Consider the following 114,002-nt stretch of genomic DNA (forward strand, 5'->3'; position numbering starts at 1 on the left):
CATGGCACCTTGCTTCATGAAACCGAGCTATCAAGGGATCCGAAATGTCCGATCGACGAATCATCCATTCCCCGCTTGCTTGCCAAACAGACGAAGCGGCCGATCGGGGTGATTGATTATCAAACCCTTCGTCTCGGCTTCGACAAGGTGAAGGAGCAATTGGATCACTACCGGGCTGACGGCATCCCGTATATCGTCTTTGACTCTGTCAGCGAAGACGATTTACGTGATATCGCTCAATATGTGCGCCAGCTCAATGAACAAGTCGTCTGGGTCGGTTCGGCTGGATTGGCGTATTATCTTCCCGAAGTATATGACCTGCAAACATCGCCCAAAACGATGATCATAAAACCGAACAAACGACCGATCTTGCTCGTTGTTGGGAGTGTAAGTCAAGTATCGCGGACGCAGCTTGATCGTGTTCTTTCTTTACCAAACGTCAAAGGCATCCAAGTCGATTCTGTACAACTGGTGTGCGACCACCAGTCCCGCATCACCGAAATGGAAAAGGCGTTGCGCCAGGCCGAGAACGAGGTAAAACAAGGATTCCATATCGTCCTCTATTCTTCCGCTTCCTCTAGTGACATCCAACGAGTACGAGCCATCGGGGAAGCAGGCGGACGAACCCCGATCGAAACGAGCAACCTCATTGCTGAGAGCTTGGGGGAAGTCGCCGCCGAGTTGATCCGTAACGGATATTTTGGAGCCATGGTGTTAACAGGCGGAGATACTGCCAAATATGTATGTAGTCAAATAGGAGCGACCGGTTTTGAATTGATTGATGAAATCGAACCAGGGGTACCCATAGCAAAACTGATCCATGAGTCGGAAATGTACGTCGTTACCAAGGCTGGAGCCTTTGGTTCAGAAAACACTTTAATTCAAGCCGTTCATCAGTTACAAGGAGTCGATGCCAAATGAAACCTACCATTGGAATCACGATGGGAGATGCCGCAGGAGTTGGTCCGGAGATTATCGTTAAAGCCCTGCAAAACTCGTCTATCTACGAACAGTGCCATCCTTTAGTAATCGGGGATGCAAAAATATTGGAACGTGCTGTTCGGATCACAAACGCCGGCCTGACGGTTCGCCCGATTTCTGACATCGCCGAAGCAGATTACCGATACGGGATGATTGACTGCCTCCATTTAGATTTACTCCCGGTCGACTTGCCGTTTGGTCAAGTATCGGCCGCAGCGGGAGATGCCGCTTTCCAATTTTTAAAACGGGCCATTGAACTGGCCCAAAACGGGGAAATCGACGCCATTTGCACCGCCCCGCTGAACAAAGAAGCAATGCACAAAGGCGGCCATCTGTATCCAGGGCACACAGAAATCTTAGCTGATTTAACCGGCACAGAGGACTATGCGATGATGCTATCTTCACCGCAACTAAAGGTCATTCATCTCACGACCCACGTCGGGCTCATTCAAGCGATCGAAATGATTAATCCCGAGCGCACCTACAAAGTCATTAAACTGGCTCATGATACATTGACAAGAGCGGGGAAGGAACACCCAAGCATCGCCGTATGCGGCATTAACCCCCATGCTGGGGAAAACGGGCTGTTCGGCAATGGGGAGGAAGAGGAAAAACTAATCCCAGCCATTCACAAAGCCCAAGCAGAAGGAATCAATGTCACCGGGCCATACCCTGCTGACACGCTCTTTTACCGAGCCGTACGTGGGGATTTTGACATCGTTGTAGCATGTTACCACGACCAAGGGCATGCCCCGATCAAAGTGCTCGGGCTCGAAGCCGGCGTCAACATCACCGTCGGCCTAAAAGGCGGCATCATCCGCACCTCAGTCGACCACGGCACCGCTTTCGACATTGCTGGGAAAAACCTAGCCGACGAACGAAGCATGCTTGAAGCCATCCGTGTCGCCGTCGAACTAGCGCCGAAACGGTGACGGCCAACACCATAGGCGGCAGTCCCCCATTCTTGCCGCCTATGTTTTAAAAATCACTCCGGTCTGCCATCAACCAGCACACTCAGATTAGAAGGATCGCCGCTTTCGTGTGAGTTCGGTTCTTCTCCCTTTATCACAATTCGTTTCGCTGACCTTTCTCTGAATGCCAGTTGAGGCCACATCCTCATTCCCCATCCCCCTGATCTTGGGATAGCACCCGCTCCCGTTCCCCCTGCGTCTTCTTCATCTTCTTCAGTTCCTTTTTGATCTCGATGAGCAAATGGTGTACCTTCGACGAAAGAACCCCGTCTTTTCTTTCCAACAGCCCTTCATCGATCATTTTCAAATGATCCCACGCTTTTTCAATCGTCTCTTCGTCGTAATTTCCAGGGTTGATGATGATCGCCAATAATTTCTCTTTTGTATAACTGAGACTTTTCACAATCTCTTTCAAACATTCGATCTCGACCTGTCTACTTTCTAGCAGCCATTGCATCTGTTCCTCTTGTTCCATTCAGCCTTCCCCTCTTCTTTCCGCGCTGTGTGCTCCAAGGAAATTTCTCACAACCAACTTCCCTCATCGAGAGCCTTCCAGCTGGCAGCACTGCCTTCCACTCCCGCATCGTTTTGCGCCATCGCCTTGACACACCCTACTCGCCGCCCACACCTGATTCCACTGTTTTGTATGCCCATCAGTCAACTCCCACCCTCCAGCACTTCCGTCCTCGATTCCATCACCTTAGCGCCCCGTCCCTACGTTGAACAAAATCAACCTTATGATGTAGTACATCTTATTTCGCAACACCGCCGTTATGCATCATTTTACCGGCGTTTTGCGCTGTTTAGTCCGTTTCCGCACTTCCTTCCTTAAACGCTTTTATCCAGCAACGAGCCAAACGATCTGTTTTTTGTCTTTGGATTCAAATGTGAACATAGAGAGTTGGGCGAAAGAACTGCAATATGATATGATGCACCTAAAAAAATTCACTTCCCGCTGCACCACCCCAGACTTCCCCCGGACATTCATGGATGTCGTTCACAAACTGGATAATGGCTTGGACAGTATCTTCCCCTTTCCCATAAGCGTTCGATCGAATTCCGTTGCGGTGAATACGGAGGAAGGACACACTGTCCTTCCACAACAACTCTCTCACCATCACAAGCCGAACCGCCAACGCACACTGGCAAAGATAAGCGTTTTTCATCTCCCGTTCCTGCTTGTGAAGTGTCTGAGACGGCCATCCGTAGTCATGGATGATTTTCAGCCGGTTCATGTCTGATTCCGACCGCTTTCCTTAGGAACGGTATCACCGGAGCAGGCACTACGTAGGCGAAGGTTAACTTTTCCATATCCAATGAGCATGTATATAGAAACGAATGGGGTACAATCGACGTTATTACTATTAGAAATATCTCATATATTGAACTAACATCCTTCGCTGGCAACGGAGATGGGACGGATACTAGCATGTCATGAAGGAAAATGGACGTTTGGTGCTTGATGAAGCGAATATTCAAAAATTAGACTGGGTGAAAAGCAATGAAGCATTCTCGAAGTTCTAGAAGAAAGGCAAAAAAACGAATCTCATGGGCGTCAATTCTCGTAGTTTCTCTACTGTCTGTCGCCTTATGCTTGTCTACTTATGCTTTAGTTAGCCGAGAACAATCCGATTCAAAGACCGTTCCCCCGAGCAGCAGCTCTGAAAAACGAAACAGCGGGAACAGCCAACAGCCGCAAGCGAACGAACCGACAGAACAAAACGACCAACAATCACAAACCAATGAAAACAACGGAAACGATGAACCCCAACAAACAAGCATCACCTTTTTTGAGCCATCGTCTGATCGAAACAAAAAAATTGATCGTCTGATGAAAACGATGAGCCTTCGAGAAAAAATCGGCCAACTCGTCATTGTCGGATTTCCATCGACCGAGCCCGATGAAAACGTAAAACAAATGATTCGCCAATATCATGTGGGCGGGGCCATTTTATACGACCGCAATATGAAAACACCGGAACAAGTCGCCACCTTGACGAATGATTTGCAGCGGGTCGCCTTGGCAAGCCGATTCAAAATCCCACTCGTCTTTAGTATTGACCAGGAAGGGGGAAAGATTGTCCGAATGCGACAATACGTTTCCCCAATTCCTTCCCAACAGCAGCTAGGGCAAAGCAAAGACGATGCCAAAGTGTATCAAATCGCCCACCGAACGGGAACAGAACTGGCCGCGATGGGGATTCAAATCAACTTTGCACCAGTGTTGGATTTATCGGCGACTGACAGCCGTTCGTTTGGGGAAGACCCTGTGTTGACAGGACGGTTGGGGCAACAAGTGGTAACGGGGCTGACCGATGCGGGTGTGACGGCTGTCTTGAAACACTTTCCGGGAAACGGGCGCAGTCAAGTCGATCCGCACCATGACAGCTCTTCCGTTGAGGCCGGGATGGAAGATCTTGAAAACAAAGACATTCTTCCATTTCGACAAATCATCACAAACATCAACCATGACCGTTTCTTTGTGATGGTCACACACATTAAATACCCGGTATACGACAAAGAACATCCCGCCAGCCTTTCCTCTGCGATTATTCAACAATTGCTGCGGGAGAAATTGGGCTATGAAGGCATTGTCGTGACAGACGATTTGGAGATGGGAGCGGTAAGCAAGTATTTCACCTATCGGGAACTCGGTTATCGCGCCATAGCGGCTGGCGCTGACTTATTGTTGGTTTGCCACACGTTTGACCACCAAAAAGAAGTGATCGACGGCATATGGGACGCCGTCCAAACGGGAAAACTGTCAGAAGAACGAATCAACGAATCCGTGAGAAAGATTTTAGCCTATAAACTGTCCCAGTTCCCTTCCATCGAAAACGTTTATGTCGATCCCGCAAAAGCAAAGCAAGTGGTAGGAAACTAATCGATCCCCTTTCGAGCCATCGTGAAACACTGGAATCATCCCCCACCTGCGCAACCGCGAAGAGGTGGGGGAGATTGTTTGGAATGCCTTCCCTACGGCGCCGAGCCATCTCTGTGCATCCTACGGTTTGGCTCCCCTATGATGACCGTTAGTGATCCCTCTCATTGAAGAGATTCCGAGCGACGTCATGATTCTCGTATGGTGAGCACACCCACTCGCGTATCACGGATAGGCCACCATTTCACCTCATCCTGCTAGCATCCACAACAGGAGCACAACTGATTTGGTTTATGTTGAACCTATATTGGAATACTCTCTGATAAATCCATAAACCGCCCCCAAAAGATTCGCATCTTGACGAAAATGACAAGGAGCAATTTGAGGTTTCATCTTTGCCAAATGGATCACTGACAGGATTTGCTCCAACTTCTCGTTAATTCTTGGTATGAGTTCATTGTTTGCGCTAATTCCCCCGCCAATGAGGATAATTTCTGGATCATAAATATACTGTAAGTTGTAAATACCTACGGCTAAATAATGATAGAATCGATCCAGTGCCTGAAGACAAACTTCATCTCCCTTTTCCGCTAATCTAAAAATCTCTTCCCCATCAATGGCATTCTCATCGATGTTTTTTAACCGTGCTACCGTGCGTACTAGCGCCTTTGTTGAGGCAATCCTTGACCAAACATCATTGTCCCCTTTGATGTCTGTGGTTAGGAGCATGTATCCGAATTCTCCTCCATGCAAATGACCCCCTTTATGTAAATGACCATTTTTAAAAACAGCCCCGCCGATTCCAGTACCAATCACAACAACTAAAACATCTTTCTTCCCCACACCTGCTCCACGCCACATTTCCGCAAGTCCTGCACAATTGGCATCATTCTCTAAAAAAACGGGTTTTTTCACTCTTCTTTGAACCAGTTCTTTCATATTTGGCCCATGAATATAGGGAATGGCACTTGAACCGTATATAACCCCCTCAGGGGAAACTGCTCCTGGAGTGCTAATAGCAATCCCCTCAACATCCTCGTGTTCTAGAGCTCTTTGTTCAATGAGCGCTAAAAGTTCCTCCAAATGATTTGGGGTTTTTTCTTTTGTTTTATCAATCATTTTTCCGTCGCCATCGATCACTCCGCTCTTGACGAATGTTCCCCCAATATCAAATGCGATACATTTCCGATTCATCTTTCCACTCCTAAAAATGAACAAATCGAATCCACGTGAATGATGTTGCTCTGAAACGAAAAGTGGTACTTAATTTTTCATGGATAGTTAGTCACACGTTGTACAAGAAGTAAAACAACCATTCACACGTATTCTTCATGATCAGCTGCTAATTATTTATAAAAATGATCATTGTTTGCCTCAAACTGTCTTGTTTGGATCAGGTTTTTATACCAATAAGCAGACTTTTTCATTCTTCGATTTCTATCATCATCCAAATCGATTTCTACTAAACCATACCGATTCTTGAAAGCATTCATTGGAGAAACATTATCCGTAAAAGCCCAAAGCATGTATCCTTTGCAGTTAGAACCTTCTTCAATTCCTCTTAATAACCATTTTAGATGCTCACTAATGAACTCAATCCGATAATCATCTTGAATGACACCGTTTTTATCTTTAAAGCGGTGTTCGTTTTCAACCCCCATGCCATTCTCAGTAACAATCCATTCGATGTTACCATACTCTTCCTTGATACGAATGGCAAAGTCATACATAATTTTTGGGTATATTTCCCACCCTCGGTAAGGGTTCATCTTTCGACCCGGCAACTCAAAGTGTTCATAATAAAATTCTGGATGAAAAGGGGTATTTGGATTCCAGGCTGTCGTCCTAGCTTTTACTCGTTTAGGCATATAAAGATTAATCCCTACGAAATCAACCTTATTTTCTTTAATGATCTGCAGCTCTTCATCGTTATACTCAAAGGAACAGTCATGTTTTTGCATTAAATCAAAAAGCTCATTCGGATACTCCCCTTTAATCATCGGGTCTAAAAACATCCGATTAAAAAATAAATCATACATTTTCGCTGCTTCGATATCATGTGGGGCACTGGATCGTGGATAAACCACCTCAGGATTTAGAATGACCCCGATCTTACTCTCTCTATGTTGACTCGTATATGATTGGTGGAACAGCTGAACAACCTTCGCATTCGCTAGGGTTTTATTAAAATTCCATTGCATCCATTTCTTCGTGTTTTGTTCATAAGGCCATCGGACAGCATCTAGATAAACTCTTGTTTGGATGACAATGGGTTCATTGAAAGTAAACCACCATTTCACTTTATGGGCATATCTTTCGAATACTTTTTCTGCATATTTGACAAACAAATCAACAACGTGTTTTGATCCCCAACCTCCGTATTTCTCAAACAAGACTCCGGGGATTTCGTAGTGTTCTAGACATATCATTGGTTCTATTCCGTTTTTCAATAACTCATCAATCACATTCTCTATATAATTTGCATACTCTTCATCAACGACAGCATGTTCGTAGTCAACCAAAAACCTTGACCAATTAATTGATGTCCGATAATGCGTAAGACCAATTTCTTTCATGAATTGAATATCTTCTTTATATCGATTGTAAAAATCAGTAGCAATCGTTGGTCCGTACCCGTTATGCCAAACCTCCCGATGATTTTTATACCAAAGATCTAAATAAGAGTCTTGAAAGTCTTTTTTGCCAGACCACCCTTCCGTTTGCCAAGCAGATGATGCAGCACCAATGATAAAATGATTCGGCAATTGCATACCAATTTTCTCCATGCCTTATCCTCCTAGCTCTCTATTGTACAAATTTCGATATTCTGTTGGAGTCATGCCTGTAAATTTCTTAAATACCTCGACGAAATACTTATACTCATGGAAACCGACATTGTTAGCGATCACACCCACTCGAAGAGAAGTTTCAGAAAGCAGTTTCCTCGCTTCGTTAACTCTTAGAAGGTTGACATACTCGTTAAATGTTTTCCCGGTTTTTTGCCTAAATATCGTACTGAAATAATTGGCTGAAATATTGACTACATTAGCGACTTCACTCGCTTTGATCGGTTCTCGATAAAACTGACGAATGTATTCCAAGGCTCTTTCAATTAGCCAATCATTGGTTTCTTCATGATCCAAACCTAACTTCTCGATAATAGTGACTAGATCTTCTTCAAACATCTTTTGTAGAATCAGATCGAACGTTTTTAGGCTTCCTGAGATGCATAAAACGATCGCCACTAGGATGGTATCCCAAATCATCGGGATAGTGATTTTCCATGTGGTCACCCATTCCGAAGCCCCATCGATTTTCGCTGATTCTAACACCTCGTTCGGAATATTTTGCAATGCGGCGAGAAAAATAATTAAATATAACCCAACAAACTGCCATACAATGACCACAAGCACGGAATACAATGCTAAGTCCGGGTCGCCCAACCAGTTTTGTGTTAAGAAGTCTAACCCTATACTTCTGAGAAACTCATTGATTAATCCGTATTTAGAATTATAAACTAAATTCCAAGTGATCGAGATCACAACGGTCGATAATACGACTGGTAAAAAGCCAATCGTTCGAAATAGTCTAGACCCCTTTAGCTTTCTATTCAGTAGGATGGCGATCAATAACGCGATCGGCACTTGACCGAACACAGACGCAAGTACGACCAATATATTATTTTTGACCGAATTCCAAAAATCAGGATCCTTTAACAATTCCACAAAGTTATCCAGCCCCACAAAGGTCATCTCTGATATCCCGTTCCACTTCATGAGGGAATAATAAAACGATTGCAAAATAGGTAGAATGGCAAAAACGGTGTATATCAATAGAGCGGGAAGGATTCCAAGCCATATCCCCATGGTTGTTTTCTTGTTTATCTTCATCACAGCTCACCTTTGAATAGAGATTCGTGTCCCGAGTGACTCGGGACACTCCCCAAATGTAGATTCATAGCGGCTTAATCAACCTCATGTTCGGCCATCCAACACTCGAGAAAGACAAGGTCCAAATGAAAGCAATGGTATAGAAGTGAACATGTTTTATTTCATTTTTTCTAGTGCATCTTGCATTTCTTTAGCTAGCTCTTTCGGGCTTTTTTCCCCTAATGTAATCGCCTGCAGCCCATTGTTAATGATGTCGGTTAATTCCGCAGGTAATGTCGCATCATAAACCGGAGCCAATCCGCCTTGAACAAAGCTATTCGCTGTTTTGAATATCGCCGGTGTTTGGCTATCCATTTCAACGTTTACAGGCACAATAATATTTGCCTTAACAAGATTTTGATATAACGTCTCACTATAGTAGAATTTCAGGAATTCAAAGGCGGCCTCTTGTTCCTCTTTCGTTAATTGTGAGCTCAACGCGATGCCCCCGCCTGCTACACCGGATATGCTAGACGGTTCACCCTTCCCTCCTTCAAATGTTGGTAGCGGAGCAACGCCAATGTTATCAATGTTTTCTACGTTATCAAGAATTGGCCCAATTGCCCAAGAACCTGCAAAGTGCATAGCGGCAGATCCTTTGATGAACTCATTTCTCGCCGTCGCCTCGTCGATCGTATTCATATCTTCGTTAAAGGCATTTAATTTCGTCAACTCATCGATCACAGATAACGCTTGAATAAAATTCTTATCGACAAAGGAACCTTTGCCACTGAGCACATTAGGCAAGAAATCACTACCCGTAAAACGATCAGCAATCGTTGAAATGTATACGGATTGAAGCGGCCAAGTTGCCTTGTTTCCTAATGAAATAGGAGTGATTCCCTCTTTATTGAGAGCGACAATCAACTTTTTCAAGTCTTCATAAGTTGTCGGAAAATCACTGTAGCCAGCTTTTTTAAGGAGTTCTTTGTTGTAGAAAATCAAACTCGTTAAACTGACATTGGAAGGTATGGCGTAATAGCTCCCTTTGACCGCATAATCATCTAAAATGGATTCTGGAATGGACTCTTTCCACTGATCGATGATGGGATCAAGCGGAAGCAACGCGCCGCTTTCCACAAGCACAGAAGTTCTTTCGCCAGGCCATACACGCATCATGTCAGGTAATTGGTTACCCGCAGCTTGTGTTCTTAACTTTGTTTCATATTGATCATGAGGAATGGTTTCCAAAACGATCTTTATATCATCATGCTGCTCGTTAAACTTCGAGATCATATCTTTATAAACAGTATTTTCTGGACGATCTTCAGTCCAGTCGGTCCATAAAGTCAGTTCGATCACGCCATTCTTGGCGCCAGATGCCTTCTCCTCCCCACCATCATTACATGCGGCTAGAGCCAAGAGAAGAAGCAAACTCAATACGACCAAACCTACTCTTCTCATTTCTGTATTCTCCCCCTTCTGTTTTGTCGGCTTGTCACTATACTGGAATCGCAAAAATACGAAAGATGATATGAAACGCTTACATCAATTATAATGAAAGGCCTTTCATCAGAATATCCGATAAATCTACAATAATATCCATTTTTTTTGAAAATTAACTCAAAGTAAATCCCTAGTTTGTGGTCAGAGCTTGTCTTTGTTTCATGGGGTACCATGCAAACTCTTCAGCTATGTATTTTAAGTCGTTGGCATGATGGAATACACTCGTCTTTCAGCGCGGATGCTAATTTGACGGGAGGAATGGTCTCTTCCATCAACGAATATGCTGCTCTCGTAGATGTTTATCTTACATGCCTGTGCATAAACATATCAAGAACATCATAAGAGCATTTCCCGTATATGCGAAACGAACGACCTCTCCGATTTCTTGATCAAAATTAATGGAATCTTTGATTGCATATAAACACAAAATATCGTATATTTATAAAAAAGAATCTATTATTATACGATAGCGAGGGAGCCCGATGCAAATTGACCATGCCGTCACCAGTGATGTGAAAGAAATACATGCATTAATTCAACACTTTGCGGAAAAGGGATTGGTTTTGCCGCGCTCATTATTATCCATCTATCAGCACTTGCAATGCATGTACGTAGCAAGGGAAAACAACCAAATCGTTGGAGTAGGAGGATTACATATCTTAGGGCATGATCTGGGGGAAGTTCGTTCGTTAGTCGTATCCTCCGATCATATGGGGAAAGGAATCGGACGCATGCTCGTCAACCATATTACGAACGAAGCAGCCCGACTCGGGGTAAAACGATTAATCTCCTTCACTTACCAAATCGAATTCTTTAAAAAATGCGGGTTTGAAATCGCGGAAAAAGCAACGTTGCCCGAAAAAGTATGGATCGACTGTGTGAGTTGCCCTAAACTCGATTGTTGCGATGAAACGGCCATGATCAAATACATTTGATCCTCCTCCCACCTGCGCAACCGCGAAGAGGTGGGGGATTCTTTTTAGAAACGCTCTCCTAATGGCAGGCGATGAATCAATCACTGCCCCCGTGCGTCCCACGATTCCGCTGCCTGGCCAAAGCAACAAACAACGCCCTTCTTGCAAGAATTTGGTACAAAGGGAACATCCATAACGGGAGACACCAATTCATCCTTCCACTCATGCTAGAACGAGGGATTCTTCTCAGCTCGATGGGATAAAAAAACAACCGCCCCTCTACGGGGCGGTTTACATGATCATCCTTTTCGCAACTTACATATAGGCAAAATTATTTGATTAACTATTCAGACTAATTAATCTAAAAATAAATAATCTCGAACATATAAAATACCACACTACAAAAGACATGATCCCCCCTTACCGAACCGACTGCTCATACGACTGGCGCACCTTCCGCATCGACATCCATACGATCCATAACGCCAACGTTGCACCGATCGCATCAATGACGACATCTGACAAAAGCGGCGTCCGCTCAGGGTGAAACGACCGATGCCACTCATCCAAACAGGCATAGATGACAGTGAACACCCACGCCCCCACCATCGCCCACCGCCGCGGGTAGAGCGCCCGCCATACGATAATTGCAAGCAAGCCAAACACAGGCATGTGAGCGAACTTACGCACAAAGTAATTCCAAGACCACACGCTATCATCACTAGTAGTAACATGGAAAAACGACAGCTGCTTGATCATTTCACGAATCCAGTTGGCCGTATTGGCACCGGTAAATAGGGGAGATTCAGTAAAGTAATAAATGATCCCGCACCGAACAAGAACAACTGCCCAAGTCATCCATCGATTTTTCATTTCATCACCTAACTAATTCCAATGATCGCTCCTCTTTGTTCAATAATTCCCGTTTTCGCTTTTGGATATAATAGCGGATCATTTTTTCTAGCTGTTCGAGGGTTTCGAGTGAGTGAACATCTTGCAAAATATAGCGGATGGCCTTTTTGACGGATTTCGGTTGTTGCTGGAAGAAAGACATGGGAATCACCTACCGTTACGATTCATCAAACACTTGCGTCGTCCTTCACTATAATTAAAAACGAGCCATATGAATGGGGCTTGTTATACTATACGTTTATATGTTGCTTTGTTTGTACTACGATGTTCTCCATAAATTCAAGCAAATCGTCTCTTAATTCTTCATTTTGCACCGCAAACTCAATCGTCGTTTTGATGAATCAGAGTTTCTCGCCGACGTCGTAGCGTTTACCTTCGAATTCGTAGGCAAAGACGCGTTGGATTTCGTTCAGCTTTTGAATGGCGTCAGTGAGTTGGATTTCGCCACCAGCGCCGGTTTCTTGTTTTTCAAGGAAGAGGAAGATTTCCGGTGTAAGGATGTATCTTCCCATGATCGCTAAGTTGGACGGCGCGGTGCCAGGCGCTGGTTTTTCAACGAATTGGCACACTTGGTAGCGCCGGCCGTTTTGTTCGATCGGGTCGATGATGCCGTAGCGGTGTATTTCATGATCGGGTACTTGCTTGACACCTATGACGGAGCTCAACGTTTGTTCGTATTGATCGATGAGCTGTTTCAAGCACGGCGGGTCGGCTTGGACGATATCGTCACCAAGTAAGACCGCGAACGGTTCGTCGCCGATAAAGTTTCTTGCACACCAGACGGCGTGTCCCAACCCTTTTGGCTCTTTCTGGCGGATGTAGTGAATGTCGACTTTCGACGGTTCTTTCACCTTTTCAAGCAAGTCGTATTTGCCTTTTTCCATTAAGTTTTGTTCGAGCTCATAGGTGTTGTCGAAATGATCTTCGATGGCACGCTTTCCTTTTCCGGTGACGATGATGATGTCTTCGATTCCTGAGGCGATGGCTTCTTCAACGATGTATTGGATCGTCGGCTTATCGACAATCGGCAGCATCTCCTTCGGCATCGCCTTTGTCGCCGGAAGGAAGCGCGTTCCTAAACCCGCCGCTGGAATGATCGCTTTGCGTACCTTTTTCACGTATGTAACCTCCTATGTATTGGTTGGCCCATATGCCTCCGCGCATCGGTGCCGCACGAGTGATACCGATTCGCCGACGCACATGGCATAAAACATCGTCCCTTCTCGGGATTTCATTTGGCATCTTCCATTTTGTTTCATGATCAATGAGTGTAGAAAACAAGGTTAGATCGGGCATCTAACCCGCCCTCACGCCACACCCTCGACGACGGGCGTCTAAGGTGATAGGACCGTCATCGTCCCCACCCACGGCATGGCCGAGTGCCTCCGTTGATAACGATAAGGAGACATCGCCGGCACAAAAAACGAAGAAAAACGGCCTGTCTTTAAGACACGACAACCATCACAGCGAATCACTCGTTGCTTAGGTAAAACTGTCCTAAAGAAAGAGCCGTTGCGGTATATGGAAAACGCTACGCTCTGTGACGTTGCGCCGTCGGTTCGACATCGGTTTTGTTTCTCCTACAGGACAATTAGTCAATTTTCGACGGTGAACGAAAAAAAGAAAAGGTGTATTGCATTTACCGATCATCCTCTTAATATAAAAGAACTCAAAAGAGACTTAGAAATTTTTTCTTTTTTACCCGTTCTGGCTCGTCGCGGAAGATGGCTTGGCCGCGAATGAGCAGCTCGGCGTTTTCTTGGAAGTAGTAAACCATGTTTGCGCCGTATTCTTTACGAATGGCGCTGTACGCCTGGCGCAAGCGAAACGGGCGAGTTTTCAAGTTATGAGCGTCTGAGGCGATGAAATGGGCTAAGTTCGCCTCGATGAGTTGAAAGGAGAACGTTTTGATTTTCTTGCCGAAATGCCCTGTGATACTGGACGCAGTCAGTTGAGCGAAAGCGCCGTGTTTGATGAGCTGGTAGAGCTGATCAGGGTTTTCAATAATTTCAGCGTTTCGCTCTGGATGGGCGATGATGGGCATCAATCCTTTCAGCTGCACGTCGAACAGCAGCTGTTCGGCATATCTAGGTACATGATCAGGTGGAAATTCGATCAATACGTATGGCGTATCGGCGAGCGCCATCACCTCATGACGCACCACGCCGTCAAGCAAATCGCCGTGCAGCCGCACTTCCTGCCCTGGGAGCACCGTCAAAGCGATGCCGCGCTGTTTCAGCTCGTCATTCAGCTCAGCTGCTAGCGCGAGAATCGATGATTTCGGGTTGTCGTAATTTCCGTTTTGGTGATGAGGAGTGGCGATGATCGTTGTGATGCCCTCATCCGCTGCTGCTTTTGCCATGGCGATGGCATCATCCATCGTTTGCGCTCCATCGTCCATGCCGGGCAAAATATGGGTATGAATGTCGATCATCGTCACCCCTCCTCACTTTTTGTTGGTACTAAATACCCCTTTATGAACATCGGAAAAACGGACTATCGATTTCTGCTAAACAATCATTATGGTAACATAGGAAAATAGATCTATCAATAGACGGAATTTGTCGAACGCTGTCGAAACGGAAATAAAATTCCTCTATCTGTGGGTTAAAGTGGAAAATGGGCAAGACGGCTTCCGGTTGTTTTCTCATAAAAAACATTCTATAATTGAGGTGATATGAATGAAAATTTTTTGTGTAAAGGAAGAGTATAAATGAGAGCAAAACGTCGGAAAAAGAAGAAATGGCTCCGATGGCTGGCGGGGGTATTTGTTGTGCTGCTGCTTGGATTAGGAATGTTTTCCTATTCCATCTATCATAATCTCAAACAGACGGCGAACGAGATGCATGAAAAAGTGAACTGGAAGTCGGAAAAGCGCCAAGAAGAAGTATCGTTTGAGCGGAAAACACCGATTTCGATTTTGTTAATGGGTGTCGATGAGCGGAAAGGGGATAAAGGACGCGCCGATACGCTTATCGTCTTGACAGTCAATCCGAACAAGCAATCGATTGAAATGGTGAGCGTGCCACGCGATACGAGAACGGAGATTATCGGTAAAGGGATGCAAGATAAAATCAACCACTCGTACGCTTTTGGCGGGGTTGAGATGACAATGGCGACGGTCGAGCACTTCTTGGACATCCCCATCGATTATTACATTAAAGTCAATATGGAAAGCTTTCGCGATATCGTTGATGCCGTCGGCGGGGTGACTGTGAATAATCCGTTTGCCTTTACGTATGGTGGAACGTACTTCCCGAAAGGGGAAATTACGCTAAACGGGGAAGAGGCGTTGAAATATTCGCGCATGCGGAAAGAAGACCCGCGTGGCGATTTCGGGCGTCAAGATCGCCAAAAACAAATCATTCAAGCCATTATTGAGAAAGGCGCTAGCTTCTCATCACTCACGAACTATAGCGATGTACTCGCCGCGATCGGGAAGAACATTAAGACGAACTTGACGTTTGAGGACATGAAAGAGATTCAGGCAAATTACAAAGACGCCCGCAAGCAAATTAAGCAGCTGCATATTAACGGCCAAGGGACGAAAATTAACGGTATCTATTATTTACTCGTACCAGACAGCGAGCGGACGGCGATTTCGAATGAGTTAAAAGAGCATTTAGAGCTATCAGCAACAGCATCACGATAAACAAGACGCGCACCCGATTGAGGTGCGCGTCTTTTATTGGGCAATGAAATATTCAGCCAGCGCCTCCGCCCATCGTTTAGCGCCTACCGTAGTCGAGAGGTCGCTTTCTGGATCGACGTATTGATCGATTTCCTTGCTTTTGTAGTCGGGCCACGCAGTCCAATGGTCATAGTAGGCGTAATGTTTTTCCTTAGCGAACGCTTCAAGTTTTTCGACTTGTTTTGGATAGTATGTAGCGTTATAAATCGGGTTGGGCGGCTGTAAGATCACGACCGCATTGGGGGCGGCGGATTTGAGTTGACCGATGATCGACTCAATATGATCGAGCGTATCATCGATAACAATGACGCCGTTGTCATTTAACAAAAACGGTTCAAGCAAAACGAGATCGGGTTTGTCATTCGCCCAGTCAGCGGCGATGCGCTGCTTGTCGGCGTCGGCGGTCGTCAACCCTTCATATTCATGGACGGTAATTTGGAACGTCCCCTCGCCGTATGCTTCGTCGAGCGCCTGTTTCAATAAGTCGGGCCAACCGCCTTTCTCCGGTGTTGATTCGGAACCAGCAATGACGAGGCGGATCGGGCGATTTTCTTCGACAGCTCGTTTGATGGCGTTCTGTGCCGCGGCAGGCAGCTGTTTGGTGCGGGCAAGGATCGCTTTCGTTTGATCGGCTTTTTCTTCTTGTTGGCCGGATGTTTCCATTTTCGCCCGTGCCGCTTGTACTGTAGCGTCGATCGTTTGTTTCCAGTACAAGTGTCCAACAATGGTAAAGGATAGGCAAGCGGCAGTGATCAAAAGGATAAAGACGAAGTTTCTCAACGGTCTCTCCCCTCTTTCTCTCTCACATGAACGGCTTCCCGCCATTGGGGAAGCCGTTTGTTGTTACTTGTATTGGTAGTAGTAGTAATAGCCGCCGTCACGGTGTTTCCGTTTGTTCAATACAACGCCAAGCAGCTTGGCGTTCGCTGCTTCGAGCAGTTCTTTCGCCTTGATGGCCGCTTCGATTTCCGTGCCACCGCTTTCGATGACCAGCACCGGTCCATCACATTGGTTAGCTAAAATTTGCGTGTCTGTCACGGCCAAGACAGGCGGGGTATCGAAGATGACGAGGTCAAACGTCTCGTACAACTGTTCGAGGGTCTGAGCCATCGCTTTCGAGCTGAGCAGCTCGGCTGGGTTGGGCGGGATCAGACCAGATGATAAGACGAATAAGTTGTCGATATGCGTCTCTTGGCACGTCGGCAAGAGCGGCGCCGAACCCGTTAAGACGTTGGTGAGCCCCGTGTAGTTGTTGAGGCGGAACGTGTAATGAGCCGTTGGCTTACGCAAGTCGGCATCAATGAGCAACGTCTTTTTCCCTTGTTGGGCGAAAACGACCGCCAAGTTGGCCGCAGTCGTTGACTTTCCCTCACCAGGACCGGTAGATGTCACAATCAAGGAGCGGAGTGGTGTATTAATGACCGAAAACTGAATATTTGTTCGGATCGTCCGATATTGTTCAGAGATCGACGATTTTGGGTTATCAGCAGCGATCAGTCTCCGCTCTACTTTGCGGATCTGTTTTTTACGAGCCAATGGTTTCACCTCTTGTTTGCGGAAGAGCCGATTCATGTTTCTTCTTTTGATCACCCTCAGCAGTGATCAAACTGACGGTGCCGAGTACCGGCAGGCCGAGATGGCGTTCGACGTCCTCTTCCGTTTTGATCGTGTTGTCCAAATATTCAAGCAAGAAAGCAAGTCCCACGCCCGTCATAAGGCCGACGACAAAGGCGATGGCCATATTGAGAAGCGGCTTCGGTTTCACTGGGGCTTGATGCTCTTTCACTTCTGCTTTGGAGAGAATGGTGACGTTGTCGATGTTCATAATGTTGACGATTTCGTTTTTGAACACTTCGGCCGTTTTATTGGCGATCTTAGCCGCCATGGCAGGATCCGGATCTTGAACGGTAACAGCGAACACTTGCGAGTCTTTTTCGCTTGAGACTTGAATTTGTCCGTTCAGTGCGTCCAATGTCTGGTCAAGCTGCAGCTCATCTTTCACCTTTTCCAAAATCGTCGGGCTTTTAATGATGACACTGTATGTGTTAATGAGCTGCACGTTCGTTTGAATCTCGCCAACGTTATACATCTGCTGCTCAGATTTGGCTTGGTTGACGAGAATTTGCGTTGACGCTTGGTAAATTGGCGTCAATAGAAAATAACTGACCACACCGCTTACCATCGTCGCAAGCGCCGTGATCAAGACGATTAGCCAAAGCCGTTTGCGTAATGTCTCAAACAATTCGCGCAGGCTAATAGTTTCCTCCATTGTTTACCCCCTAATTCCCTTCTAAGTTGTGATCCATTTACACACATAAATTATTATTATATCGAAGATGAACAAACATATCTAGAAGCAATTAGGTAATTTACACTAGAAAAAAAGGCCGCCTTATCGGCAGCCTTTTTGTGTTATTGATCTTTGTTATTGCGGTCGTTGACGTCTTGCGGGTCTTCAATTGGGTCTTCGCGATCCGGAACGGCGTCGCGTTCGTCATCGCCCGGTCCGTTATTTGTGTCAACGCCTGGAGGCAATTGGTCATTTTGATTGTCGTTCAAATCGGCATCGCGGTTGTCCGGGATACCGTCATTGTCTTTGTCGTTGTCGACATTATCGTTTTGGTTAATGTCATCGGCCGGGTTCATGTCCATGTCATTGCGATCACCGTTATTGATATCATTCTGTTCGTTGTTTGGCGGCGGCGGATTGTCGTTGTCACGGTCCACATTGCATCCCGCCGCTACAAAGAGGGCGACGACAGCGCTGAACAGTTTGAACAGCACCGCTTTGTTTTTCATTGCACCTTCCCCTTTCTACGTGTTGTTGTGACCTTATGTAAGACCGGTCCTTGTTTATCTTTCCCAGAAACGCACATTTCATGCATGCTGGCAATTAGGAGGGATTTTTTCAGAGGGAGAAACGAAGAACACGCGCCCTTTACGGGGCGCGTGTTGGTTAGTTGGCTGGTTTATCGCCTAGGGCGAACATGAGCTCCGTTTCGCAGACAAGTTCGCCGTTGACGGTGGCGACGCCTTTGCCTTTACCGATGGAGCCACGAGCGCGGAGAATTTCGACTTCGAGGCGGAGTTGGTCGCCTGGTTGGACTTGCTTTTTAAAGCGGCAGCTGTCGATGCCGGCGAAAAAGGCGAGGCGGCCGCGGTTTTCTTCACTTTGCAGGAGGACGACGGCGCCAACTTGGGCGAGCGCCTCGACGATGAGAACACCGGGCATCACTGGGTATTCCGGGAAATGGCCGGCGAAAAACGATTCGTTGGCGCTCACGTTTTTGATGCCGACCGCACGTTTGCCTTCTTCGATTTCAAGAATGCGGTCGACAAGCAAAAACGGATAGCGGTGCGGGATGATCGCTTGAATTTGTTGGATGTCGAGCATAGCGACACTCCTTTCCATTAGAGTCAAGAATGTTGATGTTCTGCGGCAAGCCGCTCAGTTTCTATGTTCCTTTTTCCACAACGTCAAGGATGTGTTGCCACGTTGACAGGCGGAACACGTCGAGCCATTCTCCATCGCCAAGGGCGCTGTAGCCGACGACCGCTCCCGTCGCGAGGCAAATGGCCATGAGAACGATGACGATCACGAGCCGAAGCCAGATCGAAATGAGCCGTGCGCGCACGAAGCGGCGTTTTCCCTCTGTCGGTTCGGCTTCGGATGGCGGTTCGTTCACTTCCGTTGGCTGTTCTTCATGCAAGGAAGCGGCTGCGTCGTCGAGTGCGCTTTTGGCGGAACGTTGTTGTTCTCGCTCCTTTCGCCGCGCGACGCGGGAGAGCGGTTCGTTTTTCGTTTCATTGCTCATGTCGATCTCTCCTTATGAGGAGCGCAAGTTGTTAATGAGCCCGAGCATTTGTTCAGAAATGGAAATGGCGCGGGCGTTCAGCTGATAGGCGCGGGTTGTCGCCATCAAACCGATCAGTTCTTCACCAAGGTCCACATTGGACTGTTCGAGCGCCCCTTGTTTCATCGCGATTTGGCTGCGCAAGTTGCCGTTCAGCTCCTGAGTGGCACCTGGGGCAGTGGGAAGCGTGAAGACATTATCCTCCAATGCTTCAAGGAGCTGCGGGCGGCGGATGACAGTGACGCCTAGGTTGACGCGGGCGACAACCGCGCCGTTGGCATCGGTGGCCGTCAACGTCCCGGTCGGGGACAGTTGAAAGCCGGTCGCATGAGCCGGCAGCTCGATGGGCGCGTTCGTTTCATCAAGCACTGGGCGACCATCGCTTGTCACGAGAGCAAGACGATCGCCTATGAGCGTCAATGAAAAGTTGCCAGCGCGAGTGTAACCGATCGTTGCGACGCCGTTGCCATCGGTGACTCGAACGCGAAACCATTGGTTGGCAGCGGTAAAAGCAAAATCGAGTGCACGACCGGTCTCGGCGAGCGGCCCTTGAGCGGTGACAAGCATCGTCGAAGCAAGGCCCGCCCCGTTGCCATAGCGCACGCCAGCTGGGGTTTGGCGGGGCGCTTCGTCATCCGGCAGGCGGTCGACTTGCTGGGTCAACAGCTCAGCGAAACTCGCTTCGCGCCGTTTAAAACCGGTGGTGTTGCTGTTGGCGATGTTATGGCTTAGTGTATCGAGCCGCTGTTGCAGCGCGTTCATCGTGTTGGCGGCGGTGTGCATCGAGCGGAGCATGAGCTTGTCCCCCTTTTATCATTTCAAGCGGCCGACTTCATTGACGGCCTTGTCTAAACTGCGGTCGTACGCTTGGATGATTTTTTGGTTCGCTTCAAAGGCGCGATAGGCGGCGAGCAAGTCGGTCATCGTCCGTTCGATGTCGACGTTGGATCGCTCGATGAAGCCCTGTTTGACCATATACGTCACATTGCCTGGCGCCTGCGGCAACGGACCTTCAGTGCTGCGGAATAAGCCGTTCCCTTCCTTCACTACCGTTTTCGGATTGGCGGCGAATACGACGCCTAAGCGGGCGATCGTTCTGTTTTCCGCCGTAATCGTCCCGTCATCGCGAACGGTGAACGATTCGCTCGGGATAGCGATGCGTTCGCCGTTGCCATCCAACACATACCAGCCGTCTTGCGTCGTTAAGTAGCCGTCCGGGCTCAGTGTGAAATGACCGTTTCTCGTGTAGCGAGTCTCCCCTTGGCCGTTTTCGACAGCAAAAAAGAGCGTACCGCGCTCCCCAGTTGTCGGGTCGACCGGGACTTGTCCATCCACTAAGGCGACATCGGTGGAGAGCCCTGTTTCTTTGATATCCCCTTGTCGAAAGTTCGGGATGAGCTCTTGTGTATATACGCCTGTGTTGAGCAGCCCGATCGCGGTTTGCGTGGGGACGGCGCGCGGTGGGGCAGATGGAATCGACTCGTCCTCGAGCCGGTTCATCAACAGTTCCGGAAATGCTCTCATCGCTCCTGCGTCGGCTTTATACCCTGGCGTTTCGGCGTTTGCCAGATTGTTTGTGAGCCAATCGACCCGCCGTTGTTGCGCCAGCATGCCGCTCGCAGCTGTATACAGTCCCCTCAACATGACGATCACCTCGCTTGTCCCATCGTTGGCCATTGCCATAGAATCATGACCTGTCATGATGAACGATCCACCTTCATTCAGGCGATCGCATTTCCATTCCTCTCCGTGCTTAAAGGCACGATTTTTTCCAAAAACCGCTGCTGGCTCGAGGCAGCGGCGGTTTCTGTCTCTTCCTACATTATAGGCGGGCAGAAGCGGCCACCGCATCCCCCGCCTTTCCTTTTTTCACATAGACTTTTCGGTCGCCGCTGGCGGCAAACGGTCAAACGAACTGTGTTTTCGGCGCGCGGTCGATGTTCTCAAGCATCAGTCCGGTGCCAATGGCGACGCAGTCCATCGGATTTTCAGCGATAAACACCGGCAGCTTCAGCTCTTCGGCCAACAGCAGATCGATGCCATGAAGCAGCGCGCCGCCGCCCGTTAAAATGACACCACGGTCAATGATATCCGCCGACAGTTCTGGCGGTGTGCGCTCAAGCACGCTCTTAGCGGCTTGTACAATTAAAGACACCGGCTCGCGAAGCGCCCGTTCGATTTCTTCTGAACGAACGGTGATCGTGCGCGGCAACCCGGTGACGAGATCGCGGCCGCGGACGTCGATTTCTTCGGTCCGTGCGCCTGGGAATACCGTTGCGACTTTGATTTTAATTTCCTCGGCCGTTCGTTCCCCGATGAGCAGCTTATATTCGCGCTTAATGTAATTTAAAATCTCCATGTCGAACTTGTCCCCGGCCATCTTAATGGAAGAGGCGGTGACAATGTCCCCCATCGAGAGAACCGCGACATCGGTGGTGCCACCGCCAATATCGACGACCATGTTTCCGCACGGCTGGAAAATGTCCATTCCGGCGCCAATGGCTGCGACTTTTGGCTCTTCCTCTAAGTACACTTTTTTGCCGCCGCTTTTTTCCGCTGCCTCTTTGATCGCTTTTCGTTCCACAGATGTCGTGTTCGTCGGGCAACAAATTAAAATGCGCGGCTTGGCGAAAAAGCCTTTTAGGTCGAGCTTGCTTAAAAAGTGCTTCAGCATCGCTTCCGTAATGTCAAAATCGGCAATGACGCCGTCTTTGAGCGGCCGAATGGCAACAATATTCCCAGGGGTACGTCCGACCATTCGTCGTGCTTCTTCGCCGACTGCCAGCACTTTGTTCGTGTTTTTATCGATCGCCACGACGGACGGCTCATTGAGCACAATGCCTTTGCCTTTGACGAAAATAAGGACGTTCGCCGTGCCTAGGTCAATGCCTATATCTCGTGAAAACATTACATTGCTCCTCCTTGCCTCTGCCCTGAAATCATTCCTAATTGGTTATTTTACCATATTTCATCGCCGGAATGATACTGTCAATGGCAGATGGCAAGGAAAATGTTAATTGTTTTTTACCGCTTGCTTTTTGTACTTTTTCTTCGTCGCTTCGCCGCCGCGCAAATGGCGGATCGATTTATGGTAATCGAGAATTTGTTTTACTTCTTGGGCCAGCTCCGGATTGATTTCCGGCAGCCGCTCAGTCAAGTCTTTATGCACAGTGCTTTTCGACACGCCAAACTCTTTCGCGATCACGCGAACGGTTTTCCTCGTCTCCACGATATACTTGCCAATCTTGATCGTACGCTCTTTGATGTAATCGTGCACACCACTCGCCCTCCCTAAGTTGGATGTGAGAAGTGAGAAGTGTGAAATGAGACTCGTCTTGCCAAAGATGAGCGCCGCTTTCGTTGGATGTCTCGGAAGCGTCTTCGCCGCGTCGCTTGCCAGTTGTGAACGATCCCCACCTCAACCACTCTCATTGCTGTTCAATTTGTAACATTTTATTAGACAAATCGGGCATATATACCAGAAATATCAAGGCGGACAACAGTTTTTTCACAATTTTTTGCGGTTTGTAACGAGAGAGAAACGGGAAACGACTATAATATAAAGAGACAAAAGGAGGGGCAATATGGGCAAAGGAAAAGTGATCGGCATTGCCGCAGTGCTAGCCGGGGTGGCAGCGACAAGCGCGTTGTTTATGTATACAAACGGCGAAGAGCACTCGCAGGCTAAGGATGATCTGCTTGGCCCTGCGCCGGCGGGCAAACCGGCTCAAGCAGGCGGAAAAGGGATCAGCGCCGGAACGTTGGCGCCGTCATTGACGTATCAAAAAGAAAACGGCGCCTACGTGTTTACATTTACGGTCCAAAACCAAACCGAACGCACGCAGACGGTAACGTTCACCAGCTCGAAAAAGTATGACTACATTTTGTATCGTGATGGGGAAAAGGTGAAGCAGTTTAGCGAAGGGAAGATGTTTGCGCAAATTTACGAAGAGCGGACGGTCAAGCAAGGCGAAGAGCTGTCCTTTCAGGAGACGTTCCGTGACTTAGCGCCGGGGACGTACACGCTTGAATGGTGGCTCGCCGACAAAAACTGGCCGAACGCTCGGGCGAAAGTGACGTTTACCGTGGAATAGACAACGTGCCATGGATGAATCGGCACGTTTTTTCTTTGCGTCGACACACAGCAGCCGTCCGATGGCACACGCTCAGTCGTTTTTCGTCTTTTTGAAAACAAGTGATTGAATCTCCATCATATAAGCAACAGGACAACCTTCTTTGTATGCATGCTCAATGATGTCGTTAGACGCTATGTTGTATCCTTCTTGAGGTCATCCTTGTCATCATACGGCTTCTCAAACTGAAAAACCATGTGAACGCGATGTCTCTCTTGATTCAAGGGCGATCGATGGAAGGAAATATGGCTGTTTTTCAGAGACGTCCCTGCTAAACAACAAAGAGGCTTCGCACACATGAAGCCTCTTTTCGTTATGGCGGTTCATGCTCTAGGACAAGAAGACAGCTCCGTACACAAGCGCCAAGGCGATGACGTACGCCGGGTGGACGCGCCATTTACCAAACAGCAAAAAGGCGCTGGCAGCGGCGAGAAACACCGTTTGGCCGAGTCCGGCCTCTTCGTACGATTCCCGGAAAAAGTCGATCGCCATGATCCCAAGCATGACGGCAATCGCCGGACGGATATAGGCGGTAAGCCGCTTCACTTGCGGAGCGTCTTTCCATTTGTACAACAGCCGCAAGAGTGCCAGCAACAAAATGAGCGACGGGGCGACGCTCGCAAACACGGCGACGGCGGCGCCAAGGATACCGGCTTGTTCGTAGCCGATATAGCCGGCCATTTTTGTCGCGATCGGACCGGGCAGGGAGTTGCCAATCGCCAGCACTTCACTGAATTCATTGACCGTCATCCATTGGTAGCGGTCGACCACTTCGTGCTCAACGAGCGGAATCGAGGCTGGGCCGCCGCCATAGCCGAGAATGCCGGGCCAAAAAAAGGCGAGAAACAAATGCCAGTAAATCATGGCGACACCTTCCTTTCACCGCGGTCGTTTCCGTTCGCCGCTTCCGTTTTTCCCCGCCTGACAAACGCTGCTACAAGCAAAATGGCGACCACCAGCGCCGGATGAAGCCCGAGCCGCCACAAGGCGAGAAAGCAAGCGACAAGAAGCAAGGCCGCCGGCCAGATGCCGAGGGCGGCGCACGCTTGCTTGGCGAACTGCCATGTCATCTCGGCAAGCATGACAGCGACAACGGGGACAACCGCTTTGGTCATCCCGGCGACCCATGGCGTGTCTTTCAACGATGACAGCACTGCTAGCAGCACGATCATCAGCCCAATCGTCGGGGCGGTCGTCGCGACGACGGCGTTGATGAGTCCAAGCGCACCGCCAACTCGATAGCCGATATAGCCGGCAAGCTTCGTCGCGATCGGACCAGGCAAGGCGTTAGCGATGGCTAAAATCTCGGCGAATTCTTCATCTGTCATCCAGCGGTATTTTGTCACCACTTCGGCGCGCACGAGTGGGATCGAGGACGGACCGCCTCCGTACCCGAGCATGCCGACGCGAAAAAACGCGAGAAACAAATGCCATTGATTCATCGTTGTCATTCCTTTATCGCTAGTTTCACCAAGCGGCGACCGCTCCATCCGTGCGCGGCTCCGTCCCAGCGGCAAGCACGCCGGTATCAGGATCGCGCCAAATGATTTGTCCGCGGCCGAACGGGCCGCCGTCCAACGCCACGCGGATGTCGTGTCCTTTGCGGGCGAGCGCTTCAGCGATATGACGTGGGAAGTGCGGCTCAACGAGCACTGTTTTCCCTTCCATCCACTGCCAACGAGGCGCATCGAGCGCTGCTTGTGGATTCAAAGCAAAATCGACCGTGTTCATGATCACTTGCATATGTCCTTGTGGCTGCATAAACCCGCCCATGACACCAAACGGGCCGATCGGTTTGCCTCCCTTTGTTAAAAATCCGGGGATGATCGTATGGTACGGCTTTTTCCGCGGTGCGAGCCCATTTGGATGGTTCTCATCAAAGACAAAGTTATGACCGCGGTTGTGCAAGGCAATCCCCGTGCCCGGCACAACGAGGCCAGAACCGAAGCCCATATAGTTGCTTTGGATGAACGATACCATATTGCCCTCGCCGTCAGCGGCAGCCAAATAGACCGTCCCGCCTTTTGGCGGCGTCCCCGGCTCCGGCGTAAGCGCTTCGGTGCCGATTTGCGCCCGGCGCATCGCAGCAAACGATTCAGATAACAGCTCGTCTACGCGATAGTTCATATAGCGACGGTCGGCGATATACGCTTTCCCGTCGGCAAAAGCGAGCTTCATCGCCTCAATTTGTCGGTGGTATGTCTCTACATCCGGAACATTCGGTACGTCAAACCCGTTCATGGTGTTTAACGCCATTAAGGCGACAAGTCCCTGGCCGTTCGGCGGGATTTCCCATACGTCGTAGCCGCGGTAAGAAATGGAAATCGGTTCGACCCATTCCGGTTCATACTCGGCAAGATCTTCAAGCGTCAAAAAGCCGTTGTATTGCTTCGAGAAGGCGACGATTTTTTCCGCCAACTCGCCGCGATAGAAGCTTTCCGCTTCGGTCTCCGCAATCGAACGAAGCGTCGCCGCATGATCGGGTGAAGCCCACACTTCACCGATGTTCGGGGCGCGACCGTCCGGCGCAAACGTCTCAAACCACGAGCCGAACTCCGGCCCATGGAGCGCTTCTTTGTACACCCGGTAGGCGTTCGCCCAGTACTTTCCGAGCACAGGCGATACCGGATAGCCGTTTTCGGCATAGGCGATGGCCGGTGCAAGCGTTTCGGCAAGCGACAGACGTCCAAAGCGCTTCGACAGCGCCGCCCACGCCGCCGGCGCTCCCGGGACCGTCACCGGGGCGAACCCGTATTTCGGCATTTCCGTATAGCCGCGCTCTTTTAACACGTCGAGCGAAATGGCAGCTGGCGCATAGCCGCTGGCGTTTAACCCGTACAACTTCCCGTTCGTCCAGACGAGCGCGAACGCATCGCCGCCGATGCCGTTGGACGTCGGCTCAACGACCGTCAGGCAAACCGCGGTGGCAATCGCCGCATCGATGGCATTGCCGCCTTTTTTCAGCACTTCAAGCCCGGCCTGAGCAGCGAGCGGTTGCGATGTGGCAACAATACCGTTTTTGGCGAACACTGTCATCCGCTGTGATGGATATGGGTGGTATAAGTAGTCCATAGAAACTCCTCCTCACTTCACTTCATGACAAGCAACAAAATGACCTGGAGCTGCTTCTTTCCACTTCGGCCGTTCTTGTTTGCATCGTTCGGTCGCCACCGGGCAACGCGTATGAAACGGGCAGCCTTTCGGCGGATTGGCCGGATTCGGCAAGTCGCCTTCAAGGCGAATACGCTCCCGCTTGACGCCCGGCTTCAGCCTTGGAATGGCGGACAATAACGCTTTTGTATACGGATGCAGTGGATTGGTGTACAATTCCTGCGACAGCGCGAGTTCGACAGCATGACCTAAATACATGACGAGCACCCGGTTACAAAAATGGCGAACAACCCCTAAATCGTGGGAGATGAATAAATACGTCAACTCATGTTTTTCTTGAATGTCCTTTAATAGTTTAATGATTTGCGCTTGGACGGATACGTCTAGCGCGGAAACGGCCTCATCGCAAATGACAAGCGATGGATTGAGAGCAATCGCCCGGGCGATGCCAATCCGTTGCCGTTGCCCGCCGCTGAATTCGTGCGGATAGCGGTCGTAATGTTCCGGACGAAGCCCGACTTCTTGAAGTAACTGCAGCACGCGCTCCTCGCGCTCGGCCTTTGTCATGTTCGTATGAATGACAAACACCTCCTCAAGCGCGTGGCCAATGCGTTGACGAGGGTTCAGCGAGGCGTACGGGTCTTGGAATACCATCTGCATCTCTTTTTTCCATCGTTTGCGCTGCCGTTCCGGCAAACGGCTAATTTCCTCGCCTCGAAAAAAAATCGATCCGTCCGTTGCTTCTTCTAAACCAAGAATCGTCCGACCAAGGGTCGATTTTCCACAGCCCGACTCGCCGACAATGCCGATACTCTCCCCGGCAAACACGTCAAGGGAAACATTCTCCACTGCTTTTACATAGCCTTGGACGCGCTGCAACAATCCTCCCTTGATCGGGTAATACTTTTTCACGTTTTCCAACTTAAGAAGTGGCTGCTTTGACTCGCTCATCGTTGTGAACCCCCTCTTCTAACCAACAGCGGACGGAATGACTGACGCTGATCGTTTTCTCCGGCGGCGATGCAGCCCGGCATTGATCGGTCGCAAACGGACAGCGTGGGTGAAACCGACAACCGTCAATTTGTTCGTTTAGACTCGGTAGCGTGCCTGGAATCGGTTCAAGCGAATACTCTTCGTCATCCACGCTTGGCACGGATTGCAGCAGCCCTTGTGTATACGGGTGGCGTGGATTGGCAAAAATGCTTTCGACATTGCCTTCTTCCACTTTCTCCCCAGCGTACATGACCATCACCCGGTCGGCCATTTCGGCGACAACCCCCATGTCATGGGTGATTAAAATAACGGCCATGTTCAATTTTTGTTTTAGATCGTTTATCAAGTCGAGAATTTGCGCCTGAATCGTCACGTCAAGAGCCGTTGTCGGCTCGTCGGCAATGAGCAAACTCGGATGGCAGGCGAGTGCCATAGCAATCATGACGCGTTGTCTCATCCCGCCGCTTAACTCATGCGGATATTGTTTCATCCGCTTTTCCGGAAACGGAATGCCGACTTGCTTGAGCAGCTCAATGCCCCGCTCGTGGGCCTCCTGTTTCGACAGTTTCTGATGGAGCATGAGCGGTTCGCGAAGCTGATAACCGATCGTAAAGACCGGGTTAAGCGCCGTCATCGGCTCTTGAAAAATCATCGAAATTTCGTTTCCACGAATGCGACGCAACTCCTCTTTCGACAGTTTCGTTAAGTCGCGGCCAGCAAACTCAATCGAACCGCTCTCTATCGCACCGTTTTTTCTGTTGTTTGTATAAAAGAGAATTTTATATACATTTGTTAAGAAAAATTGAATGATTATTTAACAAAGTTAATTTCTATTTCGTTTTTTATGATTATATAGGAATTTGAACCATTTTTCTACACAATTGTCTAAAAAAAATGAATTTTTTATTTAAATAAAAAAACACCCTTAAAAAGGTGTTTTTGTGACGCTTCGCCGTTCCGCTTCAGTCAATCTCTACAATTTCAACCCCGTCCGACTTTTGAAACGACGCAGCAAAATATGGCTTTCCACTCTCGTAATACCTTCTAGTGCATATAACTCGTTGTTGATGAATTTCTCGAGGGCGTTGAAGTCTTCGACAAGTACGTGCATATGCAGCGTGCTCGGACCGGTCATTTGATAGCAACTCGCCACATTCGGATTCTCCGCCAGCTTTTGCGCGACTTCGACTAAATACGCCGGTTCGCAGTCGACTTCGAAAAACGCTGACACTTGTTTGCCGAACTTCTCCGAATTAATGACAACAGTGAATTTTTCGATAATTCCACGTTTGACGAGCTGGTTCACCCGTTCGCGGACAGCAACACGGGAGAGATTCAGTTTTTTCCCAATATCGACATACGACATGCGGCCATCTTCAATCAACATTTCAAGAATTTTGCGGTCGATATCGTCTAGTTTCACGATAAAGTCACCCCGACTCACACCTGTTTTCTATCATTATATCGGTTCAAACGGCGCGTTGGAAACCACTTTCTTTTTTATCTCCCACTTCTACCTATGCTTACACTTAGCGGTGGGAGACTCTTAGGAACACCCGCCTCAAGGCAGGCTGGCAATCCCCCCCTTCCCCATCGGTTGGTAAAGGACTTACGTTCACGTGTGGAAGCGGAAGTCTTCTCCGGTTCGGGATGAGAAAACGGAAAAAGACCCGCTGTTCGCTTTGGCAAACAGACGGGCCTTTCTTTGTCATTCGTTCCCTCCATGAAATCGCTACGCTCTTGCCATACCGATCGAAGCGTCTGGCATTTTGTTGGAAGATGTGTCATTATTTTGATCTTGTTTGTTGTCGTTTGGCGTCGTTGTGTCGTCGTCAGCCGGCGTTTGTTCTGATTCATTTGCCGGATTGTCTTGAGTCGGCGCTGTTTCGTCGCTTGGCGTCGTTTCTTTCTCCTCGCTTACGTTGGTGTTATTGGTTCCGGCGTTGTCCTCCGATTTGTCGGTCAATGCGGTCAACGGTTTGTCGACATAGTCGATCGGGTTCACCGGTTTTCCGTCTTTGCGAATTTCAAAGTGGACGTGGATGCCGGCTTCTTTGTTAAATTCGCTTTGCCCTGCCTTACCGATCACTTCGCCTTGTTTCACCGTATCGCCTGCTTCTACTTTCACATCAGCAAGCGATTGATAGACGGTCGTGACCCCTTGTTCATGGTTGATTTCCACAACGTAGCCTAAAATCGGGTCTTTTTCCGCTTTCGTCACCGTGCCGCTTAACGAAGCGGTGACGTCAAATGTTTTACCGTCTTGGCGCACAAGGTCGATGCCTTGGTTCGGATGGTACGTATGATCATAAAAGACGAGGGCTGCTTCCTGCTCTTGTTCTGATGCGTTTTCGTCATAGAACGGAGTTTTCACTTGTACTGCGTTCGGATCAACTACAGGCATTGCAATGTTTTCGACCGTTTCATTGACCGGAATGGCCGGGTCTTCTTGCTGGGCGGTTCCGTTTTTTGCTACGTTGTTTTCGTCTGTGCTCTCTTGCTTGCCCGCTTGGAACCAAAGTGCACCGGCGACAATCAACGCCGCGCAAGATAGATAAATAGCCGGAAATACCCAACGTTTGCGGAAGAAACGCTTCAGCGACGGTTGTCTTTGTTCCTCTCTCATGTTCATCACCTCAGCAACCATTTTGAACAGAAAGAGGAAAAGATATACACGCCGCAAACAATTTTTTGTTTATTTTTTGACATTCGGCCTCGTTTTATGCAAAAAAATCGGAGCAGACGCTCCGTTATTTTTTCGCGGTCAACTTATTCAAAAAGGCGGTCGCTGAGGAGATGCGGACGCCGCGGTAATAATGTTTGACGATATCGGCGTACGTTTTTCCTTCTTTCGCCATGAAGTTGGCTCCATACTGGCTCATGCCGACGCCATGGCCGTAGCCTTTTGTCGTGATGATGATTTCATCGCCTTTGCGCGCCCATGTAAAGTCAGTGGATGGCAGGCCGAGCCGTTCACGCACCTCGCGACCGGTGAATGTCTTGCCACCAATTTTCACCTCACCGACACGGCGGCCAGGTGTACGCGAGACAATGACGCCGACCGAACCGTCAGAGGACAGCGTCACGCCAAGGCGCCGTTCAAATTCCGAGACCGCCATCGTTTTTCGTTGGTAAAACTTCGGCGATTGTTCGTCCCATGGGCTGGCGACGCTTTTTAAATACGGAAAATCGTTTTGCCAGTATGCCTCTGAATTTTCGGTATAACCGTTGCTTGTTGAAAAAAAGAGCGCTTCGATCGGTTCGTTGTTATACGTTAAAATTTGTCCGCGCGTATCGAGAACCGCTTTCGTTATTTTTTTGATTTTCCAGTCATAGTCGCTTCCCCATAACTTCCGCAATTCAGCATCGCTGTAATACACTTGGTGCGTCACCGTGTCCGTCACGTTCGCGCCTTCCGGCAGGCGAAACGGCTGATTCGCGAGCAACTGCTTGACGATGTATGTTCTTGCCGTCAACGCTTGTGCCTTTAACGCCTCGAGTTCAAATTCAGCCGGCATTTCCGCCGCTACCACGCCAATGACATATTGCTCGAGGGGAATTTTTTCTACGCGTTGCTCTCTGCTTCGGTAGACGGCCACGTCAACGGACGGCCCTTCGGCTGCCTGTGAACGTTGGATTTGTTCTTGCTTGTGCAGTTGTTCCGTCAATTTTGCCACCTTCCCGTCGTAAAATGGTAGAACGAGCGCCGCCGGAATGACGAGGATGGCGACAAACAGGCATAGTGCGAGTACGATGACTGGTTTCAGTCTTTTTACCATAGCCGAGCCCCCAATATGCATTTTTCAAGCACAAGCGGACATCATGAATCAATGCCTGCATTGGCTTCGGTTCGTTACTATAGTTATGGGCTCGGACAAGTATATATGACAGTTTTCTTTCGCGTTTCGTCTTATCTTTAAAGGAGCTCGCCTCCCTACAGTTGAAAGCGTGGGATCTTCATTCTCCGACAAAGCAGGGGGGGGACGTTCGCTAGTAAGCGGGGAAGGTGCGGACAGAAAGAATAAAAACGACCATTCCCTACCCAAGGTAGTTCACGGTCGTTTTTTCGCCATTATCCGTTCCATTCGATTGCTTCGACTTGGTCGAGTTGTTTCGTTTCTTCGCGGACGCGTTCAATGTCGGCCCCAAGCGCAGCCAACTTTTCATGGAAGCGGACATAACCGCGGTCGAGATGACGCAGCTCGGTTACGCGCGTATAACCATCGGCTGCGAGACCAGCCAAAATTAAAGCAGCAGCGGCGCGCAAATCGGTAGCCGCCACTTCAGCGCCTTGCAGCTGACACGGGCCGTTAATAATGACAGAGCGTCCTTCAATTTTAATATCCGCGTTCATCCGGCGGAATTCTTCCACATGCATAAAGCGGTTTTCGAATACCGTCTCGGTGATCATGCTTGTGCCTTCCGCTTTTAACAAGAGAGCCATCATTTGCGACTGCATGTCGGTTGGAAACCCAGGATATGGCATCGTCTTAATATCGACTGCTTTCAACGTTTCCGGCCCGATGACACGCACGCCGGTTTCCTCTTCGATAACCGTTACGCCCATTTCTTCCAACTTCGCAATGAGTGAGCTTAAATGTTCGGGAACGGCTCCTTGCACGAGGACATTGCCACCAGTGATGGCGGCTGCGACCATAAACGTGCCAGCTTCGATGCGGTCCGGGATGACCGTATGCGCCGTACCGACAAGCTCGTCGACCCCTTCGATGCGGATCGTTCCGGTGCCGGCACCGCGTATTTTGGCACCCATCGCATTCAAAAAGTTCGCCAAATCAACGATTTCCGGCTCTTTGGCACAGTTCTCAATCACGGTCGTGCCTTCGGCGAGCACGGCCGCCATCATAATATTTTCTGTCGCTCCGACGCTCGGGAAGTCCAAATACACTTTCGCGCCGCGGAGACGACCATTGATTTCTGCATCAATAAAGCCGTTGCCGACTTTCACGGAGGCCCCCATCGCTTCAAAGCCTTTTAAATGTTGATCAATCGGGCGCGAACCAATGGCACAACCACCTGGCAACGCAACGCGGGCCCGGCCATTGCGAGCCAACAGCGGTCCCATCACGAGCACGGAAGCACGCATTTTCCGAACATACTCAAACGGCGCTTCCACCGTTAACGGACCGGTGGCATCGACCATTACAGCATTGCCGGCGATGCGCACATCAGCGCCTAAATAGCGGAGCACTTCGCTGATCGTATATACATCGGAAAGAGCAGGCACATCATGAATCGTACTTGTTCCTTTACTGGCTAATAAGGTGGCAGCGATGACGGGCAAAACGGCATTTTTTGCGCCTTCCACTTTGACGGTGCCGCTCAACCGGTTTCCGCCACGGACGATGATCTTTTCCAAGATATTCCCCTCCGCGTCCAATTTCTCTATATTAATATTCAATGGTAATGATTGGGGTTCCAACAACGACACGCGTCTTGCCGCCCAATCTTTCTCTCAAAGCAAGTTGTACATTGATGTCTTGGTGATTGGCCGCCGGGAGAACGTTCTTCCACTGCCCAGTATATGCAGACAGGGAGACGAATGACTCTTCCCGCAGCCACTCAACAGGCGTCGCTTGAAAGTCTCGTAGCAATTGGGAAGCCTGTTCGAGTAAACCACCTTTCATATTATCACTGAATTCGCCTTCAATACAAGCATAAAATGTGGGGTTGTTCACAAATAATCCATTCGTCTTTGTTTGAATGTGTTGTGCTGCTTCTTTCCACCTAGTTTGGCTCCATGTTGGGCCTGTTGCTTCATAGAGGATATACGTTTGCGGTGTCCCATTTGCGACGGTCATTACCAGCTGAATTTGTTCTTGGAAGAAGGGGGATTCGTTTGTGCCGATCGCTTTTTTCCCATGGCTCGTTTTTTCAAACGACCAATGAAACGAACGATACGTTTGTTTCAGCTCGTCCATTTTTTTGAAAAAGTCCGCATCATTTTGAATATCGTGGGCATACTCTCTTGTGTAAATGATCCATCGACCAAGCGAAGCACCGTGTTTCGTTAATGTGTGCGCCATCGTTTCCATCGGTACCGACCATTCGTCTCCCCGCACGCCTTCCGTCCGATACTGCCACGCGGCTAAAAACAAGCTCGTGAGCACGAGCGCCATTAACCATTTCATCCGTTTTTTTCTCATCTTCGTTCCCTTCCTCTCCTTACTTGTTATTGTTGCCACCAGACAAGGGAACATACGTCAAAAAAATCGACAACGGACCATCTTCGAAATCGTTTTCTTACATAAAAAAAGAGCGAGCAGGCAAAGCTGCTCACTAAGGCAGAAGGCGCCACGGCTAGGTGTACGGTGGACACGAAAAAGCGAACGAGGGCGCATCGACGCTCGAAATGCGTCGATCACTTGCATATGTTTCGGATCGCCAGCGGGGCAGCGAACGGGACAAAACCATTGCCAGCCAAGAGGTGAGGCAGCACGATGAAGCATACCCCTGCTTCCGTGCTCGTTCGCCCCCATTTTCCTCAATCGCGGAACAAATACGGCAAATCGGTCGACCACGCCAAATAGTCAAGGAAAAAATTCGCGACGGTCGAGCCGATGGCGATCGTGAGCAAAATGTACAAAAGCCGCCCTTGGACGACCCGGTTCGGCTTCAGCAACACATCAATCCGCACTGCCTGCAGCGTCCACCATGTCACGGCGATAAACGCCAAATGGACGATAATCGAAATTAACGCTTGTTGGCCGATAACAGGCATCATCATCCATTCACCCCCTTGCTTTCGAGGAGATGGACTCCCATTCGAAATAAAAAAGAGGAGAGGTGTTCCCCTCCCCTTATTGTACCGTTACGGCAAAAAATCGCCAAAATGTCCGAACTGGGCAAGCACATCGTACGCAAGATCTGGCACCCAACCGATCGCCAGTGTCCCGAGCGCGCAAAGAACTACGGCAGTTGACAACCCGGCCGGCAAACGACGCAACGGCGCGAGAGAAGCCGGACGGAAAAAGAGCTGGACGAGCAAGTTGAAATAGTAGACGTACGAGACGACAGTCGTTACCGCCATCACCGTAGCGAGCACGTAATGACCCGGTTCGGTGACGACAAGGCCGATGAACAAATAGAGCTTGGCAATGAATCCGGCCGTCCCCGGAATGCCGGCGAGCGAGAGCAAAAACAGCCCGAGCGCCGCGGCCAAAAGCGGACGGTGTCGGTATAAGCCAGCGAGCCCAGCTAAATCATCAGAGCCGGTTTCGTTAACGATATGCGCCACGATGGCAAATGCCCCGATATTCATAAACACATAAGCAAGCAAGTAAATCCAAAGCGAATCGATCATCGCCCACGACATCGCGGCAAACCCGGCGAGCAAATAACCGGCATGGGCGATACTCGAGTAGGCAAGCAACCGTTTTAAGCTCCGCTGCCGGAGCGCCACAACGTTGCCGATAATCATCGTCAGCCCCGCCAACACGGTGATCACTGGCTGCATCGATAACAAGAGCGACGATGGATCCCGGCCTTCCGCCGGCGCAGCGGCAAAGATCGTCACAAACAGGCGAAGAAGAAGAACAAAACCAGCCGTTTTCGACACGACGCTGAAAAACGCCGTCGCCGGAACGGGTGCCCCTTCGTACACGTCCGGCGCCCACATATGGAACGGGACGGTCGCTAACTTAAACGAAACGCCAATCAGTAAAAGAAGGAAGGCCAAAGCAAGCATATACGGCTCGTTCGTCTCTTGCAGCTCACGTGCGATATCACCGAGATTCGTCGTCCCGGTCAAGCCGAACACATAACTCATGCCAAACAGCATGATGGCGGTGGCGATGCCGCCGTTAATGACGTATTTCAGCGCGGCCTCATTCGACGCTGTTGCGGTTTTGCGCAAGCCGGCCAAAACATACGACGATACCGTCAAAAGTTCAATGCTGACGAACAAGGTAAGCAAATCGCCGCTTGACGCTGTCATCATCGCTCCAAGCAAAGCAAACAGCATCATATAGGCAAATTCCCCGCGGTAATGACTCCCCTCTTTCGGCTCCCACTCGGCAACAAGAAGAAGCGCGAGGGCCCCGCCGGCTAATAGGATGAGCTTGAACGCTTTCGCAAAGCCATCGAGCCGGAACGTATCGTGCAAAATCGAAACCGGATCAGCCGGAATCATGGCCGCCGTCGCAATGAGCGCGAGCACCGCTCCAGCGGCAGCGCCCCAAGCGAGCGGACGGCGGCTTCGTTCCTTCGGCATGACCAAATCAATCAATAGCAGCACGAGCGCTGCCGCGAGGACGATCCATTCGGGTGTCATCATGCTCCAATTTGCTTGCCACACATCGTTCATGTCGATCAACCCCCTAACCCGTTCATCATCGTCTCCAGCACGGTGGCAAGCGGCTCAGCCAATAGCTGCGGGTACACGCCGACCGCCACGATCAAGGCGACGAGGACGAACGCCGGTACGGCTTCTTTTGCTTGCAAATCGATGACACGTGGCTCACTTACACTCGCCGCAGACTCTTTCGACCCACGCAGGCCCAACGTCGATTCATATCGCTCGCGGGTGTGGCCAAACGTGATATCAAGAATGGCCCGCAGCGAATAAACGGCGGCGAAAATCAACCCGAGTGCCCCAGCCGCCGCAAGGGCCGGCTTTGTTTCAAAAAGTCCAAGAAAAGCAGTCAATTCGCCGACAAATCCGGCGAGCCCCGGCAACCCGAGCAAGGCAAGCGCCGCCGTTAACAAATACCCGGAAAAAATCGGCATTGCTTTTGCTAGCCCGCCAAGGCGGTGAATATCGGTCGTTCCGATCCGGTTGGCGAGAACACCGACGAGTAAAAACGACAAGGCGGCAATGAGCCCGTGGGCAACCGATTGAAACACTGCTCCTTGAATGCCGGCCTCATTGAGCGCACCAAGGCCGACAAGCACGACCCCCATGTGTGATACGCTCGAATAAGCAAGCACATGTTTTAACTCGCGCTGCCGAAGCGCCAACAACGCACCGTATAGGATGTTGATGACCCCCAACACGGCAATGGCACCGGCGAAGGCGCGAAACTCGTCCGGAAACAGGCCGATCCCGAAACGAATCATCCCGTATGTTGCAATTTTCAGCAATACCCCGGCGTGAAGCATAACAACCGGTGGTGGTGCTTCGACGTGAACGCGGACGAGCCAACGGTGAAGCGGAACAGCTGGTAGCTTGACGGCAAACGCCAACAGCAACCCACCAAGCAGCCAATACCGCGCTTCTGCTGTCAATGGGGCGATCAGCTGCCCTTCGGCGACCGGATTATGTAACGTTTCATGAAGCAAGGCGAAATTCGCCGTTCCGGTGCGAGCGACAAGCACTGCGATCACGACAAGCAACAGCGCCGAGCCAAGTCCGTTGTACAGCAAGTAACCGTATGCTGCCCGTTCTCGTTCGAAGCCACCCCATTTGCCGACGAGCAAAAACATAGCGACAAGCGTCACCTCTAAGAAGAGGAAAAACCAGATGAAATTGGCGGCGACAAACACGCCAAGCATGCCGATCTCCAACGCGAGCAGCCACATAAAATACCCTTTTTTCTCCACTTTGATAAGCAAAGAAGCGACAGCGGCCAATGTCCCGAGCACGGCGGTCAAGACGATAAAGAGAAGCGACAGTCCATCGATGCCGAGCTCATAGCGGATCACATACGCCGCGTCCGTGAAAAACGGGAGGTTGGCAAGTCGCACCCAATCGTACGATTCATCGAGCTGCTCGAGGCGAAAACCGCTCCCCGACCGAATGAAAGCAAACAACGCCAGCAATAACGGTGGCACGGTGGCAGCCGTCCCGAGCCATTGAATCGTTTTCGTATCCGTTCGGCGGACAAACGCCAGCAAAATGATACCTAACAATGGCGAAAAGACGAGCAGCGACAAAAAGCTCATAGCCAGTACCCCCCTGTCAACGCGAAGATGACGACCAAAATGGCCAAGCCAGCCACCGTCACCGCCCCGTACGTCTGCGCTTGCCCGTTTTGCCCGCGCGATCCGGCGGAAGCAGCGGCACTGACCGTGCCGGTGACAAGCCGAACGATCCCTTCCACAAGGTAACGGTCGACATATGCCAACAGGCGGCTAATGAATGACACAAGCGCCACAACGGTCCACCGGTAAAAGTCATCAACGTAATAGTGACGGCGCAACAATTCGTACCCGTGCGGTGCACGCGCGGATAACCAGTCGCGCGGCACAGTCCGCTTCCCGTACATCAGCCAGGCAAGGAGAATCCCCGCAAGCGACACAATCGTCGCCACAACAGCGATCCATCCCGGCGCTGCTTCATGATGGTACGCCCCATCGGTCAGCCACTCACCGAGAAACGATCCAAACCAAGGGGTTTGAATGTATCCCGAAGCGACTGATAATACGCCGAGAACGACCATTGGTCCGACCATCGACATCGGCGCTTCATGAGCATCTCCATCATGGCGCGCCTCACCAGTAAAGACGAGGAAAAAGAGCCGGAACATATAAAATGATGTCAACAGCGCCGCCGCTACCGCCAGCCAAAAGAGCTCAACCGATCCGTTCAACCAAGCGGCCGCTAAAATTTCATCCTTGCTGAAAAAGCCGGCAAACAGCGGCACTCCACTAATCGATAGCGCCCCGACAAGAAAGAGCGGTGCAGTCCACGGCAGCCGGCGCCAAAGCCCGCCCATTTCTTCAATGTTTTGCGTATGGACGGCGTGAATGACGCTGCCGGCGGCCAAAAAGAGCAACGCTTTGAAAAAGGCGTGCGTCGTCAAATGGAAGATGGCGGCGACATAACTGCCCGAGCCGAGCGCAAGCATCATATAGCCGAGCTGACTAATCGTCGAGTAAGCGAGGACACGTTTAATGTCCGTCTGCACCAAACCGATCGTCGCCGCAAAAATCGCTGTCACCCCACCGATGACCGCCACGGTCATCATGGCAGCCTCGCTTGCCTCATAGAGCGGGAACAACGCCGCCACAAGGTACACCCCGGCCGCCACCATCGTCGCGGCGTGGATGAGCGCCGACACGGGCGTCGGCCCTTCCATCGCATCCGGGAGCCACGTATGAAGCGGGAACTGCCCAGACTTGCCGATGGCGCCGATGAAAATGAGGATAGCCGTCAGTGTCGTCATGCCCGGCGACAGCGTGCCGTCGCCGACGGCGCGGAAAATGTCGTCGTAGTCAAAGCTTTTCGTCTGCCAAAACAACAGCAACATACCGATAAAAAAGCCGACGTCACCGATGCGCGTCATAATAAACGCTTTTTTCGCGGCCGCTTTTGCTTCTTCTTTGTAGAAATAAAAGCCGATCAGCAAAAACGACCCGAGCCCGACGAGCTCCCAAAAGATGTATGCCTGTAGCAAGTTCGGCGACAGCACAAGTCCAAGCATGGCAAACGTAAACAAGCCTAAATACGCATAAAACGTCGAAAACCGCTCATCCCCGGCCATATAGCCTTGCGAATAAATATGGACGAGCCAGCTGACAAAAGCGACGACAACGAGCATCCATGCGTTTAACGCTGTAACGGAAAACCCGGCCGTCAACGTCACGTCACCGATCTGCATCCATGTCCAGTTCGCTTCATATGTCGTTCCGCCGAGGCGTCCGGCCAGTACGCCGAGCGCCGCAAGCAACGACAGAAGCGTGGCAACAATGCCAACATAGGCGCTCGCTTTCTTCCATTTCCGTCCGAACAACAGCAACAAAGCAAATGAACAAAGCGGGAACAGCGGTACAACCCAAGCTAGGTTCATCATCTTTCCCCATCCCCTTTTCTAATGTTTCAATGAATTGGCTTCATCGACTTGAACCGTTTTGCGGTTGCGGTAAAAGGCGATGAGCGCTGCCAATCCGACAGCCGCCTCCGCCGCCGCTATGGCGATCGCAAACAATGCGAACACGTGCCCGTGAACGCCGGGATGGGCGCCGTATTTGGCAAAAGCGACGAAATTGATGTTGACCGCATTTAACATCAGTTCGATACAAATGAGGACAATGACCGTATTTCGTTTCGTGAGCGCCCCATACAGCCCAATGCAAAACAAGATGAGCGCTAACGCTAAATAAGCTGATAATGTCATTTATCTTCCGCTCCCTTGCCGTCTTTTTTCGCCAGCACGATCGCCCCGATCAAGGCGACGAGCAAAATGACGGACACGATTTCAAACGGAATCGTATAATACGAATACAGCCATTTGCCGATTTCGCGCGCGTTATCAGTCGCCAACGCGCTGCCATCAGCGCCGAAATCGAGACGGCGGATGCCAAAATAAACGGCAAGACCAAAGGCGAGAACAGAGATGGCGGCAACCGCTCTATGCCAAACGCCGCCCGTCGTTTGACGCTCCTTGTCGTCGGCGTGATGACGCGTCAGCATGATGGCAAATAGCATAATGATCGTAATGGCTCCAGAATAAATGAGCACTTGCACGACGGCGACGAACTCAGCAGAAAGCAGAACGTACAGCCCAGCGATGCCCAAAAACGTCATGACGAGGGCGATCACCATATGGACGACGTTCGTCAGTTGAAGCATCGTCACCCCGCCAGCAATGGCTGCAAGGGCAAGCAGGAAAAAGGCAATGTCGGTTCCGCTCACGGCTTATTCTCCCTTCTTACGTTCGTGTCGTTTTCATCGAGCCAAGTCAAATCTTTATACAGGGCATCACGGCTGTATTCAGCGAGTTCGAAGTTGTTCGTCATGACAATCGCTTCCGTCGGACAAACTTCCGTGCATAAGTCGCATAAAATGCAAATTTCAAAGTTAATGTTGTACGTCTCGATCACTTTCCCTTTTTTCGTCGGATCGGGATGTTTTTTCCCGGTCAGCTGAATGCATTGCGTCGGACAAATGTTCATGCACTGATTGCAGACGATGCATTTTTCCGGATAAAATTTTTGGATGCCGCGAAACCGGTCCGGGAGCGGGAGCGGCTCATGCGGGTACTTGTACGTTACTTTTTCGCGCGTCAATTCTTTTAACGTATACGCTAATCCTTTTACTAACCCGATCATCCGTCCAACCCCTCTCATGGGAAAAATGGCGTTCCGGCACGGCCTCTTGCCTTGAAAGAAGCCGTGCCTATGGATAGCGGCCGCCTCTCTCACAAGGCAGGCGCCTCATTTTTTAGAAGAATAACGATTTAATCACAGCCGTCAACACGATGTTGACGAGCGAAAGCGGAAGCAGCACTTTCCAGGCAAACTCCATCAGCTGGTCGGCGCGCACGCGCGGGAACGTCGCGCGAAACCAGATCAAGACATAGACGATGGCACAAAACTTAAGCGCAAACCAGACAGAGCCAGGAATCCAGCCGAGAAACGCAACTGGGTGCCAACCGCCTAAAAACAAAATCGTAATCAAAGCGGCCATCGCAAACAAATAGACATACTCAGCAAGCATAAAGAACGCCCAACGGAATCCGGAATATTCGACGTGAAATCCGGAAACAAGCTCAGATTCCGCCTCCGGTAAGTCAAACGGCACCCGATTCAACTCAGCCACTGCAGCAATAAAGAAGATCAAGAAGGCGAGCGGTTGGGCAAAAATAAACCAAACGTTGTCTTGCGCTGTGACAATGTCGACCAAATTCATGCTTCCAGCCAAGAGCACGACGCCAAGCGCCGACATGACGAGCGGAATTTCGTATGAAATCATTTGCGCTGCCGCGCGCATGCCGCCAAGCAAGGCGTATTTGTTGTTGGATGCCCAGCCGCCGGTGACAACGCCGATCGTGGTTAATCCAGAAACAGCAATATAGTACAATAGGCCAACGCCGATATCGGCAAATCGGAACGCATCGGTAAACGGCAGCGCCGCCAACACCATAAATGACGGCGTAAAGGCGATGATCGGCGCCAACACGTACAGCGGGCGGTCAGCCGCTTTCGGAATTGTATCTTCCTTTAACAGCAGCTTTAATACGTCAGCGACCGTTTGCAACAGCCCTAGACGGCCGCCAACTTGGTTCGGGCCGATGCGCCCTTGCATAAATCCCATCACTTTCCGTTCCGCCAAAATGGCGTATGTGACGAACCCGAGCACGACTAGCAGCAAAAGCGCCCCAAGCCCGAAGAAGACGGCGACATTCGTCCAGCCTGGCGCCGATTCGAGCCATTGTTCCATTATCCGTCGACCTCCCCGAGCACAATGTCAATCGATCCGAGAATGGCGATGACGTTGGCCAAATTTTCTCCTTTAAGCAGCTTCGGGAGTATTTGCAAGTTGTAAAACGACGGGCGCCGGAATTTGAGACGGTACGGCTCTTTTTTGCCGTCGCTCGCAATATAGCAACCGATCTCGCCGCGCGGCGCTTCGATGCGGACAAACGTCTCACCCGGCGGCGCCTTAATGATGCGCGGCACTTTGCCCATAATCGGCCCGTCGGCCGGAAACTGCTCACATGCCTGTTCAATAATACGAAGCGACTGTTCAATTTCTGCCATCCGGCATTCATAGCGGGCAAGGCAGTCGCCGCCCTCGCGCACCGGAACATCAAAATCAAACCGGTCATAGACTGAATATGGCTCATCTTTGCGCAAGTCCCATTTGACGCCGGTCGACCGCAAGTTGACCCCGCTTAATGAATAACTGATCGCTTCTTCTTTCGTATACCTCCCGACGCCGGTGACGCGTTCACGGAAAATCTCGTTGCCGGTGACAAGGTCATGGTAGCCGGCTAGTTTTTCCCGCATGTATGGAACAAACTGTTTCACTTTGTCGATCCAGCCGTCCGGCGCGTCCCATTTGACGCCGCCAATGCGCATATAGTTAAACGTCAACCGCGCCCCGGACAGCTCATTTAATAGATTAATAATCATTTCGCGCTCGCGGAATGCATACAAAAACGGGCTCGTCGCGCCGAGGTCAAGCAAATACGTCCCCCACCAGACGAGATGGCTGGCAATTCGCCCAAGCTCCATCGCGAGAACGCGCAAATACTCGGCCCGCTCCGGCACTTCAATGCCCATCATGGTTTCAACCGCATGGCAAAGCACATAGTTGTTCGTCATCGCCGACAAATAGTCCATCCGGTCGGTATACGGGATGATTTGTGTATATTGCAGCCCTTCAGCGATTTTCTCCGTCCCGCGGTGCAAGTAGCCGATGACCGGCGTCGCTTCTTGGATGATTTCACCGTCAATTTTTAAAATGAGGCGAAATACCCCGTGCGTACTTGGGTGCTGGGGGCCGACGTTTAAGATCATTTCTTCTGTGCGCAGCATCGTTCACACCTCCGCATCATACGGCTCGTAATCTTTGCGCAGCGGATGCCCGACCCATTGCTCCCCTAGGAAGATGCGGATTAAGTTCGGGTGGCCGCGGAATCGGATGCCAAGCAAATCGTACGCTTCGCATTCCGGCCAGTTCGCCCCTGGCCAAAGCGGGACGAGCGAATCGATTTCCGGGTTGTCGCGGTCGATTTTCACTTTGAGCGCCACCGGTTGCCGTTTCGGATAGGAATACAAGTGGACGTACACTTCCATATGTGTCTGAAAATCGGTGCCGTGCAACTCGGACAAATAATCAAACCGGAGTTGCTCATTGTATTTTAAAAACTCAGCCACTTTGTAATACGCTTCTTTATTGACAACAAGCGTCGGCACGTCTTTCGCCAACCGGTTGATATAGGCGTCTTCGAGCACATCCGGCCCAAGATGTTCCTCAATAACGCGGACATACTTTTGCAGCAGCGGATCGTTCGGCGACGGGGAAGACGGCTGTTCCGTTCCGCCTCTAGCGCCAGCGGCTTTGGCCTTGGCGCGGGCGGCGGCTGCTGCTTTTGCCTTCGCAGCGGCGGCTGCCTTTTGTTTCGCCGTATCATCATCGCCAGCACCGTCGCCTTGCTGTTTTGCCATAGCGGCAGCCCGCGCTTTCGCCGCGGCAGCAGCTTTCGCCTTCGCTGCAGCCGCAGCTTTTTTCTTCGCCAGCTCGTCATCGCTTCCCGCCGCGGCCGCCTTTTGTTTGGCTAGCGCTGCTGCCTTCGCTTTGGCAGCCGCTGCCGCCTTTTTCTTCGCTAACTCGAGATCTTCTTCCGTCGTGCCTCCGGCCGCAGCGGCCTCACGCTGTCGCCGCAGTTCCGCTGCTTTCGCTCGCGCTTCTTCTGCCGCTTTTTTCTTCGCCGCAGCCAGGTCTTCTTCCGTCGTGCCTCCGGTCGCAGCCGCCTCACGCTGTCGCCGCAGTTCCGCCGCTTTCGCTCGGGCCTCTTCTGCCGCTTTTTTCTTCGCCGCAGCCAGGTCTTCTTCCGTCGCGCCCCCGGTCGCGGCCGCCTCACGCTGTCGCCGCAGTTCCGCCGCTTTCGCTCGCGCTTCTTCTGCCGCTTTTTTCTTCGCCGCAGCCAGGTCTTCTTCCGTCGCGCCCCCGGTCGCGGCCACCTCACGCTGTCGTCGCAGTTCCGCCGCTTTCGCTCGGGCCTCTTCTGCCGCTTTTCTCTTCGCCGCGGCAAGGTCTTCTTCCGTCGCGCCTCCGGTCGCGGCCGCCTCACGCTGTCGCCGCAGTTCCGCTGCTTTCGCTCGAGCTTCTTCTGCCGCTTTTTTCTTCGCCGCAGCCAGGTCTTCTTCCGTCGTGCCTCCGGCCGCAGCGGCCTCACGCTGTCGCCGCAGTTCCGCCGCTTTCGCTCGCGCTTCTTCTGCCGCTTTTTTCTTCGCCGCAGCCAGGTCTTCTTCCGTCGCGCCCCCGGTCGCGGCCGCCTCACGCTGTCGTCGCAGTTCCGCCGCTTTCGCTCGCGCTTCTTCTGCGGCCCGCTTTTTTGCTGCAGCGAGCTCTTCCGCTGATGACGGCTGCGCCGCATCCGACCCTTCAGTTACCGAATCGGTGGACAAGTCAGAAGGCGTTTTCAATTCTCCGGTTGACGTGTCGCCGTGATCAGCGGCTGACTTGGCCTGTTCGGCTGCTTGCTTGGCGGCCAGCCGTTCGCGCGCTATCTGTCTCGCCCGCTCGGCTGCTTCTTTTTTGCGCTGGGCCAAATCTTTTTCCTCATCCATCGGTTACAACACCTTCTTCCCCGTTTTGGCTTCCAAGCGGATTTTTTCTTTTAATTTATGAATGCCATAAATCAGTGCCGCAGGGTTCGGCGGACAGCCAGGTATGTACACGTCGACTGGGACAATTTGGTCAACCCCTTTCACGACGCTGTACGATTTGACGTACGGTCCTCCCGCCGTCGCACACGACCCCATGGCGATCACCCATTTTGGCTCCGGCATTTGATCATACAACCGACGCAAAAGTGGTGCCATTTTTTTCGTCACGGTTCCGGAAACGATCATGACATCTGATTGCCGCGGCGAGGCGCGGAAAAATGAACCAAACCGATCAAGGTCATAATGGGCGCCACCGACTGCCATCATCTCAATCGCACAACAGGCAAGACCGAACGTCAGCGGCCAGAGCGAGTTGCTTCGCGCCCATCCTTTTAACTGCTCCAGCGTCGTAAAAAACACGTTGCGCTTTACTTCTTCCATTTCATCGAAGGTCATACCATCCCATTTTACATCCATCGTAACACCTTCTTTTTCCAAGCATAAATGAGGCCAATGGCAAGCAAAACGATGAAAATGATCATCTCCACTAAAGCAAATAGGCCGAGTTGATCATAGACAACGGCCCATGGGTATAAAAACACTGTCTCGACGTCAAAAATGACAAATAACAAAGCAAATAAGTAATAACGAACTTGAAACTGGATGCGCGAGTCATGAAACGGGATGTTACCGCTTTCATACGTCGTTGCCTTTGCCTCATCCGGCACGTTTGGCCGCAGCCATCGTCCGATTGTAAGCGCCCCGATCGGAAGCAACACCCCAAGGCAAAGAAAGACAAAGACAATCAAATAACTATTGGCATAAATGTTGCTCAACCAGCTCGCCCCCTTCCCGGTTTATTACATACGTATGATGTTAATGATAAAATTTTTAAATAATTTCATCGATTTCATTATAACATTTATATCCAGTCGTGTCAGCAAAACTTCGGGTTATCACTGCCAACACTGTAGGAAATCGCGAAAAACCGCCAAGTCATAGTGAGTCGACAGATCGGACAAGCCATAAAAAAAGCAGAGAAGCATTCGCTTCTCTGCTTATTTCATTCCAGCAACGTTCAAGCGGTTCATGGCGCGTTTTAACGCCAGTTCGGCCCGCTTGAAGTCGATATCATCCTGCTGGCTTTGCAGACGGCGTTCCGCCCGCTCTTTTGCTGCTTTGGCACGAAGGACATCGATGTCTTCCGCGCGTTCAGCTGCTTGGGCCAAAATCGTCACTTTGTCCGGGCGGACTTCTAAAAAGCCGCCGCTGACCGCAACATAGCTTGTTTTGCCGTCCTTTTTCAGACGGGCCGCGCTAATCTCGAGCGGGGCGACAAGCGGGATGTGTCCCGGCAAAATGCCAAGTTCTCCGCTTTTCGCCTTCACGCTTACCATTTCCACATCGCCTTCGTATACCGGGCCATCAGGAGTGACGACGCTCACACGGATCGTTTTCATTGTCCAATCCCCCTATCCCGGGTCACACTTCGACACCCATAGCTTTCGCTTTTTCGACAACTTCTTCAATGCGGCCGACTAAGCGGAACGCATCTTCCGGAAGGTGGTCATATTTTCCATCCAGAATTTCTTTAAAGCCACGCACCGTTTCCTTAACCGGTACGTACGAACCCGGTTGGCCCGTGAACTGTTCCGCCACGTGGAAGTTTTGCGACAAGAAAAATTGAATGCGGCGGGCACGGTGGACGACGAGCTTGTCTTCGTCTGACAGTTCGTCCATCCCTAAGATGGCGATAATGTCTTGCAGTTCTTTATAGCGTTGCAACGTTTGTTGTACGCGACGAGCAACTTGGTAATGCTCTTCGCCAACAATTTCCGGTGCCAATGCACGCGATGTCGAAGCAAGCGGGTCAACGGCCGGATAAATCCCCATCTCGGCGAGCTTCCGCTCAAGGTTCGTCGTCGCATCCAAGTGCGAGAACGTCGTCGCCGGAGCCGGGTCAGTGTAGTCGTCGGCCGGAACGTAAATCGCCTGGATCGAGGTGATCGAGCCTTTCGACGTTGACGTGATCCGCTCTTGCAATTGACCCATCTCCGTCGCCAATGTCGGCTGATAACCAACGGCAGACGGCATGCGGCCTAACAACGCTGATACTTCCGAACCAGCCTGTGTGAAGCGGAAAATGTTGTCAATAAAGAGCAACACGTCTTGACCTTGCTCATCACGGAAATATTCGGCCATCGTCAAGCCGGTCAACGCAACACGCATCCGTGCTCCCGGCGGCTCGTTCATTTGTCCGAACACCATGGCCGTTTTGCTAATAACGCCGGAATCTTTCATTTCATGGTACAAGTCGTTTCCTTCACGCGTCCGTTCACCGACGCCAGCGAAGACGGAAATCCCGCCGTGCTCTTGGGCGATGTTATGGATCAACTCTTGGATCAAGACCGTTTTCCCTACGCCGGCACCGCCGAACAAGCCGATCTTACCACCTTTAATATACGGGGCAAGCAAGTCGACGACTTTAATCCCGGTTTCCAAAATTTCGACTTCCGTCGCCAATTCCTCGAATTTTGGCGCCGGACGGTGAATCGGGTCGCGACGGGCTTCAGCCGGAATGTCATCTTGCAAGTCGATCGGCTCACCTAAGACGTTAAAGACGCGGCCGAGCGTGACATCGCCAACCGGCACCGAGATCGGCGCACCAGTGTCTACGACTTCCATGCCGCGGATCAAACCGTCAGTGGACGCCATCGCGATCGTCCGTACTGTATCATCGCCAAGGTGCAAGGCGACTTCCAATGTCAAGTCGATGTCGACTTCGTTTTCGTTGCGCGCTTGATGTTGAATTTTCAGGGCGTTGTAGATGGCCGGCAAGTGACCGTTTTCGAACTTGACGTCTACAACCGGACCCATGACTTGAATAACGCGTCCTCTTGTCATCGTTTTCCCTCCTAACTTGCTAGTCCGCTATTGCAAGGCGTTTGCCCCGGCGACAATTTCCGTAATTTCTTGCGTGATTGAAGCTTGGCGAGCGCGGTTGTAGGAAAGCGTCAACGTGCGAATGAGTTCATGCGCGTTGTCGGTCGCGTTCTTCATCGCTGTCATCCGGGCGGCGTGTTCGCTCGCTTTTGCATCGAGCAACGCGCCGTAAATGAGGCTCTCCGCATATTGCGGCAACAAGACGTCCAAAATTTCTTCTTGCGACGGTTCAAATTCGTACATCGTGCGCTGCTGGTTGTCAGCCAAATCGGTGAGCGGAAGCAGCTTCCGTTCCGTCACATCTTGCTGGATCGCGCTCACGTAATGGTTATAGTACATATACAGTTCATCAAACGTGCCGTCGGCAAACAATCCGACCGCTTTGTTAGCAATCTCTTTAATATCGGCAAACGACGGCTGATCCGGCAAGCGGGTAATGTCGAGAATAACCGGCATGTTCCGTTTGCGGAAAAAGTTTAATCCGACGCGGCCGATGACGATGATGGCGTACTCGTCCGGAGAAGAGTGGCGCGCTTGAATCGTCTGATAAACAGTGCGCAACACGTTGCTGTTGTATGCTCCGGCCAAGCCGCGGTCCGATGTAATAACCAAATACCCCGTCTTTTTCACCGGGCGCGAGATGAGCATCGGATGGGAAGCGCCACCGGCGCCAAGCGCGACGTTGGCTACGACTTCCTGCATTTTTTCCATGTACGGAACGAACGATTTCGCGTTTTGCTCCGCGCGGTTTAATTTCGACGTCGAGACCATTTCCATCGCTTTCGTAATCTGGCTCGTTTTTTTCGTCGAATTGATGCGCGTTTTAATGTCGCGTAACGATGCCAAAGGTTTCACCACCTTTTTGCTGCACGAGATCTAACAGGCGCGGGGGGCCAAAACGCCCCCGTCAGCCTTATTGAGAAACGACAAACGTTTTCTTGAACGCTTCGATCGCTTTATTGAAATCTTCCTCATTCGGAAGATCTTTCGTCGTACGGATGTGTTCAAGCAAGTGCTGCCCGTTTTGGTCGAGCCACAAGAAAAATTCTTTTTCAAAACGGCGCACGTCTTCGACCGGAATGTCATCCAAGAAGCCGCGCGTCAGAGCGTAAATGATAGCGACTTGTTTTTCGACTGGAATCGGTTGGTGCAAGTCTTGTTTCAGTACCTCAACCGTGCGCGCTCCGCGAGCGAGCTTCGCTTGCGTCGCTTTATCAAGGTCGGAACCGAATTGGGCGAACGCTTCTAATTCACGGTACGCCGCCAAGTCCAAACGGAGCGTCCCCGATACTTTTTTCATCGCTTTAATTTGCGCAGCACCACCGACGCGCGAAACAGACAACCCTGCGTTGATCGCCGGGCGGACGCCTGAGAAGAATAAGTCCGATTGCAAGAAGATTTGTCCGTCCGTGATCGAGATGACGTTCGTCGGAATGTAGGCGGAGATGTCGCCCGCTTGCGTTTCGACGAACGGAAGCGCAGTCAAGGAGCCAGCCCCTTTGGCATCGCTCAATTTCGCTGCGCGCTCGAGCAGGCGGGAATGCAAGTAGAAGACATCCCCCGGGTATGCTTCACGGCCTGGCGGACGACGAAGCAACAGCGAAAGTTCGCGGTACGCAGCGGCTTGCTTCGACAAGTCGTCGTAGACAACTAAGACGTGTTTCCCTTTATACATGAAATACTCGCCCATCGATACACCGGCATACGGCGCCAAGAACAAGAGCGGAGCCGGTTGCGATGCCGAAGCGGTGACGACGATTGTATAGTCGAGCGCACCGTGTTTACGGAGCGTTTCAACAACCGTACGAACCGTCGATTCTTTTTGCCCGATGGCGACGTAAATACAAATCATGTCTTGGCCTTTTTGATTCAAGATCGTGTCAATGGCTACAGCCGTTTTCCCTGTTTGGCGGTCACCGATAATAAGCTCGCGCTGCCCGCGCCCAATTGGCACGAGAGCGTCGATCGCTTTAATCCCGGTTTGCAGCGGCTCGTGAACCGATTTCCGATCCATAACGCCCGGCGCTGGGCTTTCAATCGGGCGCGTTTCCGTCGTTTCCACTGGGCCTAAGCCGTCAACTGGCTGACCGAGCGGGTTGACGACGCGACCGATGAGCGCTTCCCCGACCGGCACTTCCATAATCCGACCGGTACGGCGTACTTCGTCTCCCTCTTTAATGCCTGTGTATGGTCCTAAAATAACGATACCGACGTTGTTTTCTTCCAAGTTAAGCGCCATGCCCATAACGCCGTTGGCAAATTCAACGAGCTCGCCGGACATGACGTTATCAAGTCCGTGAACGCGGGCGATCCCGTCGCCGATTTGGATGACGGTACCGACGTCGCTCACTTGGATTTGCGATTCGTAGTTTTCAATCTGCTGCTTAATGAGCGCGCTAATTTCTTCCGCTCTAATGCTCATGCCTTTCACCCCTGTCTCCTAATGTTAACTAATGAGCTGCCGCTGAATCCGTTCTAGCTGTCCGCTGACGCTGCCGTCATAAATGCGGTTGCCGATGCGCAACTTCACGCCGCCAATCAGTTCCGGGTCGACGATATTTTCAATGCGGAGCGTTTCTTTGCCAACTTTTTTGGCAAATACGTCAGAAAGCGCCTGCAGTTCTTCATCCGTCAACGGCCGTGCCGAATAGGCGACCGCCTCAGCGATACCGCGTGCGTCGTTAGCGAGGGCGATAAACTGCTCGGCCAGTTCAGGCACAATGCCGAAGCGATGGCGCTCAAGAAGAAGCAAAAGCGTATGTTGCACCGGAGCGGAAACGCCGGCAAACGCTTCGCGAACGAGCGCTTTTTTCTTGTCTAAGGAAAGTTTCGGATTGGAAAGAAGCGATAAAAACTCGCCGTTTTCCGCCAACGCTTGGCGCACGGCGCGAATGTCTTCTTCGATTTGGTCCAGCTGCTGTTGTTCAAGCGCGATTTGAAACAGAGCGGATGCATACCGTTTAGCGATCACTTCTTGGTTCATCGCGCTCCTCCTACCTCTTGAATGTCCTTAATGTATGCTTCGATCAGCTTGCGCTGGTCTTGTTCGGTCAATTCTCTTTCAATCACTTTCGAGGCGATGAGGACAGACAACGAAGCCACTTGTTCGCGGAGCGCAGCCATCGCCTGTTCTTTTTCACGCTCGATTTCTTGCTTCGCCGCTTCTTTCACCCGCTCTGCTTCAGCACGGGCCGAGGCGACGATTTGTTCCTTCTGCTCTTCGGCGAGCTTGCGAGCATTTTCAAGGATTGTTTGCGCTTCTTGGCGCGATTGCTTCAGCAGCTCACGTTGCTCCTCAAGCAGCTTTTCTGCCTCTTGGCGGCGTTTTTCCGCTTGGTCGATTTCATTGGCAATATGCTCTTCACGTTGCTTCATGACGCCCATGAGCGGTCCCCAGGCAAATATGCGAAGCAAAAGCATCAACAAAATAAACGCGACAAGCTGAAAAATGATGTCCCCGCTGTTGACCGCGCCGTGCCCAGCCGCTGCGCCGAGCGCCGCTGTTTGTAATGCTGCTAACATGTTTTCGTTCACTCCTTTCGGCCGTTGCGTCTTGACCGGACATTGCTTGATCGGTCGTTCCTCTATGTCAAGGCTATACATAAAGCAATGGCGAAGGTTCTTACCGAATGATCTTCGCCATCATGACTTTGACCTTTCTTTTTGTTGAAGGCGCTTGTTAACATTTCGTTAACAAGCGCTCCCCATTCGTTATCTTCCTTGTACCATAAATGCGATAACGACCGCGATGATCGGAATCGCCTCAACAAGCGCAACCCCGATAAACATCGTTGTTTGCAACATACCACGCGCTTCAGGCTGGCGTGCGATTCCTTCTACTGTACGAGAAACGATTAAACCGTTACCGATACCCGCACCAAGTGCGGCAAGACCAATAGCAATTGCTGCAGCTAATACACCCATTGAGATATCCTCCTTGTTAACTTAAAAAGTTGATTTATTTTAAAAATGATAGTAAACAAACATGTATTAAGATGAAGATTAATGATCATGGCTGACTTTATGCGCCATGTATACCATTGTTAGCATGGTGAAAATGAATGCTTGAATGGCCCCGACGAAAATACTGAATGCTTGCCATACCATTGTCGGAATGATTGCGGCAATCGTTCCTCCGACACCGGTGGCCAGCCCCCCGACAAGCAATGCAAGCAAAATTTCGCCGGCAAAAATGTTTCCGTAAAGACGGAGACCAAGTGTCAATGTATTGGCGAATTCTTCAATGATTTTGAGAGGAAACATAAACCACATTGGGCTTGTAAAACCTTTTAAATATTCAGAAGCACCGCGCAATTTAATGCCGTAATAGTGGGAAAGGGCTACAACCATCACAGCCAACGTCAACGTAATGGCCGGATCAGCTGTCGGTGATTTCCACCATAATTCATCATGGACAACCACGGAGAACGGAAGACCTAACATATTAGCGACAAAGACATACATAATGAGCGTCAAACCGAGTAAATGAAAACGCCCCCCTGTCTCCCAGTCCATGTTGCTTTTAATGATTCCTTTCACAAAATCGACAACCCATTCCATAAAGTTTTGCAACCCTGTCGGCCTCATCGAAAGATTGCGCGTTGCCGCAATAGCGATGGCCAATACAATGATACAAGTGATGGTCACCATCAATACATTGGCCAAGTTAAATGTGAGACCAAACAATTCATAAAGTGGCGCCTTATGATCCATCATCGTTCACCTCACTTTCTATGTAACTGATTGATCATTATGTAAAAAATGATTTACTACCAACAAAATGTATGGGGTGGACAGGCCGATGACAACCGGCACCATCGACAAATGTTGGGGGTAACGGGACACAAGCAGCGCGACTGCAATAGCCAATGCAAACCGAACCATTGTCCCTAGTGATGGCGGACGCCGCCCATCAGCGATCGCTTCTCCGACTTTGATTACACGCCGGGCTAACAGCCGTATGCTGTACAACCCTGCCGCCGTGCCGACGAGCAGACTAAAAAACCATGCTTCATACTTTGTCCATATCGACCCTAACGCGTAACAAGCCATCAATATAAACAGTTGTTTTTGCATTCGTTTCACGATCATGTCAAGCATGGCTTCTTATTCCTCAAAAAAGCGTCGGACTGTTTTTAGCGTGGCAAAAACTCCCGCTGCCAAACCGAGCAACAGGCCAATAACTAAAAAAAGCGGTTCACTGTCTAATTGTCGATCGGCCCATCTTCCGCCGAACAAACCGACTAACGTACAGCCGACAAGCTGTGATGTAATTGCCGACATTAACCCAATAGCCCGAAACGGGTGGCGGTCATTTTTTTTCATAGGCCATATACCTCTCTAACCGATAGGAAAGGGGGATTTCAGACAGTGAAAACCCTCACAATATGTCCCCTGTAAAGCATACAATACCACTAGGTTAATGTCAATGTGTTTCCACATAAAACCACATTCACACAGGGCAAATATTAATAATTTGTGACAATTTCTCATTTTCTTTTCACAAATATCACGTATAATGATATATTTTATTTTTATCTACTCTTTCTGCCTGACCTAGTTCTTGAAGCTCCCTGCATGGTAGGCGAAGCTGATAGTCGTCATAACCAAGAATGTTTCCATATGTAAAAAGGGTGTCCCGACCATTGCGGGCACCCTATTCTTCGTCGTATGCGTGGCGTCCTGTCTCATCGACTGTCATTTCGTTCCAAACAGTCGGTCACCAGCATCGCCAAGACCGGGGACGATATAGCCGTGGTCGTTCAGCCGCTCATCGAGGGCAGCGATGTAAATATCGACGTCCGGATGCGCCGTTTCAACCGCTTTGACCCCTTCCGGTGCCGCGATGAGGCACATGAACTTAATGCTTTTAGCCCCCCGCTTTTTCAATGCTTCGATCGCCGCCACCGCCGAGCCACCGGTCGCGAGCATCGGATCGACGATGATAAAATCACGTTCTTCGACATCGCTTGGCAATTTGACGTAATATTCTACTGGCTGGAGCGTTTCCGGATCGCGGTACAGGCCGACGTGGCCGACTTTTGCCGCCGGGATAAGCTTCAAGATGCCGTCAACCATGCCGATACCGGCGCGCAGAATCGGGATGACGCCAAGCTTTTTGCCGGCGATGACTTTCGCTTTCGCCCGGCTGACAGGAGTTTCGATCTCCACTTCCTCAAGCGGAAGGTCGCGCGTAATTTCAAACGCCATCAACGTCGCCACTTCTTCAACGAGTTCGCGAAACTCTTTTGTACCTGTATGCTTGTCGCGAATGTACGTCAGTTTATGCTGGATGAGCGGATGGTCAAATACATACACTTTTGCCATAGGTCATCTCCTCTTCCGTATGTATGCAGTACACTTCTATACATTCTACTGGAAAACGGGCGCCCGTTCAACCGTTGAAGCAAAGGAAAAGGCACACTGCCCAACCGATCATTGGCAGTGTGCCTTTATCATCGCGTGAGCGTAGGTAAGGGAGCGTTCGATTGTCCGGAACGCTCCCTTCGTTCCCTTAGTCTTGATAGAGCGGGAATTTTTCCGTTAAGGCAACGACGCGTTGGCGTGCTTCCTCGAGCGCCTGCTCGTTGTCGATGTTTTTCAGCACAAGACCGATAAGGGAAGCAATTTCATCCATTTCTTCCAAACCAAAACCGCGCGTCGTAACCGCGGCTGTACCGATGCGGATGCCGCTCGTGACAAACGGGCTTTCTGGATCATACGGAATTGTGTTTTTATTGACGGTAATGCCGACTTCATCCAACACTTTCTCCGCTGTTTTCCCTGTCAGCTGTTGCGGGCGCAAGTCAACAAGCAGCAAATGGTTGTCCGTGCCGCCGGAAACAAGAGTGAACCCTTCTTTTTGCAAGGCGGCTGCAAGGCGTTGAGCGTTGTCGATGATGCGCTTTGCGTATACTTTAAAGTCATCTTGCAGCGCCTCACCAAGTGCGACTGCTTTCGCGGCAATGACATGCATAAGCGGGCCGCCTTGAATGCCAGGGAAAATGGATTTGTCGATTTGTTTCGCAAACTGCTCTTGGCATAAAATCATTCCGCCGCGCGGGCCGCGCAATGTTTTATGCGTCGTCGTCGTGACAAAATGGGCATACGGCACTGGATTCGGATGAAGACCTGCCGCAACAAGACCGGCAATATGGGCCATATCAACCATTAAATAGGCGCCGACTTCATCAGCGATTTCCCGGAACTTGGCAAAATCGATGACGCGCGGATAGGCACTTGCGCCGGCGACAATCAGCTTCGGCCGATGAAGGCGCGCTTTCTCGCGCACATCATCATAGTCAATGACATGCGTTTCCGGATCGACGCCGTATTCGACAAAGTTGTACTGAACCCCGCTGAAGTTGACCGGGCTGCCGTGCGTCAAATGCCCGCCGTGCGACAAGTTCATGCCAAGCACAGTATCGCCGGGCTTGAGGACGGTGAAATAGACAGCCATGTTCGCCTGTGCTCCGGAATGCGGTTGGACGTTCGCATGCTCTGCTCCGAACAATTGCTTCGCCCGTTCACGCGCCAAATCTTCGACTACGTCAACGTATTCGCAACCACCGTAATAGCGGCGACCTGGGTAGCCTTCCGCATACTTGTTCGTCATCACCGACCCTTGCGCTTCCATCACGGCGCGGCTGACAAAGTTTTCTGAGGCGATTAGCTCAATTTTTGCATGCTGCCGTTTCCGCTCTTGTTCGATGGCGGCGAACACTTGCGGATCTTGTTGTGGCAAGTAGTTCATCAATAGCTCCCCCTTACGCAAAATTCAGTGAATATTCGTTTTTATTTTATCAGCTTTCATCGGACAAATCCAAAGAAAAAGTGAATAAACTAACTAGAAAGTACAGGAATCATTCGGATTTTCCAATGAATAGACGGCACGGGCACCACCGATCAGCTTCGGTCGTGTTTTCGCCAACGTCACACACGCCGATCCGACATGCTTCACCGGAACGCGTACAGGGACGGCAACCGGCTTCAAATGCATGCCGATGAGCGTATGGCCGATGTCAATCCCCGCGTCAGCACGAATCACCTCGACGACGACCGGATCCATAAGATGTCGATAGGCGTAGGCGGCCATTGCTCCCCCCGCTTTCGGCACCGGAACGACGGAAACGACCTCGAGCCCGTGAGCGCGTGCTGTCTCCCGCTCAACGACAAGCGCCCGGTTTAAATGTTCACAGCATTGGAACGCCAGCTCAATGCCAACTTCTCGCCGCCACGCCTCAAGCTCGGCAAAAAGCATGGCAGCAACGTCCATCGATCCGGCCGTGCCGATCCGCTCGCCAAGCACTTCGCTCGTACTGCAGCCGATGACAACGATGTGACCGCGACCAAGCTGCGCCTGTTCTTGAAACGCGTGCAAGATGGTTTGCCATTGCTGCCTCCATTCGGTCAATAGTGCGTCCATGGCCCTCCCCCTCATTAATACGCCGCGATTTTTATGAAACGATGCGTCTTTTACAAATGTTCGTTTTCGTAATCGGCAATTTTGCCGATCCGCCGCGCATGGCGGCCACCTTCGAATTCCGTCTCCAACCACGCTTTCGCGATTTCACGCGCCAAGCCAGGGCCGATCACGCGCTCGCCCATCGCGAGGATGTTGCTGTCGTTATGCATGCGTGTCAGTTTCGCGCTGTAAACATCATGACAAAGGGCGCAGCGCACCCCTTTTACTTTATTCGCTGCGATCGTCATGCCAATGCCGGTGCCACAAATTAAAATGCCGCGATCAAACTCGCCGCGCGCCACTTTTTCAGCGACCGGGAGCGCGTAATCCGGGTAATCGACCGACGTTTCACAGTCGCAGCCAAAGTCTGTATATTCGATGCCCATTTCATCAAGAAGTGCTTTAATTTCTTCACGAATGCGAATTCCACCGTGGTCGGAAGCAATTGCTACTTTCAAGTTCGTTCGTCTCCTTTCTGCTCGCCTCGCTCCCCGCTTTTTGGAGCGAGCGCTTCATCGATACAGTTACCTTATTATGCTAGATCGTGTGCGGTTCGTTTGTTTCCGCCAGTGAAGTCGACAGCGTTTCTGAATGCACCGGTCATTTTAGTCGGCGCGAAAACGGGCGACTGCCGCCTGTAGCTGTTCCGCCTGTTCGACAAGCTCGTTCGCCAGTTTGTGCACATTGCTGACTGCTTCTGTCTGTGCTTCGGTCGCCGCCGCGACTTCGAGCGCACCAGCGGATGTCTGCTCAGCGATCGCCGCCACTTCTTGCGTCTGTGCCGCCACCCGCTCCATGTGCCTCATTTGGCTTTTCGCCAGCTCAGCGATATCATGGACGGCGCGAATCACTTCACCCGCTGAAGATACCATAGCGGCAATGGCCTCATTCGTCTGCTTGCCTCTGACCGCCTCAGCGTTGGCGGTGGCGGCCTGCTTATCCATTTGCATGGCCACCCGGGCAACCTCGTTTTGAATATTGTTGACCAATTCCGCAATTTGTTTCACTGCCGTAGCGCTTTCATCAGCTAGTTTGCGCACTTCTTCGGCCACGACCGCAAAGCCCCGGCCATGTTCACCGGCGCGGGCGGCTTCAATCGAAGCATTGAGTGCTAGCAAGTTCGTTTGCTCAGCCATATCGGCAACAAGCAATGTAATGTTTCCGATTTGATGGGCATGTCTCTCAAGCTGTTTGACAGCGGCTCTTGACAGTTCTTGATCGTCGGCCAGCTGCCCGATGCCATTGATGAGCGAATGAGTGATATCTTGGCTTGTCTTGAGCGTTTCTGCCATCTCATGTACGGACTGTTCCGCACGTTCCGCCGTTTCTTGTACCCGTATGGCAATGGCGAGCACATCTTCAGCGGCCTCAGCCGCTTCTTGAATCGCTTCCGCTGAAGCGGTTGCCCCTTTCGAAATATCATCAATCGTCGCCGCAATATCGCGAGCGCGGTTTGCCGCTGTTTCAGATGCTTGGCTCATTTCCGATGTCTTCTCATTTGTACGTGCTGTATTTTCTTCAATGTTAGTGATCACGATGCGCAGATGATGAAGCATGTGGTTAAAAGCGACAGCAAGCGAACGAATTTCATCATTGGATGAAGGAAGCGGAACGTCTTCTTCAATGTGCCCGCTAGCCGCCTTAGTGGCCGCTTCCTCGAGATGTTGCAGCGGCTTCGTAATCCAGCCAGCGGCGACATAGGCGAGCACTCCTGACCAAAAAATGCCGAGCAGCAACACAACAATCGTGAAGACGCTTTTGTTGAATGATGCAAACCACCAATCATACAACACGTACAAGTACAAGGCGCTCGTCGAATATGTAATAATTGCTAGCACTGTTGTAAAGACGACAAGCTTCAGACGCAAGCCAAACGAACGGCGTTTTCCCCCCATTGTTTTCCCCCTCATTAACCACGTGATATTATTGTTTCTCTTGCAATTTTTCCGCCAGGCGGTCAATAAGCGCCGCTAACTCATCGCGAGCTGCCCGGTACACCTCAACCGAGCCACCGAACGGGTCGGCGATGTCACCGTCTGTTCCTGAAGCGAACTGTTTTAACGTAAATGTTTTATCTTTCGCCTCCGGAAAACGTCCGACGATCATCTCTTTATGTCCGGACGTCATCGCCAGCACGTGCGTTGCCCAGTCAATATGTTCTTTTTTTAACAGCGAAGAACGGTGGGACGCGTCAATCCCCTTTTCTTTCAATACCGTTTTCGCATGGGTGGACGCTTCGCTTCCTTCCGCAGCGAATACACCGGCCGATTTCACCTCGACACCGGGCAGCTGCTTGCTCTCAAGAAGCGCGGCAGCCATCGGGCTCCGGCACGTATTGCCGGTGCAGACGAACAAAATGCGGTACGGCATGACAACCACCTCTTCAACAATGGCTTACCATAACAATGGCTTATCAACAATATACCATAGGGAAAAGAACAAAAAAAAGCGGGCAGTCCACTTTTTCCCACTGAAATGAAAAGGTTGGCACCACCTGCCATGATTCTTTACGAAAAAAGCAGCTTCAGCCCGAACACAAGCAAAATGCTGCCGCCAAGCGCCTCACTGTACGAACCGAGCCATTGCCGAAAATGTCGGCCCACCAGCAGCCCGATCCAAGTCAAGACCGTGCTGAACAAACCGAACAGGAGGATCGTCGCCATCGTCCGTGCCCCGAAAATGCCAAGGCTTAGCCCGACCGAAAAGCTGTCGAGGCTGACGCTGAATGCAAAAAAAAGCAGCCCCGCCCCGTGCGGCAAGAATGAAGTCCCTTCCTCCTGCTGAAAGGATGTAACGATCATTTGCCCGCCAAGCCATAATAGCAACACCCCGCCCGCATATGTAGCGATGCTACCGAACTCGCGCGACAAAAAGCGGCCGACTGCCATACCGACAAGCGGCATGAAAATATGAAATAAGCCGATCGTAAGCCCAATATAAAAAATTTGCCGAAGCCGAAGACGCAACAATCCCATTCCTAAGGCAACCGAAAATGCGTCCATGCCTAGCGCAAGCGCCATCAGCGACAGCGCGATCATTTCGCCGATTAACGCGCCCATTCCCTTCCCTCCCGGACTAGCCTTACTGCTAACATATGCACGTCCAGCATCGTTTAGAAGCAAACGAGTGATAGAGGAGAAGCGAGGCGATTTCATATGCAAGAGTGAAAAAAGAGGGTGTCTCCAAACCAATGAGACACCCTCGCTTATCTTTCACATCGAACGGACTCGTCACTCTATACAGTTAGCTCCTTCACTTTTTTGGGGGGCTGCGTTCCGCTTTTGTTTCGCTATTCGCTAATGACGCGCCCACCGGCCGCTTTACGCAACCGATTCATGATCGCAGCGCCGATCCCCTCCTCCGGAAACGCCTCGCTGTAAATGAGGTTAACGCCTGTCTCATCAAACTGACGCAGCACATCGTACAGGCGTTGGGCCACCGTTTCCAAATCGCGACGCGCTCCACATGCCAACACGACATCGGCGACATAACGGTTTTTGTTTTCTTCAGTCGTCAGCACGCCGACAGTTTTTCCTTCCGCCCGGCTTTCATCAACAAGCCGCTGCAAAAACGACGGTGGGCCAGCGGCGATCCAAAGCGGTGCTTTCGGCGCATAATGCGTATATTTCATTCCTGGCGCTTTCGGCGCTGTCTGTTCATCTCCGGCAGCCTCTTCAACGCGGCCGATCACTTCACTGAGCGCCTCTTTCGTCACCCCGCCCGGGCGCAAAATCGTCGGCACCTCTCCGCTGCAATCGAGCACAGTCGATTCAACGCCGACACCCGTTGGCCCGCCATCAATCACTCCGGCAATGCGCCCATTCAAATCAGCGAGCACGTGGGCGGCCGTCGTCGGGCTTGGCCTTCCTGACCGGTTGGCGCTCGGGGCGGCAAGCGCTAAGCCGCTCGCTTCGATCAAGGCAAGCGCCAGTGGATGATCCGGCATGCGCACCGCCACGGTCGAAAGACCAGCTGTCACCCGTTCAGACACCGCTCCGTCCCGTTTCGGCAACACTAAGGTGAGCGGGCCCGGCCAAAACCGTTCCATTAACGTTTTCGCGACCGGCGGGATCGATGCAGCGATCGATTCAACTTGCGCGAGGCTGGCGACGTGGACGATGAGCGGATTGTCGCTCGGCCGTCCTTTGGCGGCAAAAATTTTTTCCACCGCTGTCGTATTAGCCGCATCTGCTCCCAATCCGTACACCGTTTCCGTTGGAAATGCGATCACTTCTCCGGTCCGCAACCATTCGGCAGCCTCTTGTATTTGTGGATAAATTTGCTGTTTATCAACAATATTATCCACAACCCAAACATGCGTTTTCAATCGTTTCACCTTCTCTATCGCCTTGGAGATGGCGGATTTGCTCAGAAGTACCGAACTAGCTCTCGTCGGTTACCCACATTTATACACAAATTGTGAATAAATCTGTTGTTTTTGTGGATAACATTGTGGATATGAGCCTATGGAATAAGGTGGGCAAGCAACTCTTTGAAGAAGAATTTCACTTCGATCCGCTGCTCCGACTCAGCCATGACGACGGGGGAAGCATTTCCGCTATCCATTTGTTTCTCTTCACTCGCGTCTTCGCCGATGTCAATCGCAGCAAGGCTCGTGTCATCCACAGCTCGATTTCCATCACTCACGCTCGTGCTCACACTATCCTCATTGATTTCCTCAGCCACTGTGTGACGTTCAGTCTCCTCACCTATGGCTATCGCGATGCTCTCATCTTCTTGTCCGTCCGGCTGTGCCGCTTCTTTTTTACTCCGCTTTTCTTTCATAGACGCATTGGTCTCGGTTGGTGCAGGTTTGTCTGCCTCGTTCTCGTTTGCCGGCATCTCTTTCTCTCTCATCATCACAGCGTCACCGTTGGAAAAATCGAGAAAACAAAGCGGCGGAAACAAGACACACCACCAGTTTGCCCCTTTTCCTGCCCCGAGCGTAATAAGAACCGCATCGTACGTGCCGGCTGGATAAACGTAATTACCGTACACTTTCGTCGGAAAGCGAACCGAACCGAACTCCACCTTGTACGACTGATTGCTTTGCTCATCACGGAGCACACGAGCGACCGTCTGCTCGATGTCCGGCAAGTGGGAGCGAATGACACGCTTCGCTTCTTCGAACGACGTCAGTTCGGCCACCCATTCGTTAATTTGCGCGTTCACCGCATCGCGCACTTTTCGCTTCAATTCTTGGTCAGCAACGTTATCGCTGTTCGCCAAAATGCGCAGGCGAATCGCCTCGTTAGGAACCATGACCGTCGCGTTTGCCCCCGCATCCGTCTGCTGACCGTATAGATGAACGAGGACGCCTGTTATTAATAGAATGATATATAAACATACAGCGATGGAATTTCCCCTGATCACCATTATCGGCACCGTCCTTTCAACATTCATTGTGGACGGCGCCGCCTCATTTTAAACCTATGAATCTCATTTTTTTCTTGTCATATAGACCATTCGGTCTTTGCCATTCAAGTCAAAAGCCACTTCGATCTCAGCCTCAGGAAACGCCGCCGCTAAGAGTGAGGCGACCGCTTCTCCTTGTCCGGCGCCGACTTCAAACGCGGCAAGCGCTGGGGTACCGAGCACAAGCGGCAAGTCGCGAGCGAAGCGGCGGTAAAAGTCAAGCCCGTCACGGCCGCCAAAAAGCGCCGTGTGCGGCTCATAGTCTTTCACGACCGGAGAGAGTGTAGCGGCATCGGTTTCAGGAATGTACGGCGGATTTGAAACGACAACATCGACTGTCTGCCCTTGCTCAATGAGCGGCTGCAATAAGTCACCGCGCAAAAACGAAATGCGAGCCCCAAGCCGCGCGGCATTTTCCCGGGCGACTGTGAGCGCTTCTTCGGAAATATCAGTAGCGGTCACTGAAAGCGTGCGATTCTCAAGCGCCAACGTCACGGCAATCGCCCCGCTGCCAGTGCCTACATCGACGACATCAATCCGCTCCCGTCCCTCAAACAGACGAGGAAGACGCTCTAAGACACCAAGCACAAGCTCTTCTGTCTCCGGTCGCGGGATTAACACATGGCGGTTTACAAGGAACGGTCGGCCGTAAAACCATTCATGGCCGATCAAATATTGAATCGGCACATGGTCTACGGCATGGCGGCGCACATCGGCCGCGAACCGTTCATACACCGTTTCCTCAACTGGCTCACGCCAACGGGCGAACAACCCGGCTCTGTCAGTGCCCAAATGGTGACACAATAGCCACTCGGCCGCCCGCTCTTCCTTTCCATGAGCATGCAAAAAAGAAGAAGCCCAGGTGAGGACCTCATGTACGTTACGACGCATCGTTCGCTTGCTCCAGTTTTTTCGACTGGTCGTCTAAAATGAGCGCCTCGATAATTTCATCGAGCTGCCCGTCTAACACGAGGTCAAGCTTTTGAATCGTCAACCCGATACGGTGGTCAGTGACGCGGTTTTGCGGGAAGTTGTACGTGCGGATGCGCTCTGAGCGATCGCCGGTGCCGACTGCTTGCTTACGCGTTTGGTCATACTCGGCGCGCGCTTCTTGCTGGTATTTGTCATAAATGCGGGCGCGCAACACTTTCATCGCTTTTTCTTTGTTTTTAATTTGCGATTTTTCGTCCTGGCAAGTAACGACAATGCCGGTCGGAATATGGGTGAGGCGTACGGCTGACATCGTCGTGTTCACGCTTTGTCCCCCTGGCCCGCTCGAGGCGTACGTATCGACACGAATGTCTTTTTCATGAATTTCGACTTCGACTTCTTCCATTTCCGGCAAGCAGGCGACCGTTGCCGTCGATGTATGGATGCGTCCGCCTGATTCCGTTTCCGGGACGCGTTGGACGCGATGAGCGCCGTTTTCAAACTTCAGCTTCGAATACGCCCCTTTCCCATTGACCATAAAGATGATTTCTTTATAGCCGCCAAGGCCTGTTGGGCTTGCTTCGATCACTTCCGTTTTCCACCCTTGCGACTCCGCATAGCGCGTATACATCCGGTACAAGTCGCCGGCAAACAGCGCGGCTTCCTCGCCACCGGCGGCGGCACGAATTTCCATAATGACGTTTTTCTCATCATTCGGATCTTTCGGCAAAAGCAACACTTTCAACTTCTCAACGAGCGCTTCTTCCCGTTCTTCGAGCTCATCAATTTCCTCTTTCACCATCTCGCGCAGCTCTGGCTCAAGTTTTTCTTCCAGCATGGCCTTCGCTTCCGCGAGCTGACTGCGAACGGACTTGTATTCACGGTACGTTTGTACCGTTTCAGTCAAATCAGCCTGCTCTTTCGAATAATCACGCAACTTTTTCGGGTCGTTGATAACGGCTGGATCCATCAAAAGCTCGTTTAATTTTTCATATCGTTGTTCAACAGCTTCTAATCGATCAAACACAGCATTCACCTCTGTTTTTCAGCACAGTCTAATTTTAAATTATATCATGAAACAAAACCAAACAAAAACCCCCGCTTTTCGTAAGCGGGAGCGTTTAATTCAAGCGTACGATGATTTCGTACGTCGGAATCGCTTTTGTCAGCAGTTCATCGATGCGGCTCGCCTCACGCTGCCGCTCTTTGGCAGACAACGTGTCAGGCACGTTGACTGTCACATACATATTGTCGCCGTGAAACCAAATGGAGTTGACGCGGTAATCGGTATACCGCTCAATGAGTTGCACCGCTTTACGCGTATTAACGCGCTGGTTTTCACTTCCTTCGGCCAAACTAATGAAGTTCGGGTTTTGCCGCGTTTTTTCCGGGTCGTCAAAGTTGTTGTACAAGTCGCGATCCGCATCCGTTTTCGGCCGGCCATCCGTCATGAGCTGCGTACCATTTTTGTCTTCGCTTTGCTGACGGTAAGACGATTGATCTGGATTTAACGAGCAGGCAGAAAGCAACAAGGCAAATCCTAACAACCAAATGCGTTTCATTGTTTTCGCCTCCCTGCTGTTAGGATGCCCGTGACAAGTCATAATATTTATCCTCTCCGAACGAGAGAACCCCACGTTCAAATGAAGCGAACGTGGGGTAAGACCAATCCATCGTTTACGAGCAGCTGTGTCATTTGTTCATATATCCAGCAGAGTGGCGATGGAAACAGCCGGAGTGCGCCGTGTCATCGCTACTGATTGACGCATTCGGTGAACAAAGAGCTTGAGATGTTTGGCATATCGTCATCTTTTTCCGTTACTTATCAGCACTTTTGGACAGCCATGAAGGCTTCGAGCACATGCTGGTGCAGCGCGTAATTTCCTATATTTCCAACCGAATCCCTTCACTCACTGGCGCGTTCAGCAAACGGGTGATCATGCTGCTTTTTTGGTTTGCCCGGCACCTCGTGGTGATGGCGGCAACGCGGTTCGTACGCTTCACTCGCGCCGACAAGAATGATCGGATCGTCGTAAGAGGCGGGCGCACCGTTAATGAGCCGTTGCGTCCGACTAGCCGGGGAGCCGCAAACGGTACAGACCGCTTGCAGTTTCGTCACCGATTCGGCGATGGCCATGAGCGCCGGTACCGGCCCGAACGGTTCGCCGCGGAAGTCTTGATCCAACCCGGCGGCGATGACGCGATAGCCACGATCCGCGAGCGTTTGCACGACATCAATAATGTCATCAGAAAAAAACTGCACTTCATCAATGGCAACAACATCGGTGGTAGCGGAAATATAACGAAACAGTTCTGCCGGCGTTGCGACCGGGATGGCGATCACTGAATTCCCGTTGTGCGACACGACCGCATCTTCACTGTAGCGGTTGTCAATCGTCGGTTTGAACACTTTCACTTCCTGTTTGGCAAACTGGGCGCGGCGGATGCGGCGGATCAGTTCTTCCGATTTGCCGGAAAACATGCTGCCGCAAATGACTTCCAGCCAACCGGACTGCGTCATCACATACATCGGGGGCCTCTCCTTTCGCTCAACACTGTCGTCGAAAAACGGGCCAACCCTGCCGGCTGGGACTGAAGCGGCCAGCAGGATAGCCCCTATGAGCGGCAGTTCGTCCATCTGCCCTCACGAAAAAGCAGGCAAGCGGTGCGCGCTTGCCTGCTTTCGTTCTCTTTTTACTTAAGGCCGTATTTTTTATTGAATTTATCGACGCGGCCCGCTGCCGAAACGAATTTTTGTTTGCCCGTAAAGAACGGATGGCATTCCGAGCAAATCTCGACGCGCAGCTCGTCTTTGACCGAACCGCTTTCGAACTCGTTTCCGCATGCGCAGCGGACGATCACTTTTTTGTACGCTGGATGGATCCCTTGTTTCATCGTTTTCATCTCCTTCCGCCCTGTATCTCATCGAAACAGAGTTATTCGTTCGTGCGGGCTCGATGCCCAAGGCACTTCCGCCTCTATGGCGAAGCACCATGCATGGAACGACCGAGGCCTCATGAGAACAGCCCGGCCGGTACAGACGGTTCATCGTGTGAACACATAAGCGTTATCTAAAACACACATGTTAAGATTATAACAGCTTTTCCGCTGATTTGCAACGGGCGATTTACGGCAAGTTCCACCAGCCGTTTAGATACGGATCGGACCGCCGCTTCTCCATTCTTGGTCGAGCAAAGCGAAAAATTCTTCATTCGACTTCGTGCGGCGCAGCTTGTTTAAAAACCGTTCGATAAAGTCCGGGGAATCAGCCATAGTTTTCCGGATCGCCCACAGTTTGTCCAAATGTTCTTTCGGAATGAGGAGCTCCTCTTTACGCGTGCCAGAACGACGAATGTCGATCGCTGGGAAGATGCGGCGCTCAGCAAGCGACCGGTCGAGATGGAGTTCCATATTGCCAGTGCCTTTAAATTCTTCGTAAATGACATCGTCCATACGCGAGCCGGTATCCACTAAGGCGGTCGCCAAAATCGTTAAGCTGCCGCCTTCTTCGATGTTGCGGGCCGCGCCAAAAAACCGTTTCGGACGATGAAACGCAGCTGGGTCGATCCCGCCGGAGAGCGTGCGGCCGCTCGGTGGAATGACTAAGTTGTACGCCCGGGCCAAACGGGTGATGCTGTCCATTAAAATGACGACATCGCGCTTATGCTCGACCAAACGCATCGCCCGCTCCAAGACGAGTTCGGCCACTTTAATATGGTTTTCCGGCACTTCGTCAAACGTCGAGCTGACAACGTCCCCTTGCACAGACCGCTCGATATCGGTCACTTCTTCTGGCCGTTCGTCAATCAGGAGGACGATCAGCTCGACATCTGGATGGTTAGCAGTAATGCTGTTGGCGATTTCTTTGAGTAGCATTGTTTTCCCTGCTTTTGGCGGAGCGACGATCAGCCCGCGCTGGCCAAAGCCGACTGGAGCGATGAGGTCGATGATGCGGGTCGACAGCTTGTCCGGCGTTGTCTCCAGCTTCATTTGCCGATTCGGATATAAAGGGGTTAACGCCGGAAAATGGACGCGCTCTTTAGCGATTTCTGGGTCTTCCCCGTTGACCGCTTCCACGTGGAGCAAGCCGAAATAACGCTCATTTTCTTTTGGCTTCCGCACTTTGCCGGATACTTTATCCCCGTTGCGCAAATCAAAACGGCGAATTTGGGAAGCGGAAATGTAAATGTCTTCCGAACTCGGGGAATAGTTGATCGGACGCAAAAAGCCAAATCCTTCCGACGGAATGATTTCGAGGACGCCTTCCATGAAAAAGAGGCCGTCTTGTTCGGCACGCGCTTTCAAAATAGCAAAAATAAGCTCTTTTTTTGTCAATTTGCTGTAATACGAAATTTTATATTGTCTAGCGAGCTCATACAGCTCTTTTAACTTCATGTTTTCTAAAGCTGCTAACGTTAATTCCATCTTGACACCACACTTTGCAAAGTTTCCTATTCTCCCATCGTTCTCGTTTGGACATATTTGTCATCAATTCGACAGGCGAAGGGATCATTCGTTTAGAAGATGATGAAGGCTGAAATAAGGAAGTAGAATGGCAGAGCTTATTTTTGCACAGGTAACATGACTATTTTACCCTTTTTGCTTATTTTTAATCAATCTTTTTTTGCTTTTCCGGACAGGGAGCGGCACCAGAGGGGGGGCGGTGCCGCCACCAGACCGGATAGGAGGATGTTACTTAATGACTAAGTTCGGTTTTTTCTTCAAGCTATGCCGTCCCTCGATGAAACGAACGGTGCCGGATTTGGCGCGCATGACGACCGAGTGGGTAAGACCGTACGCTCCTTTGAGCTGCACGCCGCGCAGCAGCTCGCCATCCGTAACACCGGTGGCGGCGAAAATGGCGTCGTCTCCTTTCACTAAGTCATCCATGCGTAACACTTTGTTCACGTCAATTCCCATTTGTTTGCACCGTTCGAGTTCGGCGTCATTTTGCGGCAGTAATTTCCCTTGCAGTTCGCCGCCAAGGCATTTTAAGGCGACCGCTGCGAGCACCCCTTCCGGCGCACCGCCTGAGCCGAACAAAATGTCAACGCCGGTATGGTCAAACGCTGTATTAATAGCGGCAGCCACATCGCCGTCATTAATGAGTTTTATGCGCGCACCAGCTTCTCGCAGCTCTTGGATGAGCCGTTCATGGCGCGGACGGTTTAAGACGATGGCGACCACATCTTCAATATCTTTGTTTTTCGCTTTCGCTACCGCTTTTAAATTGTCGATGATCGGCGCTTCAATATCAATCATGCCGACTGCTTCCGGACCAACCGCAATTTTTTCCATGTACATATCCGGAGCATGGAGCAAATGGCCGTGGTCGGCGACAGCGACGACAGCTAGGGCGTTCCAGCCCCCCGAAGCGACGATGTTCGTTCCCTCAAGCGGATCGACGGCGACATCGACGCGCGGGCCGTAGCCGTTGCCGAGCTTTTCTCCAATATACAGCATCGGCGCTTCATCCATTTCTCCTTCGCCGATGACGACCGTTCCTTTCATCGGCACCGTGTCAAACACATCGCGCATCGCCGATGTCGCTGCATCATCAGCTTCATTCTTTTTTCCGCGTCCCATCCAGCGAGCCGCCGCAAGCGCGGCCGCTTCAGTGACGCGCACGAGTTCCATTGACAAGCTTCGTTCCATTGCTGTTCTCCCCTTCCCCTTTGCACTTGACGTTACGCATTTTTTACTTGTTCAATTTCTTCATCGGTCATTTTTTCACGCCAAATGGTGGCGCCGATCTTAGACAGCTTTTCCACTAACCCACTGTAGCCACGATCGATATGCTCAACGCCAGTGATTTCGGTCACTCCTTCTGCCATGAGCCCGGCGATAACGAGCGCCGCCCCAGCGCGCAAGTCGCTCGCTTTTACTTTTGCGCCTTGCAAATTGACCGGACCAGTGATAATGGCCGAGCGACCTTCGACTTTCACGTTCGCGTTCATGCGCCGCAATTCATCGATATGTTTGAAGCGTGCGCTGTAAATCGTATCCGTGACGACACTCGTGCCGTCTGCTTTCGTCAACAAGGCGGTTAACGGCTGCTGCAAATCGGTCGGGAACCCCGGGTAGACGAGCGTTTTGACGTCAACCGCTTTCAAAACATCGGAGCCGCAGATCCAAATTTGATCCGCACCCGTCTCGACGTGCACGCCCATCTCGCGCAATTTCGCCGTCAGTGATTCGACGTGCTGCGGAATAACGTTGTCAATGACAACTTCGTTGCCGGTCGCTGCGGCGGCAATCATATACGTACCGGCTTCAATCCGATCTGGGATGATGGCATGGCGGCAGCCCGATAATTTTTCGACGCCGTCGATACGGATGACATCGGTGCCCGCGCCTTTAATTTTTGCGCCCATATTCGAAAGCAATGTTGCCACATCAATGATTTCCGGCTCTTTCGCGGCGTTTTCGATAATCGTCCGCCCTTTGGCGCGCACCGCCGCCAGCATAATGTTGATCGTCGCACCGACGCTGACGACGTCCAAAAAAATGCGGGCCCCGCGGAGCTCCTCAGCGCGCAAGTAAATGGCGCCCTGCTCGTTCGTTACCGTTGCACCGAGCGCCTCAAATCCTTTAATGTGCTGGTCGATCGGGCGCGGTCCGAGATGACAGCCGCCCGGCAGGCCGACGACCGCTTTTTTGAACCGGCCAAGCATCGCTCCCATCAAATAGTACGAAGCGCGCAGTTTTTTTACTTTTCCGTTTGGAAGCGGCATAGAAACCATGTTCGTCGGATCGATGATCGCCTTTTTGCCGTCAAACCAAAACGAACCGCCGATCTCTTCGATCAAGCTTCCCAAAATGCGCACGTCGGAAATGTCCGGCAACCCTTCGATCGTCACCGGCGAATCGGCTAAAATCGCCGCAGGAATCAAGGCGACAGCGCTGTTTTTCGCGCCGCTCACTTTAATCGTCCCCTGCAGCCGATCCCCGCCGATAATTTTTATTTTATCCATCGTCGTCTCCCTTCTTTGCTCGGAAGTTGGCTTCACCCCTAGGGACGAGAAAGTGGTCAGGCGGGCTGAATTCCCCAGCCCGAACGCGGCAAGGTCAGCCCGCTTAACCTAGAAGGCAAAGGCCTTATTCTCATTGTTGCCGATTCCAGTCAGCGAGAAACTTCTCAATTCCTTGGTCAGTGAGTGGGTGGTTAAATAATTGCATCAGCACTTTGTACGGTACGGTGGCAATATGCGCCCCACGCAAAGCTGCTTCTGTCACATGGTGTGGGTGGCGGATCGAAGCCGCAATGATTTCTGTTTCAATGCCATGAATGTTGAAAATGTCAGCGATTGTGGAAATGAGCTCTAAGCCGTTATGGCCGATATCATCGAGGCGGCCGAGGAACGGAGAGACGTATGTCGCGCCGGCGCGCGCAGCCAACAGCGCCTGGTTGGCGGTAAACACAAGCGTGACGTTCGTTTTGATGCCTTTTTCGCTGAACGCTTTTACCGCTTTTAACCCTTCCGGCGTCATCGGGACTTTAATCGTGATGTTCGGAGCAATTTTCGCCAGCTCTTCTCCTTCTTCAATCATGCCTGGCGCATCAGTTGAAATAACCTCGGCGCTTACCGAACCGGAAACGATCGACGTAATTTCGCGCAACCGATCGTGGAACGAGACGTTTTCTTTCGCCACTAAGCTTGGGTTAGTCGTTACACCGGCTAAAATACCGAGTTCGTGAGCGTGTTTAATCTCCTCTAAATTTGCCGTATCAATAAAAAATTTCATAAGTGACCCTCCTTGCCATGATTTGGGCGCAAGCAGGCAAGCCCGGGCGGCGGCTGAAAGCCGCCTGCTGAGCCGATCTTGCCGTTTTCGCGTTATTGTGCCGCTTTTCCGGACGAACCGAACTCGCGCATTTTGCCGATGACCGTCGCTTTGATCGCATCGCGGCCTGGGCCGATAATTTTGCGCGGGTCATAAACGTTTGCATCTTTCGCAAGCAACTCGCGAACGACTTTCGTAAAGGCGATTTGGTTTTCCGTATTGACGTTGATTTTCGATGTGCCAAGGGAAATCGCGCGCTGGATTTGCTCAGTTGGGATGCCGGTGCCGCCGTGAAGCACAAGCGGAATGCCGGTTAAGTCGCGGATTTGTTCCATTTCCGCAAATCCGAGTTTTGGCTCCCCTTTGTAAGGGCCATGCACCGAACCGAGCGCCGGAGCAAGGCAGTCGATGCCTGTCCGCTTGACAAGCTCTTCACATTCTTTCGGATCAGCGTAAATGACACCTTCACCGATGACATCGTCCTCTTGCCCGCCGACGATGCCAAGCTCGGCCTCAACAGAAACGCCGCGCGCATGGGCGTATTCAACGACTTGCGAGGTGATGCGGACGTTCTCTTCAAACGGGTGGTGGGAGGCGTCAATCATGACCGAGGTGAATCCGGCGTCGATTGCCGCTTTACATTTTTCAAAGCTCGAACCATGGTCAAGGTGAATGGCAACTGGAACCGTAATGTTCATGTCTTCCATTAAGCCTTTCACCATGTTGACGACCGTTTTAAAGCCACCCATATAGCGAGCTGCCCCTTCGGAAACGCCGAGAATAACCGGCGATTTTTCCTCTTCAGCCGCCGCTAAAATGGCTTGCGTCCACTCTAAGTTGTTAATGTTAAATTGGCCGACCGCGTATTTGCCGCGCAGCGCCTCGTTGAGCATCTCTTTCATCGATACTAACGGCATGGTTACATCCTCCTTAGCTGATCGTCGTCTTTGTCGCCATGGCGGAACGTAGGCCCACAGGCGCAAAATACATCTACGTTATAAGCATACCAACTTGTCAGCAAAACAGCAACATTTCCAGTCTTTATTCTGCTAAAGTTGTACCAGCAGCTAAAAACGCACTTCTACACAGAAATATGTTTTTTAACGGCAGCGCGCAAATCATCGATATCAAACGGCTTGGCAAAATGCATCAGCGCGCCGAGCTCTTTTGTTTCCTGAATCATATCAAGCTCTCCATACGCCGTCATGATGATCACTTTAATATCTGGGTCAATGTCTTTCAGCCGCTTTAAAATTTCAATACCGTCCATGCCGGGAATTTTCATATCGAGAAGCACAAGATCGGGATGGTGTTTGCGAACAATTTCAAGCGCCTGCATACCGTTGGCCGCCTGGTATGTCACATATCCTTCGCGTTGAAACACTTCGTTTAACAAAATGCGGATGCCATATTGGTCGTCGACTATCAAAATTTTGTTCCCCACGGTTATGCACCTCTATTCCTTTTTTCTCCCTATTAATGTTTCGCATTTTCCGAACGTATTTCCTGCTTGCTTTTCTTGCCATTTGTGCGTTTTGTATAATAACGTCGAAAGGAGGCCGAACGATGAAAATTTTGACGACACAAACGATCGGACTGTTGCAAAAAATCACCGCCGATGAAGAACTGGCGCTGGAGGACGGAGCGCGCTTGCTCGCCCAAGCAGCCATTGGCGACGGGCGCATTTGGCTATATGGGACAGGCGAGCTGGATGCGGTCGTCACTGCTGCCCTTCTCGGCCCGGATTCACTGCCAAAAGCAGCGCGCCTCGAACCGGAGGCGGCAGATGATTGGAACGAAACAGACCGGGCGCTTGTGTTCGCCCGTTTTTCCAACGATGAAGAGGCGATCCGCCTCGTTGAACAGCTGCAAGCACGCGGCGTTGATACGGTCGCTGTCGCAACGCTTGTCAAAGACGAACCTGGATTAGCGGATATCGCTGCTATCCATATTGACAGCAAACTCTCGCGTCCGCTCGTACCGACAGAAGATGGCCGCCGCATCGCCATGCCAACGGTGGTTACCGCTTCGTTCATCTACTACGGACTGCTTGTGCTACTTGATGAAATTTTGGAGGAGTATAAGTAACCACCGCTATGAAAACAGGTGCGTCCATCGAATGAAACCATCAAAAAACGGTGTCCGACAAACGGACACCGTTTCAGACTGTTGACAAAATGGGTTTCAGACGAATGTCTGAAACCCATTTTGTTCCATAAATAGACTATGTTTTCAAAAAAAGTGGGTAGGATGGGAAGCCATGCAAAGGAAAAGAAAGGGCGGTGCTTCGCCTTCCATAGGTAATTCGCCAGTTTTTTTAAATTCATGGCAGCACAAACAAGCATCGCCTGCGCCTCATTTTTTTCCAATCCCCGGTAATGCGTCCAGCGCAGACCATGCTTCTCTTTCATATCGGCGAAATCCCGTTCAATCGTCTCTTTTCGGAGGGCATAGAGTTCCCGGTATTCCGGAACATACCGCAAATGCTCTGCTTCTTCATAGTAGTCCTGCCATACGTGGCGAGTGACTACTTTGGTGTAGCTCTTGCTTTGCGTGCACTGATGAAGATACGGACAGCTTCGGCACACCGCCGGGTCCGATTTGTATTCCCGGTACCCTTCCCGATTCGTAGTAGAGTAAGATAGAACTTGATCATTGGGGCATAGATAACAATCAAAATATTCGTCATACACAAAATCTGATTTCCGAAAGAATCCATCTTTTGTTTTCGGGCGAGTGTACGGCCAAATCGGCTTTACCCCTTGTTCGAGTAAATACTTGGCAATGGCAGGAGTTTTATATCCTGCGTCTACACACACGGCTTCCGGACATGATTGGATTTCCCGTTTCACTCGTTCGAACAGCACAAAAAACGCTTGACTGTCATGGACGTTGGCTGCCGTCACGTAGGTCTGTAGAATCCATCCGTTGCGATCACAAGCTGTATGATACGAATAGGCAAACACTCGCTCCCGTTCATTTTTCACCAACAGTCCGCTCTCCGGATCCGTTTTGCTTACTTTTACTTCCCGTTTTTTTTTTTCTCAGATGGCAACGGCGATTTTCCATGAGCGATCCGATCCCGTTCGATTTCTTTTTCGAGTTCCTGTTGGTAGGCTTTGGCTTCGACTTCTGCCATTTCCGTTGTAAACTTCTTTTTATTGGCGCTTGCTTTGACATGAGTGGAGTCTACGTACAAGACACTCGAATCTACCAATCCGTGTTCAAAGGCTTCTTTTAAAATCCGTGAAAAAATTTGATGGAATACATCCGTTCCAGCGAAACGACGCGCATAGTTTTTACTTGGCGTCGAGTGATGAGGAACGGGATCATGAAGACTAAGTCCTAAAAACCAACGGTAGGCGACGTTGGTTCGGATTTGTTCGACGGTTTCACGCATGGAGCGAATCCCAAATACATACTGAATCAAATACATTTTAAACAACATCACTGGATCAATGCTCGGACGTCCATGATCAGGAGAGTAGAGATCTTTCACCACATCATAGATAAAAGAAAAATCAATGGCCGCATCCAGCTTTCTTACCAAGTGATCCTCTGGAACCAGATCATCCAGTTTCACCGTGGTTTCGGTATAGCGCCCATCTTCTTGGTGTGGCCGAAGCATCGTTCCTTTCCTCCATTTCTCCCTCGTCTTACCTTCATAATAAAACAGCTTGTCGACTTTGTCGACAAGCTGAACGGTGTCCGACAAACGGACACCGTTTTTTCGTCACTGTTTTAGCGACGCTTTGACAAACTCGCGGAACAGCGGCTGCGGCCGCGTCGGACGCGAAGTGAACTCCGGATGGAACTGAGCAGCGACAAACCATGGATGGTCTTTCAGCTCAATGACTTCAACAAGCCGTCCGTCCGGGCTTGTGCCAGAGAAGACGAAGCCATGCTCTTCCATTAAGTTTCTGTATTGGTTGTTAAATTCGTACCGATGACGATGGCGTTCATAAATGACTTCATCGCCGTACGCAGCATGGGCAAGCGTCCCTTCTTGCAGCTTGCACGGGTACAAGCCGAGACGGAGCGTACCGCCTAAATCTTCGACATCTTTTTGTTCCGGAAGCAAGTCGATGATTGGATGCGGCGTATTCGGGTCAAATTCAGCCGAATGGGCGCCGGTGAGGCCGACGACATGACGAGCAAATTCGATCGAAGCGAGCTGCATCCCTAAGCAAATGCCTAAGAACGGCACACGCTGTTCACGGGCATAGCGAATCGCTTCAATTTTCCCTTCAACACCGCGGTCGCCGAACCCGCCCGGAACGAGAATGCCATCAGCATCTTTTAACAGCTCGGCCACATTGTCGCGCGTCACATGTTCCGCATTGACCCATTGGATGTCAATGTCCGTATCAAACGCATAGCCGGCATGACGGAGCGCTTCAACGACCGAGATGTAAGCGTCCGGCAGTTCGACGTATTTGCCGACGAGGGCGATTTTCGTCGTTTTCGATAAGTTGCGCACTTTCTCCACGAGCGCTTTCCATTCCGTCATATCCGCTTCGCGGCAGTTGAGGCGCAAATGTTCGCAGACGATTTGGTCAAGCTTTTGTTCTTGCAGCATGAGCGGAACAGCATATAGCGTATCCGCGTCGTACGATTCAATGACCGCTTTCGGGTCGATATCGCAAAATAGTGCAATTTTGTCTTTCATTTCTTGTGGCATCGGCATTTCCGTGCGCACGACAATGATGTTCGGTTGAATGCCGAGGCTGCGCAGTTCTTTCACGCTATGCTGCGTCGGCTTCGTTTTCATTTCTCCAGCCGCTTTAATGTACGGCACGAGCGTACAATGAATGTACATGACATTTTCGCGGCCAACATCGCTCTTGATTTGACGAATGGCCTCCAAAAACGGAAGCGACTCGATGTCACCGACTGTACCGCCAATCTCCGTAATCACGACATCGGCGTTCGTTTCCTTCCCGGCGCGGAAGACGCGCTCTTTGATTTCATTCGTAATGTGCGGGATGACTTGCACCGTACCACCTAAGTAGTCGCCGCGCCGCTCTTTACGGATAACGGCGGAATAAATTTTTCCGGTGGTGACGTTGCTGTATTTGTTCAAATTAATATCGATAAACCGCTCATAATGCCCTAAGTCTAAATCCGTTTCCGCGCCGTCATCGGTGACAAACACTTCACCGTGCTGGTACGGGCTCATGGTTCCTGGGTCAACGTTAATGTACGGGTCAAACTTTTGGATCGTCACGTTCAATCCACGGTTTTTCAATAGTCGCCCGAGCGACGCAGCCGTAATTCCTTTTCCTAGCGAAGAAACGACACCGCCCGTCACAAAAATGTACTTTGTCATCTTGTCTTCCCCCTTGCCGAAATTACAGTAACAGTTTCAGTGTTTGCGAAAGGCGCAAATAAAAAACGCTCCACTTACGATATGTAAGGGAGCGATTATTCCATTCGTCCGTTTTTTAAGAGCCCAACACACATTGTACCGAGTTCCCTCGGCAAAGTCAAGCGGTTATTCGTCTTCCTCTGTCTCCTCGAGATCGAGATCTTCGTCAAGCGGCTCTTCGTCCAGTTCAAACTCTTCGTCATCGAGCACGTCGTCTTCAAAATCGACATCTTCGTCAAGGTCGAACTCCTCATCTTCAAGCAGCTCTTCGTCGTCGACCTCAAGCTCTTCGTCATCGTATTCATCGAGATCGTCATAATCAAGATCTTCTTCGTCAAGCAACTCTTCGTAATCGTCGTATTCGTCATCAAGCACTTTTTTCTTCTTCTTCGGCTTGACAATCGTCACCGTTTCGTCTTCGGTCTGGTCAAACGGATACCATGCGCGCAGCCCCCAGACGTTTTCCCCGACGCAAATAAACCGTCCGTCGATGTTTAAATCAGTGTAATACTGGGCAAGCCGCGCGGCGATGTCGTCCTCCGTTGCGCCGGTCAATGCCGCTGCTTCACGGACGATTTGGTCAAACGGCAGCGCCTCCCGCTTATTAAGCAAAATGAGGTTCGCCAACTCGACGAACGACATCTCCTGCAATTCCTCTGGCGAGTATTGCTGCTGCAGGCTCAAATTCAGCACTCCCCTTCTATATAATGAAACAAATGAATGCAAGTGGAATACATACCATTCATTATAAACAAATTGGTGGCGTTTATGCTAGCTATTTAGCGAAAAAAGCAAAAAGAGGACCGCCTCGCAGCAAAGGCAGCCCTCTTTCCGACCTATCCGTCCAATGAGATACATTTTATTCCAATAACATTTCCCGTTTTGACTCTAGGAGAGCGAAGAATCATAAGCGGTTGTATAGTGCCGGTCAAAGGGCGGATCGCCGCCGCTGACGGAGGCCGACGAACACGCTTTCCTACATATTCCGTCGGTATTGCCCGCCGACTTCGTACAACGCGCGGGTAATTTGCCCGAGGCTGGCCACTTTGACGGTTTCCATCAATTCTTCGAAAATGTTACCGCCACTAATTGCCACTTGTTTTAAGCGCTCGAGCGCCGGGCCGACTTTGTCTTTGTTCCGCTCTTGGAATTCACGCAAATTGCGGATTTGCAGCTCTTTTTCTTCATACGTCGCCCGAGCGAGCTCAAGGTTGTTCAGTTCATCTTCCGACGGCGGGTTCGGATTGAGGAACGTATTCACGCCGATAATCGGCAGTTCCCCGCTATGTTTTTTCGTCTCGTAATAGAGCGATTCGTCTTGAATTTTACCGCGCTGATACTGCATTTCCATCGCTCCGAGCACGCCGCCGCGGTCGTTTAACCGCTCGAACTCTTGCAAGACCGCTTCTTCGACGAGGTCGGTGAGCTCCTCAATAATGAACGAGCCTTGGAGCGGATTTTCGTTTTTCGCTAGGCCAAACTCTTTTGTAATAATGAGCTGGATGGCCATCGCCCGGCGGACCGACTCCTCGGTCGGCGTCGTAATCGCTTCGTCATAAGCGTTCGTATGGAGCGAATTGCAGTTATCATAAATCGCCAGAAGCGCCTGCAAGGTCGTACGAATGTCGTTAAAATCGATTTCTTGGGCGTGAAGCGAACGGCCAGACGTTTGAATATGGTATTTCAGCTTTTGGCTTCGTTCATTGGCGCCGTATTTTTCGCGCATGACGACCGCCCAAATGCGGCGGGCGACACGGCCGATCACCGAATATTCCGGATCGAGGCCGTTGCTGAAGAAAAACGACAAGTTCGGCGCGAAATCATCGATATGCATGCCGCGGCTTAAATAATATTCGACGTACGTAAAGCCATTGGCGAGCGTAAACGCCAGCTGGGTAATCGGATTCGCCCCAGCCTCAGCGATATGGTAGCCGGAAATCGACACTGAATAATAGTTCCGGACACGATGCTTAATGAAATATTCTTGAATGTCGCCCATCATTTTTAAGGCAAAATCGGTCGAGAAAATGCACGTATTTTGTCCTTGGTCTTCTTTTAAAATGTCGGCTTGCACCGTGCCACGCACCGTTTGCAGCGTCGCGGCTTTCACTTGTTCGTACTCTTCCGGCGTAAGCGGACGACCAAGCTCTTGTTCCCGCTTTTCGACTTGTTGGTCGATGGCCGTATTCATAAACATTGCCAGCAAAATCGGAGCCGGACCGTTGATCGTCATCGACACCGATGTAAGCGGGTCGCACAAATCAAACCCTTTGTACAGTTTCTTCATGTCATCCAGCGTACAAATGCTGACGCCGCTTTCCCCAACTTTGCCAAAAATATCCGGTCGATAGTCCGGATCTTCGCCGTAGAGCGTGACCGAGTCAAATGCCGTGCTAAGCCGTTTCGCTTTGTCTTCTTTGCATAAGTAGTGGAAGCGACGGTTGGTGCGCTCCGGCGTCCCTTCGCCGGCAAACTGACGCTTCGGGTCTTCCCCTTGACGCTTGAACGGGAAGACGCCAGCCGTATACGGGAATGAGCCAGGGACGTTTTCTTTATACACCCAGCGCAAAATTTCCCCGTAGTCTTTAAATTTTGGCAAGATGACTTTCGGAATGTCCAAGCCGGACAACGTTTTTGTCGTCAGCTCAGTGACGATTTCTTTATCACGCACTTTTGTCACAAGTTGCTTGGCGGCATATTTCGCCTTCGTCTCTTCCCACGTCGCTAAAATACGTTTCGATTCCGGCGTCAGCTTCGCTTCATAATCGGCTTTGAGCGTCTCGAGCGCGCGGATGACATCGTCAGACTCGCCGCGCTCATTGGCCGCTTCAATCGCCCCTTCAATTTGGAACAAGCGGCGCGCAATCTCCACCTGCTGTTCGGCGCGGCGATGATACGAACGCACCGTCTCAGCGATTTCACGCAAATAATAGCGGCGCTCATTTGGAATGATGACGTTATGCTTTTCAACGTTGGCAACCGTATTTAAACTTGTCTTCCAGTTCGTCCCTGTTTTCCGGTTGATCGTATCGACGAGTGCGACAAAGAGCGTATTCGTGCCCGGATCGTTAAACTGGCTGGCGATCGTGCCGTATACCGGCATTTCCGATACGTCGCGATCAAACAGCTGGCGGCTGCGCTGATATTGTTTTTGCACTTGCCGTTTCGCATCTTCTGACCCTTTGCGCTCAAATTTGTTAATCGCGATCAAATCGGCGTAGTCGATCATATCGATTTTCTCGAGCTGCGTCGGCGCTCCGAACTCGCTCGTCATCACATACATCGAGACATCGCACACTTCAGTAATGGCGGCATCGCCTTGGCCGATCCCGCTCGTTTCGACAATGACGAGATCAAACCCGGCCGCCTTGACGACCGAAATGGCATCGCGAATCGCCGGCGACAGCTCGGAACGGGAATGGCGCGTCGCCAGGCTCCGCATATAGACACGCGGCGAATGAATGGCGTTCATCCGAATTCGGTCCCCTAACAGCGCGCCGCCTGTTTTTTGCTTCGTCGGGTCGACGGATAAAATAGCGATCTTGATCTCTGGGATTTCATTTAAAAAGCGACGGACGAGCTCATCAGTGAGCGAGCTTTTCCCCGCACCGCCCGTGCCGGTGATCCCGAGCACCGGTACGCGTTTTTCCATCGTCTTCACTTGCTCGATAGCAGCTTCAGCCGCAGCAGCTGCCTCTTGGCCTGCCTCAGTGCGATATTCACACAGCGTAATGAGCCGGGCGATGGCTTGCACATCGCCGGTTTGGAGCCGTTCGATTTCATCCGTCACGGCCGTCACGGTTGGAAAATCACATTCTTCAAGCATCACATTAATCATCCCTTGCAAACCAAGGCGACGGCCGTCTTCCGGCGAGAAAATGCGGGCAATTCCGTACTCATGCAATTCCTTGATTTCGCGCGGGATGATCACGCCGCCCCCGCCGCCGTAAATGCGGATATGAGGCGCCCCCCGCTCTTGCAGCAAATCATACATATATTTAAAAAATTCCATGTGGCCGCCTTGATAGGAGGAAACGGCAATGCCTTGCACATCCTCTTGGATGGCCGCATTGACGATTTCTTCAACGGAGCGGTTATGGCCTAAATGGATGACTTCGGCGCCGCTCGCTTGCAAAATGCGGCGCATAATGTTGATGGACGCGTCATGGCCGTCAAACAAGCTGGACGCTGTCACAAAGCGAACATGATGCTTCGGACGATAAATATGCGCCATCATCTCTCCCCCTTTGTTCAAGCTTTCTGTTTCTCCATAATCCCCTTTAATAAAAACTCCGTCTGACATTCAATATATTCTTCGAGCGTATACATTTTCCGCAGCGCCCAACGACGGAACGCCCACATTTGCCCAAGCACGATAATGTTGTGGGCAAAGAGGCGAATCTCACTTTCAGAAAGCTGCAGCGCACCGCTTTCGACGCATGTGCGCAAAATATGCTCGAAAATAGCCGTCATATCAAGCTCTTTATTGAGAACGTATGGGAGCGATTCTTTGCTTAACGCCTTCAACTCTTGGTACATGACGAGCACTTCGTCGTCGAGTTCATCAACGACACGAAAATAGTGAGCGATCGCACGCCGCAATCCTTCAATCGTGCCATGATGATCGCCAAGGTCTTGTTCGGTCCGCTCCCGCACCTCGTCGTAAATGCGGTCACACACTAAATACAAGACATCTTCTTTTTTGCGGATATACTCATATAGTGTGCCAATGCTAAATCCGGACGCTTTGGCGATTTCCCTCGTTGTCGTTTGGTAGAAACCTTTTTGTTTAAAAAGGGAAATCGCCCCTTTAATCATTTCGTTGCGGCGTTTTTTCACGAGCTTTTCATCTTTGACCGATGCGATCACTTCCCGTTTTTTCATTTACGTTCCTCTCCCCCATTCCCGTTTAGCAGCTAGGCGGCGCACCACCCGACTGCCCGTTGCGGCAGAACGAGACATGTCGTGCGGTACACCCCCGAACTCATTGCCATGACCCGCACGGCACGTCCCCGAAATCACGAAGATCCCCCTCGCAGCAGCACATAGAGCGCGCTCCTTGAAACGGCTGCTGCGATTCAAACGTTCAAGCGCTGCTATCATTAATCGCGCGTCAACATCCGCGAAATAACGAGGCGCTGAATTTCTTGTGTCCCTTCGTAAATTTGCGTAATTTTCGCATCGCGCATAAACCGTTCAACTGGATAGTCTTTCGTATAACCGTTGCCGCCAAAGATTTGCACCGCATCGACAGTCACTTTCATCGCCGTGTCGCCGGCAAACAGTTTTGCCATCGCCGATGCCTTGCCGTATGGCAAGCCGTTTGACTCGAGCCATGCCGCTTGGTATGTCAACAGCCGAGCCGCTTCAATGGCTGTCGCCATGTCGGCGAGCTTAAAGGAAACCCCTTGCTGTTCAGCGATCGGTTTACCGAATTGGACGCGCTGTTTCGCGTAGTCCACAGCGGCATCCAACGCTCCTTGAGCGATGCCGACCGCTTGGGCGGCGATGCCGTTGCGGCCGCCGTCTAACGTCATCATCGCGATCTTAAACCCTTCCCCTTCTTGACCGAGCAAGTTTTCTTTCGGGATGCGGCAATCTTCAAAAATGAGCTCAGTCGTCGGCGACGAACGGATGCCAAGTTTCTTTTCTTTTTTGCCGATTGAAAAGCCCGGCGTCCCTTTTTCGACGATAAAGGCGCTGATCCCTTTATGCCGCTTTTCCGGATCAGTGACGGCAAAGACGACGTAAATCTCTGCCTCGCCGCCGTTCGTGATCCATACTTTCGAACCGTTTAACACGTAATGGTCGCCGTCTTTGATGGCACGCGTTTTCATCGAGGCGACATCAGACCCTGCTCCCGGCTCGGACAGCCCGTATGCTCCGAGCTTTTCCCCGGTTGCCAAAGCGCGCAAATACTTCTGCTTTTGCTCTTCCGTGCCGAACTTATAAATCGGCCAGCTTGCAAGCGAAATATGGGCGGAGAGCGTCACCCCGGTCGAGGCACAGACGCGCGACAACTCTTCGACCGCAATGACATACGCCAAATAGTCGCTGCCGATGCCGCCATACTCTTCCGGCCACGGGATGCCCGTTAAGCCAAGTTCGGCCATTTTGTTGAAAATGCTGCGGTCAAACCGCTCTTCCTCATCACGCTCAGCGGCCGTAGGCGCCACTTCGTTTTCGGCAAATTCACGCACCATTTTCCGCAACATTTCATGTTCTTCGCTCAATTGAAAATTCATCGCTTCATTCCCCCGTTTTCTATAAAAAATCCTCTTCCCCTTGTTTTGATTACTGTTTGGTCAGTTGCTTGCTAATGACAATCCGCTGGATTTCGCTCGTCCCTTCGTAAATTTGCGTAATTTTCGCATCGCGGAACAGCCGCTCGACCGGATAATCTTTCGTATAACCGTTGCCGCCAAAAATTTGCACGGCTTCGATGGCATTATCCATCGCCGTTTGCGAGGCAAACAGTTTGGCCATCGACGCTTCTTTGCCGCACGGCAAGCCTTGAGCGCGCAACCAAGCGGCGCGGTAGACGAGCCATTTCGCCGCTTCCGCCGCCGTTGCCATATCAGCAAGCTTAAAGGCCACGCCTTGCTGCTCGGCAATTGGTTTGCCAAACTGCACCCGTTCTTTGGCATAGGCCACAGCATGTTCGACCGCTGCTTCCGCAATGCCAAGCGCTTGGGCAGCGATGCCGATCCGGCCGACATCAAGGTTGGCCATAGCAATTTTAAATCCTTCCCCTTCTTGGCCGAGCAAGTTTTCCGCTGGCACCTCAGCGTCGTCAAACGTGATTGTCACCGTCCGCGATCCGTGCAACCCCATTTTCTTTTCATCTTTGCCGATCTCCATACCCGGCGTCCCTTTTTCAACGATAAACGCGGAAATGCCGCGGCTGCCGGTTTCCTCCGGATTCGTGCGGGCAAACACGATGTACGTGTCCGCTTCTCCACCGTTGGTGATGAAAATTTTTGAGCCGTTCAACACATACGTATCGCCGCGACGCACCGCTTTTGTCTTCAAGCTTTTCGCATCCGAGCCAGCACTCGGTTCGGTGAGGCAAAACGCCCCTAAATACTCACCGCGAGCGAGTTTCGTCACATATTTTTGTTTCTGTTCTTCCGTGCCGAAATACAAAATCGGGTTCGTGCCGACGGACGTGTGCACCGATAAAATGACACCGACCGTCGGGCTCACTTTCGAAATTTCATGGATAGCGATAATGTACGAAAGAAAGTCCATGCCTGCGCCGCCGTACTGTTCCGGAACAGTGATCCCCATTAAGCCGAGCTCGGCCATTTTAGCTAAAATCGGGCGCGGAAATTCTCCTTGCTCCATGCGCTCAACAAACGGAGCGATTTCCGCTGCTGCAAATTCGCGCACCATTTGCCGCATCATTTCTTGTTCTTCCGTAAACCGAAATTGCACGGGACATCCCCCTTTTTCATGTTGTTTGTCAATGTTGCCTCTATCTACTTACTCGTACGTGTAAAATCCGCGCCCCGTCTTGCGACCAAGCCAACCAGCCTTGACGTATTTGCGCAACAGCGGGCACGGGCGGTACTTGTCGTCGCCGAACCCTTCATGAAGCGTTTCCATAATGTATAAGCACGTGTCCAATCCGATAAAGTCAGCGAGCGTGAGCGGCCCCATCGGATGGTTCATGCCAAGTTTCATCACTTCATCGATCGCCTCTTTTGTTGCTACTCCTTCGTACAAAGCGTAAATCGCTTCGTTAATCATCGGCATGAGTACACGATTGGAAATAAAGCCTGGAAAGTCGTTTACTTCAACCGGTACTTTGCCAAGCGTCCGGGTGACCGCTTCGATCGTCTCGTATACCTCATCAGCCGTCGCCAACCCGCGGATAATTTCCACTAGCTTCATGACCGGCACCGGGTTCATAAAGTGCATGCCGATTACTTTGTCTGGCCGCTTTGTCGCCGCTGCGATTTCCGTAATCGGAAGTGACGACGTATTGGAAGCTAAGATCGTCTCCGGGCGGGCGATTTTGTCCAACTCGGCAAACAGCTTCGTTTTCACATCCATGTTTTCGACAACGGCTTCGATGACAAGGTCAGCGTCGGTGGCATCATGCAAGTCGGTGGAACGGGAAAGCCGCGACAGCGCCGCGTCCTTGTCCGCTGCCGCCATTTTCCCTTTTTCCACTTGGCGAGCGAGCAGTTTTTCAATGTTCGCGATTCCTTTATCCAATTGCGCTTCGCTAATGTCATATAAAAGTACGTCATAGCCGGCGACAGCACATACTTGAGCAATACCTGATCCCATTTGACCGGCACCGACGACCATGATTGTTTTTACGTCCATGTTCTTATCCCCCATCTATGTGTATTTCTGAAAAATGAACGTGCAGGATATCCGTTAGTTTTCCGGCGGCCGATGCCGCCGTTTCAACCTCGATAGGTATAGCAGCGACACGCTGCATCCCGCCCTATAGCCGCAACATGAGGTACACTGCCGCACCGTGCGCTCTTAGCATTGCTCCGAAAATATGACTCCGTTTCATGACTTCGTCACTGAACGACAAGGCAGCGGCAGGCGGCCTCACCTACCGTCTCGGTCTCCTCACCAAAGGACAGAGGGGCGACAGGTTGTACCCCGCGTCGCGGCCGCATCACGAAGACGAGATCGCAACAGGCCGCTTCCTGTGTCTTGACGACATCCGGCGACAAGTCGTACCCGTTCCTTAGCGACAGCATGATGTCACGCAGGGACAGACGGCGACACCGCCGTCCCCGTGCCGCCATACGAGACGCGAGCTTGTCGCGCTCCCAACACCCCTTATACTTCGACTAAGATGGCGTCACCTTGGCCGCCGCCACTGCAAATCGCGGCGATGCCGAGGCCGCCGCCACGACGTTTCAGCTCATGAATGAGTGTTAAGATGATGCGCGCGCCGCTGGCGCCGATCGGATGACCAAGGGCAACGGCGCCTCCGTTGACATTCACTTTTTCCGGGTCAAGACCGGCGATTTGAATGGCCGCCAATGCGACAGCGGCGAACGCTTCATTCACTTCGAACAAGGCGATGTCATCGACCGTTTTCCCCGTTTTGCGGAGCAGCTCATTAATAACAAGCCCCGGCGTTTTCGGGAAGTCTTTCGCCTCGACAGCGATGGCCGTGTGAGCGACAACGGTTGCAAGCGGTTCGAGCCCTTCGCGGGCGGCGCGCTCTTCGCTCATTAAGACGAGTGCCGCAGCGCCGTCGTTGACGCCCGGGGCATTGCCGGCTGTGATCGTGCCTTGCGGATCGAACACCGGCGGCAGTTTCGCCAGTTTTTCAAGCGATGTGTCTTTTCGCGGCGCCTCGTCATGTTCAACGACAAGAGGGGCGCCTTTACGTTGCGGGATTGTCACCGGAACGATTTCTTCAGCGAGGCGGCCCGCTTCGATGGCGGCGATGGCGCGAATATGGCTGCGGTATGCCCACTCGTCTTGCGCCTCTCGGGTGATGCCAAGCTCACGCGCCGAGTTTCCGCCGTAAACGCCCATATGAACGCCGGTAAAGCTGCATGTGAGGCCATCATATACCATCAAATCTTTTACCGTGCTGTCACCCATCCGCAGCCCCCAGCGCGCTTTCGGCAACACGTACGGTGCGTTGCTCATCGACTCCATCCCGCCGGCGACGACGACCTCGGCGTCACCTAAACGAATGAGCTGGTCAGCGAGTGTTACCGCACGCATGCCGGATGCGCACACTTTATTCACCGTCTCAGTGCGGACGTGCCACGGAATACCGGCATGGCGCATCGCCTGCCGCGACGGAAGCTGCCCCTGTCCACCTTGTAGAACAGTGCCCAAAATGACATGATCAACTTGTTCTGTGCTTACGTTGGCGCGGGCGAGCGCCTCTTTCACAGCAATGCCACCAAGTTCAGCTGCTGATAACGCTTGCAAAGCACCGCCTAATTTTCCAAACGGGGTGCGCGCCCCGTTAACAATCACCGTTTTCCCCATCATTTCTCTCCCCCTTTTTCATATAAGAAAGCGATTACAAATTACAGACTGAACGTTCGCTCGATGGCGAGGCGAAAGAGAAGGCGTACGACCGTACACCATCTCTTTCACAAATAGAATATTGTACTTACTATTTTAAAAAATAGAAATTGTCTGTGCAACCATTTTATGATGCGGCTTCTTCTTTTTCCTCACCAAACACTGATTTCGCCAATAGTTCAGCGACATCGTACGTCGAGACGCGGTCTTCTACCTCTTTCGCCTTCGTACCGTCCGACAACATTGTCAAGCAGTACGGACACCCGGAACTGATGACCGTCGGATTGACAGCAAGCGCCTGTTCCGTACGAGCGACGTTGATCCGGTTGCCGGTTGTCTCCTCCATCCACATGAGACCTCCGCCGGCGCCGCAGCACATGCCGCGTTCACGGTTGCGCTCCATTTCGACGAGTTCAACACCCGGGATGGCGCGCAAAATTTGCCGTGGCGCGTCATAGACGTCATTGTAGCGTCCTAAATAACACGAATCATGGAACGTAATGCGTTCATGGACCGGATATTTCGGTACAAGCCGTCCTTCTTCGATGAGCTTGGCAAGCAGCTCGGTATGGTGGTACACTTCGACCTCGAGTCCAAAGTCCGGGTATTCGTTTTTAAACGCATTGTAAGCGTGCGGGTCGATCGTGACGATTTTGTTGACGCCCGCTTTTTCGAACTCAGCGATGTTGTTACTTGCTAATTCTTGGAACAAAAACTCGTTTCCTAACCGACGCGGAGTATCGCCCGAGTTTTTCTCTTTGTTACCTAAAATCGCAAACTTGACACCTGCTTCGTTCAGCAGCTTAGCAAAGGCGAGGGCAATTTTTTGGCTGCGGCTGTCGTATGAACCCATCGAACCAACCCAGAACAAGTACTCGATCTCTTCCCCGGCCTTCTTCGCTTCTTTTACCGTTGGGACGTGGACATCGTCACGCAACTCGCGCCAGTTTTCCCGCTCTTTCCGGTTTAACCCCCACGGGTTGCCTTGACGCTCGATATTCGTCATCGCCCGCTGTGCGTCTGGATTCATCCGCCCTTCAGTCAAAACGAGGTAGCGGCGCAAGTCAATAATTTTATCGACGTGTTCGTTCATGACCGGGCATTGGTCTTCACAGTTGCGACACGTCGTACAAGCCCAAATTTCTTCTTCAGTGATGACGTCACCGATCAAGCTTGGCATTTCAATCGTCGCTGCCTGCTCCGATGCCGCAGCGAATGCGAGCTGATTGCCTTTCGTATTTTTGAAGGCGAACGTCGGCACCCACGGGGCACGCGATGTGACGACCGCTCCTTTTTCCGTCAAGTGGTCGCGCAGCTTCAAAATCAAATCCATCGGCGACAACATTTTCCCTGTGCCGGTCGCTGGACACATGCTCGTACAGCGGCCACACTCGACACAAGCATACAAGTCAATCAACTGCTTTTGCGTAAAATCCTCAATTTTGCCAACGCCAAATGACTCTTGGCTTTCGTCTTCAAAGTTGATCGGCGTAAGCTTCGGCCGCGTCAGCCGGCTGAAAAAGACGTTGATTGGTGCAGCGATCAAGTGAGCGTGCTTCGATTGCGGCACGTACACGAGGAACGTCAGCAAAATCAATAAATGCACCCACCAAGCGACAAAAAACAGTACCGCGGCCCCGGTTTCCCCGATCCACGAAAACGCACCGGCAATAAGCGAAGCAACCGGTTCGCTCCATGCAGCTTCTTCGCCGTGCCAAATCCGGCTCATCCCGTTGCCGAATAAAACGGACAACATGAGTCCACCGATAAAAATGAGAACAAGTCCGGCTTTGAAATCACGCTTTAAGCGGACGAGCTTTTCAATGTAACGACGGTAAAAGGCGGCAAGCACCGCGATTAAAATGAGCAAGGTGACAATTTCTTGGAAAAACGTAAACCCTGGATACAACGGCCCGAGCGGCAAGTGCGCCCCTGGCACAAGACCTTTAATGATAAAATCGATCGCGCCAAATTGGACGAGAATAAAGCCGTAGAAAAAGATGACATGGATCAAGCCGCTTTTTTTGTCTTTGAGCAACTTTTTCTGGCCGAAGACGTTGACCCAAATGCTTCGCAGCCGCTCATTGACTTTTTCGTCAAACTCGACTTTTTTGCCGAGTTTAATGTACATTGCCCGCGTTTTTACGACATACGCAAACAAATAGATAGCGTAAGCGGTTACAAACAAAAACGCGAGCAAATTCACCGTTAATAAAACGTTCATCTTCTCTCCCCTTCCCCCGCTTTTCCAGCGAATTTGTTGCCGCAACAAAGAAAATTTTCATAATTTCCATTTATGTTTATTTTACAAATGAATGAGCATTCAGTCAACAACTTTTTTATCATTTCTGTCAGGAAGGATTCTCCTTTCACACAAAAGTGAAGAAGAAGGTCCATATATTTGTTGGCAAGACGACCGCTCCTGCTCGTGCTTCGTTTAGCCGCCAAAAGGATATCAAACACTAGGTCTTCACAAGAATCGGTTAGGCGCCTGTTCGGTAAGATGGGAGAGAATCGGCGGCTTCAGCTCTGCTATTTTTGTGCGCTGTAGGATACATTAATAAGTACTGAAGCGACGCACAGGAGGGGAAGGCATGGTCGTTATTGCTGTGATTGCCATTATATTCGTACTCATTTATCTCGATGACAAGCTTGGTCAGCTCTCCTTCCGGAACGGACGCAAAAAAGTCGTCTATCCAGAACGGAGAAGCGATATAGCGCTCTATGTCAATGGCAGGCATTTATTTGCCGACTATTTTGCCGAGCTGCACCGTGCTCGCGACCATATTCACATTCTGTTTTACATTATCAAAAGTGACGAAACGACCACGCCGTTTTTCCAAATTTTAAAAGAAAAAGCAGCCGAAGGAGTGAAAGTACGGGTGTTGGTCGACTGGGTGGGTAGCCTCGGGTTGCCGAAAGCGCTCATTCGTTCACTAAGGGCAAGCGGGGTGGAGTTCGCCTATACCCGCCCGCCGTGCTTTCCGTTTTTGATTTACCGCCTCAATCGCCGCAATCATCGAAAAATTACGGTCATCGATGGGCGGATCGGCTACATCGGCGGCTATAACATCGGCCGCGAATATAATGGGAAAGACGCCAATTTCGGGGAATGGCGGGACTATCACCTAAAAATCAGCGGCGAAGGAGTATATGACTTGCAAGAACAGTTTTTGCATGATTGGGAAGAAGCGACAAGCAAGACGGTGGCGGACAAACACCGGTATTTCCCGGAGCTTCCCGCTGGCGCCATTCGCCATCAATTGGTCGCTACCGATGGCTCCGCCCTTGAGGAACAATATATCCATGCCATCCGCCATGCCAAAAAAGAAATTATGATCGGTACCCCATACTTTATCCCGAGCCGGCCGCTGTTTAACGAACTGATGCGTGCACTCAAGCGCGGGGTGCGCGTCACCGTGCTTGTGCCGCTGAAAGCGGATCATTTATTTGTGAGAGAAGCCGCCTATCCGTATTTTTATCGCATGCTGAAAGCCGGGGCGCGCGTTTACCGCTTTTACCAAGGGTTTTACCATGCTAAAACCATTGTGATCGACGAAGAATGGTGTGATGTCGGCACAGCGAATTTTGACCGACGTAGTTTGTTCTTAAATGGTGAAATCAACTGCTACGTGTTTGATCGCGCATTTACACGGCTCGTCAAACAGGCGATCGAACGCGATTTGACGCGCTCGGAGCCGCTGACGCTCGATTTTTGGCGGAACCGTTCGCTCCTTGACCGCGGCAAAGAGTCGATTTCCCAGCTCATTTCCGCTTGGCTATAGCACGTATGTTTTCGGCAGGGAGCAGATGGAAGAAACACCAAAGCAAAGGAAGAAACAAAAAATCGGCCGGCGCCCATGGCGACCTCATATCGCCAAAACTGCACCAGCCGGGGACGATTGAACCATTTTGATCAGCTTGCCATTAAGCTGTCGTTCACTTCCATAACAACGACAGCCATTGAAACAGCCGCATGCCGAGATACACGCCAACGATGCCAGCAACGCCGGCCAACGCTGGGGGAGCGGGAATCGGCAAACGAAACAGCGTAAACAAAAAACCGACAACCATACCGGTGATAAGTGCGAGTACGACTTCTTTCACTTGTTGATCCTCCACCGTTGTTTTCCTTTAGCATGCCCAAACAAAAGAGGGAGCAATCGCTCCCTCATTCGTTTACATTTGTTCCGGCGCTGAGACGCCGATTAACGCTAGAGCGTTTTGCAGCGTGATTTGCACCGCCTTGACAAGCGCGAGACGAGCTTTCGTTTTTTCGATCTGGTCTAGGTCAAGCACTTTTTCCGCATTGTAAAAGCTGTGGAGCGCCGACGCCAAATCAAACGCATAGGCGGTGACGCGATGTGGCATCCGTTTCAAGGCCGCCTCAGCGACAACGTCCGGGAAGTCACCAAGCGCTTTGAGCAGCTCGATTTCTTTTTCTGTTTCCACGAGATGATGAAGATCGACGTCGCCTTCATACGACAGTTGATGCTCTTTTGCTTGACGGAGAATGCTTGAGACGCGGGCATGTGCATATTGGACATAGTAGACCGGGTTTTCATTCGACTGGGCAACAGCCAAGTCCATATCAAAATCGAGATGCGTATCGCCCGAACGCATAGCGAAGAAGTAGCGGACAGCATCGACGCCAACTTCTTCCATCAGCTCGCGCATCGTCACCGCTTTACCAGTACGTTTGCTCATTTTGACGCGCTCGCCGTTTTGGTATAAGTTCACCATTTGGATAATTTCGACCTCGAGCGCTTCTGGATCGTAGCCGAGCGCAGCGATCGCTGCTTTCATGCGCGGGATGTAGCCATGATGATCCGCTCCCCAGACGTTGATTAGCTTCGTGAACCCGCGCCGCAGCTTATCTTGATGGTAAGCGATGTCCGGAAGCAAATACGTATACGTTCCGTCTTGCTTGATTAACACACGGTCTTTGTCATCGCCAAACGCCGTCGAACGAAACCATGTGGCTCCGTCCTGTTCGTAAATGTAACCGCGCTCACGCAGCGTTGAGAGCGCCTCATCGATTTTGCCGCTCTCATAAAGCGATGTTTCCGAATACCAAACGTCAAACGGAACGCGGAAGGCAGCCAAATCGTTTTTAATTTTGTCGAGCTCATAACGGAGGCCGTATTCGCGGAAAAAGGCGAGCCGTTCTTCTTCGTCCACATGGACGAACCGATCGCCATATTCATCGGCGAGCTTTTTGCCGATTTCCACGATGTCGTCACCGTAATAGCCGTCTTCCGGCAGCGGCATATCGGTACCGAGCGCTTGGAAATAGCGGGCTTCGACTGATTTCGCCAAGTTATAAATTTGTTTGCCGGCATCATTAATGTAATATTCACGCGTCACATCGAATCCGGCTTTCGCCAAAATATTGCTAAGTGAATCGCCGACCGCCGCACCGCGAGCATGACCTAAGTGCAAGTTGCCGGTCGGGTTAGCCGAGACGAACTCGACTTGCACTTTTTCCCCTTTGCCGACATTCGACTCGCCATACGCTTGGCCCGCTTGCAAAATCGCCGGCACAACCGCTGTCAAATAGCGATTGTCCATGTAAAAGTTAATAAACCCTGGGCCGGCTACCTCGATGCGCGCCACCGAAACACGCTCGGCGTCAAACTTTTCAACGATGGCTTCGGCGATTGCCCGCGGTGGCTTTTTCGCGATGCGGGCGAGCTGCATGGCGATATTCGTCGAATAATCGCCATGAGCCTTTTCGCGCGGCACCTCAAGCAATACTTCTGGCAGCTCCTCAGCCGCCACCAGCCCGGCTTTTCCCACCGCCTGGCGAATTTCCTCTTTCAGCTGTTCTTTCATTTGTCCGACAATGTTCATCGGCTTATACCCCCTTAAATGTTAACGTCAACGTACGGCGCCCGCTCCGCTCATGCTCTAGCATCAGTTCATACGAGAGAAAGAGCTGTCCTTGTTTCCGTCTCTCGTCATACCGGAACTCGATCACATCCGTTTTGGTCGCTAGCGACCACCGCCCGAACATCGTTTTGTAATGGCCCGGCATTTCTTGCTGACATCGGAACGTTTGCCGCATCTCAACCGCCCCGGAGCGAAGAACGGTCACCTCATCAGGTGCGATTTTCACCACGTTGTTCACCCGCCCGAGTTCGTTTTCCTCGGCAAACCGCAAATACATCGTTTCTCCTTTTATGTAATAGATGCCGTCCAATTCAAGCGCGATCGTCTCTTCGTGCGCACCGTCGCGGATAACAGCCACTTGACGGAGCCGCACCGGAATGCCGTTTGTTTCGTTCATGTTTTACGAACACACCTTTGCGAACACAGTCATAACAATAAGTATAAAGAACTGTTCCGCCTGATTCAAGGGGTCGAGAAAAAGAGAAGGCCCAAAGCAAACGCTTTGAGCCTGGTTCTCTTAGGTTAACGATGAGACGCGAACATTTTGCAGCACAGCAATAGCGAAGGAAATGACACCAAGGGTGACAAGTACTCCGCCAATGGCTGTTGCTAGCACGAACGCTTCATAGCCGTACACGACAAAAATCACACCGACCATCATGAGCGGCAAGCCAATATTGTGCAGCCAAAAATGGAGTTTCGCCCATTTTGTCGCTGCTGCCTGCGGGAATAAATGGTAGATAATGCCCGCGAGCGTCAAAGCTGTCCAACCTAGCAAGTTAATATGGGCGTGAACCGGTGTGAGCACAAACGAATGGGTCATCGACATACCAAGCCCAATACAGACGCCGATGACGAAGTACACAACGGAAATTTTGATCAGTTTGACGCCCACTTCTGTCTCCTCCCCCTTTGAATGATAAATACATTGCATATTATTCCATAAGGTGTGTATATATTCCCGCAACCTTTCTCCTACTACATAAAAAAAGCGCCCTCGCACGTTCGCGATTTAGGCGCTTTTCCCTATGTTCACTTTGCCACCCAGCCAAGCAACATTTCGCGAACAAGCTTGCTCGCTGTGTTCGCGGTCTGTTCCGAATGGTCGTAAACCGGCGCGACTTCGACCAGATCGGCACCAACGACGCGGACATCGGAACGGGCGATTTCATGGATCGCCGCTAACAACTCTTTCGACGTAATGCCGCCGGCGTCGACCGTCCCCGTACCAGGGGCATGAGCCGGGTCAAGCACATCGATGTCAATCGTCACATACACTGGACGACCAGCGAGCTTCGGCAGCACGGAGCGAAGCGGCTCAAGTACGTCAAACTTGGCGATGTACATGCCGTTTTGTTTCGCCCATTCGAACTCTTCTTTCATGCCGGAACGGATGCCGAATGAAAAGACGTTTGTCGGGCCGATGAGATCGGCAACTTTGCGAATCGGCGTCGCATGCGACAACGGCTCACCTTCATAATGTTCGCGCAAGTCGGTATGGGCATCCATATGAATGACGGCCAAGTCTGGATAATATTCGTGCACCGCTTTAATGACCGGCCAAGAGACGAGATGTTCGCCGCCAAGGCCTAGCGGAAACTTACCGGCGTCCAGCACTTTTTTCACAAACTGTTCAATCAGCTCCAAGCTGCGAGCAGCGTTGCCGAACGGCAGCGGAATATCACCGGCGTCAAAATAACGAATGTCACCGAGCTCCCGATCTAAATACGGGCTATATTCTTCCAGCCCGATCGACACTTCACGGATGCGGGCCGGGCCGAATCGCGAACCGGGCCGGTAGCTAACCGTCCAATCCATCGGCATCCCGTAAATGACTGCCTCGCTTTCTTCAAAGTTCGGGTGGCTACCAATAAACACGTTGCCAGAATAGGCCTCATCAAACCGCATCAATTTGCCCCTCCCCTTATTTCACCAAGTCCGCGACAAATTTCGGCAATACGAAGCATGCTTTATGCAGTTCTTTTGTGTAATATTTTGTATCGATGTCGTGGAACCGGTCATCGCTTACCGCGAGCGGATCGTATTTTTTCGAGCCGAGCGTAAACGTCCACAGCCCGCTTGGGTAGGTTGGAATGTTCGCCGTATATAGGCGCGTGACCGGGAAAATTTCCTTCACATCACGGTAAACATTGCGAATCAGATCCGCTTTAAACCAAGGGTTGTCCGTTTGGGCGACGAAAATACCGTCTTCTTTCAACGCTTTCGCAATGCCGGCGTAAAACCCTTTTGTAAACAAGTTCACCGCCGGTCCGACCGGTTCGGTCGAGTCAACCATAATGACGTCATACTCGTTTTCACTTTGGGCGATATGCATAAACCCGTCATCGACTTTCACTTCGACGCGCGGATCGTCAAGTTGGCCAGCGATTTCCGGCAAATACTTTTTCGAGCACTCGATCACTTTGCCGTCAATTTCGACAAGCGTCGCTTTTTTGACGCTCGGGTGTTTCAACACTTCGCGGATTACGCCGCCGTCGCCACCGCCAACGACAAGCACGTTTTCCGGATTTGGATGGGTAAACAACGGCACATGAGCAACCATCTCATGGTAGACAAATTCATCTTTTTGCGTCGTCATCACCATGCCGTCTAAAATGAGCATATTACCGAACTCTGCCGTTTCGACCATATCAAGTTTTTGAAACGGCGTTTGTTCTGTATGTAAAGTGCGGATAATGCGTGCAGTGATGCCAAAATGTTCTGTCTGCTTTTCAGTAAACCATAGTTCCATGTCGGTAACATCCTTTCTCCGAGCGTTGCTTACTATCAAAGTTTCCCTCACCAACGAAAAACTAAACATGAAAAAGTATAGAGCAATCTAGCAAAAATGCAAGGGGAACAAGTTTAAAATAAAAAAATTTTTTTCATACTAGTAAGAAAGCAGAAATCGCCTGACTGAGATATGGGGACGGAGGCAACATAAGGCGATTTTGGGGCAGTCATCCGTCCTAATTACCGCTAAAACCATTGGGGGGATGCGCAATGGAACCGATCCCGGGCAGTCGTTTTCGCGGCACGTGGAAATATGTGCGCGCCGCCGTCTTTATTGGCTGTTTTCTCACAATCTTTGCTTTCGCTGCCCTCGGGAGTTTTATTTTGTTTGCGAAAATCGGAGGCGCCCCACCGGTCGCTGTGCCGCAAACGACGGTTTTTTATGCAGATGATGGCAGCAAAATCGGGGAAAGCAATTATGGACAGAAGCGCTACTGGGTTCGTCTTGATGACATTTCCCCGCACGTCATTGAAGCGACGATCGCCGTCGAAGACCGAAAGTTTTACGAACACCATGGATTTGATTTGAAACGAATTGCCGGCGCCGTCGTCGCCAATGTGCAGGCGATGGCCAAAGTCGAAGGAGCAAGCACGATCACCCAGCAATATGCGCGCAACTTATTTTTGACGCACGAGAAAACATGGTCGCGAAAAATTCAAGAGGCGCTCTATACCATCCGACTTGAAGCCAACTACAGCAAAGAACAAATTTTGGAAGGCTATTTAAACACGATTTACTATGGACATGGGGTTTACGGTATCGAGGCAGCGGCGCGCTATTATTTCGGCAAGCACGCCGATGAGCTGACGATCAGCGAAGCAGCGATGCTAGCCGGCATCCCAAAAGGACCGCACTATTATTCGCCGCTCATCAACGAAGAGCGGGCGAAAACGCGGCAAAAAATCGTCCTCCTCTCGATGGTGGAAGCGGGCTACATCAGCCGCCAGGAGGCGGAACAGGCGTACCGCGACAAGCTCGTCTACGTGCAGCACCGCGAGAAAGAGCGGCCTATCGCTCCATATTTTCAAGACGTCGTCAAACAGCAGTTGCGCACGAAACTCGGCCTTGACGAGCGCACGATCGAGCTCGGCGGACTGCGCGTCTACACGACGCTCGACCGGCGCATGCAGCAAATCGCCGAAGAGCAACTTGAACAGGTGATCCGTCCCTCTTCCGCCATCCAAGCAGCGTTATTGGCCATGGATCCACGCACCGGGGAAGTAAAAGCGCTCATCGGCGGGCGCGACTACAACGAGAGCCCATTCAATCGCGCCGTACAGGCGGAACGCCAGCCAGGCTCGACGTTCAAACCTTTTTTGTACTACGCGGCCATCGAACATGGATTCACCCCGTCGACCCCATTGCGCAGCGAACTGACGACGTTTACGTTTGACGACGGCCGGGCGACGTATACGCCTCATAACTACAATGATTACTACGCAAACGGCCCGATTACGCTCGCCCAAGCGCTTGCCGTATCGGACAACGTCTTTGCGGTAAAAACACTGAAGTTTATCGGCGCCGACAAACTGATCGAAACGGCGAAAACGCTCGGCATTACAAGCAAATTAAAAGCCGTGCCATCGCTAGCCCTCGGCACATCGCCAGTGAAAATGATCGATATGGTCGCGGCGTACAGCACGATCGCCAACTACGGCAAAAAAACGGAGCCGGTGTTTATTAAAAAAGTCATCGATGCGAACGGAAACGTGTTATACGAGCATCAGCCGTCAACCCAACAAGTGATCGACCGCGATGCCGCGTTTGTGACGGCGCATTTAATGACCGGGATGTTCGACCCGAAGCTGAACGGCTATACGACCGTCACTGGACAATCAATCATCGATGAAATAACGCGTCCTTATGCCGGAAAATCCGGAACGACGAAAACAGACAGCTGGATGATTGGCTTTACCCCGCAGTTGGTTGCTGGCGTCTGGACCGGTTACGACCGTGGGGAAACGATCAGCCGTTTTGATGAAAAACAGTATGCGAAGCAAATATGGGTCCGCTTTATGGAACAAAGTCTCGCTGACAAGCCGAAAAAATCGTTTAAACCGACAAAAGGTGTCATCGGCGTCTACATCGATCCGCAAAACGGAAAGCTGGCCACCGATGCTTGTCCGGTGAAACGAAAAACGTATTATCTCATTGGCACAGAACCGACCGACTATTGCACGGATCATTTGGAGAAGAAAACGAAGAAAAAAGAGGACGAAAAAAGCTGGTTTGAGAAATGGTTCCCATGGTTTTAAAGAAAGAGGATGTCCCAAAAGTGTTCGCATAGCGTTCGCTTTTGGGGCACTTTTTTGGGCAAAAAAAGAAGAAAACCGTTCCTTTTTTGGTATAATAGAGTCACCACAACCCTACCAAGAAAGGACGGTTTTCTTATGTACATTTATTATAACCGAGATCAACTCATTTTGCCAATGGATCTTGAAATTCTCATTCCCAAACATCATCTTTGCCGGATCGTGGATCTAGCCGTGGAAAAAATGGATCCAGCTCTGCTCGTTTCCCTCTATCCCGGCGGAGGCCGCCCAGCCTATCATCCGAAAATGATGTTGAAAGTCATCCTGTATGCCTACGCCAATCGGATCTATTCCTCTCGCCAAATCGCCAAGCAATTGAAAGAAAACATTTATTTTATGTGGCTATCCGGCCATCAAACACCGGATTTCCGCACCATCAACCGATTTCGGTCGGAACGGATGAAGGACATCATTTACGAAACGTTTTTCTCCATTGTCGATCTTCTGCGTCAAGAAGGGTTGGTCAAACTAGAGGATTACTTTCTGGATGGAACGAAAATCGAGGCCAGCGCCAACAAGTACACGTTCGTTTGGCGCAAATCAACGGAAAAGTACGATCAGAAGTTGGAGGAGAAATTCCGGAAAATCGTAGCCTCGATCGAACAGGTGGTAAAAGAGGATGAAGAGTCGGAACAAGAAGGAGATTTTCAAGAAAAGCTGGAAGCTTCACCGATCACGTCTGAAAAGATCGAAGCCGTGATCGAACAAGTGGAAGAACATCTAAAGAAAGAGCCGAAGAATCGCACGTTAAAGAAAGCAAAACAGCAATTGGAACAAGACATTCTCCCCCGTAAGAAAAAATATGAAGAATACAAAAAAGTGTTAGGCGAACGAAACAGTTTTTCGAAAACGGACCCCGATGCGACGTTTATGCGGATGAAAGACGACCATATGAAAAACGGCCAGCTCAAACCGGGATATAATGTGCAGATAGGGACAGAGAACCAATTCATCACTGGATTTAGCGTGCATCAACGGGCGGGGGATGCCGGATGCTTCATTCCACATTTGGAGCAATTGGCCGCCTATGGGCGTCCCATGCCTAAACGAGCGATTGCGGATTCCGCCTATGGGAGTGAGGAGAACTACACGTACTGCGAGAAAAAGCAGATCGTCGCGCTGATCAAGTACAACACATTGGACCGGGAACAAACGAAAGCGTGGGCGAAAGAGATCGGCCGAATCGAGAACATGACGTACGATGAGGAATTGGATGAGTGGATTTGCGCGAAAGGGGAACGGCTGGTGTTTGTGTATAAACGGAAGGAAACGACCGACAACGGGTACGTCATCGTCAAACGGACGTATCGTTGTACAGCATGTGCCGGATGCCCGTTTCAAGCAGCATGTGCCAAAGGCAAAGACACGAAAACCATCCGCGTTTCCTTGAAAAATCAACAACAACGGCAAGAAATCCGGAAACGGCTGTCCACGGAAGAAGGGGCGACGACATATCGAAGACGGCAAATCGAAAACGAGCCGGTGTTTGGGCAAATCAAGCATAATCAGCAATTTCATCGGTTTTCATTGAGAGGCCTCCCAAAAATTACCTTGGAGTGGGGTCTAGTTTGTGCTGCCCACAATTTGAGAAAGTGGGCCACAACGACCGACCCAACAAGGAAAAAATAGGATAAAATTCGGAAATAAGGAGAAATTCCTGCCTCAAAAAAGGAATAAATAACCAAATGGTAAGAAAAAGAAACAGAGGCTACTCTCAAAAGGTCGGTTTAGACGACCTTTTGAGACAGCCTCGTTTTAAAGAAAATCCCCCGCACATATGTGCGGGGGATTTTCTTGTCCTAGTTTTCCTGTGTTATACATGTAGGTTTAGTTTATCCCTTTTTCTAGGCAATAACAAGTCCTTCCGCTAACATGTTCACAAAACCGTCACAATTCGCCTTCGAGCCCTTTTTTCAGTTCATCACTCGAACGGTTCCACATGTCGATGTCATGCCCTTTCAAAAAGTCAGCGAGCACTTGCTTCGATTTGTCGTCCATATGGTCGACGATGATGTGCCGCTTTAGTGATTTATCCAAACGGTTGACATGCTCGGGCAACAACTTATAGCCGCGGCGCGCCTCACGGTCGACCGTCATTTCACACGCCGTTACCCCGGCATAATACGGGCCGTCCTCGCCACGCTCAACCGTTACCCAAACGATCCAGTACGGCTTGCCGTTCGGCACGGCGGAACGGTCGGGCAAAAATTTAATGCCCCGCTCGACAGCGCTGCGTGCGTGCATCGCTCCCATATCAACGAATGCTTCACCCGCTTCGACATCAATGATGACGGGCGAGACGTTTTCCAAGCTGATCGCGCCGGCACCAAAACCGCGATGTCCATCGGTCGGATCGTCTTTAATAATGTTAAAGCCGATATTTTTCTTCTTTTTTTGCTCCATTCGCTTCTTCCTCCTTCCTACATAAACAAGTTGGCAGCAAACGCCTGCAAATGTTCAAGCACGAACGGCAACGCCACTTGAAACACCGGCTCAATCGTGTACCGATCAAGCGGTGTCAGCACGAGAATGAGAAAAATGAGCGCCCCGTAGTTTTCCCATTGCGTCATTTTCGCTCGCAGCCCATCCGGAGCGATGTCTTCAATGATACGATACCCATCAAGCGGCGGAAACGGCAATAAATTAAACACAAACAAGACGGTGTTCAAGCCGATAAAAATTTGGAAAAACATATCAAACCCGGCCGCAAACCAATTAGGCAGCGCCCTCATAATGCCGAAATCGATCATCGCATACCAAACGATAAACCCAAGTCCAGCAAGCAAAAGGTTGCTTAGCGGCCCGGCGACCGACACGAGAATGCCAGCTAGACGCGGGTTTTTAAAATGGAAACGGTTGACCGGCACCGGCCGCGCCCAGCCGAAACCGGCTAAGAAAATAAGCAGCGTGCCAAATAAATCCAAATGAGCAAACGGCGATAATGTCAACCGCCCTTGATTTTTGGCGGTCGGATCGCCGAACTTGTAGGCGACGTACGCATGGGCAAACTCATGCACGGAAAACGCTAGCGCCAGCGTTAACAATACGTACGGAATTTCACTTAACGAATACGGCAAAATACGTTCCACTTGATTAACTCCTTTTCCCCTGTATTCACTATCCTTAGTATACATGATTTACCGCTAAAAGTGGATTGAACTTTACTGTTCCATGGTATAATAAGCGCGACAGCACTCGACAATGAAATGGGGGAATCACGATGCCGTATGTAACGATCAAAATGCTCGCCGGCCGCACAGACGAGCAAAAGAAAGCGCTCGTTGAAAAAGTGACTGACGCGGTTGTGGAAACAACAGGGGCGAAAAAAGAGAACGTCGTCGTTTTCATTGAAGAAATGACGAAAGATCATTACGCCGTCGCCGGAAAACGGCTGAGCGACGCGGAGTAAAGGAGAGACGGGGGCGCTTAGGGCGCTCCCGTTGCTTTTTGAAGAAAAAACGAATATTATTATATTTGTTTGTAATATTGTTCGTTTTTAGGAGGTTGCCAATGATTCGTTTTCCGAACAACACTACCGATCGCAAAACGGAATTTTTCGCTGGTTTGACGACGTTTTTAACGATGGTATACATCATTGTGGTCAATCCGGTTATCTTGTCGGACGCCGGTGTCCCGTTTGAACAGGCGTTCACTGCGACCGTCATCGCCACCGTGGTTGGCACGCTTTGGATGGCCATTTTTGCCAACTATCCGATCGCTATCGCTCCCGGCATGGGACTCAACGCCTATTTCGCCTATTCGGTCGTCGGTTCACACGGCAACATTTCGTACGAAACCGCGTTTTCCGCTGTGTTTGTCGCGGGGTTACTGTTTTTGCTGCTGTCACTCACCCCATTGCGCAGCAAGCTAATCGAAGTGATCCCTGACAGCTTAAAACATGGCATCACCGCCGGCATTGGCCTGTTTATCGCCTTTATCGGCTTGCGGCTAACTGGGATCATCCAATCCCACCCACAAAACTTAGTAGCGCTCGGCGACTTGCATGCTCCATCAGCTATGTTGACGCTGATTGGCCTCGCCGTAACGCTCGTTCTTATGATACGTCGCGTCAACGGCGCGCTCTTTTACGGCATGATTATCACCGGGGTGATTGCCTACGCGACCGGTCAATTGAAATTTGACGAAGGAATCATGTCGTTGCCGTCGTTGCCGGATGGGGTTGTCGTTGCCAATCCGTTTGCGGCCGTTGATGACGTCATCAGCCATCATTTGTATGCCGTCGTCTTTTCCTTTTTGCTTGTCACGCTGTTTGACACGACTGGCACAATGATCGGCGTCGCCCAACAAGCAGGACTGATGAAAGGGAACACGCTGCCGCGCGCCCGCGAAGCGCTCTTAGCTGACTCAGTCGCGACTACGGTCGGAGCCATGTTTGGGACAAGCCCAACATCAGCGTACATCGAGTCGTCCACCGGTGTCGCTGCCGGCGGACGGACCGGATGGACAGCGCTCACTGTCGCCGTACTGTTTATCATCGCCGCCTTTTTCAGCCCGCTAGTGGGCGCGGTCGCTGGGTTATCCGCCATCACTGCTCCGGCGCTCATTATCGTCGGCAGCTTGATGATCAGCAACATCGCCCATATTTCATGGCATGAACTCGACGAGGCGTTCCCGGCATTTCTCATCATCTTAAGCATGCCGCTCACTTCCAGCATCGCGACCGGCATCGCGCTCGGCTTCATTTCGTACCCGCTCTTAAAAATTGCCCGCGGCCGCTGGCGCGACGTGCCTCCGCTGTTGTATGTGCTTGCCGTGCTGTTCTTTTTGCAGCTGGCGTTTTTGCCACACTGATGGGAGGTCACACGACCATTGGCCACATCGGTTTTCAACCGTAAAAAGAGGATGTCCCAAAAGTGTTCGCATAGCGTTCGCTTTTGGGACACTTTTTTGGATAAAAAAGAAGAAAACCGTTCCTCTTTTGGTATAATAGAGTCACCACAACCCTACCAAAGAAAGGACGGTTTTCTTATGTACATTTATTATAACCGAGATCAACTCATTTTGCCAATGGATCTTGAAATTTTCATTCCCAAACATCATCTTTGCCGGATTGTGGATCTGGCAGTGGAAAAAATGGATCCGGCTCTGTTCGTTTCCCTCTATCTTGGCGGAGGGCGTCCAGCCTATCATCCGAAAATGATGTTGAAAGTCATCCTGTATGCCTACGCCAATCGGATCTACTCCTCTCGCCAAATCGCCAAGCAGTTGAAAGAAAACATTTACTTTATGTGGCTATCCGGCCATCAAACACCGGATTTTCGCACGATCAACCGATTTCGGTCGGAACGGATGAAGGACATCATTTACGAAACGTTTTTCTCCATTGTCGATCTTCTGCGTCAAGAAGGGCTGGTCAAGTTAGAGGATTATTTTCTGGATGGAACGAAAATCGAAGCCAATGCCAACCGATATACATTCGTTTGGCGCAAATCAACGGAAAAGTACGATCAGAAACTGGAGGAGAAATTCCGGAAAATCGTTGCCTCGATCGAACAGGTGACGAAAGAAGATGAAGAGGCGGAACAAGAGGGGGATTTTCAAGAAAAGCTGGAAGCTTCACCGATCACGTCCGAAAGGATCGAAGCCGTCATCGAACAAGTGGAAGAGCGCCTAAAGAAAGAGCCGAAGAATCGTACGTTAAAGAAAGCCAAACGGCAATTGGAACAAGATCTTCTCCCCCGTAAGAAAAAATATGAAGAATACAAAGAAAGATTAGGCGAACGGAACAGTTTTTCGAAAACGGATCCGGATGCCACGTTTATGCGGATGAAGGACGACCATATGAAAAACGGCCAGCTCAAACCGGGGTACAATGTGCAGATTGGGACAGAGAACCAATTCATCACTGGATTTAGCGTGCATCAACGGGCAGGGGATGCCGGATGTTTCATTCCGCATTTGGAGCAATTGGCCGCCTATGGGCGTCCAATGCCTAAACAAGCCATTGCGGATTCCGCCTATGGGAGTGAGGAGAACTACACGTACTGTGAGAAAAAGGAGATAGTCGCCCTGATCAAGTACAACACGTTGGATCGGGAACAAACGAAAGCGTGGGCGAAGGAGATCGGCCGAATCGAGAACATGACGTATGATGAGGAGCTGGATGAGTGGATTTGCGTCAAAGGGGAACGGTTGGTGTTTGTGTATGAACGGAAGGAAACGACCGACAACGGGTACGTTACCGTCAAACGGACGTATCGTTGTACGGCTTGTGCCGGATGCCCGTTTCAGGCGACATGCGCCAAAGGCAAAGACACGAAAACCATCCGCGTTTCCTTGAGAAATCAACAACAACGGCAAGAGATCCGTAAACGGCTGTCCACGGAAGAAGGGGCGGCGACGTACCGAAAACGACAAATCGAAAACGAGCCGGTGTTTGGGCAAATCAAGCACAACCAGCAATTTCAGCGCTTTTTGTTAAGAGGGCTCCCAAAAATTACCTTGGAATGGGGGCTTATTTGTGCTGCTCACAATTTGAGAAAGTGGGCGGCCACAACCGATCCAACAAAGAAAAAACAGGATAAAATTCAGAAATAAGGAGAAATTCTCGTTTCAAAAAAGGAATAAATAACCAAATAGTAAAGAAAAGAAACAGAGGCTGTCCCCAAAAGGTCGGTTTAACGACCTTTTGAGTCAGCCTCTTTTATTGCATTGGCTGCGGAGCATCTCAATGTATTCGTACGCTTCCTCAATTTCCTCATCCGTATAGCGTTGTTTGCTTTTTAACAGAGCGATTTTTTCTTTCACTTCGTCTTTTGGTAAATGTTCAAAATAGAGCACCGTGGCGACAAGCTCCAAAAAGCGCGCGTTTTGTTCATTCATCACTTGCATGCATTCGTCAAGGCCCGGCATGCCCCAGTCGTAATGGCGCAAAAACTGCTCACCCGCTTCGGTGAGCGTATAGCGATATTGCACATAGCCGCTTTTTTTCTCTTTTGTCTCATGCAAAAAACCGAGCGCGCATAACTCCTCGACACGGCATGTCAATTCTTCAGAATACGGGCCGTAAAAATGGAAGTCGAACTTCTCGTAAAACGGAAAGTCGAGCTTTTTTGCGATGTAAATCATTTTTTGCAGCTTTTTACGACCGGTAATTTCCCCGGCGGCCGCCAATGCCTTCATCACTTTCGCATGCTCCGTGAGCACTCTCCGTCATCTCCTAACCCTTTAAAATTTCCATAATCTTTTTCTTCACTGTCCGCTTCGTTGATAAGTCATAGAGAAAGTCAGCCGGAAAATATAACTTATGGTCGGTGCGCCGCTTGCCGGAAATGGCGTCGACCAACACCGATTCGCGCGACAGCTCGCGCAATTCCCCATTTGGCATCAACAAATAAATCGGCAGGCGCTCGCCTTCCTCACCCGGCCGGTAAAAATCGTACGGCAAGTCGGACGATGAATCGACGACTAAATAATAGTCCGGGTCGATGCCTGCTTTTTTAAATAAGTTAGTCAGCTCGATCAGCTTTGTCATCTGCTCGTTCGTTGGATGAAATTCGGTATATTTAAACAGACGTCGGTGGACAAATCGTTGACATAAATCGCTTAAAATCGGGTCCCGTTCGTGTTGCCATTGCTGGAAGTAAAACAATATGACCGCCTCATCGAGCGCCAAGTAATCGTCAAGCGTTACGTTCCCCTCAAAAAACGACAAAAAATGAACGGGTTTCGTTTGAAACGAGTAGCCGTCTTCGTACAGCTTTTTCGCCCGATGCAAAATTTTTGTTAAAATGACTTCAGCGCTGCGTGTCACCGGATGGAAATACACTTGCCAATACATTTGATAGCGGCTCATAATGTAATCCTCAACCGCGTGCATGCCGCTCCGCTTAATGACGACTTGGTCTTCACGCGGGCGCATAACACGCAAAATGCGCTCCATGTCAAAATAGCCGTAGCTGACGCCGGTGTAGTATGCGTCGCGCAATAAATAGTCCATCCGATCGGCGTCAATTTGACTCGAAATCAAGCTGACAACGAGTTTATTTGGATATGTTTTGGCGATCACTTCGGCTACCTTTTGCGGAAAATCGCTATCGATGGCACGTAAGGCAGCGTTCACTTCCGTATCGCCTACAATAATAGCTCGAGTGAAATCTTCATGGTCTAAATGAAACACTTTTTCAAACGAATGGGAAAACGGGCCGTGCCCTAAATCGTGCAAGAGCGCCGCACATAGACAAAGGAGGCGTTCGCTATGATCCCAATGCTCGCGGCCGACAAAGACGTCATCAAGAATGCGGCGGATGATTTCATAAACGCCGAGCGAGTGGTTGAATCGGCTATGTTCGGCGCCGTGAAACGTCAAATAGGTCGTGCCGAGCTGTTTAATGCGGCGCAGGCGCTGAAACTCTTTTGTGCCGATTAAATCCCAAATCACCTTGTCACGAACGTGTATGTATCGATGCACCGGATCTTTAAACACTTTTTCTTCATGAAGCTGCCCGCCGGGATACATAGTGCCCTCCTCTTCCGTTTCCAACATACATCTATTATACGCCGTTTCGAGATGCAAAGAAATAGTTGACTTTTTTCTCCGTCTATCTCCATTATTGACGGAAAAAACAAAAAATCACCTTCTTTCGGCAAAGAAGGTGATCAATTAGCGGCTTTTCAGTCTTTCGGCAATTTTATCGATCAGTTCGTCTTCCGTCAGCGCCGCTACTGGGCGATTATTGACGAAGGCGAACGTTTTTTTCCGCCCCGGACCGCAATATGACTGGCAACCGATTTTAATGACCGCATCCGGATCGAGCTTTTTCAGGCGCGGAAGCAACGTCTTTAAGTTCGGTGCCTTGCAGTCGTCGCAAACGCGAAACTCATTTGCCATCACTTGTCATCCCTTTCCACAGCGTTTGCTTTGTGTATTCTACCGCTTTCGCAGGAAAATTGCAAGCGGGCGGCTTTCATTCTTGCAATTTGCCAATCCTGTAAACTTGCAACGTATAAATTTGTTTCTTTTTGCCCATCCTTTTACTAGAAACGAAAAAGGAGTGGGGAATGATGAAGCAACGACAAGATGCTTGGACGGAAGAAGACGATTTGTTGTTAGCGGAAACCGTGCTTCGCCACGTACGCGAAGGAAGCACCCAGCTGAACGCATTTGAAGAAGTTGGTGACAAATTAAATCGGACGTCGGCCGCCTGCGGGTTCCGTTGGAACGCGGTCGTCCGCCATCGGTATGAAGAAGCACTCCAGCTAGCGAAAAAGCAACGAAAAGAACGACAGCGTCTGCTTGCCAAACAAGGCGGTGCTAGAAAGCGCCGTCTGTATGAACCACCGATGCCGTCATTAGAGGAGCTCGGCGACATCATGCAGTTGCCGGCCGTCATTCCAGCACCGCAGCCTCAATCAGTCACACTTGATCAAGTAATCGCCTTTTTGAAAACGTTCCAATCGCACGAACAGAAACGGGAAACGCTGATCAAAGAAAATGAACGGCTGCGCCGCGAAATTGAAGAATTAAAGCAAAAAAATAAGGAACTAGAGGAACAGGTTGCGAAATTAGAAGAAAACTCGTCGACTGTCCAAGAAGATTTTGAGACACTTGTCAAAATCATTAATCGAGCACGCAAAATGGTGTTAAAAGAGGAAGAGGAGCGAGGTCTGACCTTCCGCATGGACCCCAATGGAAACTTAGAGAAAATCGCCGAGTAATGAAACAGGATGCCGATGGAGAACTGCGGCATCCTTTTCTTTCGTCGGAAAACGGCGATCTTCTCGATAGCTGGCAAGGCGGCCTCATTCATCCGAAGCGAAATGAATGTTACCGTTTGATGCCTTCGCTCGGTTCTGTGATGGATACGTTGGCGTTCCGTTCGACGATGCGTGCCCAATATTGTTCATACCATTCCCATTCCTCACCATCGAGAGCGGACGAATACAAAGCACCGCCAAACGATTGAAGCGTGCGCCAAAGGGCAACCAACAGCTCGTCAACCGACAACTCGCGGCCGATGAGTTCAGAAAGCGATGCCATCACTCCTGGGACGACATCAGGATAGGTAAATTTCGTTTCTTTCCCTTGCCGACCGAGCTCGTAAAAGCAGCGGATGAGCTCAGCTCGTTCAGCTCCGCTGCCGGTGACGCAAAGATAAATTTGTACCGCGACTCCACCGCGCACGCGCCGCTGTGAAATGCCAGCGAATTTTTTCCCGCCGATGCTTAAGTCATAGCTGCCTGGGCAGTACGAGCCAACAACTTCTCCCGCTTCGATGTTGGCGCCGTAGGGGGCAAGCATGGCTGCAATGAGCGCGTACATCGCTTCATATCCCTGTTCGATGGCAATCGTGTGTTTTTTCGTTTCTGGAAAAATAAGTGATATGTTCAGCACCCCGCTGTCAAGAACGACAGCCAATCCACCGGAATTACGCACGACGACACGGTACCCTCGCTGGCGCAAAAACGCAACGGCCTCATCAATATACGGAAGTTTTGTATCCGCGGCGCCTAAAACGACGGTATTCTCATGCACCCATGTGCGGACGACGGCATCAGACCGCCCGGTACCGACCGCGGTGCATAGCGTATCATCAGTCGCAAACGACTGTTTTGCGTCAAATAACGAGCCGAAATGCGATTGATCAATCACTCGCCATTTTCGTTGCTGCAACAATTCGTTCATCATTAGCTGCTAGCTCCTTATTCTTCATCCGTTTTTTGATTATGATTATAACATAACCAAAGCGGATGCCTCTTATCTCGTCCCCATTCACTGCGGCATAACGAAAAATGATGGAGTAAAAATGACTGGGAATGGAACGCACAATGCGAGAAAACGTGGAGAATACTTCACCGCCGAACATCGAAAAAGGTGTCCCGCGTTGTTGGGACACCTTTTTGGCTTGCTTTTCTCGCATGCGTGAAACCGTGCGCTCCATTAACCACTGCTTTTAAAGGGCTGGACACACCGATGCATAGCCGTTCACGAAAGCATCGTCCTATAATGATTGAGCTGCCGTAATCAAGGCGAGCTTATAGGCATCTTCTGCGCTGCAGCCGCGTGATAAGTCGTTTACCGGCTTGTTCAGCCCTTGCAAAATCGGGCCGACCGCTTCAAAGCCGCCGAGGCGTTGGGCGATTTTGTAGCCGATGTTGCCTGCCTCGAGGCTCGGGAAAATAAAGACGTTTGCATCGCCTTGAATGACCGAATCCGGCGCTTTCTTTTTCGCTACTTCTGGCACGAACGCCGCGTCAAATTGAAACTCGCCGTCAAGAACGAGGTCAGGAGCCATTTCCTTCGCCAATCGCACAGCCTCTGCGACTTTTTCCGTTTCCGGCGACGAAGCCGAGCCTTTCGTCGAAAAGCTAAGCATGGCCACGCGCGGATGGAGGCCGAACATAGCAGCCGTCCGGGCGCTCTCGATCGCAATTTCGGCCAAATCTTGGCTGTCAGGGGCAATGTTGATGGCGCAGTCGGCAAACACATACTTCTCCTCGCCGCGCACCATAATGAAAACGCCGGACGTTTTGCGGACTCCCGGTTTCGTCTTAATAATTTGCAAAGCCGGGCGCACCGTATCGGCTGTCGAGTGAGCCGCCCCGCTTACGAGACCGTCCGCTGCGCCTGTATAGACAAGCATCGTACCGAAATAGTTTTCATCCAACAACAGTTTGCGTGCTGCTTCTTCCGTCACTTTCCCTTTACGGCGCTCAACGAAAGCGGAAACGAGCTGATCAAACTCCTCATAGTCGCGTGGATTGATGATGTCCACTCCGTCAAAAGGTAAGCCAAGCTCCGCTGCTCTCGCTTTGATCGCTTGTTCATCGCCAAGAACGATCGGCAGAAGCACTTGTTCTGCCGCCAATCGGCTTGCCGCCGTCAAAATGCGGTCATCCGTTCCTTCCGGAAATACAATTTTCCGTCCGGTGCCAACCACTTTCTCCTTTAATGCTGTAAATAAATCGTTTGCCACGATTCATGCCTCCTTTATGATCGGTTGACGTTTTCCCTGCGGGACACACCAACCTTCCTCTACCATTAAGCATACCTCTTTATATGCGAAACGCAATCATAGTAAGCCCTTCCAACAAATAATTCACCTTTTGGCACAATTCAGTCTACTTTTGCCCTGTGCACCGATGTCCGCTTTTTTGGGCAAACTATGGTATAGTAATACTGTACTATTGACCGATAAGGAGTGACGATGATGAGTGAAGCGGCCCAAACGTTAGACGGTTGGTATTGTTTGCATGATTTCCGTACGATCGACTGGAGCGCGTGGAAAATGTTGCCAAACGAAGAACGTCAAGCAGCGATTGACGAGTTTTTGGCGCTCGTCGACAAATGGGAAACGACCGAAAGCGAACAGCAAGGCAGCCATGCGATTTACACGATCGTCGGGCAGAAAGCGGACATTTTGTTTATGATTTTGCGCCCGACGCTCGATGAGCTTCATGAGATTGAAACGGCGCTCAATAAAACGAAACTTGCCGAGTATTTGCTGCCGGCGTATTCGTACGTCTCGGTCGTCGAATTGAGCAACTATCTAGCGTCCGGCAACGAAGATCCGTATCAAATTCCGGAAGTGCGCCGCCGCTTGTACCCGATTTTGCCGAAAACGAACTACATTTGCTTCTACCCGATGGATAAGCGGCGCCAAGGCGATGACAACTGGTACATGTTGTCGATGGAACAGCGGCGCGAGCTCATGCGCGCTCACGGCATGACCGGTCGAAAATACGCCGGCAAAGTGACGCAAATCATTACCGGCTCTGTCGGTTTGGACGATTTTGAATGGGGTGTCACCTTGTTTTCCGATGATGCCCTCCAGTTCAAAAAACTTGTTTATGAAATGCGCTTCGATGAAGTGAGCGCTCGCTTTGGCGAGTTTGGTTCGTTTTTCGTCGGCAACCGCCTAGCGGCTGAAAACGTACCGACCTTCTTCCATATTTAACAGCAATGAGGGTGTCTCAAAAGCATGAGACACCTTTTTATTACCACATCCAACGGATTCTTCGCTCTATATCTTGTACACACAACGAAGGATCGACGGCTTTTTCCGTCAGTCCCTGCCTTGCTTCCCCGCTGTTTTGGACAACCATATGGTTTTCTGTCATATGAGGCTTGGTTTCCCCATACATATAAAATCAGAAATTCCCTTTGGAAACAGTCTGTCCGTCTGTCACCATTTTCTTTCTCCATCAATAGCCTATTACTGTCGAAATTGATAACGACCGAGGTGACGATATGGCTGTTGTAGCCCATACAGAAGAAGACGTGAAGCTGTTAGCCCGGCTGATGCGGGCCGAGGCGGAAGGAGACGGGCGGCTTGGGATGCTGATGGTCGGCAATGTCGGCATTAACCGCGTTATTGCCGATTGTCTCGATTTCCGCGGTCTCCGTTCAATCCGGCAAATGGTATTTCAGAGCCCAGGCGGTTTTGAAGCGGTACAAAAGGGATATTTTTACCAACGGGCACGCGAAGTAGATATCGGCTTGGCCCGTCAAGTCATCCGCGGTTGGCGCTACCATCCGGCGACAAATTCACTTTGGTTTTTTAGACCACCTGAAGGCCAATCGTGCCCGCCACAATGGTTTAACCAATGGAACTCCGGCCGCTACAAATCGCACTGCTTTTTTGCACCGAGCCAATCCGACTGCCCACGTGTTTATTAACATTTTTATAGAGGAGGTTTTTTTATGTCTAACCATACAGAAAACAACTTCTATCCGCTTGACGAGGAGCAACAACCGTTTTATTATGCGCCGTTCGATCAAGAACGGCAACAACCGTATGCATCCTATCCTTACGGTTACCCGTACTCACAGCCGTATTATCCTACAACGTATCCGTATTATTATCCACAAGCGGCCGCTCCAACGATGATGCCGATGACTACTGCACCAACGTCAATGCCGACACCGACAACCGCCGCCGCCCCTGCCACCGCAGGCCCCTCGATTCCGGGGATGTTGCCGATTGAAGAGTCGTACATTGAAAACATTTTGCGGCTAAACAGAGGAAAAACCGCCACGGTTTATGCGACGTTCGAAAACAACCGCGAATGGAATGCGAAAGTGTTCCGCGGCGTCATTGAGGCGGCTGGGCGTGACCATGTCATTTTAAGCGACCAGCAAACGGGCACGCGCTATTTAATTCCGATGATTTATGTCGACTACGTCACGTTTGAAGGAGAAATCGCCTACGAATATCCATTCGCGGGAAGTACAGCCGCGACCACAACGCCGCTTGCTACGTATTCTCCACGCTAAATTGAAAAACAGTCTTTTGACAAGAAGGTTGCTAAAGGCAACCTTCTTTATTTTGGCTGACGTGATGGCCATCACAAGTTGTCGCCACCTAGCTGTATATAATGGTGGTAAACAACACAAAAAGAGGGGTCTGTTTATGGCTTGGACGTCGCGTGATTTTCTGCTCGGGGTACATCTTGTCGCGGCGATCATGTGGGTAGGAGGCGTGGCATTCATCGGCTGGGCGGTGTATCCCGCCTCCCGATTCATGCGGCCGCTTCAGCGCCAGCAATTTTTCCGATCGCTTATGCAGTGGTCGCACCGGCCGCTCGCCGCAGCAGGCGCCGTCGTCATCACCACCGGCATATGGCTTGGCACAGCTGCTGGGCCGATTCACAGTTGGGCGGATGTATGGCTGACCGCCTATGGCCGTGTATGGCTGACCGCCCTCCTCACAGGAACCGCCACGCTCGCTTGGGGGATGTTTGTCGGTTACCGCAAAGCGATGACCGTGTTTGCCGATGAAGAACTTTGGCAACAAGCCGAACATGGCAATGACGCACCGTTAAAAAACGCGATGACTTCGATCATTGCCATTCAGTCGGTCGAAGCGGCCGGGTTTGTCGTACTCATCCTATGCATGCTTTTACTTTCCTGATGGAAACGAGGGGTTGGCATTGCGATATGAACATTGCGAAGAAGATCAGCGTTGGTTTTATCGTTTTTCATGGTTTCACTTAATGCGTCCGTTGACATGGAGCGGGACGATCAGCCCTGTGCTGGCCGCTACCGCGCTGGCGGCAAAAAAAGGGGCTGTTCGGATCGACGTGTTGTTGGCAATGCTGGCCGCCTCTGTGCTGATCCAGTCGGCAGTCAACATGCTGAATGACTATTTCGATCGATTGCGTGGCCAAGACGTTGATAAATGGACAAACAAGCATGACGACGGTCCCGCCCATCGCTCGATCCCTGCCGTTGCGAGCGCCATGCTGACCGCCGCGGTTGCGTTAGGCGCGTACTTGGCATGGCAAAGCTATGCAGCTATCGCGTGGATCGGCACCGTAGCGATCATATGCGGGATTGCGTATTCAGCCGGGCCACGCCCGCTCGCCTCGCTCGGCTTAGGCGAGTTGACTGCCGCTACTTGTATGGGGCCGGTAGTGACCGTACTCGCTTATGCCGTACAAAGACATGCGCCAAACGCCGCTCCGTTTGCCTTGTCCATCCCGTTCGCCTTGCTCATTGCCTCGATGATTTTGACGAACAACATCCGCGACATCGAAAAAGACCGACCGTTTCGCCGCACGTTAGCCATTCGGCTTGGACGGAAAAACGCAGCACGGCTTCTCGCTGTTTTGCTCGCTTCCACCTACTTGTCGATCGCCGTCTTAATTTTTTGGCATGTCGTCCCTTTGCTTGCTGCGATCACAGTGCTCGCACTGCCGCTTGCTATCCGGCTTTGTCTTTGTTTCCGTCCCAGCGCTAGCCGAGCTGAGGAAATCAGCGGCATGAAATGGGCCGCTCGGCATCATTGGGCGGTTGGTCTGCTACTGACGTTAAGTCTATGGCTTTCACCATAAGATGAATATAGACGCCAGCCAAAAAAACGGAGCGCTCGGCTCCTGCGCTCCGTTTACAACCATTTTAACGCCGCATAACCAATCATCACCCAGGCGATTAAAAAAGCGACACCGCCAAACGGGGTGATGGCACCAAGCGGCTTGATTTGCGTGACACTTAATATGTATAAACTGCCGGAAAACAGCACAATCCCCGCCAACATCACCCAGCCGGCCACACCGATCAACCCAGCATTCGGTGCTTTGCCAAGCAACAGACCGACCACAAGCAATCCGGTCGTATGAAACATTTGGTATTGCACTGCCGTTTTCCAAGTTTCTAAATAACGGTCCGGAATTTTCCCCTCGAGGCCGTGCGCACCAAATGCTCCCAATGCGACGGCCAAAAACGCGTTCAACGCGCCAAGAAAGATGAATGTTTTCATCGTGACACCGCCTCTTTCTAATCTAAGATTCCTTCTTTATTTATAAAATAGTGACATGCTACAACAACACGCATCCCCAATCAGAATCAACAAGGAGCCGCCTTCTTTTTATTTTATCAGGATAAGACCATGTTTGTTAGAACCATTCTTGACGCATACGTTTTAAAAAGCTGCGGGCAATCGGAAAGCCGGAGCCTTCGCCGATAACAGAATCAATTCCACAGTACGGGCAAAGTGCTGTATCTCCCTGATCAACCCACTCTGTAATCTCCCCCGGGCTAAAAATGGCCAAACAATGAAAACAGCCGCATAGCGCATCGTTTTGTAGATATTTTCGATTGTGAGCGCTGAAACGATGTGCAGCTCTGACATCTTGCTGCATCCATGTGCCCCCTTGTTTCTACGTTTTTTGACGACTCATCCCACCCGGCTTTTTTATAACGAAACGAGCCGCTTCGGAGCATGGCTGGTTGGACTCATGCCCAAGCCGGAGAGCCGCTCGTTATTCTCCGGCGCAAACAAAAGTAGACAGCCTAATAGAGGAAAAACCTTTCACTCTAGTAGCGAAAAACCTGCCGAAAAGAGCAAATGACAAACTTTCTTTGCGGCTGTTGCAAGTATGTCATCAAAAATCCAACAACGACTCCCCGTTCGCATCATCATCAATGTCAGGAGATTTCCCGCCAGTAGACATGCCGCCAACCGAAAAACCAACCGCAGCGGGGAACGATCCGCCGGCGACAAGCGGCTCTGTCGAGACAGACGGAACGGACGGCTGCGGCTGATCTGTCGTTTCCAGCATTAAGTCGCATAAAGCACGAACAGCGGCGATGTGTTCGCGCATCCGCTGCGGGTCGTTCGTAACTTTCGCTTTCCGAAGCTCGTCTTCCATTTTGGCGACAACAGCAGCAAAAGAAATGGACATGGTGTTTCCTCCTTGTTCATTCGGCGCGGGCGCCGATGTTTTCGATTTGCCAGTCGATCGGTTCGCGTCCGCACTTTGTCAAAAATGCGTTCG

The 114,002-nt window shown here is 50.9% G+C and carries 117 protein-coding genes and 3 pseudogenes (2 of these 120 running past the window's edge); 19 read left to right on the forward strand and 101 right to left on the reverse strand.

Features of this window, described 5'->3' with window-relative positions:
* Positions 1–921: the 3' portion of a four-carbon acid sugar kinase family protein gene (locus NSQ22_RS17480; protein WP_011888338.1), read on the forward strand. Its footprint begins 372 nt before the window's first position; 921 of the gene's 1,293 nt are visible here — the last part of the coding sequence; the start codon falls outside the window, past its left edge; the stop codon is at positions 919–921.
* Positions 918–1,913 (forward strand): 4-hydroxythreonine-4-phosphate dehydrogenase PdxA, encoded by a 996-nt coding sequence (pdxA, locus tag NSQ22_RS17485; protein WP_011888339.1) that lies wholly within the window; start codon positions 918–920, stop codon positions 1,911–1,913. Before NSQ22_RS17480 ends, pdxA begins: the two co-directional genes overlap by 4 nt.
* A 184-nt stretch (positions 1,914–2,097) precedes the next feature.
* Here the strand turns inward: pdxA and NSQ22_RS17490 are convergent, their stop codons facing one another.
* On the reverse strand, positions 2,098–2,427 hold the full coding sequence (locus NSQ22_RS17490) for a hypothetical protein (protein WP_011888340.1): 330 nt from the start codon (positions 2,425–2,427) through the stop codon (positions 2,098–2,100).
* Between the two features lie 460 nt (positions 2,428–2,887).
* A complete protein-coding gene (locus tag NSQ22_RS17495) occupies positions 2,888–3,187 on the reverse strand; it encodes a hypothetical protein (RefSeq protein ID WP_339263948.1) in 300 nt (99 codons plus the stop codon).
* Positions 3,188–3,546: 359 nt separating this feature from the next.
* On the opposite strand from NSQ22_RS17495, the gene NSQ22_RS17500 reads away from it, so the two are divergent.
* Positions 3,547–4,836 (forward strand): glycoside hydrolase family 3 N-terminal domain-containing protein, encoded by a 1,290-nt coding sequence (locus NSQ22_RS17500; protein WP_339263950.1) that lies wholly within the window; start codon positions 3,547–3,549, stop codon positions 4,834–4,836.
* A gap of 288 nt (positions 4,837–5,124) precedes the next feature.
* Here the strand turns inward: NSQ22_RS17500 and NSQ22_RS17505 are convergent, their stop codons facing one another.
* The 4 genes from NSQ22_RS17505 to NSQ22_RS17520 form a co-directional block, all read right to left on the reverse strand.
* Positions 5,125–6,027: an ROK family protein gene (locus NSQ22_RS17505; protein WP_339263951.1), complete on the reverse strand. Its 903-nt coding sequence runs from the start codon at positions 6,025–6,027 to the stop codon at positions 5,125–5,127.
* 152 nt (positions 6,028–6,179) lie between these two features.
* Positions 6,180–7,619 (reverse strand): glycoside hydrolase family 1 protein, encoded by a 1,440-nt coding sequence (locus NSQ22_RS17510; protein WP_100660539.1) that lies wholly within the window; start codon positions 7,617–7,619, stop codon positions 6,180–6,182.
* A 3-nt stretch (positions 7,620–7,622) separates the two neighbouring features.
* The gene (locus NSQ22_RS17515) at positions 7,623–8,723 is read right to left on the reverse strand and encodes a helix-turn-helix domain-containing protein (RefSeq protein ID WP_011888348.1); all 1,101 of its coding nucleotides are present in this window, start codon (positions 8,721–8,723) and stop codon (positions 7,623–7,625) included.
* A gap of 156 nt (positions 8,724–8,879) precedes the next feature.
* Positions 8,880–10,166: an extracellular solute-binding protein gene (locus NSQ22_RS17520; protein ID WP_171355707.1), complete on the reverse strand. Its 1,287-nt coding sequence runs from the start codon at positions 10,164–10,166 to the stop codon at positions 8,880–8,882.
* A gap of 524 nt (positions 10,167–10,690) precedes the next feature.
* On the opposite strand from NSQ22_RS17520, the gene NSQ22_RS17525 reads away from it, so the two are divergent.
* Positions 10,691–11,143, forward strand: coding sequence for an N-acetyltransferase (locus tag NSQ22_RS17525; protein WP_008881388.1), 453 nt, complete (start codon positions 10,691–10,693; stop codon positions 11,141–11,143).
* A gap of 399 nt (positions 11,144–11,542) precedes the next feature.
* Here the strand turns inward: NSQ22_RS17525 and NSQ22_RS17530 are convergent, their stop codons facing one another.
* The 3 genes and pseudogenes from NSQ22_RS17530 to NSQ22_RS17540 form a co-directional block, all read right to left on the reverse strand.
* Positions 11,543–11,995, reverse strand: coding sequence for a VanZ family protein (locus tag NSQ22_RS17530; RefSeq protein WP_339263954.1), 453 nt, complete (start codon positions 11,993–11,995; stop codon positions 11,543–11,545).
* 269 nt (positions 11,996–12,264) lie between these two features.
* Positions 12,265–13,152: pseudogene (gene galU, locus NSQ22_RS17535) on the reverse strand (UTP--glucose-1-phosphate uridylyltransferase GalU).
* A gap of 551 nt (positions 13,153–13,703) precedes the next feature.
* Positions 13,704–14,468, reverse strand: coding sequence for a CpsB/CapC family capsule biosynthesis tyrosine phosphatase (locus NSQ22_RS17540; protein ID WP_171355499.1), 765 nt, complete (start codon positions 14,466–14,468; stop codon positions 13,704–13,706).
* Positions 14,469–14,747: 279 nt separating this feature from the next.
* Between NSQ22_RS17540 and NSQ22_RS17545 the strand changes: the two genes are divergently transcribed.
* Positions 14,748–15,686, forward strand: a complete 939-nt coding sequence (locus NSQ22_RS17545; protein ID WP_171355498.1) for a LytR family transcriptional regulator — start codon at positions 14,748–14,750, stop codon at positions 15,684–15,686.
* A gap of 33 nt (positions 15,687–15,719) precedes the next feature.
* On the opposite strand, the gene NSQ22_RS17550 is transcribed toward NSQ22_RS17545, so the two are convergent.
* From NSQ22_RS17550 to spoIIID, 10 genes are all read right to left on the reverse strand, one after another.
* On the reverse strand, positions 15,720–16,505 hold the full coding sequence (locus NSQ22_RS17550; RefSeq protein ID WP_008880656.1) for an SGNH/GDSL hydrolase family protein: 786 nt from the start codon (positions 16,503–16,505) through the stop codon (positions 15,720–15,722).
* A gap of 63 nt (positions 16,506–16,568) precedes the next feature.
* On the reverse strand, positions 16,569–17,261 hold the full coding sequence (locus tag NSQ22_RS17555; RefSeq protein ID WP_269799547.1) for a CpsD/CapB family tyrosine-protein kinase: 693 nt from the start codon (positions 17,259–17,261) through the stop codon (positions 16,569–16,571).
* Positions 17,251–17,994, reverse strand: coding sequence for a YveK family protein (locus NSQ22_RS17560; protein WP_008880658.1), 744 nt, complete (start codon positions 17,992–17,994; stop codon positions 17,251–17,253). The genes NSQ22_RS17555 and NSQ22_RS17560 overlap by 11 nt, the downstream gene beginning before the upstream one ends.
* A gap of 143 nt (positions 17,995–18,137) precedes the next feature.
* Positions 18,138–18,524: a hypothetical protein gene (locus NSQ22_RS17565; RefSeq protein WP_008880659.1), complete on the reverse strand. Its 387-nt coding sequence runs from the start codon at positions 18,522–18,524 to the stop codon at positions 18,138–18,140.
* Positions 18,525–18,681: 157 nt separating this feature from the next.
* Positions 18,682–19,119: a 3-hydroxyacyl-ACP dehydratase FabZ gene (gene fabZ / locus NSQ22_RS17570; protein ID WP_327054647.1), complete on the reverse strand. Its 438-nt coding sequence runs from the start codon at positions 19,117–19,119 to the stop codon at positions 18,682–18,684.
* Positions 19,120–19,180: 61 nt separating this feature from the next.
* Positions 19,181–19,540: a DNA-directed RNA polymerase subunit beta gene (locus tag NSQ22_RS17575; protein WP_081157418.1), complete on the reverse strand. Its 360-nt coding sequence runs from the start codon at positions 19,538–19,540 to the stop codon at positions 19,181–19,183.
* A gap of 12 nt (positions 19,541–19,552) precedes the next feature.
* Positions 19,553–20,374, reverse strand: a complete 822-nt coding sequence (locus tag NSQ22_RS17580; RefSeq protein WP_339263956.1) for a flagellar hook-basal body protein — start codon at positions 20,372–20,374, stop codon at positions 19,553–19,555.
* Positions 20,375–20,392: 18 nt separating this feature from the next.
* The gene (locus NSQ22_RS17585) at positions 20,393–21,223 is read right to left on the reverse strand and encodes a flagellar hook-basal body protein (protein ID WP_339264658.1); all 831 of its coding nucleotides are present in this window, start codon (positions 21,221–21,223) and stop codon (positions 20,393–20,395) included.
* Between the two features lie 262 nt (positions 21,224–21,485).
* A complete protein-coding gene (locus NSQ22_RS17590) occupies positions 21,486–22,487 on the reverse strand; it encodes a rod shape-determining protein (protein WP_008880664.1) in 1,002 nt (333 codons plus the stop codon).
* A 105-nt stretch (positions 22,488–22,592) separates the two neighbouring features.
* Positions 22,593–22,856 carry a sporulation transcriptional regulator SpoIIID gene (gene spoIIID, locus NSQ22_RS17595; protein ID WP_008880665.1) on the reverse strand — a complete coding sequence of 88 codons (264 nt, stop codon included), beginning with the start codon at positions 22,854–22,856 and terminating at the stop codon, positions 22,593–22,595.
* A 307-nt stretch (positions 22,857–23,163) separates the two neighbouring features.
* On the opposite strand from spoIIID, the gene NSQ22_RS17600 reads away from it, so the two are divergent.
* On the forward strand, positions 23,164–23,673 hold the full coding sequence (locus tag NSQ22_RS17600) for a BsuPI-related putative proteinase inhibitor (RefSeq protein ID WP_081157420.1): 510 nt from the start codon (positions 23,164–23,166) through the stop codon (positions 23,671–23,673).
* 369 nt (positions 23,674–24,042) lie between these two features.
* Here NSQ22_RS17600 and NSQ22_RS17605 read toward each other — a convergent pair whose 3' ends face one another.
* The 52 genes and pseudogenes from NSQ22_RS17605 to NSQ22_RS17860 form a co-directional block, all read right to left on the reverse strand.
* Entirely contained in the window at positions 24,043–24,576 is a 534-nt protein-coding gene (locus NSQ22_RS17605) for a chromate transporter (RefSeq protein ID WP_011888379.1), read from the reverse strand.
* Positions 24,573–25,154 (reverse strand): chromate transporter, encoded by a 582-nt coding sequence (locus tag NSQ22_RS17610; protein ID WP_035499504.1) that lies wholly within the window; start codon positions 25,152–25,154, stop codon positions 24,573–24,575. The genes NSQ22_RS17605 and NSQ22_RS17610 overlap by 4 nt, the downstream gene beginning before the upstream one ends.
* Positions 25,155–25,179: 25 nt before the next feature.
* Positions 25,180–26,784: a gamma-glutamyltransferase family protein gene (locus NSQ22_RS17615; protein ID WP_236934037.1), complete on the reverse strand. Its 1,605-nt coding sequence runs from the start codon at positions 26,782–26,784 to the stop codon at positions 25,180–25,182.
* A gap of 12 nt (positions 26,785–26,796) precedes the next feature.
* Positions 26,797–27,774, reverse strand: coding sequence for a dipeptide ABC transporter ATP-binding protein (locus NSQ22_RS17620; protein ID WP_081157422.1), 978 nt, complete (start codon positions 27,772–27,774; stop codon positions 26,797–26,799).
* A pseudogene (locus tag NSQ22_RS17625) lies at positions 27,746–28,567 on the reverse strand (ABC transporter ATP-binding protein); the annotation flags it as partial. The pseudogene NSQ22_RS17625 and the gene NSQ22_RS17620, both read right to left, overlap by 29 nt.
* A 222-nt stretch (positions 28,568–28,789) precedes the next feature.
* Positions 28,790–29,239 (reverse strand): Lrp/AsnC family transcriptional regulator, encoded by a 450-nt coding sequence (locus tag NSQ22_RS17630; protein WP_011888387.1) that lies wholly within the window; start codon positions 29,237–29,239, stop codon positions 28,790–28,792.
* Between the two features lie 309 nt (positions 29,240–29,548).
* Positions 29,549–30,442 (reverse strand): M23 family metallopeptidase, encoded by an 894-nt coding sequence (locus NSQ22_RS17635; protein WP_008880676.1) that lies wholly within the window; start codon positions 30,440–30,442, stop codon positions 29,549–29,551.
* Positions 30,443–30,566: 124 nt separating this feature from the next.
* Entirely contained in the window at positions 30,567–31,595 is a 1,029-nt protein-coding gene (spoIID, locus tag NSQ22_RS17640) for a stage II sporulation protein D (protein ID WP_008880677.1), read from the reverse strand.
* A 293-nt stretch (positions 31,596–31,888) separates the two neighbouring features.
* On the reverse strand, positions 31,889–33,193 hold the full coding sequence (murA, locus tag NSQ22_RS17645) for a UDP-N-acetylglucosamine 1-carboxyvinyltransferase (protein ID WP_011888388.1): 1,305 nt from the start codon (positions 33,191–33,193) through the stop codon (positions 31,889–31,891).
* Positions 33,194–33,224: 31 nt separating this feature from the next.
* Complete coding sequence (locus NSQ22_RS17650; protein ID WP_008880679.1) at positions 33,225–33,980, reverse strand: YwmB family TATA-box binding protein; 756 nt, start codon at positions 33,978–33,980, stop codon at positions 33,225–33,227.
* 338 nt (positions 33,981–34,318) lie between these two features.
* The gene (locus tag NSQ22_RS17655; protein ID WP_011888389.1) at positions 34,319–34,558 is read right to left on the reverse strand and encodes a DUF1146 family protein; all 240 of its coding nucleotides are present in this window, start codon (positions 34,556–34,558) and stop codon (positions 34,319–34,321) included.
* An 87-nt stretch (positions 34,559–34,645) separates the two neighbouring features.
* Entirely contained in the window at positions 34,646–36,139 is a 1,494-nt protein-coding gene (nuoN, locus tag NSQ22_RS17660; protein WP_008880681.1) for an NADH-quinone oxidoreductase subunit NuoN, read from the reverse strand.
* A 5-nt stretch (positions 36,140–36,144) separates the two neighbouring features.
* Positions 36,145–37,716 carry an NADH-quinone oxidoreductase subunit M gene (locus NSQ22_RS17665; protein ID WP_081157425.1) on the reverse strand — a complete coding sequence of 524 codons (1,572 nt, stop codon included), beginning with the start codon at positions 37,714–37,716 and terminating at the stop codon, positions 36,145–36,147.
* A complete protein-coding gene (gene nuoL, locus NSQ22_RS17670; protein ID WP_060476305.1) occupies positions 37,713–39,566 on the reverse strand; it encodes an NADH-quinone oxidoreductase subunit L in 1,854 nt (617 codons plus the stop codon). The genes NSQ22_RS17665 and nuoL overlap by 4 nt, the downstream gene beginning before the upstream one ends.
* Before the next feature lie 18 nt (positions 39,567–39,584).
* A complete protein-coding gene (gene nuoK, locus NSQ22_RS17675; RefSeq protein WP_008880684.1) occupies positions 39,585–39,890 on the reverse strand; it encodes an NADH-quinone oxidoreductase subunit NuoK in 306 nt (101 codons plus the stop codon).
* On the reverse strand, positions 39,887–40,408 hold the full coding sequence (locus tag NSQ22_RS17680) for an NADH-quinone oxidoreductase subunit J (RefSeq protein WP_008880685.1): 522 nt from the start codon (positions 40,406–40,408) through the stop codon (positions 39,887–39,889). Before NSQ22_RS17680 ends, nuoK begins: the two co-directional genes overlap by 4 nt.
* Positions 40,405–40,824, reverse strand: a complete 420-nt coding sequence (nuoI, locus tag NSQ22_RS17685) for an NADH-quinone oxidoreductase subunit NuoI (RefSeq protein WP_008880686.1) — start codon at positions 40,822–40,824, stop codon at positions 40,405–40,407. The genes NSQ22_RS17680 and nuoI overlap by 4 nt, the downstream gene beginning before the upstream one ends.
* Positions 40,825–40,936: 112 nt before the next feature.
* Positions 40,937–41,938: an NADH-quinone oxidoreductase subunit NuoH gene (gene nuoH / locus NSQ22_RS17690; RefSeq protein WP_029761126.1), complete on the reverse strand. Its 1,002-nt coding sequence runs from the start codon at positions 41,936–41,938 to the stop codon at positions 40,937–40,939.
* A complete protein-coding gene (locus tag NSQ22_RS17695) occupies positions 41,935–43,035 on the reverse strand; it encodes an NADH-quinone oxidoreductase subunit D (RefSeq protein WP_008880688.1) in 1,101 nt (366 codons plus the stop codon). The genes nuoH and NSQ22_RS17695 overlap by 4 nt, the downstream gene beginning before the upstream one ends.
* 3 nt (positions 43,036–43,038) lie before the next feature.
* Positions 43,039–44,793: an NADH-quinone oxidoreductase subunit C gene (locus NSQ22_RS17700; RefSeq protein ID WP_339263963.1), complete on the reverse strand. Its 1,755-nt coding sequence runs from the start codon at positions 44,791–44,793 to the stop codon at positions 43,039–43,041.
* 3 nt (positions 44,794–44,796) lie between these two features.
* Positions 44,797–45,309: an NADH-quinone oxidoreductase subunit B gene (locus tag NSQ22_RS17705; RefSeq protein ID WP_008880690.1), complete on the reverse strand. Its 513-nt coding sequence runs from the start codon at positions 45,307–45,309 to the stop codon at positions 44,797–44,799.
* Positions 45,300–45,668, reverse strand: coding sequence for an NADH-quinone oxidoreductase subunit A (locus NSQ22_RS17710; protein ID WP_008880691.1), 369 nt, complete (start codon positions 45,666–45,668; stop codon positions 45,300–45,302). Before NSQ22_RS17710 ends, NSQ22_RS17705 begins: the two co-directional genes overlap by 10 nt.
* A 222-nt stretch (positions 45,669–45,890) precedes the next feature.
* Complete coding sequence (locus tag NSQ22_RS17715; RefSeq protein ID WP_008880692.1) at positions 45,891–46,292, reverse strand: F0F1 ATP synthase subunit epsilon; 402 nt, start codon at positions 46,290–46,292, stop codon at positions 45,891–45,893.
* A 22-nt stretch (positions 46,293–46,314) separates the two neighbouring features.
* Entirely contained in the window at positions 46,315–47,736 is a 1,422-nt protein-coding gene (gene atpD / locus NSQ22_RS17720) for a F0F1 ATP synthase subunit beta (protein WP_008880693.1), read from the reverse strand.
* Positions 47,737–47,763: 27 nt separating this feature from the next.
* On the reverse strand, positions 47,764–48,621 hold the full coding sequence (gene atpG / locus NSQ22_RS17725) for an ATP synthase F1 subunit gamma (protein ID WP_008880694.1): 858 nt from the start codon (positions 48,619–48,621) through the stop codon (positions 47,764–47,766).
* Between the two features lie 67 nt (positions 48,622–48,688).
* Positions 48,689–50,197 carry a F0F1 ATP synthase subunit alpha gene (gene atpA, locus NSQ22_RS17730; RefSeq protein ID WP_011888397.1) on the reverse strand — a complete coding sequence of 503 codons (1,509 nt, stop codon included), beginning with the start codon at positions 50,195–50,197 and terminating at the stop codon, positions 48,689–48,691.
* A gap of 24 nt (positions 50,198–50,221) precedes the next feature.
* Positions 50,222–50,758, reverse strand: coding sequence for a F0F1 ATP synthase subunit delta (locus NSQ22_RS17735; RefSeq protein WP_008880696.1), 537 nt, complete (start codon positions 50,756–50,758; stop codon positions 50,222–50,224).
* Positions 50,755–51,297 (reverse strand): F0F1 ATP synthase subunit B, encoded by a 543-nt coding sequence (gene atpF / locus NSQ22_RS17740; protein ID WP_008880697.1) that lies wholly within the window; start codon positions 51,295–51,297, stop codon positions 50,755–50,757. Before atpF ends, NSQ22_RS17735 begins: the two co-directional genes overlap by 4 nt.
* A 189-nt stretch (positions 51,298–51,486) precedes the next feature.
* A complete protein-coding gene (gene atpE, locus NSQ22_RS17745; RefSeq protein ID WP_003253662.1) occupies positions 51,487–51,699 on the reverse strand; it encodes a F0F1 ATP synthase subunit C in 213 nt (70 codons plus the stop codon).
* A 78-nt stretch (positions 51,700–51,777) separates the two neighbouring features.
* The gene (gene atpB, locus NSQ22_RS17750; RefSeq protein WP_011888399.1) at positions 51,778–52,488 is read right to left on the reverse strand and encodes a F0F1 ATP synthase subunit A; all 711 of its coding nucleotides are present in this window, start codon (positions 52,486–52,488) and stop codon (positions 51,778–51,780) included.
* Between the two features lie 18 nt (positions 52,489–52,506).
* Positions 52,507–52,875: an ATP synthase subunit I gene (locus tag NSQ22_RS17755; protein ID WP_008880699.1), complete on the reverse strand. Its 369-nt coding sequence runs from the start codon at positions 52,873–52,875 to the stop codon at positions 52,507–52,509.
* A gap of 6 nt (positions 52,876–52,881) precedes the next feature.
* Entirely contained in the window at positions 52,882–53,100 is a 219-nt protein-coding gene (locus NSQ22_RS17760; RefSeq protein WP_008880700.1) for an AtpZ/AtpI family protein, read from the reverse strand.
* A 372-nt stretch (positions 53,101–53,472) separates the two neighbouring features.
* Positions 53,473–54,102, reverse strand: coding sequence for a uracil phosphoribosyltransferase (upp, locus tag NSQ22_RS17765; protein ID WP_029761121.1), 630 nt, complete (start codon positions 54,100–54,102; stop codon positions 53,473–53,475).
* Positions 54,103–54,289: 187 nt separating this feature from the next.
* The gene (gene glyA / locus NSQ22_RS17770) at positions 54,290–55,528 is read right to left on the reverse strand and encodes a serine hydroxymethyltransferase (RefSeq protein ID WP_008880703.1); all 1,239 of its coding nucleotides are present in this window, start codon (positions 55,526–55,528) and stop codon (positions 54,290–54,292) included.
* Between the two features lie 93 nt (positions 55,529–55,621).
* Complete coding sequence (locus tag NSQ22_RS17775; protein ID WP_008880704.1) at positions 55,622–56,200, reverse strand: TIGR01440 family protein; 579 nt, start codon at positions 56,198–56,200, stop codon at positions 55,622–55,624.
* A gap of 50 nt (positions 56,201–56,250) precedes the next feature.
* Positions 56,251–56,697 (reverse strand): ribose 5-phosphate isomerase B, encoded by a 447-nt coding sequence (gene rpiB / locus NSQ22_RS17780; protein WP_008880705.1) that lies wholly within the window; start codon positions 56,695–56,697, stop codon positions 56,251–56,253.
* Between the two features lie 147 nt (positions 56,698–56,844).
* Positions 56,845–58,134 carry a methyl-accepting chemotaxis protein gene (locus tag NSQ22_RS17785; protein WP_008880706.1) on the reverse strand — a complete coding sequence of 430 codons (1,290 nt, stop codon included), beginning with the start codon at positions 58,132–58,134 and terminating at the stop codon, positions 56,845–56,847.
* A 28-nt stretch (positions 58,135–58,162) separates the two neighbouring features.
* On the reverse strand, positions 58,163–58,609 hold the full coding sequence (locus NSQ22_RS17790; RefSeq protein ID WP_008880707.1) for a low molecular weight protein arginine phosphatase: 447 nt from the start codon (positions 58,607–58,609) through the stop codon (positions 58,163–58,165).
* A 137-nt stretch (positions 58,610–58,746) separates the two neighbouring features.
* Complete coding sequence (locus NSQ22_RS17795; protein WP_008880708.1) at positions 58,747–59,298, reverse strand: manganese efflux pump MntP family protein; 552 nt, start codon at positions 59,296–59,298, stop codon at positions 58,747–58,749.
* A 230-nt stretch (positions 59,299–59,528) separates the two neighbouring features.
* Positions 59,529–60,566 (reverse strand): L-threonylcarbamoyladenylate synthase, encoded by a 1,038-nt coding sequence (locus NSQ22_RS17800; RefSeq protein WP_011888406.1) that lies wholly within the window; start codon positions 60,564–60,566, stop codon positions 59,529–59,531.
* A gap of 137 nt (positions 60,567–60,703) precedes the next feature.
* A complete protein-coding gene (gene spoIIR, locus NSQ22_RS17805) occupies positions 60,704–61,615 on the reverse strand; it encodes a stage II sporulation protein R (protein ID WP_035499493.1) in 912 nt (303 codons plus the stop codon).
* Positions 61,616–61,678: 63 nt separating this feature from the next.
* A complete protein-coding gene (gene prmC / locus NSQ22_RS17810) occupies positions 61,679–62,545 on the reverse strand; it encodes a peptide chain release factor N(5)-glutamine methyltransferase (protein ID WP_081157428.1) in 867 nt (288 codons plus the stop codon).
* Positions 62,535–63,611, reverse strand: coding sequence for a peptide chain release factor 1 (gene prfA, locus NSQ22_RS17815; RefSeq protein ID WP_008880712.1), 1,077 nt, complete (start codon positions 63,609–63,611; stop codon positions 62,535–62,537). The genes prmC and prfA overlap by 11 nt, the downstream gene beginning before the upstream one ends.
* A gap of 94 nt (positions 63,612–63,705) precedes the next feature.
* Entirely contained in the window at positions 63,706–64,146 is a 441-nt protein-coding gene (locus tag NSQ22_RS17820) for a hypothetical protein (protein WP_008880713.1), read from the reverse strand.
* A gap of 344 nt (positions 64,147–64,490) precedes the next feature.
* A complete protein-coding gene (locus NSQ22_RS17825; RefSeq protein WP_060476309.1) occupies positions 64,491–65,114 on the reverse strand; it encodes a thymidine kinase in 624 nt (207 codons plus the stop codon).
* 164 nt (positions 65,115–65,278) lie between these two features.
* Positions 65,279–65,479: a 50S ribosomal protein L31 gene (gene rpmE / locus NSQ22_RS17830; protein WP_008880715.1), complete on the reverse strand. Its 201-nt coding sequence runs from the start codon at positions 65,477–65,479 to the stop codon at positions 65,279–65,281.
* A gap of 255 nt (positions 65,480–65,734) precedes the next feature.
* The gene (gene rho / locus NSQ22_RS17835) at positions 65,735–67,009 is read right to left on the reverse strand and encodes a transcription termination factor Rho (RefSeq protein ID WP_008880716.1); all 1,275 of its coding nucleotides are present in this window, start codon (positions 67,007–67,009) and stop codon (positions 65,735–65,737) included.
* A 267-nt stretch (positions 67,010–67,276) separates the two neighbouring features.
* Complete coding sequence (gene glpX / locus NSQ22_RS17840; protein ID WP_011888409.1) at positions 67,277–68,239, reverse strand: class II fructose-bisphosphatase; 963 nt, start codon at positions 68,237–68,239, stop codon at positions 67,277–67,279.
* Positions 68,240–68,271: 32 nt separating this feature from the next.
* On the reverse strand, positions 68,272–69,558 hold the full coding sequence (locus NSQ22_RS17845; RefSeq protein WP_008880718.1) for a UDP-N-acetylglucosamine 1-carboxyvinyltransferase: 1,287 nt from the start codon (positions 69,556–69,558) through the stop codon (positions 68,272–68,274).
* Positions 69,559–69,688: 130 nt separating this feature from the next.
* A complete protein-coding gene (gene fsa, locus NSQ22_RS17850) occupies positions 69,689–70,330 on the reverse strand; it encodes a fructose-6-phosphate aldolase (RefSeq protein WP_008880719.1) in 642 nt (213 codons plus the stop codon).
* Between the two features lie 92 nt (positions 70,331–70,422).
* Positions 70,423–71,286: a class II fructose-bisphosphate aldolase gene (locus NSQ22_RS17855; protein ID WP_008880720.1), complete on the reverse strand. Its 864-nt coding sequence runs from the start codon at positions 71,284–71,286 to the stop codon at positions 70,423–70,425.
* A 164-nt stretch (positions 71,287–71,450) separates the two neighbouring features.
* The gene (locus NSQ22_RS17860; protein WP_008880721.1) at positions 71,451–71,813 is read right to left on the reverse strand and encodes a response regulator; all 363 of its coding nucleotides are present in this window, start codon (positions 71,811–71,813) and stop codon (positions 71,451–71,453) included.
* Between the two features lie 122 nt (positions 71,814–71,935).
* Between NSQ22_RS17860 and NSQ22_RS17865 the strand changes: the two genes are divergently transcribed.
* Positions 71,936–72,457 (forward strand): DUF2529 domain-containing protein, encoded by a 522-nt coding sequence (locus NSQ22_RS17865; protein ID WP_041264760.1) that lies wholly within the window; start codon positions 71,936–71,938, stop codon positions 72,455–72,457.
* Here NSQ22_RS17865 and NSQ22_RS17870 read toward each other — a convergent pair.
* From NSQ22_RS17870 to NSQ22_RS17925, 12 genes and pseudogenes are all read right to left on the reverse strand, one after another.
* Positions 72,409–73,997 (reverse strand): annotated as a pseudogene (locus NSQ22_RS17870) (IS1182 family transposase). The gene NSQ22_RS17865 and the pseudogene NSQ22_RS17870 sit on opposite strands and share 49 nt — an antisense overlap.
* Positions 73,998–74,102: 105 nt before the next feature.
* Positions 74,103–75,698: a CTP synthase gene (locus NSQ22_RS17875; protein ID WP_008880723.1), complete on the reverse strand. Its 1,596-nt coding sequence runs from the start codon at positions 75,696–75,698 to the stop codon at positions 74,103–74,105.
* Between the two features lie 165 nt (positions 75,699–75,863).
* Positions 75,864–76,421: a DNA-directed RNA polymerase subunit delta gene (gene rpoE / locus NSQ22_RS17880; RefSeq protein ID WP_011888412.1), complete on the reverse strand. Its 558-nt coding sequence runs from the start codon at positions 76,419–76,421 to the stop codon at positions 75,864–75,866.
* Between the two features lie 292 nt (positions 76,422–76,713).
* Positions 76,714–79,971: a fused isobutyryl-CoA mutase/GTPase IcmF gene (gene icmF, locus NSQ22_RS17885; RefSeq protein ID WP_060476312.1), complete on the reverse strand. Its 3,258-nt coding sequence runs from the start codon at positions 79,969–79,971 to the stop codon at positions 76,714–76,716.
* Between the two features lie 17 nt (positions 79,972–79,988).
* Positions 79,989–80,621 (reverse strand): TetR/AcrR family transcriptional regulator, encoded by a 633-nt coding sequence (locus NSQ22_RS17890; RefSeq protein WP_008880726.1) that lies wholly within the window; start codon positions 80,619–80,621, stop codon positions 79,989–79,991.
* Positions 80,622–80,759 carry a hypothetical protein gene (locus tag NSQ22_RS17895; RefSeq protein WP_008880727.1) on the reverse strand — a complete coding sequence of 46 codons (138 nt, stop codon included), beginning with the start codon at positions 80,757–80,759 and terminating at the stop codon, positions 80,622–80,624. It abuts the gene before it with no gap.
* An 80-nt stretch (positions 80,760–80,839) separates the two neighbouring features.
* Complete coding sequence (locus NSQ22_RS17900) at positions 80,840–81,982, reverse strand: acyl-CoA dehydrogenase (RefSeq protein ID WP_011888414.1); 1,143 nt, start codon at positions 81,980–81,982, stop codon at positions 80,840–80,842.
* Between the two features lie 49 nt (positions 81,983–82,031).
* The gene (locus NSQ22_RS17905) at positions 82,032–83,174 is read right to left on the reverse strand and encodes an acyl-CoA dehydrogenase (protein ID WP_008880729.1); all 1,143 of its coding nucleotides are present in this window, start codon (positions 83,172–83,174) and stop codon (positions 82,032–82,034) included.
* Positions 83,175–83,222: 48 nt separating this feature from the next.
* The gene (locus NSQ22_RS17910; protein WP_011888415.1) at positions 83,223–84,074 is read right to left on the reverse strand and encodes a 3-hydroxybutyryl-CoA dehydrogenase; all 852 of its coding nucleotides are present in this window, start codon (positions 84,072–84,074) and stop codon (positions 83,223–83,225) included.
* A gap of 206 nt (positions 84,075–84,280) precedes the next feature.
* Entirely contained in the window at positions 84,281–84,466 is a 186-nt protein-coding gene (locus NSQ22_RS17915; RefSeq protein WP_339263973.1) for a hypothetical protein, read from the reverse strand.
* An 82-nt stretch (positions 84,467–84,548) separates the two neighbouring features.
* Entirely contained in the window at positions 84,549–85,727 is a 1,179-nt protein-coding gene (locus NSQ22_RS17920; protein ID WP_029761114.1) for an acetyl-CoA C-acetyltransferase, read from the reverse strand.
* Positions 85,728–85,893: 166 nt separating this feature from the next.
* A complete protein-coding gene (locus NSQ22_RS17925) occupies positions 85,894–87,990 on the reverse strand; it encodes a 4Fe-4S dicluster domain-containing protein (RefSeq protein WP_008880732.1) in 2,097 nt (698 codons plus the stop codon).
* Between the two features lie 370 nt (positions 87,991–88,360).
* Here NSQ22_RS17925 and cls point away from each other — a divergent pair, with 370 nt between their 5' ends.
* A complete protein-coding gene (cls, locus tag NSQ22_RS17930; protein ID WP_060476314.1) occupies positions 88,361–89,551 on the forward strand; it encodes a cardiolipin synthase in 1,191 nt (396 codons plus the stop codon).
* A 154-nt stretch (positions 89,552–89,705) separates the two neighbouring features.
* Here the strand turns inward: cls and NSQ22_RS17935 are convergent, their stop codons facing one another.
* The 6 genes from NSQ22_RS17935 to speE all read right to left on the reverse strand — a co-directional run bounded on the left by NSQ22_RS17935 (position 89,706) and on the right by speE (position 94,410).
* Entirely contained in the window at positions 89,706–89,873 is a 168-nt protein-coding gene (locus NSQ22_RS17935; protein WP_008880734.1) for a XapX domain-containing protein, read from the reverse strand.
* Between the two features lie 72 nt (positions 89,874–89,945).
* Positions 89,946–91,619: an arginine--tRNA ligase gene (gene argS, locus NSQ22_RS17940; protein ID WP_008880735.1), complete on the reverse strand. Its 1,674-nt coding sequence runs from the start codon at positions 91,617–91,619 to the stop codon at positions 89,946–89,948.
* A 4-nt stretch (positions 91,620–91,623) separates the two neighbouring features.
* Positions 91,624–92,055 carry a DUF1934 domain-containing protein gene (locus tag NSQ22_RS17945; RefSeq protein ID WP_008880736.1) on the reverse strand — a complete coding sequence of 144 codons (432 nt, stop codon included), beginning with the start codon at positions 92,053–92,055 and terminating at the stop codon, positions 91,624–91,626.
* Between the two features lie 120 nt (positions 92,056–92,175).
* Positions 92,176–92,553, reverse strand: a complete 378-nt coding sequence (locus tag NSQ22_RS17950; protein ID WP_008880737.1) for a hypothetical protein — start codon at positions 92,551–92,553, stop codon at positions 92,176–92,178.
* A 137-nt stretch (positions 92,554–92,690) separates the two neighbouring features.
* The gene (gene speB / locus NSQ22_RS17955; RefSeq protein WP_008880738.1) at positions 92,691–93,566 is read right to left on the reverse strand and encodes an agmatinase; all 876 of its coding nucleotides are present in this window, start codon (positions 93,564–93,566) and stop codon (positions 92,691–92,693) included.
* Between the two features lie 16 nt (positions 93,567–93,582).
* Positions 93,583–94,410, reverse strand: coding sequence for a polyamine aminopropyltransferase (speE, locus tag NSQ22_RS17960; protein ID WP_008880739.1), 828 nt, complete (start codon positions 94,408–94,410; stop codon positions 93,583–93,585).
* A 251-nt stretch (positions 94,411–94,661) separates the two neighbouring features.
* Between speE and NSQ22_RS17965 the strand changes: the two genes are divergently transcribed.
* Complete coding sequence (locus tag NSQ22_RS17965) at positions 94,662–96,707, forward strand: PBP1A family penicillin-binding protein (RefSeq protein ID WP_008880740.1); 2,046 nt, start codon at positions 94,662–94,664, stop codon at positions 96,705–96,707.
* Positions 96,708–96,842: 135 nt separating this feature from the next.
* Positions 96,843–98,393, forward strand: a complete 1,551-nt coding sequence (locus NSQ22_RS17970; RefSeq protein ID WP_013399800.1) for an IS1182 family transposase — start codon at positions 96,843–96,845, stop codon at positions 98,391–98,393.
* 258 nt (positions 98,394–98,651) lie between these two features.
* On the opposite strand, the gene NSQ22_RS17975 is transcribed toward NSQ22_RS17970, so the two are convergent.
* Positions 98,652–99,167, reverse strand: a complete 516-nt coding sequence (locus NSQ22_RS17975; RefSeq protein ID WP_008880741.1) for a YwhD family protein — start codon at positions 99,165–99,167, stop codon at positions 98,652–98,654.
* A 17-nt stretch (positions 99,168–99,184) separates the two neighbouring features.
* Entirely contained in the window at positions 99,185–99,853 is a 669-nt protein-coding gene (locus NSQ22_RS17980) for a site-2 protease family protein (protein ID WP_008880742.1), read from the reverse strand.
* 131 nt (positions 99,854–99,984) lie between these two features.
* On the opposite strand from NSQ22_RS17980, the gene NSQ22_RS17985 reads away from it, so the two are divergent.
* The 3 genes from NSQ22_RS17985 (at position 99,985) to NSQ22_RS17995 (ending at position 103,322) form a co-directional block, all read left to right on the forward strand.
* Positions 99,985–100,173 carry a 2-hydroxymuconate tautomerase gene (locus NSQ22_RS17985; protein ID WP_011888418.1) on the forward strand — a complete coding sequence of 63 codons (189 nt, stop codon included), beginning with the start codon at positions 99,985–99,987 and terminating at the stop codon, positions 100,171–100,173.
* Positions 100,174–100,274: 101 nt separating this feature from the next.
* On the forward strand, positions 100,275–101,576 hold the full coding sequence (locus NSQ22_RS17990) for an NCS2 family permease (RefSeq protein WP_029761108.1): 1,302 nt from the start codon (positions 100,275–100,277) through the stop codon (positions 101,574–101,576).
* A gap of 177 nt (positions 101,577–101,753) precedes the next feature.
* Complete coding sequence (locus NSQ22_RS17995) at positions 101,754–103,322, forward strand: IS1182 family transposase (RefSeq protein ID WP_087959916.1); 1,569 nt, start codon at positions 101,754–101,756, stop codon at positions 103,320–103,322.
* Between the two features lie 96 nt (positions 103,323–103,418).
* On the opposite strand, the gene NSQ22_RS18000 is transcribed toward NSQ22_RS17995, so the two are convergent.
* The 3 genes from NSQ22_RS18000 to NSQ22_RS18010 form a co-directional block, all read right to left on the reverse strand.
* Positions 103,419–103,931 carry a YwgA family protein gene (locus NSQ22_RS18000; protein WP_339263978.1) on the reverse strand — a complete coding sequence of 171 codons (513 nt, stop codon included), beginning with the start codon at positions 103,929–103,931 and terminating at the stop codon, positions 103,419–103,421.
* Between the two features lie 13 nt (positions 103,932–103,944).
* Positions 103,945–105,243, reverse strand: a complete 1,299-nt coding sequence (locus tag NSQ22_RS18005; RefSeq protein ID WP_008880746.1) for an HD domain-containing protein — start codon at positions 105,241–105,243, stop codon at positions 103,945–103,947.
* Positions 105,244–105,387: 144 nt separating this feature from the next.
* On the reverse strand, positions 105,388–105,615 hold the full coding sequence (locus tag NSQ22_RS18010) for a DUF1450 domain-containing protein (RefSeq protein WP_008880747.1): 228 nt from the start codon (positions 105,613–105,615) through the stop codon (positions 105,388–105,390).
* Between the two features lie 173 nt (positions 105,616–105,788).
* Here NSQ22_RS18010 and NSQ22_RS18015 point away from each other — a divergent pair, with 173 nt between their 5' ends.
* Positions 105,789–106,442: an RsfA family transcriptional regulator gene (locus tag NSQ22_RS18015; RefSeq protein ID WP_029761105.1), complete on the forward strand. Its 654-nt coding sequence runs from the start codon at positions 105,789–105,791 to the stop codon at positions 106,440–106,442.
* Between the two features lie 109 nt (positions 106,443–106,551).
* Here NSQ22_RS18015 and NSQ22_RS18020 read toward each other — a convergent pair whose 3' ends face one another.
* From NSQ22_RS18020 to pta, 3 genes are read right to left on the reverse strand one after another with little or no spacing between them, the layout of a single operon-like run.
* Positions 106,552–107,412, reverse strand: coding sequence for a lipoate--protein ligase family protein (locus NSQ22_RS18020; protein WP_081157464.1), 861 nt, complete (start codon positions 107,410–107,412; stop codon positions 106,552–106,554).
* Entirely contained in the window at positions 107,369–107,665 is a 297-nt protein-coding gene (locus NSQ22_RS18025) for a hypothetical protein (RefSeq protein ID WP_081157463.1), read from the reverse strand. Before NSQ22_RS18025 ends, NSQ22_RS18020 begins: the two co-directional genes overlap by 44 nt.
* Positions 107,666–107,725: 60 nt before the next feature.
* A complete protein-coding gene (pta, locus tag NSQ22_RS18030; RefSeq protein WP_081157462.1) occupies positions 107,726–108,700 on the reverse strand; it encodes a phosphate acetyltransferase in 975 nt (324 codons plus the stop codon).
* A 234-nt stretch (positions 108,701–108,934) separates the two neighbouring features.
* Between pta and hemQ the strand changes: the two genes are divergently transcribed.
* The 5 genes from hemQ (at position 108,935) to NSQ22_RS18055 (ending at position 112,559) form a co-directional block, all read left to right on the forward strand.
* A complete protein-coding gene (gene hemQ, locus NSQ22_RS18035; RefSeq protein WP_035499495.1) occupies positions 108,935–109,681 on the forward strand; it encodes a hydrogen peroxide-dependent heme synthase in 747 nt (248 codons plus the stop codon).
* Positions 109,682–109,974: 293 nt separating this feature from the next.
* Positions 109,975–110,403: a cell wall hydrolase gene (locus NSQ22_RS18040; protein ID WP_008880752.1), complete on the forward strand. Its 429-nt coding sequence runs from the start codon at positions 109,975–109,977 to the stop codon at positions 110,401–110,403.
* Between the two features lie 24 nt (positions 110,404–110,427).
* Positions 110,428–111,000, forward strand: a complete 573-nt coding sequence (gerQ, locus tag NSQ22_RS18045) for a spore coat protein GerQ (protein ID WP_008880753.1) — start codon at positions 110,428–110,430, stop codon at positions 110,998–111,000.
* A 136-nt stretch (positions 111,001–111,136) separates the two neighbouring features.
* Positions 111,137–111,637 carry a hypothetical protein gene (locus NSQ22_RS18050; protein ID WP_008880754.1) on the forward strand — a complete coding sequence of 167 codons (501 nt, stop codon included), beginning with the start codon at positions 111,137–111,139 and terminating at the stop codon, positions 111,635–111,637.
* A gap of 19 nt (positions 111,638–111,656) precedes the next feature.
* On the forward strand, positions 111,657–112,559 hold the full coding sequence (locus NSQ22_RS18055; protein WP_008880755.1) for a prenyltransferase: 903 nt from the start codon (positions 111,657–111,659) through the stop codon (positions 112,557–112,559).
* Positions 112,560–112,612: 53 nt separating this feature from the next.
* Here NSQ22_RS18055 and NSQ22_RS18060 read toward each other — a convergent pair whose 3' ends face one another.
* The 4 genes from NSQ22_RS18060 to NSQ22_RS18075 form a co-directional block, all read right to left on the reverse strand.
* Complete coding sequence (locus NSQ22_RS18060; protein ID WP_008880756.1) at positions 112,613–112,984, reverse strand: DUF423 domain-containing protein; 372 nt, start codon at positions 112,982–112,984, stop codon at positions 112,613–112,615.
* Between the two features lie 136 nt (positions 112,985–113,120).
* Complete coding sequence (locus NSQ22_RS18065) at positions 113,121–113,366, reverse strand: cytoplasmic protein (RefSeq protein ID WP_081157460.1); 246 nt, start codon at positions 113,364–113,366, stop codon at positions 113,121–113,123.
* Between the two features lie 243 nt (positions 113,367–113,609).
* Positions 113,610–113,909, reverse strand: coding sequence for a YwdI family protein (locus tag NSQ22_RS18070; protein ID WP_008880758.1), 300 nt, complete (start codon positions 113,907–113,909; stop codon positions 113,610–113,612).
* 16 nt (positions 113,910–113,925) lie between these two features.
* On the reverse strand, positions 113,926–114,002 hold the final stretch of the coding sequence (locus NSQ22_RS18075; RefSeq protein ID WP_008880759.1) for a uracil-DNA glycosylase. Its footprint extends 613 nt past the window's final position; only the last 77 of its 690 coding nucleotides appear in the window; the start codon falls outside the window, past its right edge; it ends in the stop codon at positions 113,926–113,928.

The sequence above is a fragment of the Geobacillus sp. FSL K6-3411 genome (genome assembly GCF_037965715.1).
Classification (GTDB): Bacteria; Bacillota; Bacilli; order Bacillales; family Anoxybacillaceae; genus Geobacillus; species Geobacillus thermodenitrificans.

What these genes read in the sequence shown, in the direction of transcription:
- NSQ22_RS17760 (WP_008880700.1), bottom strand. Translation starts at nt 53,100, where the DNA reads ATGAAAAAAAATGACCGCCACCCGTTTCGGGCTATTGGGTTAATGTCG.
- NSQ22_RS17590 (WP_008880664.1), bottom strand. Translation starts at nt 22,487, where the DNA reads ATGTTTTCACGAGATATAGGCATTGACCTAGGCACGGCGAACGTCCTT.
- NSQ22_RS17790 (WP_008880707.1), bottom strand. Translation starts at nt 58,609, where the DNA reads ATGCCGTACCGCATTTTGTTCGTCTGCACCGGCAATACGTGCCGGAGC.
- NSQ22_RS17515 (WP_011888348.1), bottom strand. Translation starts at nt 8,723, where the DNA reads ATGAAGATAAACAAGAAAACAACCATGGGGATATGGCTTGGAATCCTT.
- NSQ22_RS17565 (WP_008880659.1), bottom strand. Translation starts at nt 18,524, where the DNA reads ATGAAAAACAAAGCGGTGCTGTTCAAACTGTTCAGCGCTGTCGTCGCC.
- NSQ22_RS17490 (WP_011888340.1), bottom strand. Translation starts at nt 2,427, where the DNA reads ATGGAACAAGAGGAACAGATGCAATGGCTGCTAGAAAGTAGACAGGTC.
- upp (WP_029761121.1), bottom strand. Translation starts at nt 54,102, where the DNA reads ATGGCAAAAGTGTATGTATTTGACCATCCGCTCATCCAGCATAAACTG.
- NSQ22_RS17820 (WP_008880713.1), bottom strand. Translation starts at nt 64,146, where the DNA reads ATGAAACGCATTTGGTTGTTAGGATTTGCCTTGTTGCTTTCTGCCTGC.
- NSQ22_RS17530 (WP_339263954.1), bottom strand. Translation starts at nt 11,995, where the DNA reads ATGAAAAATCGATGGATGACTTGGGCAGTTGTTCTTGTTCGGTGCGGG.
- NSQ22_RS17620 (WP_081157422.1), bottom strand. Translation starts at nt 27,774, where the DNA reads ATGAGCGAGTCAAAGCAGCCACTTCTTAAGTTGGAAAACGTGAAAAAG.
- NSQ22_RS17910 (WP_011888415.1), bottom strand. Translation starts at nt 84,074, where the DNA reads ATGGACGTAAAAACAATCATGGTCGTCGGTGCCGGTCAAATGGGATCA.
- NSQ22_RS17560 (WP_008880658.1), bottom strand. Translation starts at nt 17,994, where the DNA reads ATGGAGGAAACTATTAGCCTGCGCGAATTGTTTGAGACATTACGCAAA.
- NSQ22_RS17825 (WP_060476309.1), bottom strand. Translation starts at nt 65,114, where the DNA reads ATGTATGTGATGACGCAGTCCGGTTGGCTGGAAGTCATTTGCGGCAGC.
- NSQ22_RS17945 (WP_008880736.1), bottom strand. Translation starts at nt 92,055, where the DNA reads ATGAACGAAACAAACGGCATTCCGGTGCGGCTCCGTCAAGTGGCTGTT.
- NSQ22_RS17505 (WP_339263951.1), bottom strand. Translation starts at nt 6,027, where the DNA reads ATGAATCGGAAATGTATCGCATTTGATATTGGGGGAACATTCGTCAAG.
- NSQ22_RS17610 (WP_035499504.1), bottom strand. Translation starts at nt 25,154, where the DNA reads ATGAATCAATGGCATTTGTTTCTCGCGTTTTTTCGCGTCGGCATGCTC.
- nuoI (WP_008880686.1), bottom strand. Translation starts at nt 40,824, where the DNA reads ATGATCGGGTTAGTAAAAGGATTAGCGTATACGTTAAAAGAATTGACG.
- NSQ22_RS17875 (WP_008880723.1), bottom strand. Translation starts at nt 75,698, where the DNA reads ATGACAAAGTACATTTTTGTGACGGGCGGTGTCGTTTCTTCGCTAGGA.
- atpD (WP_008880693.1), bottom strand. Translation starts at nt 47,736, where the DNA reads ATGACAAGAGGACGCGTTATTCAAGTCATGGGTCCGGTTGTAGACGTC.
- NSQ22_RS17995 (WP_087959916.1), top strand. Translation starts at nt 101,754, where the DNA reads ATGTACATTTATTATAACCGAGATCAACTCATTTTGCCAATGGATCTT.
- NSQ22_RS17965 (WP_008880740.1), top strand. Translation starts at nt 94,662, where the DNA reads ATGGAACCGATCCCGGGCAGTCGTTTTCGCGGCACGTGGAAATATGTG.
- NSQ22_RS17600 (WP_081157420.1), top strand. Translation starts at nt 23,164, where the DNA reads ATGGGCAAAGGAAAAGTGATCGGCATTGCCGCAGTGCTAGCCGGGGTG.
- NSQ22_RS18025 (WP_081157463.1), bottom strand. Translation starts at nt 107,665, where the DNA reads ATGGAGCGCACGGTTTCACGCATGCGAGAAAAGCAAGCCAAAAAGGTG.
- NSQ22_RS17545 (WP_171355498.1), top strand. Translation starts at nt 14,748, where the DNA reads ATGAGAGCAAAACGTCGGAAAAAGAAGAAATGGCTCCGATGGCTGGCG.
- icmF (WP_060476312.1), bottom strand. Translation starts at nt 79,971, where the DNA reads ATGGCGCATATTTATCGTCCGAAGCATCATGTTCGCTTTGTGACAGCG.
- NSQ22_RS17785 (WP_008880706.1), bottom strand. Translation starts at nt 58,134, where the DNA reads ATGGGGGGAAAACGCCGTTCGTTTGGCTTGCGTCTGAAGCTTGTCGTC.
- NSQ22_RS18065 (WP_081157460.1), bottom strand. Translation starts at nt 113,366, where the DNA reads ATGCAGCAAGATGTCAGAGCTGCACATCGTTTCAGCGCTCACAATCGA.
- NSQ22_RS17495 (WP_339263948.1), bottom strand. Translation starts at nt 3,187, where the DNA reads ATGAACCGGCTGAAAATCATCCATGACTACGGATGGCCGTCTCAGACA.
- hemQ (WP_035499495.1), top strand. Translation starts at nt 108,935, where the DNA reads ATGAGTGAAGCGGCCCAAACGTTAGACGGTTGGTATTGTTTGCATGAT.
- NSQ22_RS17975 (WP_008880741.1), bottom strand. Translation starts at nt 99,167, where the DNA reads ATGGAGCAAAAAAAGAAGAAAAATATCGGCTTTAACATTATTAAAGAC.
- argS (WP_008880735.1), bottom strand. Translation starts at nt 91,619, where the DNA reads ATGAACATTGTCGGACAAATGAAAGAACAGCTGAAAGAGGAAATTCGC.
- NSQ22_RS17650 (WP_008880679.1), bottom strand. Translation starts at nt 33,980, where the DNA reads ATGAGAAAAAAACGGATGAAATGGTTAATGGCGCTCGTGCTCACGAGC.
- NSQ22_RS17890 (WP_008880726.1), bottom strand. Translation starts at nt 80,621, where the DNA reads ATGAAAAAACGGGAAGTGATCGCATCGGTCAAAGATGAAAAGCTCGTG.
- spoIIR (WP_035499493.1), bottom strand. Translation starts at nt 61,615, where the DNA reads ATGGTGATCAGGGGAAATTCCATCGCTGTATGTTTATATATCATTCTA.
- NSQ22_RS17795 (WP_008880708.1), bottom strand. Translation starts at nt 59,298, where the DNA reads ATGGGCGCGTTAATCGGCGAAATGATCGCGCTGTCGCTGATGGCGCTT.
- NSQ22_RS17705 (WP_008880690.1), bottom strand. Translation starts at nt 45,309, where the DNA reads ATGGATGTAAAATGGGATGGTATGACCTTCGATGAAATGGAAGAAGTA.
- nuoN (WP_008880681.1), bottom strand. Translation starts at nt 36,139, where the DNA reads ATGAACGATGTGTGGCAAGCAAATTGGAGCATGATGACACCCGAATGG.
- NSQ22_RS17700 (WP_339263963.1), bottom strand. Translation starts at nt 44,793, where the DNA reads ATGGATGAGGAAAAAGATTTGGCCCAGCGCAAAAAAGAAGCAGCCGAG.
- pdxA (WP_011888339.1), top strand. Translation starts at nt 918, where the DNA reads ATGAAACCTACCATTGGAATCACGATGGGAGATGCCGCAGGAGTTGGT.
- NSQ22_RS17970 (WP_013399800.1), top strand. Translation starts at nt 96,843, where the DNA reads ATGTACATTTATTATAACCGAGATCAACTCATTTTGCCAATGGATCTT.
- NSQ22_RS17985 (WP_011888418.1), top strand. Translation starts at nt 99,985, where the DNA reads ATGCCGTATGTAACGATCAAAATGCTCGCCGGCCGCACAGACGAGCAA.
- NSQ22_RS17925 (WP_008880732.1), bottom strand. Translation starts at nt 87,990, where the DNA reads ATGAACGTTTTATTAACGGTGAATTTGCTCGCGTTTTTGTTTGTAACC.
- NSQ22_RS17540 (WP_171355499.1), bottom strand. Translation starts at nt 14,468, where the DNA reads ATGATCGACATTCATACCCATATTTTGCCCGGCATGGACGATGGAGCG.
- NSQ22_RS17755 (WP_008880699.1), bottom strand. Translation starts at nt 52,875, where the DNA reads ATGCTTGACATGATCGTGAAACGAATGCAAAAACAACTGTTTATATTG.
- NSQ22_RS17990 (WP_029761108.1), top strand. Translation starts at nt 100,275, where the DNA reads ATGATTCGTTTTCCGAACAACACTACCGATCGCAAAACGGAATTTTTC.
- NSQ22_RS18040 (WP_008880752.1), top strand. Translation starts at nt 109,975, where the DNA reads ATGGCTGTTGTAGCCCATACAGAAGAAGACGTGAAGCTGTTAGCCCGG.
- NSQ22_RS17900 (WP_011888414.1), bottom strand. Translation starts at nt 81,982, where the DNA reads ATGAATTTTCAATTGAGCGAAGAACATGAAATGTTGCGGAAAATGGTG.
- atpB (WP_011888399.1), bottom strand. Translation starts at nt 52,488, where the DNA reads ATGGATCATAAGGCGCCACTTTATGAATTGTTTGGTCTCACATTTAAC.
- NSQ22_RS17665 (WP_081157425.1), bottom strand. Translation starts at nt 37,716, where the DNA reads ATGAGCTTTTTGTCGCTGCTCGTCTTTTCGCCATTGTTAGGTATCATT.
- NSQ22_RS17845 (WP_008880718.1), bottom strand. Translation starts at nt 69,558, where the DNA reads ATGGATAAAATAAAAATTATCGGCGGGGATCGGCTGCAGGGGACGATT.
- NSQ22_RS18015 (WP_029761105.1), top strand. Translation starts at nt 105,789, where the DNA reads ATGAAGCAACGACAAGATGCTTGGACGGAAGAAGACGATTTGTTGTTA.
- glyA (WP_008880703.1), bottom strand. Translation starts at nt 55,528, where the DNA reads ATGAACTACTTGCCACAACAAGATCCGCAAGTGTTCGCCGCCATCGAA.
- fabZ (WP_327054647.1), bottom strand. Translation starts at nt 19,119, where the DNA reads ATGCTCGACATCCAACAAATTCAAGCGATCATCCCGCACCGCTATCCG.
- NSQ22_RS17580 (WP_339263956.1), bottom strand. Translation starts at nt 20,374, where the DNA reads ATGCTCCGCTCGATGCACACCGCCGCCAACACGATGAACGCGCTGCAA.
- NSQ22_RS17525 (WP_008881388.1), top strand. Translation starts at nt 10,691, where the DNA reads ATGCAAATTGACCATGCCGTCACCAGTGATGTGAAAGAAATACATGCA.
- NSQ22_RS17585 (WP_339264658.1), bottom strand. Translation starts at nt 21,223, where the DNA reads ATGTTGAGGGGACTGTATACAGCTGCGAGCGGCATGCTGGCGCAACAA.
- atpA (WP_011888397.1), bottom strand. Translation starts at nt 50,197, where the DNA reads ATGAGCATTAGAGCGGAAGAAATTAGCGCGCTCATTAAGCAGCAGATT.
- rho (WP_008880716.1), bottom strand. Translation starts at nt 67,009, where the DNA reads ATGGAATTAACGTTAGCAGCTTTAGAAAACATGAAGTTAAAAGAGCTG.
- prmC (WP_081157428.1), bottom strand. Translation starts at nt 62,545, where the DNA reads ATGCGTCGTAACGTACATGAGGTCCTCACCTGGGCTTCTTCTTTTTTG.
- nuoL (WP_060476305.1), bottom strand. Translation starts at nt 39,566, where the DNA reads ATGATGAACCTAGCTTGGGTTGTACCGCTGTTCCCGCTTTGTTCATTT.
- NSQ22_RS17655 (WP_011888389.1), bottom strand. Translation starts at nt 34,558, where the DNA reads ATGATGCCTGTTATCGGCCAACAAGCGTTAATTTCGATTATCGTCCAT.
- NSQ22_RS17615 (WP_236934037.1), bottom strand. Translation starts at nt 26,784, where the DNA reads ATGGACTACTTATACCACCCATATCCATCACAGCGGATGACAGTGTTC.
- glpX (WP_011888409.1), bottom strand. Translation starts at nt 68,239, where the DNA reads ATGGAACGAAGCTTGTCAATGGAACTCGTGCGCGTCACTGAAGCGGCC.
- NSQ22_RS17865 (WP_041264760.1), top strand. Translation starts at nt 71,936, where the DNA reads ATGAAAATTTTGACGACACAAACGATCGGACTGTTGCAAAAAATCACC.
- NSQ22_RS18050 (WP_008880754.1), top strand. Translation starts at nt 111,137, where the DNA reads ATGGCTTGGACGTCGCGTGATTTTCTGCTCGGGGTACATCTTGTCGCG.
- nuoK (WP_008880684.1), bottom strand. Translation starts at nt 39,890, where the DNA reads ATGACATTATCAGCTTATTTAGCGTTAGCGCTCATCTTGTTTTGCATT.
- NSQ22_RS17575 (WP_081157418.1), bottom strand. Translation starts at nt 19,540, where the DNA reads ATGAGCAATGAAACGAAAAACGAACCGCTCTCCCGCGTCGCGCGGCGA.
- NSQ22_RS18010 (WP_008880747.1), bottom strand. Translation starts at nt 105,615, where the DNA reads ATGGCAAATGAGTTTCGCGTTTGCGACGACTGCAAGGCACCGAACTTA.
- atpE (WP_003253662.1), bottom strand. Translation starts at nt 51,699, where the DNA reads ATGGGTGTATTAGCTGCAGCAATTGCTATTGGTCTTGCCGCACTTGGT.
- NSQ22_RS17855 (WP_008880720.1), bottom strand. Translation starts at nt 71,286, where the DNA reads ATGCCGTTAGTATCGATGAAAGAGATGCTCAACGAGGCGCTGCGCGGC.
- NSQ22_RS17735 (WP_008880696.1), bottom strand. Translation starts at nt 50,758, where the DNA reads ATGAACCAAGAAGTGATCGCTAAACGGTATGCATCCGCTCTGTTTCAA.
- atpF (WP_008880697.1), bottom strand. Translation starts at nt 51,297, where the DNA reads ATGTTAGCAGCATTACAAACAGCGGCGCTCGGCGCAGCGGCTGGGCAC.
- NSQ22_RS17920 (WP_029761114.1), bottom strand. Translation starts at nt 85,727, where the DNA reads ATGGGGAAAACGGTGATTGTTAACGGGGCGCGCACCCCGTTTGGAAAA.
- speB (WP_008880738.1), bottom strand. Translation starts at nt 93,566, where the DNA reads ATGCGGTTTGATGAGGCCTATTCTGGCAACGTGTTTATTGGTAGCCAC.
- gerQ (WP_008880753.1), top strand. Translation starts at nt 110,428, where the DNA reads ATGTCTAACCATACAGAAAACAACTTCTATCCGCTTGACGAGGAGCAA.
- NSQ22_RS17520 (WP_171355707.1), bottom strand. Translation starts at nt 10,166, where the DNA reads ATGAGAAGAGTAGGTTTGGTCGTATTGAGTTTGCTTCTTCTCTTGGCT.
- NSQ22_RS18070 (WP_008880758.1), bottom strand. Translation starts at nt 113,909, where the DNA reads ATGTCCATTTCTTTTGCTGCTGTTGTCGCCAAAATGGAAGACGAGCTT.
- NSQ22_RS17635 (WP_008880676.1), bottom strand. Translation starts at nt 30,442, where the DNA reads ATGAGAGAGGAACAAAGACAACCGTCGCTGAAGCGTTTCTTCCGCAAA.
- speE (WP_008880739.1), bottom strand. Translation starts at nt 94,410, where the DNA reads ATGGAACTATGGTTTACTGAAAAGCAGACAGAACATTTTGGCATCACT.
- NSQ22_RS18020 (WP_081157464.1), bottom strand. Translation starts at nt 107,412, where the DNA reads ATGATGAACGAATTGTTGCAGCAACGAAAATGGCGAGTGATTGATCAA.
- cls (WP_060476314.1), top strand. Translation starts at nt 88,361, where the DNA reads ATGGTCGTTATTGCTGTGATTGCCATTATATTCGTACTCATTTATCTC.
- NSQ22_RS17695 (WP_008880688.1), bottom strand. Translation starts at nt 43,035, where the DNA reads ATGCTGCGCACAGAAGAAATGATCTTAAACGTCGGCCCCCAGCACCCA.
- NSQ22_RS17605 (WP_011888379.1), bottom strand. Translation starts at nt 24,576, where the DNA reads ATGATTTACTGGCATTTGTTTCTCGCCTTTTTTTGGCCCGGCATTCTC.
- fsa (WP_008880719.1), bottom strand. Translation starts at nt 70,330, where the DNA reads ATGAAATTTTTTATTGATACGGCAAATTTAGAGGAGATTAAACACGCT.
- spoIID (WP_008880677.1), bottom strand. Translation starts at nt 31,595, where the DNA reads ATGGTAAAAAGACTGAAACCAGTCATCGTACTCGCACTATGCCTGTTT.
- NSQ22_RS17510 (WP_100660539.1), bottom strand. Translation starts at nt 7,619, where the DNA reads ATGGAGAAAATTGGTATGCAATTGCCGAATCATTTTATCATTGGTGCT.
- NSQ22_RS17715 (WP_008880692.1), bottom strand. Translation starts at nt 46,292, where the DNA reads ATGAAAACGATCCGTGTGAGCGTCGTCACTCCTGATGGCCCGGTATAC.
- NSQ22_RS18005 (WP_008880746.1), bottom strand. Translation starts at nt 105,243, where the DNA reads ATGTATCCCGGCGGGCAGCTTCATGAAGAAAAAGTGTTTAAAGATCCG.
- rpmE (WP_008880715.1), bottom strand. Translation starts at nt 65,479, where the DNA reads ATGAAACAAGGGATCCATCCAGCGTACAAAAAAGTGATCGTCCGCTGC.
- NSQ22_RS18060 (WP_008880756.1), bottom strand. Translation starts at nt 112,984, where the DNA reads ATGAAAACATTCATCTTTCTTGGCGCGTTGAACGCGTTTTTGGCCGTC.
- NSQ22_RS17915 (WP_339263973.1), bottom strand. Translation starts at nt 84,466, where the DNA reads ATGCTGTCGCTAAGGAACGGGTACGACTTGTCGCCGGATGTCGTCAAG.
- NSQ22_RS17775 (WP_008880704.1), bottom strand. Translation starts at nt 56,200, where the DNA reads ATGGACGCACTATTGACCGAATGGAGGCAGCAATGGCAAACCATCTTG.